We start from the raw sequence: 115,343 nt of genomic DNA on the forward strand, positions 1-115,343 counted from the left end.
GCCGATGGTAGTGTGGGGTCTCCCCATGTGAGAGTAGGGAACTGCCAGGCATCAAATTACGTAGTAAGCCGGTGCATAAATCCGGTGGTTACAGCAGTCTTCGGTGGAGCGGTAGTTCAGTCGGTTAGAATACCTGCCTGTCACGCAGGGGGTCGCGGGTTCGAGTCCCGTCCGTTCCGCCACTTATTAAAAGCCCTGAGTTAACGCTCAGGGCTTTTTTCATATCTGTCTTATCATTATTGCCAAATCAGCAAAAATCCTCTGCGTTAAACGCTCTTTTTCTGCATAACGGCAGCAGCGATAATCCTCCTCAGTTAACAATCATTATGAATAACGAGGATTACATGACTATCCCTGCACTGGGTCTGGGCACTTTCCGCCTGAAAGACGACGTTGTTATCGCATCCGTAAAAACTGCACTTGAACTTGGCTATCGCGCAATTGATACGGCGCAGATTTATGATAACGAAGCTGCCGTTGGTCAGGCTATCGAAGAGAGCGGCGTAGCGCGTAGCGAGCTTTTCATCACCACCAAAATCTGGATTGAAAACCTCAGCAAAGACAAATTGATCCCCAGCCTGAAAGAGAGCCTGGAAAAACTGCGTACCGACTATGTGGATCTGACGTTGATCCACTGGCCATCACCGAACGATGCCGTGTCAGTCGAGGAGTTCATGCAGGCATTGCTTGAAGCGAAAGAGCAGGGCTTAACGCGTGAAATAGGTATTTCTAATTTCACCATCCCGCTGATGGAAAAAGCCATTGCCGCCGTGGGGGCAGAAAACATTGCAACCAATCAGATTGAACTCTCTCCCTACCTGCAAAACCGCAAAGTCGTGGACTGGGCAAAACAGCACGGCATCCACATCACCTCATATATGACCCTGGCCTACGGTAAGGCACTGAAAGATGACGTGATTAATCGTATCGCAGAAAAACATAGCGCAACGGCTGCACAGGTGATTCTGGCATGGGCGATGGGTGAAGGTTACGCCGTGATCCCCTCTTCAACCCGACGTGAAAACCTGGCCAGCAACCTGTTAGCGAAGGATCTCCAGCTGGACGACGAAGACAAAAAAGCGATCGCTGTCCTGGAATGCAACGATCGTCTGGTCAGCCCTGAAGGTCTGGCACCTGACTGGGATTAATATTGACCCTTTCCTCTGTAGCCTGAAACCCTCACACAGCTCCCCCGGGAGCTGTTTTTATATGTTCGCTCAGGAAATCGATAAAGGCGCGTATGCGCGTACTTACCGCTCTGTCACTGTAATAAACTGCACTAAAAGGCATCTCCACAGGCAGACGTTTATCTGCCATCAGCTCTACAAGCTCACCGCGTGCAATTTCTTTATCAATCATATAGTCCGACAAACAGGCGATCCCATTCCCTTCGAGGCAAAGCTGCTTCAGCGTTTCTCCACTGTTGGACGATAACCCACTGGTGATTTCATGCAGTTGACCATCATGACAGGCCACAGGCCAGGTGTTCAGCGATACGGGCTCCGTGAAACCCAGGCACAGGTGCTGCTTCAGCTCTTCAACCGTCTCTGGTTTGCCATGCTCTGCGATGTATTGCGGTGACGCGACTATCTTGCGGTAGCTGGCGAAAAGAGGGCGGGCCCGCAAGCTCGAGTCGGTCAGGGTGCCGGCCCGGATCGCCACATCCACTTTCCGCTCGATGAGATTGATAAACGTCTCTGAGGAAACTAACGAGAGCGTCATCTCCGGATAGCGTTCGCGGAAAGGCTTGATCAGCGGCATCAGAAAATGAAGAACAACCGGTGTTGCCGCATCAATGCGCAGCAATCCGCGCGGCGTACTACGGGTTTCCATAATCTCTGTTTCTGCCGCCGCCATCTCCTGCAGGACGGACTGCACACGGCGGAAGTAACGCTCGCCTTCCTCCGTCAGGCTTAGCTGACGCGTCGTTCGGTTGAGAAGACTGACGCCGAGCTTCATCTCCAGTTTTTTCACCGAGCGGCTGATGGCTGAATTAGCCTGCCCCAGCTGCTCGGCCGCACGGCTAAAACTGCCGCTTTCGACGACGGCGACAAAAATTGTCAGCTCTTCCGACGTTGCTTTCATTGTTGCACCACCTGCAAAATTCTATTGATATTTTGACCATTTTTGTTATTTAAGCACTGGCGCATACTGCCTGTCATCTTAATCCTGATGATATGGAGTTATTTATGCCACTGGCGCTACTTGCCCTGACGATCAGTGCCTTTGCAATTGGCACGACCGAATTTGTTATCGTAGGACTGGTGCCTACGATAGCTAACCAGCTTTCAATCTCGCTGCCCTCTGCCGGCCTGTTGGTTTCTATCTATGCGCTCGGGGTTGCCATCGGCGCCCCCGTCCTGACCGCATTGACGGGACGTTTCCCGCGTAAGCAGCTGTTGGTTGCGCTGATGGTGTTATTCACCGCTGGCAATATTCTGGCCTGGCAGGCGCCGGACTACACCACGCTGGTGATTGCCCGGCTGCTGACCGGTCTCGCTCACGGTGTGTTCTTCTCCATTGGTTCAACTATTGCAACCAGCCTGGTACCAAAAGAGAAAGCAGCATCCGCCATCGCGATTATGTTCGGTGGTCTGACTGTAGCTCTTGTCACCGGTGTACCGTTAGGAACGTTTATCGGACAGCACTTTGGCTGGCGCGAAACCTTCCTTGCCGTCTCTTTACTGGGGGTGATTGCCCTGGTTGCCAGCCTGCTGCTGGTACCGTCGACTATTGCAGGACGTGCGAGTGCCAGCCTGAGCGATCAGCTGAAGGTACTCACGCATCCGCGTTTGCTGATCATCTACGCCGTCACAGCGCTCGGCTATGGGGGGGTATTCACGGCTTTCACCTTCCTGGCTCCGATGATGCAGGACCTGGCAGGCTTCTCACCCAGTGCAGTGAGCTGGATTTTGCTGGGGTATGGTATCTCCGTCGCCATCGGTAATATCTGGGGAGGGAAGCTTGCGGACAAACATGGTGCAGTGCCGGCCCTGAAGTTTATCTTCGCAGCACTGGTTGTTCTGCTGATGATTTTCCAGTTCACGGCATCGATGCAATACGCCGCGCTGATAACGGTACTGGTGATGGGGATCTTCGCCTTTGGTAACGTGCCAGGCCTGCAGGTTTACGTGGTACAAAAAGCCGAACTTTATACACCCAACGCGGTAGATGTCGCATCGGGCCTGAATATTGCCGCGTTCAATATTGGGATTGCGCTGGGTTCCATCATTGGTGGGCAAACCGTTGAACATTTCGGATTAACTCAAACGCCATGGATTGGTGCGGTGATTGTTCTGATCGCTTTCCTGCTGATTAGCCTGAGTGGGCGCCTTGATAAACCCGCTCGTGTAGTGCTGGGATAACATCAGTAAGTGCTTGCTTACAAAACTGGAAAGCGGTTTATCTGAAATTGCGTTGAAAGTGTAACCTAAAGTCCCTATAACATTAGAACCAGTCCGTTTTCCGGGCTGGTTCATGTTACAGAGGCCGTTTCCAAAAGTGCGAAAAAATACCTATGCCATGCGTTATGTTGCCGGAATGCCCGCGGAGAGGATCTTGCCTCCGGGGTCGTTTGCGAGCATAAGTCAGGCATTACCTGCCGGGACACCCTTAAGCAGCGATGAAAAAATCCGGGTGCTGGTGTGGAACATCTTTAAACAACAGCGCGCTGAGTGGTTATCGGTACTCAAGAATTTTGGGAAAGACGCCCATCTGGTGCTGTTGCAGGAGGCGCAAACCACCCCCGAGCTGGTAAGGTTTGCTACGACTCACTACCTTGCTGCTGACCAGGTTCCCGCGTTTGTCTTGCCGCAACATCCTTCTGGCGTGATGACCCTCTCTTCGGCTCATCCGGTCTATTGCTGCCCGCTGCGCGAACGCGAGCCGATTCTGCGTCTGGCGAAATCGGCGCTGGTAACGGTCTACCCGCTGCCGGACACGCGCATGCTGATGGTTGTGAATATCCACGCGGTCAACTTCAGCCTGGGCGTGGATGTGTATAGTAAGCAGTTACTTCCGATCGGTGACCAGATCGCCCATCACAGCGGGCCCATCATTATGGCCGGGGATTTTAATGCCTGGAGCCGTCCGCGCATGAATGCGCTGTATCGCTTTGCACGCGAAATGTCGCTGCGTGAAGTTCGTTTTAGCGATGACCAGCGTAAGAAAGCGTTTGGTCGTCCTCTCGATTTTGTCTTCTATCGTGGTCTGAACGTTCACGACGCCTCTGTTCTGGTGACGCGTGCCTCCGATCACAATCCTCTACTCGTTGAATTCAGTCCCGGCAAACCTGATAAATAATGGTATGTCAGGTCTGCCGTGGGGCAGGCCATTCGGGTGCTGCCCTTTATTTTAAACAACAAAAGGACAGTACGATGACAACAACACACTCCCATCATGACAACGTAGAAAAACAGTTTGGCTCCCAGGCAAATGCTTATCTGAGCAGTGCCGTGCACGCGTCTGGCCGTGATCTGGTCCGTCTCGGTGAACGCCTGACGGCAGTGCCGCACGCGCACGTCCTGGACTTAGGCTGTGGTGCCGGGCATGCCAGCTTCACGGCAGCACAGCAGGTGGCGCGGGTCACGGCCTATGATTTATCCAGTCAGATGCTGGAGGTGGTTGCAGAGGCCGCACAAGCCAAAGGGCTGAACAACATCGCAACGCGCCAGGGCTATGCCGAATCCTTACCCTTTGAAGATGCCTCGTTTGAAGTTGTTATCAGCCGTTATTCTGCCCATCACTGGCATGATGTCGGCCAGGCATTACGTGAAGTTAAACGCGTCCTGAAGCCGGGCGGGGTCTTTATCATTATGGATGTGATGTCGCCGGGACATCCGGTGCGTAATATCTGGCTGCAAACGGTTGAAGCGCTGCGCGACACCTCGCATGTGCAAAACTACTCCAGCGGGGAGTGGTTAGCGCTGATTACTGAAGCGGGGCTGATCACACGTGCATTGATAACGGACCGCTTGCCGCTGGAGTTCAGTTCGTGGATTGCCCGTATGCGCACGCCGGAAGCGTTAAGCCAGGCCATTCGGTTGTATCAGGATAGTGCGTCAGCGGAAGTGAAGGCGTACTTTGAATTGCAGGATGATGGATCATTTACCAGCGATACCATCATGGCTGAAGCGCAAAAAGCAGCGTAAAGAAAAAAGGCACCGAGGGGAATCGGTGCCTTTTTATCGTTAGGTCGTGTCATCAGGAGTCTGGCGTGGCGCTGTTTTTCACAAACAACGTCAGCTGGTCGCCTGGTTTCAGATTGTCAGTATCATTGTTCCAGCGCATCACATCCTTGATATTTACGCCGTGTCGTTTTGCGATACTGGACAGTGAATCACCTTTACGCACACGATAGGTAATGCTATCGCTGTTGCTGGCGAGACGCTGTGCACTGTTACCTGCACCCACCGTCAGAGTCTGACCCACTTTCAGGCCTGAGCTGCGCAGATTATTCCACTGCTGCAGATCGTTTGCCGTCACGCCAAGACGTGAGGCAATGCCCGAAAGCGTATCACCTGACCGAACCTTATAGCTGCGGCTGTTCACGGATGATGCATCCGCGATCAGCGTTGACTGAACAGCGGCAATTTCACCCGATGCTAAAGACTCACGTAACTGCTCAGCATGTTTCTGCGGAACCATTACATACTGCGGACCACTGGCCCCCAGCGTTGAGCCTTTAACGCCAGCATTAAAGGTTTTCAGTTTACTTACCGACATACCCGTCATATCAGCAACCTGTTGAATATCAACCGGATTGCTGAGGCGAACACGCGCCAGTGCACGACTTTCGTCTGGTGTTGGCAGTTGTACACCGTAACGCTTGCTGTTCTTGAGAATGTCGCTCAATGCCAGCATTTTCGGTACGTAAATCTTCGTTTCCTGTGGCAGTGAGAGCGACCAAAAATCGGTGGATTTACCCCGTGCTTTATTCGCTTTCATTGCCTTCAGTACACGACCTTCGCCACTGTTATACGCTGCGACCGTTAACAGCCAGTCGCCGTCGAACATCTTATTAAGACGTTCCATCATGTCGAGAGCGGCTGTCGTTGAAGCGACAACATCACGACGCGCATCATAATTGCGGGTCTGTTTCAAACCATAGTTTCGCCCGGTGCTCGGAATGATCTGCCAAATGCCTGCGGCATTGGCGCCAGACGTCGCGTGTGGGTCAAAAGCGCTCTCCACTATGGGTAGGAGTACCAGCTCCATCGGCATGTTACGTTTCTTAACTTGCCCGGCTATCCAGTACATATACGGCTCTGCCCGTAAAGTTACATCGTGGAGATAGCTCTTATTTCTTAAATACTTTTGCTTCTGTTCGCGAATCCGGTTGTTTTCCGGAATTCCCATCTTTAGCTCGTCGCCAATAGAGGTCCACAAGTCTTCATCCTGTGCGAAAGACGTCCCATCGTCCATCCATCGCGCTGAACTTGTAAACTTCCCTGCTTCCCCTTGACCAGCTGCAGAAAGGCTCTGTGCGTGCTGTTGTACGTTGCTGCCGTTCTGCGACTGGCAACCTACAAGCAGGACAGAGGCGAGAAATATCGCTTTTGCCTTCATGTGTGTGTCAATAGTTGCTTAAAAGACGAGCGATGATAACGGCGAAATTTTGAAAAGGCAACCCGCAATTATCTGAAGTTATCTTTCTTTGACCTTAACCATGCAAATCGTTGTTCTGGTTGTGACAAATTTGTTTCTTTGTTAATTTCATCAATTAAATCAATATCATCTGTTCGTAAAAATAAATTAGTTTTACGCTCATTTTTCAGAATTACGGGGAGTGTTTTTTGGTTTTTTGCACGTAACTCCTTCACTTTGTGATAATAATCTTGAATCGCCCGATCCTCTGGCAAGATGCTCGCCGCAAACTTCATATTTCCTAATGTATACTCATGTGCGCAACAAATAAGGGTATCGTCAGGTAATGCGCTAATCTTCTGTAATGACTGGTACATCTGGGATGGGGTGCCCTCAAAAAGCCTTCCGCAGCCTCCGGAGAACAGCGTATCGCCGCAAAAAAGATAAGGTTTACTGTAGAAACAAAGATGTCCCAAAGTGTGACCTGGTGTAGCAAATACAGAAAACTCCCACTCGCGTATGAGGATATTTTCACCTTCTTCGACTACCTGCGTTGTTCCCTTATCTTGTGTCTCTGCCGGTCCGTAAACCACCAGATGCGGGAATTGGGCACGAAGGTCAGCAACGCCGCCGGTGTGATCGTTATGATGATGGGTCAGAAGGATGGCCTCTGGTTGCCAGCCGTTCTCTTTTATCGCGTCTGATACGGGAGCCGATTCTCCAGGATCGACAATGACGCACCGATGCTCGTCATCGACTAAAACCCAGATGTAATTGTCCTGAAAGGCGGGAATACTGATAAGATTCATAAATTACCTCTTATAGCGTGGTGGGTGAGTTGATGAAACCGGCAAGGATACCTCAGATTGTCCCGGCACCTGAACGTTGGGCCGAATTGCCCTGGGGTGAATACTATCGCGAGAACCTGGAACAGCAGCTTAAACCCTGGCTCGCGAAAATGTATGGTTTTCACTTGCTTAAGATTGGCAATCTCAGCGCGGAAATCAATACCGAAAGCTGCGCTATCTCACATCAGGTTAATGTCTCTCTTGGCGCATCGCCGGTTCAGGTGAAAGCGGATCCTTTGCATCTGCCGTTTGCGGAAAAGTCCGTTGATGCCTGCCTGCTGGCACACACGTTGCCCTGGTGCAGCGATCCTCATCGCCTGCTGCGCGAGGCAGATCGCGTCCTGATTGATGATGGCTGGCTGATACTCAGCGGGTTCAATCCGCTGAGTCTGATGGGGCTGCGCAAGCTGGTTCCGGTGCTTCGCCGGACACCGCCGTATAACAGCAGGATGTTCACGATGATGCGCCAGCTTGACTGGCTTTCACTGCTGAATTTTGAGGTGCTCTGCTCGGGCGGTTTTCAGGTACTTCCCTGGGCGCGGCAGGGGGGCGTTGTTCTGAGCACCCATCTGCCGGCATTAGGCTGCATGCAATTTATTGTCGCGCGTAAGCGGACCATCCCCCTTACGCTTAATCCGATGAAGCAGAGTAAATCGAAATCGCCCATTCGCCAGACCGTGGGCGCCACGCGGCAGTACAGAAAACCCTGATCAGGATTCGGGCTGATAGCCTGTGTCTTCATGAGCGGGGTTGGATGCCGCCGCCCGTGCCAGTTCGTCACAACGTTCGTTTTCGGGGTGGCCTGCGTGACCTTTAACCCATTCCCATTTAATCTCGTGCTGGCCCAGCGCAGCATCAAGACGTTTCCAGAGATCGACGTTTTTGACCGGCTTTTTGTCTGCCGTCTTCCAGCCGCGTTTTTTCCAGTTGTGGATCCACTGGGTGATCCCCTGGCGTACGTACTGACTGTCAGTGCTCAACACCACATCGCAGTGTTCTTTTAGCGCTTCCAGTGCCACAATGGCGGCCATCAACTCCATGCGGTTGTTGGTGGTCAGAAAATAGCCTTCGCTAAAAGTTTTTTCATGCTCACGATAGCGCATAATCGCGCCATAACCGCCAGGCCCTGGGTTGCCAAGGCAAGATCCATCGGTGAAAATTTCTACCTGTTTACGCATCTCTGGTAGACTTCCTGTATTTGAAACGTTCAGTTAAACGATAAGTCTGACATAAATGACCGCTATGAGCACTGCAATTACTCGCCAGATTGTCCTCGATACCGAAACCACCGGTATGAACCAGATCGGCGCGCACTACGAAGGGCACAAGATCATTGAGATCGGTGCCGTTGAAGTGGTGAACCGTCGTCTTACGGGGAACAACTTCCATGTCTACCTCAAACCCGACCGGCTGGTGGACCCAGAAGCGTTCGGTGTGCATGGTATCGCCGATGAGTTCTTGCTGGATAAACCGACCTTTGCGGAAGTGGCAGACGAGTTTCTGGAATATATCAAAGGCGCCGAGCTTATCATTCACAACGCGTCGTTCGATATCGGCTTTATGGACTATGAGTTCAGTAAGCTCCATCGTGATATTCCGAAAACGAACACGTTCTGTAAGGTGACCGATAGCCTGGCGCTGGCGAGGAAAATGTTTCCTGGCAAGCGTAACAGCCTGGATGCGCTCTGTTCTCGCTATGAAATAGATAACACCAAGCGAACGTTGCACGGCGCATTGCTCGATGCCCAGATCCTGGCGGATGTCTACCTGGCGATGACCGGTGGTCAGACGTCCATGAAATTCAGCATGGAAAATGAATCCCAGCAGACGCAGGGGGAAGCGGGGATTCAACGTGTTGTTCGCCAGGCCAGTCGTTTGCGGGTGGTTTTAGCCAGTGATGAAGAGTTACTTAACCATGAATCCCGTCTTGATTTAGTGCAGAAGAAAGGCGGAAGCTGCATGTGGCGGGCCTGAAAAAGGGCCAGAATGCCTGTAAAATCATCGTTTGGGTGAATTTTGCAGCAAACGATTCAAAACGTGAGAAAAAGCGTTGACGAGTCCGGAGGCAAACCGTAATATGCGCCTCGTTCCCCCAGCGGGAACAGTGGAGCGGTAGTTCAGTCGGTTAGAATACCTGCCTGTCACGCAGGGGGTCGCGGGTTCGAGTCCCGTCCGTTCCGCCACTATTCAGAAGGCCTGAATCAGAAATGATTCAGGCCTTCGTCGTTTCTGCGTCTGCAAATCTTCTTTATCCGCCCCCCTGTCTTTATTAACAAAGAGTTAATATCTGTGGTGCAATTAATTAACATTTGATCAATGATAGTGCACAATTTGCACCGTATTTGTGCATTTTGCCACCGATTGTCTTTTTGGCAGCGGAGCAGATGTGTAATTTTGTAAAAAATAATTCACAGAAAATCATTCGCTTATCTCCATCCCTTCAGAAAGTTCATGAACCAATGCTTTATTGGTTCGTTTATTGCTTAATCATTAGCACGGTAAGTAGCAAGTCATATCAATAACTTATCGTTAATAAAAATAAAGTAATGATGATAGCGAGCGAACCAATATGGAAAAACCGTCACGGTTTCTGGCCAATTCCAGCACCGCGCTTGAGCAGCTGCGCGGACTGATCAACCAGCATGAGTCAACACCAGGCACTCCGCTGCCCACTGAACGTGAGCTGTCGGAGACTCTCGGCGTAGGACGACGTGAAGTACGTCGTGCGCTGGATGTGCTGGAAGAGGAGGGGCGGATCTGGCGTAAACAGGGTAAAGGGACCTTTATAGGCCCGTCTGCACCTGTTGAACCTCTGGCCCTTCAGGGATTGGTTCAGCAAACCAACCTTCTGGAAGTCATGGAAGCTCGTCTACAGCTCGAACCCGGCTTAGCCCGGCTTGCGGCACTGCGTGCCACCAGGGAAAACCTCGCGCTTATGCAGCGCATGCTGGAACGCATTGATAAGGTCAGCCCGGACGACCGCGATCTCAACGAACTCTGGGATAGCGCATTTCACCGCGCCATTGCCGAGGCTGCCGGTAATCGCCTGATGCTTGGCCTGTTTGATGCCATTGATGCCGTCAGACGTGAACCGGGCTGGCAGCATTTGCGCGAATTAGCCCGTACACCCGAGCGGGTTGATCACTACAACAACCATCATCAAAAAATCATGTCTGCGATTATCCATCGCCAGCCTAATGAAGCAGCGGCCGCCATGCGCGAACACCTGCTTAGCCTGCAGTCAGCCCTGATTCAGGCTCTTCACCTTGAGGACGACTTCACGCTATGACGACGATCCCGTTTAAGGACCCCACGCCTGTACTGCGGCTGCAAAATCTTAACGTAACGTTCGCCGGCTCTCCGGTGAGCGTGCTTGATGGTATTTCACTGACGGTCAGCGCGGGAGAAACGCTGGCGCTGGTGGGGGAATCCGGCTGCGGGAAAAGTATCACCTCATTAGCGCTGATGGGCTTACTGCCCGCCAGCGCACAGATCGTCAGCGGCGAGATGCAGTTCCGTCGTCACGACTTACGAAAGCTTTCACCGCGGGAATATGCCGATCTTCGCGGCAGCGAACTGGCAATGATTTTCCAGGAGCCAATGACCTCGCTCAACCCTGCCTTCACGCTGGGAGACCAGCTCAGTGAAGCGGTGATGCGCCATCAGAAACTTTCTCGTGCAGAGGCGATGAAGGTTGCGCTGCAGATTCTGGAGAAGGTGCAGATCCCGGCGGCAGAGATGCGCCTGAAAGCGTATCCGCACCAGCTTTCCGGGGGGATGCGTCAGCGCGTGATGATTGCGATGGCGCTGATTAACCATCCACGTTTGCTGATTGCCGACGAGCCGACAACCGCGCTGGATGTGACCATTCAGGCGCAGATCCTCGCGCTGCTTAATACCCTCAAAGAAGAGACCGGTACGGCGGTGTTAATGATCACCCACGATCTGGGCGTGGTGGCGGAAGTCGCGCAGCAGGTGGCGGTAATGTATGCCGGACAGGTGGTAGAGCAGGGGAGCGTGGAGGCCATTTTTGCCGACCCGCAACACCCGTACACCATAGGACTGATGGGCTCGATTCCGTCCCTCGGCGCACGTAAAGGCGCGCTTTCCACTATTCCCGGAGCCGTTCCGCTGCCGGAATCCATGCCCAAAGGGTGCCGGTTCGCTACCCGCTGCCCCTTCGCGCAAACGCGGTGTCATGACGAAAAGCCGTCGCTGACGGCGATGGGGACCGACCATCAGGTGGCCTGCTTCCGCGTGCCGCTGGAACAACATATTGCGCTGGGAGAAATTGCATGACGACGCCCATTCTTGAAGCCCGGGACCTGAGCAAGCTTTTTCCCGGCCCTAAAAAACTGTTTACCCCAGCACGTTTTGTCACCGCGGTCGATCGCGTCTCCCTCTCCGTCATGCCTGGTGAAACGCTGGCGATTGTGGGCGAGTCCGGATCCGGAAAATCGACGCTGGGCCGTCTTCTTCTGCGGCTGCTGGCGGCCAGCGAAGGACGCGTATTTTATCAGGGTGAAGAGATCACTCATGCCTCGGGTGCGCGTCTGAACCAGCTGCGGCGGGAGCTGCAGATCATCTTTCAGGATCCTTTCGCATCGTTAAACCCGCGCATGACGGTCGAGCAGATCGTCGGTGAGCCGCTGTGGCTACACCAGTCGATGAAGAAAACCGACAGGCAATATCGGGTGGCGGAGCTGCTTAAAACCGTAGGGCTGCCAGCGGCCTGGGCACAACGTTATCCGCACGAATTTTCCGGAGGGCAGCGTCAGCGAATTGGTATTGCGCGTGCGCTGGCCTCCGGTCCAAAGCTGTTGCTCGGGGACGAGCCGGTCTCCGCGCTGGATGTCTCGGTTCAGGCGCAGGTGGTCAACCTGCTGGAAAGCCTGAAGCACCAGCTGGGTCTGACAATGGTGATTGTCGCCCATGGCCTGGCGGTGATTCGCCATATGAGTGACCGCGTGGCGGTGATGTATCTCGGGCAAATTGTTGAGCTTGCGACCGTCGACGAAATCTTTGATGCCCCGCTACACCCCTATACGCAGGCGTTAATCGCCTCCGCCCCCCAGATGCAGCCAGGCGCGCCGCGGGTGGCACCTCTGCTGCAGGGGGATTTACCGAACCCGGCCAGCCCACCGTCAGGCTGCCGTTTCCATACCCGTTGTCCGTATGCCACGGATGAATGTCGCCAGGTCGAGCCGATCAATCAGGTGCTGGACGGGGGACGCCAGATTGCCTGCCATCGCTGGCAGGAGATTAACCGCGATCGCAGTGTTATCCAGATAGCACCGCCATCCGCAGCCTTTCTGCGCCGCCGCGCGCTGTTTGAACACGCGGCCACTCACTCCTCCCTTCCTTCAAGGAACTCATGATAATGACAATGCGTAATTCTCTTTTGACCGTACTGGGAAGTGTTATGTTGCTTGGCGCGGCGCTGCCCGCCCATTCTGAAAGCGTACTGCGAATTGGTCTGGGGGCGGATCCGGATATGCTCGATCCGCATCTGGCGCGCACCTATTACGGCCGTTTCGTCTTTGCGTCTCTGTGCGACCGGCTGGTGGACGTGGATGAGCATCTGAAAGTGGTTCCCGGCCTGGCGAAATCGTGGGCCTGGAGTGACGACGGCAAAACGCTGACCATGGATCTGCGTGAAGGTGTGACCTTCCATGACGGTGAAAAATTTGACGCCGCCGCGGCAAAATACAACCTCGACCGCGCGCTGACGTTAAAAGGTTCGCTGCGTAAAAGTGAAATCTCGTCCGTTGAGTCCGTTGAGGTGACAGGCCCGATGCAGATTGCCCTGCATCTGAAAACACCTGATGCCGCACTGCTGATGCAGCTTACCGATCGCGCCGGGGCGATGATGGCACCCGACGCCGCGAAAAAGCCTGACTTTGCCGCCCATCCGGTCTGCTCTGGCCCCTATAAGTTCGACAGCCGCGTCTCACAGGACCGTATCGTTCTGACGCGTTTTGACAACTACTGGAACAAAGGCGCTTACCATTTCGACAAAATTATCTATCTGCCGATCCCGGATGCTTCCGTGCGTCTGGCTAACCTGCGTGCAGGGGATCTTGATCTGACGGAAGGCATTGCCGCAAGCGACGTGAAAACCGTAGAAGCCGACAGCAAACTGGCGCTGGCGAAGGTGACCGGTCTGGGTTATCAGGGCATTACCTTCAATATCAATAACGGCAAGGTCCCGGCGAACGATCCGTTTAAGGATGCCCGCGTGCGTGAGGCATTTTCACAGGCAATCGATCGCGATGCGTTAAATCAGGTGGTCTTCGAGGGGCTGTACACCCCGGCAAACCAGGCGTTTTCTACCGTAAGTCCGTATCACGTTAACCTGCCGGTGCCACCACGCGATGTCGACAAAGCCAAAGCGCTGTTGAAAGCGGCAGGCGTCACTACCCCGCTGAACGTCAATCTGCTGGTGCCCAACAACCCAACTTCACAGCAGGTCGGTCAGGTACTGCAGGCGATGGTCGCAGAGGCTGGCTTTAACCTGAACCTGCAAATGACCGAGTTCGCCACGCTGCTCGATCGCCAGCAGAGCGGTGATTATCAGCTGAGCTTCTCTGGCTGGTCGGGTCGTCCGGATCCAGATGGCAGCATCTACGGCTTCATTAACAGCAAAGGCACCCTTAACGACGGTCATTACAGTAACGCGCAGGTGGATGAATGGCTGACGCAGGCGCGCCTGAGCAACGACAAAGCCGTCCGTCAGCCGCTGTACGACAAGGTGGTGAAACAGCTGCAGACGGATATGCCCATTGCCTACCTCTATTTTGAACCGCGTATTTTTGGTCTGAACAAGAGCGTGCAGGGCTTTAAACCGTATCCGGACGGCATTGTGCGTCTGGCTGGCCTGACGCTGGCGAAATAACTGGCCTGAGGAGAACCCATGCTGGAACTGATTTGCAAACGTCTGCTGCTGGCCATCCCGACCTTACTGCTGGTGAGCATGATGGTGTTCGGCCTGCAAAAACTGCTGCCCGGCGATCCGCTGATCGCCATGGCCGGGGAGGAGCGCGATCCGGCGGTGATCGCCCAGCTGCGTGCTGAGCTCAACCTCGATGCGCCCATCCCTGTGCAGTACTTCAACTGGCTGACGCGCGCGCTGCAGGGCGATCTTGGTGTCTCCTTACGCACTCACGAGCCGGTCACCCAGCTCATTGCCAGCAAACTGCCGGTGACGCTGGAGCTATCGCTGCTGGCGATGATCATCGCGCTGGTGTTTGGCATCAGCATGGGGATCCTCGCGGCGGTCAATAAAAACAGCTGGGTCGATCACGGTGCCAACTTTGTGGCGATCTCGGGGATCTCAATACCGCATTTCTGGCTCGGGATCCTGTTGATTCTGATCTTCTCGGTCAATCTGCAATGGCTGCCAGCGTCGGGGTTCGTGCCGTTTAGTGAAGATCCGATCCAGAACCTGCGTACGCTGTTGTTGCCTGCGTCGGTACTGGGAACGGGGCTGGCGGCCACGCTGATGCGCCATACGCGCGCCTCCATGATCGCGGTAATGAAGGCCGATTACATCCGCACCGCACGGGCTAAAGGGCTGTTGCCAAAGGCGGTGATTTTAAAGCATGCGTTTCGCAATGCGCTGGTTCCGGTGATCACCCTGACCACGCTGTTGTTCGGCGAACTGCTGGGTGGCGCGGTACTGACCGAACAGGTCTTCACCATTCCAGGGTTCGGCAAGATGATCGTCGATTCAGTCTTTAACCGTGACTATGCGGTGGTGCAGGGGGTGGTGCTTATCGTGGCGATCGGTTTCCTGCTGCTGAACCTGCTGGCCGACGTGCTTTACGTTCTTATCAACCCGAAAATGCGAGGTTAAGCATGGCGGAACTGACAACTCAAACCATTGCCGCGGTTCAGCCCCGTGCGCAGAACCGGGTGCTGAAGAAATTTCTCGCCAATAAAAGCGCGGTGATGGGTGCCGTAGTGGTGGGCTTTTTTGTGCTGGTGGCACTGCTGGCGCCGTGGATCGCGCCTTTTGATCCGGTGAAAGCCAATTTTCTGGCGGTGCGCAAAGCGCCTTCGGCGATGTACTGGTTTGGGACCGATGAACTGGGCCGCGATATTTTGTCCCGCATTATCTGGGGGGCGAGAACGTCGTTGATGGCTGGCTGTATGTCGGTGGTGATCGCCGTGGTCATTGGCGTTCCGCTGGGGCTGGTGGCGGGTTACTTCCAGAAGATGTGGGACGGCGTGATCTCGCGTTTTATTGAAGCGCTGCTGGCCTGTCCGTTCCTAATCATGGCGATCGCGCTCGGGGCGTTTCTGGGCCCAAGCCTGACCAACGCCATGATCGCCATTGGCCTCTCCGCAATGCCGATCTTCGCCCGCCTGACGCGCGGCCAGGTGATCGCCATTCGCAACGAAGAGTATATCGACGGCGCAAGGGCAATTGGCCTGCCGGATCGCTGGATCATCATTAAGTATGTGCTGCCCAATGTGATGTCTCCGATTCTGGTGCAGGCCACGCTGGCCATTGCCTCTGCAATCATTGCTGAAGCCAGTCTGTCGTTTCTGGGGTTAGGCCAGCAGCCGCCGAACCCGTCATGGGGCTCAATGCTTAATACCGCGAAAGGTTTCCTTGAGCAGGCTCCGTGGATGTCTGTATTCCCCGGTGTGGCGATTTTCCTTGCCGTGCAGGGCTTTAATTTACTCGGCGACGGGCTGCGCGATGCGCTCGATCCGCGCCATGACTAAGGAGTCATGATGACCAAAGCGCTTGATTTCACTTCCGGTTACGATTCACGACGCCCGCCGATGATAGGCCACAACGCCGTGGCGACATCTCAGCCGCTGGCGGCCCAGGCGGGAATGAAAATGCTGCAGCTCGGCGGGAACGCGGTTGATGCGGCGGTTGCAACCGCCATGGCGTTGACGGTGGTTGAACCCACCGGCAACGGTATTGGCAGCGATGCCTTTGCCATCGTCTGGGATGGCGAAAAACTCCACGGCCTGAACGCCTCAGGCCGCTCGCCTGCCAGCTGGCACGCGGATCTGTTTGCCGGTAAAACCGCGGTGCCAGAAATTGGCTGGGACGCCGTCACCGTGCCGGGTGCGGTATCGGGCTGGGTGGCGCTGGCAGAACGTTTTGGCACGCTGCCGCTTACTACGCTGGCGCAACCGGCCATCGAGTATGCGCGTAACGGTTTTCCGGTCTCCCCGTTGATTGGCCATCTCTGGCAGCGGGGTTATAACAAGCTCAAAGATCAGCCAGGCTTTAGCGCCTGCTTTGCTCCGGAAGGGCGTGCTCCCCGGGTTGGCGAGATCTTCCGTAACCCGGCGCAGGCTCATTCGCTGGAGCTGATTGCCAGAACCAACGGTGAAGCGTTTTACCGCGGCGAGCTGGCGCAGAAAATTGCCGCTTTCGCGAAAGAACATGGCGCGCACCTGACGGCAGAGGATTTGGCCAATCATCGTGTGGACTGGGTAGAACTGCTGTCGCGTGATTTTGCCGGTGGTTCGGTGCAGGAGCTGCCGCCAAACGGGCAGGGCATCGCCACGCTGATTGCGCTCGGTATTCTGGATCAGTGTGGAATTGAAAAACATCATCCGGATTCCGTGCAGTCGCTTCATCTGTCTATTGAAGCGATGAAACTGGCGCTGGCGGATCTCGATCGCTACGTCGCTGATGAAGAACACATGGAGTTTGCGGCCCAGGCGTTGCTGAGCGATCGTTATCTGGCGTCGCGCGCGGCGCTTATCGACCCCGATAACGCCTCCGATTTCGTCTACGGTTCGCCGACGCAGAGCGGCACGGTCTACCTGAGCGCTGCAGATTCCAGCGGTATGATGATCTCGTTTATTCAGTCCAACTATATGGGCTTTGGATCCGGGATTGTGGTGCCGGAGACCGGGATCAGTCTGCAAAACCGCGGCTGTGGCTTTGTGCTGGATCCAAACCATCCGAATGCGCTGGCGGGCAGTAAGCGTCCGTTCCACACCATCATTCCGGGCTTTGCGATGGACGGCAACGGTAAACCGCTGATGTCCTTTGGCGTCATGGGCGGCCCAATGCAGGCGCAGGGGCATATGCAGATGGCGCTGCGCATCATGCTGCACGGGCAAAACCCACAGGCGGCAATTGATGCGCCTCGCTGGCGCGTGGTGCAGGGCAGGGAAGTGATCGTCGAATCGACGTTCGATCGCAATACTATCGCCGCACTGCGTGAGCGCGGGCACCAGATCGTGGTGGAAGATCCGCTCCAGGATTACAACTTCGGTGGCGCGCAGGTGATTTATCGTATGCCGGAAGGGCACTATGTGGCGGCGACAGAGAGCCGCAAAGACGGGCAGGCGCTGGTGAGTTAATGATGTCTCCTCCCTCTTCCTGTGAGAGGGAGGGGAAACCGTTATCCAATGCTAAACGGATCCGCATCCTGCCAGGCCGGAAACTTCTCGCGATATTCCTTCAGGGCCGTCAGTGACAATTCAGCATCAATGCGCGTTGCCTGATGCGGCTCGGCGGTGGCAATAATTTCACCCTGCGGGTTCACCACCCGGCTATCCCCCCGATAATGATGCCCGTTGCCATCGGTCCCCACGCGGTTACAGCCGACCACATACGCCTGGTTTTCAATGGCGCGTGCGACCAGCAGCGACTGCCAGTGCAGGGAGCGCGGGGCAGGCCAGTTGGCGACATACAGCGCCAGGTCGTAATCGTTGCGGTTGCGTGACCACACCGGGAAGCGCAGGTCGTAGCAAACCAGCGGCAGAATACGCCAGCCGCGCCATTCGAACACCACGCGCGCATCACCCGCTTCATAGTGATGATGTTCATCTGCCATGCGGAACAAATGGCGTTTATCATAGAAATGCACTTTCCCTTCCGGCTCGACCAGCAGGAAGCGGTTGACCGGCCCGCGTTCGGTTTGCAGCGCAGCGCTGCCGGCAATCAGCGCATTGGTTTGCTGCGCTTTGGCGTGCATCCAGGCGACCACCTCTTGCTGTGGCATTGACTGTTGCGCCGCTTCCATGGCGAAGCCGGTAGTGAACATCTCCGGCAGGACAATCACATCACGCCCGGTAATGCCTTCCAGTTGACGATCAAAGTGGCGCAGGTTGGCAGGGCCGTCCATCCACACTAAAGGTTGCTGCAAAATCGAAATCTTCAGACCAGGCACAATTCAGACTCCTCAAACGACCACTTTTTGACACTGTAGCACGACATAAAGAGAAAATGTGGCAATAAAAAACCCCGCGCGTGGCGGGGTTTGTAGAAGCGAAACGCGTTATGCAGCTTCAGGTTTGCGGACCTTCTCCGGGAGCTTTACCGGCTGTGTCGCCAGCTCATCCGGGTCGAAATCATCCACGTTAATGCTGCGCAGACGGCTCTCTTCGGCTTTCACCAGCAGAGCGGCTTCATCATTGTTGATGATCCCGCCCGTCAGGGCCTGTTTCGCCAGTTCATCCAGGCGGGTGAACGGCAGGTTTTTGCCCAACTGTTTGCAGATCTTTTGGTGGATGGGATCGGCAGCCATCACGTCCAGCAGCGCTTCTTCCAGCAGACCAACCGGGTTATGCGGTGTTGGAGCCAGATACTGACCGCGGCCGATACGGGAACGGGTTGCGCTCGGTACCTGCAGGATCTTCGCCACTTTGTGATCCAGTTTGTCAGACGGCGCCAGATGATGACGACCGGTCGGGAAGATCACCACGCGAAGGGCGCCTGCAACAAAGCGGTTCGGGAAGTTCGCCAGCAGATCGTCAATGGCCTGTTCCGCCTGATACATCGCATCCTGAACGCCCCAGTGAACCAGCGGCAGATCGGCTTCCTGACGGCCTTCATCGTCGTAGCGTTTCAGGACCGCAGAGGCGAGGAAGATTTGGCTCAGCACATCACCCAGACGGGCAGAGATACGCTCGCGACGCTTCAGGCTACCGCCCAGCACCGCCATAGAAACATCTGACAGCAGAGCGAGGTTGGCGCTCAGGCGGTTAAGATGCTGGTAATAACGCTTGGTCGCATCACCGGTTGGCGTGGTGCTGGTAAGACCGCGCGTCAGACCCAGCCAGAAGCTGCGTACTTTATTACTGCCCACGTGACCGATATGTTTGAACAGCAGCTTGTCGAAGGCATCCACGTCGTTATTCTGCGCGGCGGCCATCTCTTCCAGCACATAAGGATGGCAACGGATTGCCCCCTGGCCGAAGATCATCATGCTGCGGGTCAGGATGTTTGCCCCTTCAACGGTGATGGCAATCGGTGCGCCCTGGTAGCCGCGCGCCAGGAAGTTGCCCTCGCCGAGCATAATGCCTTTACCGCCCGCGATATCCATTGCATCAATGATTGACTGCTGTGCGCGGTGGGTACAGTGATACTTCACGATAGCTGACAGCACGGCCGGTTTTTCGCCCAGCATAATGCCGTAGGTAATCAGGGAGGCGGCAGCATCCATCACGTAGGCATTGCCTGCGATACGTGCCAGCGGCTCTTCGATCCCTTCCATCTTGCCGATAGAGATTTTGAACTGACGGCGGATATGGGCGTATGCACCAATCCCCATCGCGACAGATTTCAAACCACCGGTCGAGTTCGACGGCAGGGTAATACCGCGGCCAACCGACAGACATTCCACCAGCATGCGCCAGCCCTGACCGGCCATTTTCGGACCACCGATGATGTAGTCAATCGGTACAAAGATATCCTTGCCGCGGGTTGGGCCGTTCTGGAACGGTACGTTCAGCGGGAAGTGGCGACGACCAATTTCAACGCCTGGGGTGGAGGTTGGGATCAGCGCACAGGTAATGCCCAGATCTTCTTCACCGCCCAGCAGTTTTTCCGGATCGGAGAGCTTAAAGGCCAGGCCCAGCACGGTCGCGATAGGGGCGAGCGTAATATAACGTTTGTTCCAGGTCAGGCGCATACCCAGCACCTGTTGACCCTGCCATTCACCCATGCAGACGACGCCGGTATCCGGGATCGCACCCGCATCGGAGCCCGCTTCCGGGCTGGTCAGCGCGAAGCATGGAATTTCCTGGCCACGTGCCAGACGCGGCAGGTAGTGATCTTTCTGCTCTTCGGTACCGTAGTGTTGCAGCAGTTCACCTGGGCCTAACGAGTTCGGCACGCCAACGGTGATCGCCAGGATCCCGGAAACGCCTGCCAGTTTTTGCAGGACGCGGGCCTGAGCGTAAGCGGAAAACTCCAGACCGCCGTACTCTTTCTTAATGATCATCGCGAAGAAGCGGTGTTCTTTCAGATACGCCCACAGTTCTGGCGGCAGGTCCGCCATTTCATGGGTAATCGCGAAGTCATTTGCCATGCGGCACGCTTCTTCCACCGGACCATCAATAAAGGCCTGTTCTTCAGCGGTCAGACGTGGTTGCGGATAGTTGTGCAGCTTTTTCCAGTCCGGGTTGCCCTGGAACAGGTCGCCTTCCCACCAGGTGGTACCGGCATCAATCGCTTCTTTCTCCGTACGCGACATGGGCGGCATCACTTTGCGGAAGCCTTTGAACACCGGCGCGGAGATCATCGATTTACGCATCGGCGTAAAGTTAAACGGCAGAAGAATGATGGCCAGCGGGACTAAAAGCCAGATATTCCACAGGCCAGCGACGCCAAGCGCAGCCGTCCAGGCCAGCAGAATCAGACTGCTCAGGAATAAACTCACCCGGTGATAGAACAGCACACCGAGCAGAACAACGGTTGCGAGAATGCTCAAAATCATCATAAAGAAAAGCTCCCTTGCTTGTAGGAGGTCTGACCACTTGTGATGATATGGTTGTAGTTGATGTTATTTCCTTTAGCAATGTGTTTACAAAATAATTACAACCTGGTTCACATTGTTCAGGTTTAAGCCGGCACGAAAACGCAAAACGCCAGACGATTCGCATGGCTTTAGCTTCTCGCTTTTCCCGCTATCCGGTACACTCCACTGTGTTATTTCATCAATACTGAAGGATTATCCTCATGTACCAGGATCTTATTCGTAACGAACTGAACGAAGCGGCGGAAACGCTGGCTAACTTTCTGAAAGATGATGCCAATATTCACGCTATTCAGCGCGCAGCGGTCCTGCTGGCCGACAGTTTCAAGGCCGGCGGTAAAGTGCTCTCCTGTGGTAACGGTGGTTCCCACTGTGATGCGATGCACTTTGCAGAAGAGCTGACCGGGCGTTATCGTGAAAACCGTCCGGGCTACCCGGCGATTGCGATTTCCGATGTGAGCCACATTTCCTGCGTCAGTAACGATTTTGGTTATGACTATATCTTCTCTCGCTACGTTGAAGCCGTGGGCCGTGAAGGTGACGTGCTGCTGGGGATTTCGACGTCCGGAAACTCGGCTAACGTGATCAAAGCGATTGCCGCAGCGCGTGAAAAAGGGATGAAAGTCATCACCCTGACCGGTAAAGATGGCGGTAAGATGGACGGTACGGCGGATATCGAAATCCGTGTTCCACACTTCGGTTATGCTGACCGTATTCAGGAAATTCACATCAAAGTGATCCACATCCTGATCCAGCTGATCGAAAAAGAGATGGTTAAGTAAGACTTCGCTGGGGGCATGATTGCCCCCGCTGTTGTGGAGGTGATGTATGTGCGAATTGCTCGGGATGAGCGCCAATGTGCCAACCGATATCTGCTTTAGCTTCACCGGGCTCGTTCAGCGCGGCGGGGGCACCGGGCCGCATAAAGACGGCTGGGGCATTACCTTCTACGAAGGCAAAGGATGTCGCACATTCAAAGATCCCCAGCCCAGCTTTAATTCCCCGATTGCCAGACTGGTGCAGGACTATCCCATTAAGTCCCGCTCGGTGATTGCCCACATCCGTCAGGCAAACCGTGGGGAAGTGGCGCTGGAAAATACCCACCCGTTCACCCGCGAGCTGTGGGGCCGTCACTGGACCTACGCGCACAATGGCCAGCTCTCCGGCTACAAGTCGCTAGAGACGGGCAATTTCCGTCCGGTCGGTGAGACCGACAGCGAAAAAGCGTTTTGCTGGCTGCTGCACAAGCTGACGCAGCGTTATCCGCGCACGCCCGGCAACATGACCGCCGTCTTCAAATACATTGCGTCGCTGGCATCAGAACTGCGTGAGAAGGGCGTGTTCAACATGCTGCTGTCTGACGGGCGTTATGTGATGGCGTTCTGTTCGACCAATCTGTTCTGGATCACGCGCCGCGCGCCGTTTGGCGTCGCCAAGCTGCTCGATCAGGATGTGGAAATTGATTTTCAACGAGAGACCACACCGAATGATGTGGTCACAGTGATCGCGACCCAGCCACTGACGGGCAACGAAACCTGGCAAAAGATTATGCCAGGCGAGTGGGTCTTATTTTGTCTCGGGGACCGAGTAGTTTGATGCCAGCTGTGGCTGGACGACTTCGTGGCTCAGCGGCTTGCTGACCACATAGCGGCCATCGACAACCGAGACAACCGGCGGCTTGTGCGTCTGCTCAAAGTAGTCGTAACCCGGTTTCAGCTGTTTCCAGAAATCCGCGTAGTAGGAGTACTTGTGACGCGCCATGTTGGCATCGGTCATGCGGAACGGGTAGATGCTGACCTGAACGTTCGGCTGACCAAAGACCAGTGCGCCGGTGACAAACTGGAAAATCTCATCAATGCCGGTATCGGTCATCGCATAACAGCCGATAGACACGCATGCACCGTGGATCATCAGGTATTTGCCTTCATAACCGTGGGCACGGTCATAGGCGTTCGGGAAGCCAATGTTAATGGCTTTATAGAAGCGGCTGTCAGGTTTTAGCTGGCTACGCTGAACGTTGTAAAACCCTTCCGGACTTTTGAAATCGCCCTGACGCTGTTTTGGCCCCAGACCACCGGAGTAGTTACAAATCTTGTAACTATCAAGCAGCTGATATGTCTCGCCCATTTTTACAAACAGATCGAGTGTGCGTTCTTCCTTGAAGATTTGAATATAAACCGGTGATCCCATTAACTGCTGTTTATATTCTTTGCTGACCGGCGTGGTTGAGCTATTGCTGCTGAGCAGCCCGGCAAACGATACGCACGGAATCAGGAGCATCGCAATGAACAATGCGATTTTACGCATACTACTAGTTCCTTGATAAAACTAAGACCAAATTGCCAGGACGGCAAAAGAGACCCGAAATCAGATTATTCTGTTAGGTGCGCTCACATTAGCACCGCCATAGATTTTCGCAAGAGCCGGACGGTGAGTTTACAAATTAGTTTTACTTTATAAACCATCAAAATCGCGTTGGCTCCAGGAACTTTGCGTAATACCTCGCACTTTAGCGCCTGCAACCGAGGTTTTGGTGCCCGAAAAACAGCGAAAATGGTACACTTCGCCCCCTCTGGATTGAAGTTCATGGAAGCTTGCTAACCACATGTTTAAAATCAGAAAAGGACTTGATCTGCCGATTGCAGGCGTGCCCGAGCCGCACGTTTCGCCTGGCGCAAGTGTCCGCCATGTCGCCATTTTGGGCGATGACTACCTGGGAATGCGTCCCTCAATGCTGGTGCAGGAAAGCGATCGCGTCATTAAAGGACAGGCGCTCTTCGAGGACAAAAAAAATCCTGGCGTTATGTTTACGGCCCCCGCGAGCGGTACCGTGGTGGCAATCAATCGCGGTGAACGTCGCGTCCTGCAGTCGGTGGTTATCCGTATTGAAGGCGACGAACAACGTGAGTTTTCCCGTTTCGACGCAGCAGACCTCGCCGCCCTGAGCCGGGAAGCCGTTCAGGCACAACTGCTGGCGTCCGGCTTGTGGACGGCGTTTCGCACGCGACCTTTCAGCAAATCGCCTGTTCCGGACACGCTTCCGGCCGCTATTTTCGTCACCGCCATTGATACCAACCCGCTCAGCGCGGACCCGGAGCCCATTATTCTGGCGCAGCGTAACGCGTTTGATGCCGGGCTAACCGTGTTAACCCGTCTGACTTCGGGGAAGGTCCACGTCTGTCAGGCGGGCGGCGGCAAACTCGGGGGCCATCCGCAGGGGCAAGTTACGTTTAATACGTTTGCAGGTCCGCACCCGGCGGGGTTAGTCGGAACGCATATCCACTTCCTGGAGCCGGTGAGCCTGACGAAACAGGTCTGGCATCTGAATTATCAGGACGTGATTGCCATTGGTAAGCTCTTTACCACCGGTGAACTGTGCGCTGAACGGGTGATCGCCCTCGGCGGGCCACAGGCAGCAAATCCACACCTGGTGAAAACGCTGCTGGGTGCGGACATTAATGAACTGCTTGCCGGTGAAACGAAAGAGGGTGAAAACCGCCTGATTTCTGGCTCGGTGCTCAGTGGCCGTCATGCGGCTGGCGCGCAGGCGTATCTTGGGCGCTTCCACCTGCAGGTCAGTGTGGTTCTGGAAGGTCGCGAGAAAGAGCTGTTCGGCTGGGTTCTGCCGGGTGCTGAGAAGTATTCCGTGACCCGCACTACCCTTGGGCACTTCCTGCGTCGCAAACTCTTTAATTTCTCGACCAGCACCCACGGCGGAGAGCGCGCCATGGTTCCGATTGGCAACTACGAGCGCGTTATGCCGCTGGATATTCTGCCAACTCTGCTGCTGCGCGATCTGCTGGCCGGCGACACCGACAGTGCCCAGGCGCTGGGGTGCCTCGAGCTTGACGAAGAAGATCTGGCGCTCTGTACCTATGTCTGTCCGGGAAAATACGAATATGGACCGGTATTGCGCGAGGTGTTAACCCGCATTGAGCAGGAAGGATAACTGATGGGCTTAAAACACCTCTTTGAAAAAATAGAGCCGCACTTTACGCACGGGAAGCTCAGGAAGTACTACCCGCTGTATGAAGCAACGGCGACCATTTTCTACACGCCGGGGCTGGTCACAAAAGGGGCAGCACACGTCCGCGATGCTATCGACCTCAAACGAATGATGATTCTGGTCTGGTTTGCGGTCTTCCCGGCCATGTTCTGGGGTATGTACAACGTTGGCCTGCAGACCATTCCGGCGCTGCATCATTTATATGATGCCCCACAGCTGGCTCAGGTTATCCAGTCGGACTGGCACTACCGCCTGGCCCAGACGTTGGGCGTCAGCTTTGCAGCCGATGCCGGCTGGATAAGCATGATGACGCTGGGAGCCGTATTCTTCCTGCCAATCTACATCACGGTGTTTATCGTGGGTGGCTTCTGGGAAGTGCTGTTCGCCATCATTCGCAAACATGAGATCAACGAAGGCTTCTTCGTGACGTCGATTCTGTTTGCCCTGATTGTTCCACCGACGCTGCCGCTCTGGCAGGCGGCACTGGGGATCAGTTTTGGCGTGGTGATTGCCAAGGAGATCTTCGGTGGCACCGGGCGCAACTTCCTCAACCCGGCGCTGGCCGGGCGAGCGTTCCTGTTCTTTGCGTATCCAGCGCAAATCTCGGGCGACCTGGTGTGGACGGCTGCGGATGGGTTCTCGGGTGCGACGCCGCTTTCACAGTGGGCCGCGCACGGGGGCGAAACGCTGGTTAACAACGCCACGGGTCAACCCGTGACCTGGCTGGATGCCTTTATTGGCAACATTCCCGGCTCTGTTGGGGAAGTTTCCACGCTGATGATTTTACTCGGTGGGGCCATCATTCTCTTCGGACGTGTTGCGTCGTGGCGCATTGTCGCAGGGGTAATGATTGGCATGGTGTTAACAGCCACGATGTTTAATTTCATCGGTTCCGCCACCAACCCGATGTTCTCCATGCCCTGGTACTGGCATCTGGTGCTGGGTGGGTTCGCTTTCGGCATGATGTTCATGGCCACCGATCCTGTCTCTGCGTCCTTTACCGACAAAGGTAAATGGAGCTATGGCGTGCTCATTGGTGCGATGTGTGTCCTGATTCGTGTGGTCAACCCGGCTTATCCGGAAGGGATGATGTTGGCCATTCTGTTTGCCAATCTGTTTGCGCCGCTCTTCGACTATCTGGTCGTGCGCGCCAACATTAAGCGGAGGAAAGCGCGTGGCTGAAAGCAAGAATAACGACAGCATCGGCAAAACGCTGCTGGTGGTGCTGGTCCTTTGCCTGGTCTGTTCCATTGTCGTGGCTGGCTCTGCCGTGGGATTAAAACCACGGCAACAGGAGCAGCGTGCGCTGGATAAACAACGCAACATCCTGGCTGTGGCCGGGTTAATGCAGGAAGGGATGAGTACAGACGACGTGGCTGAACTCTTCGCGGAGCGCATTTCGGCGCGTCTGGTGGATTTAAAAACCGGCCAGTTGCTGGATAAAGACCCGACGAAATTTAACCAGGCACTGGCACTGAAAGACCCTGAGATGAGCCTGACGCTGGAGGCATCGCAAGATCCCGCTGGCATCAAGCGTCGCAGTAACCTCGCCGAAATTTACCTTGTGCGCGATGAGCAGAAGCGGGTGCAGGAGGTCGTGTTGCCGATATACGGTAACGGGCTGTGGTCGATGATGTACGCCTTTGTGGCACTCGATACGGATGGTCGCACGGTGAAAGGGATTACCTATTATGACCAGGGCGAAACGCCGGGGCTCGGCGGTGAGGTTGAAAACCCTAACTGGCGCGCGCAGTTTGTCGGCAAGAAAGTGCTCGACGATAACGGACTGCCTGCCCTGAAGGTGATGAAAGGGGCTGCGCGTCCGGGTGACGAATATGCCGTAGACGGGCTTTCCGGGGCAACGCTCACGTCAAAAGGGGTGCAGCACAGTTTTGATTTCTGGATGGGCGAGCTGGGCTTTGGTCCTTTCCTGAAAAACGTACGTGAAGGAGCGCTGAACAATGGCTGATACGGGTGAACTGAAAGAAGTCAAAAAGGTGCTCATTGGCCCGCTGCTGGCGAATAACCCTATTACCTTACAGGTACTGGGCGTCTGTTCGGCGCTGGCGGTCACGACAAAACTGGAAACCGCGCTGGTTATGACCGTCGCGGTCACGCTGGTGACGGCATTTTCCAGCATGTTTATCTCCATGATCCGCCACCACATCCCGAATAGCGTGAGGATCATTGTGCAGATGGCGATCATCGCGTCGCTGGTGATCGTGGTCGATCAGCTACTGCGCGCTTTCGCGTATGAAACGTCAAAACAGCTCTCGGTGTTTGTCGGTCTGATTATTACCAACTGCATCGTGATGGGGCGTGCCGAAGCTTATGCGATGAAAATGCCTCCGCTGGCGAGCTTTATGGACGGGATCGGTAACGGTCTCGGTTACGGCGTTATCCTGCTGACCGTTGGGTTCCTGCGCGAGCTGATTGGCAGCGGTAAGCTGTTTGGCGTCACGGTGCTGGACACGGTACAAAACGGCGGCTGGTATCTGCCAAACGGACTCTTCCTGCTGGCCCCAAGCGCATTTTTCATTATCGGTTTGCTGATCTGGCTGATTCGTACCCTGAAGCCAGAACAGCAGGAAAAGGAGTAACCGACGATGGCTCATTATCTGAGTTTATTTGTGCGCGCGGTGTTTGTTGAAAACATGGCACTCGCGTTTTTCCTGGGCATGTGTACGTTTCTTGCCGTTTCCAAAAAGGTATCGACGGCATTTGGTCTGGGTGTTGCGGTCACGGTGGTGCTCGGCTTATCTGTACCGATTAACAACCTGGTGTACAACTTTGTGCTGCGCGACGGTGCGCTGGTAGACGGTGTCGATCTCAGCTTCCTGAACTTCATCACCTTTATCGGTGTGATTGCGGCGCTGGTACAAATCCTGGAGATGATCCTCGACAGGTATTTCCCGTCGCTATACAACGCGCTGGGGATTTTTCTGCCGTTGATCGCGGTGAACTGCGCCATCTTTGGTGGCGTCTCGTTTATGGTTCAGCGTGATTACAACTTCAGTGAATCCGTTGTGTATGGTTTCGGCTCCGGCATCGGCTGGATGCTGGCTATCGTTACCATGGCGGGGATCCGCGAAAAAATGAAATATGCCAATGTGCCTGCGGGTTTACGTGGCTTAGGGATCACCTTTATCACCACCGGGCTGATGGCGCTGGGCTTTATGTCCTTCTCCGGTGTGCAGCTATAAGGGCTAACAGATGGAAATTATTCTTGGCGTGGTGATGTTCACGCTGATTGTACTGGTGTTGTCAGGGCTGATTCTGGCGGCACGCGCGAAGCTGGTGAATTCCGGCGACGTGGTGATTGATATCAACGGTGAGCCGCAAAACCAGATCCGCACGCCGGCGGGGGATAAACTGCTCAATACGCTCTCCGGCAACGGGATCTTTGTCTCCTCGGCCTGCGGTGGCGGTGGCTCCTGCGGTCAGTGCCGCGTCACGGTGAAAGAGGGGGGCGGGGATATTCTGCCCACTGAGCTGGCGCATATCACGAAGCGTGAGGCGAAAGAGGGCTGCCGTCTGGCCTGCCAGGTCGCGGTGCGCCAGGACATGAAAATTGAGCTGCCGGAAGAGATCTTCGGGGTTAAAAAATGGGAGTGCGAAGTTATCTCTAACGATAACAAAGCGACTTTCATTAAAGAGCTGAAGCTGCGCGTGCCGGAAGGGGAAGATGTTCCGTTCCGGGCCGGGGGATACATCCAGATTGAGTGCCCGGATCACACCGTGGCGTATGCGGACTTTGACGTTCCGGATGAGTACCGTGCCGACTGGGACAAATTCAATCTTTTCCGTTTTGTGTCTGACGTTAAAGAACCGACGCTTCGCGCCTACTCAATGGCCAACTACCCGGACGAGAAGGGCATCATTATGCTCAACGTGCGTATCGCCACGCCGCCGCCGAATGTGCCTGATGCACCCCCGGGCGTCATGTCGTCGTATATCTGGTCCCTGAAACCGGGAGATAAGGTGACCATCTCCGGTCCGTTTGGCGAGTTCTTTGCTAAAGAGACCGAGGCTGAAATGGTCTTTATCGGTGGTGGCGCGGGCATGGCACCGATGCGTTCGCACATTTTTGACCAGCTCAAGCGCCTCGGGAGCAAGCGCAAAATCAGCTTCTGGTACGGGGCACGCTCGCTGCGAGAGATGTTCTATGATGATGAGTTTGAGCAACTGGCGCGTGAAAACCCAAACTTCACCTTCCATGTGGCCCTCTCCGATCCGCAACCGGAAGATAACTGGACCGGCCACACGGGGTTCATCCACAACGTGCTTTATGAAAACTACCTCAAGCAGCATCCTGCGCCAGAGGATTGCGAATTTTACATGTGTGGGCCGCCAGTGATGAACGCTGCAGTCATTAAGATGCTAAAAGATCTGGGTGTGGAAGATGAGAACATCCTGCTGGATGACTTCGGGGGGTGATGATGCTGACGTTTCTGGCAACATTCGCGGTTTTTTTGCTAGTTGTACTCGGCATGTCTCTGGGCTGGATCATAAAGCGTAAAAGCATTCAGGGCAGCTGTGGTGGTATCTCCGCGCTCGGGATGGAAAAAGTGTGCGACTGCCCCGAACCCTGCGACGCCCGTAAAAAACGCATGGCGCGCGAGGCCCGGCGGATCCTGTAGTGAGTCCGGTGTTTCCCCTCTTCCTGGAGGAGAGGGGAAACACACTTCTCAACTCTCATTTCTTTACTGTATACTTATCCAGTGATGAGTGAGGGCTTACTATGCGCAAAATAATCCATGTCGATATGGACTGCTTTTTTGCCGCAGTGGAGATGCGTGACAATCCGGCGCTGCGGGATATACCTATTGCGATTGGCGGTAGCCGTGTCCAGCGCGGTGTGATCAGCACCGCCAACTACCCTGCGCGCAAATTTGGCGTGCGCAGTGCTATGCCAACTGCCATGGCGCTAAAGCTGTGCCCTCATCTCACACTGTTGCCCGGCCGATTTGAAGCCTACAAAGAAGCCTCCCTGCATATCCGCGAGATCTTCTCTCGCTATACCTCGCTGATTGAACCTCTGTCACTGGACGAAGCCTACCTGGATGTCACTGACAGCCTGCACTGCCACGGCTCCGCAACGTTAATGGCGCAGGAGATCCGCCGGACTATCTTCAACGAGCTCAATCTGACCGCTTCCGCAGGCGTCGCACCGGTGAAATTCCTCGCCAAAATAGCGTCTGATTTGAATAAACCCGATGGTCAGTACGTCATCACTCCGGAAGACGTTCCGGCGTTTTTAAAAACACTGCCGCTCGGCAAAATCCCCGGCGTGGGGAAAGTGTCTGCTGCAAAGCTGGAAAGTATGGGATTACGGACCTGTGAAGATGTACAGCGAAGCGATCTGGCCATGCTGCTCAAGCGTTTCGGTAAGTTTGGTCGCGTGCTGTGGGAGCGCAGTCAGGGAATTGATGAGCGCAGCGTGAGCAATGAGCGGCTGCGTAAATCGGTCGGGGTTGAACGCACGCTGATGGAAGACATCCATGACTGGTCCGAGTGTGAAGTCATTATCACTGACCAACTTTATCCCGAACTGGAGCGGCGGTTAGCGAAAGTAAAACCCGATCTGCTGATTGCCCGTCAGGGCGTTAAGCTGAAGTTTAATGATTTCCAGCAGACGACGCAGGAGCATGTCTGGCCGCGACTGAATAAAGACGATCTTATCGCCACCGCGAGAAAAGCCTGGGAAGAGCGGCGGGCAGGGCGGGGAGTGAGGCTGGTGGGGTTACACGTGACGCTGCTGGACCCGCAACTGGAGCGGCAGCTGGTATTGGGGTTATAGCAGGCGGATTTGTCAGCCCGGCAGGCAACGTGCTACCGGGCATCATACGGCGAATTACTTAGCAGGGATCGCTTTCAGCAGTTCAGTCAGCAGAGTCCAGTAATGACCCACGCTTTCAATATGAACCTGCTCATCTGGCGAGTGCGGACCGGTAATGGTTGGCCCGATAGACACCATGTCCATGTTCGGATACGGTTTCTTGAACAGACCACACTCCAGACCGGCGTGGATCACCTGAATGTTCGGGGTACTGTTGAACAGACGCTGGTAAGTTTCACGCACCAGCGCCATCACCGGCGAACTGGCATCCGGCTGCCAGCCTGGGTAGCTACCTTTTGCGGAGGTGTGCGCACCCGCCAGTTTACCCAGAGACTCCAGCATGCTCACCACATACTCTTTACCGCTGTCGATAAGCGAACGGATCAGGCAGATGATCTCCGCGCTGTCATCGCTCATAGCGACCACGCCCACGTTCAGGGAGGTTTCAACCACGCCTTTCGCGACGTCTGAGTTACGAATCACGCCGTTTGGCGTCGCGTTCAGCAGCTGAACGAAGGCGTCACGAGACGGGGAGGTCAGCGCCGCTTTGTCGGTAGTCACGGACTCCAGCACCACGGTCAGGTTCTTCTCTTTCGCTGACAGTTCGTTTTTCAGGATATCCAGATACACGCTGGAAAGCTTTTTCAGCTCGTCAGCTTTTGCAGCGGGTACTGCCACGGTCGTGAAGGCTTCACGCGGAATGGCATTGCGCAGTGTGCCGCCGTTGAAATCCACCAGACGCAGATCCAGCTCAGCCGCGTGGCCAGCCAGGAAGCGTGCCAGCAGTTTGTTGGCGTTGCCCAGACCCAGGTGAATATCACCACCGGAGTGGCCGCCTTTCAGCCCTTTCAGCGTCAGCTTGAAGGTCTGGAAACCAGCAGGGATCGCTGCGCGGGACAGTGGCAGGGTAGTGATGAAATCAATTCCGCCGGCGCAGCCCATGTAGATCTCACCCTCTTCTTCAGAGTCGGTGTTGATCAGAATGTCCGCCTGCAGCCAGTTCGCCTGCAGACCGAACGCGCCGTCCATGCCTGCTTCTTCCGTCATGGTCAGCAGCACTTCCAGCGGACCGTGTTCAACGCTGTCGTCCGCCAGGACGGCCAGAGCAGACGCCATACCAATGCCGTTATCTGCACCAAGGGTCGTGCCGCGCGCTTTCACCCAGTCGCCATCGATGTAAGGCTGGATAGGGTCTTTGGTGAAGTCGTGAACGGTGTCGTTGTTTTTCTGTGGAACCATGTCCAGGTGCGCCTGCAGCACAACCGGTTTACGGTTTTCCATGCCTGCGGTCGCCGGTTTGCGGATCAGAATGTTGCCAACCTGGTCGCGTTCAGCATGCAGACCTTTTTCCTTCGCCCAGCCCATAATATGTTCGGCAAGCTGTTCTTCATGGTAGGAAGGGTGGGGAATGGAACAGATTTTGGCAAAAATATCCCACAGTGGCTGTGGAGATAATTGAGACAGTTCAGACACGATAAGTCTCCTTGTCGATGCCCTGCAAAGCGAGTTGCAGGTCACAGGGTTAGCAGGTTAATAGTTACCACAAGACAGGCTTGCGAGATGCAACTGAGAATACCACTTTCTCCGGTGGCTGGTAGCATAAAGCATGTAAAAACTCAGGCTCCGGGCGCTAAACACTGGTTTTTAGTGCGTCAGATCTCTATAATCTCGCGCAACCTATTTCCCCCTCGAACACTTTTTAAGCCGTATACAAACAGGCTGGGACACTTCACATGAGCGAAAAATACGTCGTCACCTGGGACATGTTGCAGATTCACGCACGCAAACTGGCTGCGCGTCTGATGCCTTCCGAACAGTGGAAAGGCATTATTGCCGTCAGCCGTGGCGGTCTGGTACCGGGGGCGCTGCTGGCACGTGAGCTGGGTATTCGTCATGTCGATACCGTATGCATCTCCAGCTATGACCATGACAACCAGCGTGAGCTGACCGTGCTGAAACGTGCGGAAGGCGACGGTGAAGGCTTCATCGTTATCGACGACCTGGTTGATACCGGCGGTACCGCGGTGGCTATCCGCGAAATGTATCCAAAAGCCCACTTCGTCACCATCTTCGCGAAGCCAGCAGGCCGTCCGCTGGTTGACGATTACGTGATTGATATCCCTCAGGATACCTGGATTGAACAGCCATGGGATATGGGCGTGGTATTCGTACCGCCAATCTCTGGTCGTTAATTCTTTTACGCACTTATTTAACGCCCGGTGATACCGGGCGTTGTTTTTTTTAGTCTGACGCGCGTTACAATGGTCTCTATATGACGTATTCATGGAGGCAACGTAATGACGCAGGCGAATCTCACCGAGACTCTCTTCAAACCCCGTTTCAAACATCCTGAAACGTCGACGCTGGTGCGCCGGTTTAATCCGGGGACCATGCCTGCCGTCCAGTCTGCATTAGACGGTAAAAACGTGCCTCACTGGTACCGCATGATTAACCGTCTGATGTGGATCTGGCGCGGTATTGATCCCCGTGAAATCCTTGATGTGCAGGCGCGTATCGTGATGAGCGAAGCTGAGCGCACCGACAGTGAACTCTACGATACGGTCGTGGGTTATCGCGGGGGAAACTGGATCTACGAATGGTCTAAACAGGCGATGCTCTGGCAGCAAAAAGCCAGCCAGGAAGAGGACGCCACGCTCAGCGGCAAACACTGGCTGCATGCAGCCAACCTCTATGCTATTGCCGCATACCCGCATTTGAAAGGTGATGAGCTGGCCGAGCAGGCTCAGGCGCTGGCGAATCGCGCCTACGAAGAGGCCGCTCAACGCTTGCCGGGCCGGATGCGCGAGCTGGAATTTACCATCCCGGGTGGCGCGCCCGTCACCGGGTTCCTGCATATGCCAGAAGGCGAAGGCCCGTTCCCGACCGTTCTGATGTGCGGCGGGCTGGATTCACTGCAAATCGACTATTACAGCCTGTATGAGCGTTACTTCGCACCAAAAGGGATCGCGATGCTGACGCTGGATATGCCCTCAATTGGCTTTTCATCCAAATGGAAACTGACTCAGGACTCGAGTCTTCTGCACCAGCATGCATTAAAAGCGCTGGAAAACATTCCATGGGTTGACCACACGCGTGTTGCTGCATTTGGCTTCCGCTTTGGCGCCAACGTCGCCGTGCGTCTGGCTTACCTTGAAGCTTCGCGCCTGAAGGCCGTCGCCTGTCTCGGTCCGGTGGTGCACGCTCTGCTCAGCGATCCGACCCGGCAGGGCCGCGTGCCGGAAATGTACCTTGATGTGCTGGCCAGCCGCCTTGGCATGCATGATGCATCAGACGAAGCGCTGCGCGTTGAACTCAATCGTTACTCGCTAAAAACGCAGGGGTTGCTGGGACGGCGTTGCCCTACGCCGATGATGTCAGGGTACTGGAAAAACGATCCCTTCAGTCCCGAAGAGGAGTCACGCTTAATCACTTCGTCATCTGCGGATGGCAAATTGCTTGAGGTACCGTTCAGCCCGGTGTACCAGAATTTTGACAAAGCATTGAGAGAGATCACACGCTGGATCGCGCAGAGATTGTGTTAATAGATTGCTAAATTTTGCTGGTTTGGTAAAACAGTGGCTTCACAAAAGGAGATCGCAATGACGTTACCGAGTGGACACCCGAAAAGTAGACTGATCAAGAAGTTTATGGCTCTCGGCCCGTATATTCGAGAAGAGCAGTGTGAAGAAAATCGCTTTTTTTTCGACTGCCTGGCTGTATGCGTCAACGTGAAGCCTGCACCCGAAAAACGTGAATTCTGGGGCTGGTGGATGGAAATGGAAGCGGAAGAAAAACGTTTTACGTATAGCTACCAGTTCGGCCTGTTTAATAAAGACGGCTACTGGCAAACAGCCCCAATCAAAGACCAGGAAGTGATCGACCGCCTGGAGCATACTTTGAAAGAGTACCTCGAAAAGGCAAGAGCGCTGCTGGCCACTCTGGATCTGAAGCTTGAACCCGCGGATAACTTTTCCAGCGAAGCGGTTAAGCTGACGGCGTAATCGTGATATTTCTCCCTCTCTCTTCGCGAGGGATGGGGGGAGGGCAGTAAACCCGACCCCCTCCAGGCAAAAAAAATCCCGGCATCTGCGCCGGGATTTTTTATTTCAACAATATCAGAACTGGTAGGTCATACCCAGAGCAACGATGTCATCGCTGCTCACGCCCAGTTTATTGTCGTCATCAATCTGGTTGATTTTATAATCAACAAACGCGGACATATTCTTGTTGAAATAATAGGTCGCGCCCACGTCGATGTATTTCACCAGATCTTCGTCACCCACACCTTCGATATCCTTGCCTTTAGACTGGACATAACCCAGGGACGGACGCAGACCGAAATCGAACTGGTATTGTGCAACAACTTCAAAGTTCTGAGCCTTATTCGCAAAACCACCCGAAATTGGGGTCATATTACGGGTTTCAGAGTACATCGCTGCCAGATAAATATCGTTAGCGTCATATTTCAGACCGGTTGCCCATGCTTCCGCTTTTTTACCTTCGCCGCGCGTCAGCAGGTTTTGTGCGTTAGTACGGTCAGAGTTGGTGTAGGCACCGCTGACGGCGAAGTCGCTGCCACCGAAGTCATAGGTCAGAGAGGTACCGAAACCGTCACCGTTCTGTTTTTTGACGTCGCGGTTTTCGTTTTTGCCCTGATACTGCAGGGTCATATCCAGGCCATCAACCGCACCGAAGAAGTCGGTGTTACGGTAGGTGGCAAGACCGCTCGCACGTTTAGTCATGAAGTTATCAGTCTGGGCTGAAGAGTCACCGCCGAACTCAGGGAACATATCGGTCCAGGCTTCAACGTCGTACAGTGCGCCCAGGTTACGACCGTAATCCAGAGAGCCAATGTCTTTCAGTTTCAGACCAGCAAACGCCAGACGCGTTTTCTGTGTAGAGTCGCTTTCTGCTTTGTTACCGGCAAATTCAGCTTCCCAACGGCCATAGCCCGTCAGCTGATCGTTAATCTGTGTTTCGCCTTTAAAACCGAAACGGACGTAAGTCTGGTCACCATCTTTAGTGTCATCATCGCTGATGTAGTGCATTGCTTTAACTTTGCCGTATACGTCCAGTTTATTACCGTTTTTATTATAAACTTCGGCTGCGTGTACAGATGCGGAAGCCACAACGCCCATTACCACTAATGCCAGTGTGCTCTTTTTCATTTTCGATCCTGTCTTATAAACGCGCTAAAAAAATTCGCTGGACGATAAGCTCATGCTTAAGTCCCGTGAAAAAACAGAAAGGGTTTTAACGTTACGCAATGAAACTTTTATGACAAATTAAGAATAATTTTAAAAAACTGTGATTTATTATTTCGGTAATAAAACTGTCAAATTTTGCCGCTACGCTTCCTGATCCCGCGCAACAAAGTGTTTCGCGATGTGCTAAGGCAGTTGGCAACGGGGCTGACACCTGTTAAAACGTTCGTTTGACATCATTTTCCCTTATCGTTGAACGGCAGAGAATCATGAGTGACAGCCAGACGCTGGTGGTAAAACTCGGTACCAGTGTTTTAACAGGCGGATCGCGCCGCCTTAATCGCGCCCACATTGTTGAGCTTGTACGTCAGTGCGCTCAGTTGCATGCCGCAGGGCATCGTATTGTAATTGTGACCTCCGGGGCGATTGCCGCCGGGCGTGAACACCTGGGTTACCCCGAACTCCCCGCGACGATCGCCTCTAAACAGCTGCTGGCCGCCGTGGGACAAAGCCGACTCATTCAACTCTGGGAACAGCTGTTTTCTATCTATGGTATCCACGTCGGGCAGATGCTGCTGACGCGTGCGGATATGGAAGACCGGGAGCGTTTCCTGAACGCGCGCGATACGCTGCGCGCGCTGCTGGATAACAACATCGTTCCCGTCATTAACGAAAACGATGCCGTTGCCACCGCTGAAATCAAAGTGGGTGATAACGATAACCTCTCGGCGCTGGCCGCGATTCTGGCAGGCGCTGATAAATTACTGCTCCTGACCGACCAGCAGGGGCTCTTCACCGCCGACCCGCGTTCAAATCCGGACGCTGAACTGATTACCGATGTACACGGTATCGACGATGCGCTACGCGCCATCGCAGGTGACAGCGTTTCAGGCCTCGGGACCGGCGGGATGGGGACCAAGCTGCAGGCTGCCGACGTGGCATGCCGTGCCGGTATCGACACCATCATTGCCGCGGGCAGCCGTCCTGGCGTGATTGGCGACGTGATGGAAGGCATCTCCGTGGGAACCCGCTTCCACGCGCAGGCCTCCCCGCTGGAGAACCGCAAACGCTGGATCTTTGGCGCACCGCCGGCAGGCGAACTCACCGTTGATGAAGGGGCGACCGCCGCAATTCTGGAAAGAGGGAGTTCATTACTTCCTAAAGGAATTAAAAGCGTGACAGGCAACTTCTCACGTGGTGAAGTGATCCGTATCCGTAATCTCGAAGGTCGTGACATCGCCCACGGCGTAAGCCGCTACAACAGCGATGCCCTGCGCCGTATTGCGGGTCACCATTCACAGCAGATCGACGCCATTCTGGGTTATGAATATGGCCCGGTTGCCGTGCATCGTGATGACATGATTATTCGTTAAGGAGCCAGAAAATGCTGGAACAAATGGGCGTAGCCGCGAAGGCCGCCTCTTACAAACTGGCGCTCCTTTCCAGCCGCGAGAAAAACCGCGTGCTGGAAAAAATCGCTGATTATCTGGAATCGCAGTCGCAGGAGATTCTGCTCGCCAACGAGCAGGATCTGCTGGAAGCGCGTCGCAATGGCCTGAGCGAAGCAATGCTTGACCGCCTGGCGCTGACCCCGGCACGTCTGAAAGGCATCGCTGACGATGTCCGCCAGGTCTGCAATCTTGCCGATCCGGTAGGTCAGGTCATTGACGGTGGGCTGCTCGACAGCGGGCTGCGCCTTGAGCGTCGTCGCGTGCCGCTGGGCGTTATTGGCGTGATCTATGAAGCCCGTCCCAACGTTACGGTTGATGTCGCTTCCCTGTGCCTGAAGACCGGCAACGCTGCCATTCTGCGTGGCGGGAAAGAGACCTGGCGTACCAACGCCGCGACCGTAAACGTTATCCAGCTGGCGCTGGAAGAGTGCGGCCTGCCGGCAGGTGCCGTACAGGCAATCGAGAGCCCGGACCGTGCGCTGGTGAACGAGATGCTGCGCATGGATAAATACATCGACATGCTGATCCCACGCGGTGGCGCGGGCCTGCACAAGCTGTGCCGTGAGCAGTCGACCATTCCTGTGATCACGGGCGGTATCGGCGTGTGCCATATCGTGGTTGATGACAGTGCCGAGATTGAACCGGCGCTCAAGATTATCGTCAATGCCAAAACCCAGCGTCCAAGCACCTGTAATACGGTTGAAACGCTGCTGGTGCATCAGGGCATCGCCAATACCTTCCTGCCTGCTCTGAGCAAACAGATGGCCGAAAGCGGCGTGACGCTGCACGCGGATGCCAACGCGCTGGCACTGCTGAAAGACGGCCCGGCGACGGTGGTACCGGTCAAAGCGGAACAGTACGACGACGAATTTCTGTCGCTGGATTTGAACGTGAAGGTGGTTGCGAGCCTTGACGATGCCATTGCTCACATCCGTGAACATGGTACCCAGCACTCGGATGCGATTCTGACGCGCACCCTGCGCAATGCCGATCGCTTTGTGAATGAGGTGGACTCCTCCGCCGTGTACGTGAATGCCTCAACCCGCTTCACCGACGGTGGCCAGTTCGGCCTGGGCGCAGAAGTTGCTGTCAGCACGCAAAAACTGCATGCAAGAGGCCCGATGGGCCTGGAAGCACTGACCACCTACAAGTGGATCGGCTTCGGTGATGATACGATTCGTGCGTAAATAATCACGGGTGATGCAAAAATAGCCGTTTGATTCAAAAGGGCATTGACGCATCACCCGGTTAGATCTAACCTTTTGCCCCGTGGTTACGCTCGTAACCGGCCTTTCAGGGCCGATATAGCTCAGTTGGTAGAGCAGCGCATTCGTAATGCGAAGGTCGTAGGTTCGACTCCTATTATCGGCACCATCCTAACGTCTCCCAAAGTCGACTAAATTTCACCAAAATCCCTTATATCCTGCGCTCTGAAACCTTTTAGTACCTCCACGTCTACAAAAATCTCCTGAAATCAATGGTCAGTAGGTGCAAGGGTATTTGTATTTCGGTCTTAAGTAGGTATCTCCAGGTGAAACTTAATGCCACTAAGAGAAGGCTTACAAGTTGTCCGATGGTGATGGTCTGTATTTCTTGATCAAACCTTATGGCGGCAAATACTGGCGCTTAAAATATCATGTAGCCGGTATAGAGAAGCTGGGTTAGTCGGCAGAAGGTTTACGGCTGGATAGCCCGCGGTGAAATTGTAATTTCAGGCGATAAAGTGGATGTCGAAGCATCGCAGGCTAAACAAAATTCTGCTGGTGCGCGAACACCAGACTGAAATGACATGGGCGCAGGCCGCCGCATGGGTATGGAAGCATGACGGCGGGAAAGAGTTGCCGGCTGATATTGATGCTGGCCAGCCTATAGAGGCAGCAGCCGCTGAGCTGGGTTTTGATGTTCAGCACGAGCCCGATGAACAATTGCTGATTCTCTTCCGGCCGGATGAAGAAACCCACAGCTTCTATGGCAAAGACCGTGCAGCAGGCGCTTTACGGTTTCTTCGTTCTGAGCTGGCCTACGTTACCACAATGCACCCCGATACGCCGGATGACTGGAACAAAACAGGTTTAATGGCGCTCTGCCTGCTGGACGGCGAAAAACTGTAAACCCCCAGCCTAACCCAGCCCCTCAAACAGCACCGCCAGCGGGGATTTTTGGCTACACGCGCTCTAAGTTACTGTTGCTTAAAACTGTACCAATATAACCTACAATATTTGATTTAAAGAGCGGGAGATCACAAGCAGAAATCAGTCCTGTAAGGCATAATGGATAAAAATCATCTGTTTAAAAGGACTATACGATGTCGCATGTAAGTATCAATGATTTTAAGTTTCTTAATATTAAATGCCAAAAATACTTTGATTTATTCAGTAAAACTAATCAATTTGTTCAAGAAGTGAATGAACTTAAGTTACAACAAAGGTTTGGTTTTTATCTCTTCATGCTTGAGTCATTATGTAATGAAAAAGATATAGATCGAATTAGTGATTACATTACAGATACTGAATACAACTCGTATTTATATGGTAACCGAAATGATGATCATGGTATTGATGCAATATTTATAGATAGTGAAGATAAGGAAATCAAGTTATTTAATTTTAAGTTCAGAGAACGATTCAAAGTTGACCAGAAGCAAAGTTTCAATGAGGCTTTTGTATCAACAAAACTTGTGAATTGTATTATGAATGAAAGTGTCGATGGATTAGAAGGCAAGTTGGCGTTGTATGTGACAAAAATCAATGAATTACTCAATGGGAATGAAGTATGGAAACTTTCTTTATATATGGTGAGCAATGAAGCTTTGCCTATAGAACATGATGAAAGTGCTATCCAACAATTGAAAAATGTATATGACATGGAAGTAATATCTATATGCCTTCCACATATAACAAGTATTATGTCAATACGTCCCGCTCCAATTAATGCGGAATTGATTATCGACAATGATTCTCTCATGTCTTATTCAGAGAGTTCAATTTCGACATCAAAATCGTATGTTATCAGACTAAATGCTGCCGATGTAATAAGAATTACTTGTCGCAATGCTGATTTGCGCGGAGATCACAATTGTGAGAACTTTGAATTACTGGCAAACGAAAAAATAGATTTTGGGGTTCTTTTCGATAACGTCAGGGGGTTTGTTCAACGCTCGCGCTATAATGCAGGTATAGCCAAAACCTTGCGTGAAGAACCAAATAAATTATTCATGTATAACAATGGGTTAACGATAGTATCTAATGATATTAAAGCTCACCCAGTAAATGGTCACAGGAAGGTTAGAATTAGTTTATCAGGAATCCAAGTCTTAAATGGTGGGCAAACGCTTAGAACACTTCATGATTTTAACGCGGTGGATAAATCAAATATTACAGAATATATTTCAAAAGGCGAACTTCTTGTTCGGATATTCAATGCGTCCAATAATGAAACTGCAAATAAAATAGCGGAATACACAAACAGTCAAAACTCTATTTCTAATGTAGACTTGAAATCATTAAGCACATTGCAAATACAACTAGAACAACTACTGGATGAGCATGGTATTATTTATTCTAGAAAAAATGGCGATACCGGGATTCATGATGAAAAAGAATACCGATACAAAATTAGTATGGAGCAATTCGGTCAGATACTTTTCGCTTATCAAGGTTTTCCTGAAAAATCTTCAAACCAAAAGCAACATATTTTTGGAAAATACTACGATAGTATTTTCAGCGAGGATAATTTTAATATTTCAAATGCACCACAGTTAGTGGAAAGTTATTACGAAATCAAAAAGGCTTATTCATCTTCAACCGATAGCATACAGAAAATAGAACAGAAGATTTTCTATATAATTTATATGCATAAAGTCAGAGAAGATTGGAGCTATGAAAAATGCATCAATATGCTTGAAGAAGCTTTATATTCTTATTATCCGCTCAGCGATGTTAGCCTCACTGATGCACGAAAAATGATTCAGGTACGATTCAGGGAATCAGTGTACGAAATGTTGTCCGATAATGAGCTTTAGTTTGTGCTTCTAAATATTAGAGGGTTCTATTTTGAACCCTCTTTTTTAATTTATAACTTATCTTCATTTCGTGCGGTAAATTTTACACCTTGGTTATCATTTGCTCAGTACTTAAAGAATAAATAAAAGTGATGATTGTTTGTCCATGTTCATAGTCGGCAGTGCGGGGGGATTTTTGGGGGTATCTTAGAAATTGAAATGAATAAAATTACTCATGAATTAATTAAATAATAGGTGTTGTTTTATTCATATTATCGCGACAAAAATCAATTAAAAACAACAAATTAAATAGTTTGTCAGTCCCAGGTTACGATCTTTTTCATATTCTATAACCAACAGTTACCGCTATGGTTAACAGTTGCTATCAGAGATGTAAGTACGTAGCGACCCGTAGTTGTATAGCTCGAACAGATACTAAGCGTGACACTCCACACGAATCGCCACGTACTATGTTATTCATCACCATGCCTGAATATAAGTAAAATAAAAGGCATACAAGAATCCAAATGTGCCTCAATATCGGTTTTCTCAACGGTATGAGTTAAACCAATCGCCGCCTGCCGAAGAGGTTCGGCGACACACATGGCGAGTATGACTTTGGCACAGGTATCTGCAGGTAACATCGGCAACCAGCCCTGTTTTTGCTGTCGTGTAATCCACTCAGTGAGTAATTGTTGGCCGCGCGCTATGCCATTTTCATTGTATTTCTTGAGGAGATCATCTTTGCCAGGAAATTCACTATTGAGAAGACGAAACATTTTCACGGCCGTTACTGATAGCGCCTGACCACAAATCGCAGCCAGTAATTTTCTTAACGCCGGTAAAACGTCATTCTTATCTGTCGGATCGCTCTGCAGGAGTGGGGCATAGTTATCCGTCCAGTTTCGAACCGAAAGGCCAAGCAATTCCTCCCTGTTTTTCGCAAAGCGATAGACGGTCTTTTTGGCAACGCCTGCATGCGATGCAACCGCCTCAATTGTTGTGGCGTCATAGCCTTTGTCAAAGAGCAAGGCCATCGCGCTACCAATGATTTGTTTCTTCACCTCTTCCTCAGGGACTGAGGGACGTCCGCGTGGTTTGGTTGGTGAGGTCATCCTGGAGATTCCTTTTCGCTTGTCATACGACCATTCTATCGGTAATGTTTAGGAAACGCACTTCGTTTCCTAAATGGTGCGAATTTCCCAATGCTAATGGAGAAAAAAATGCGACAACACGATATTGCCAGGCCCTGGCTGGATTATTCGGCATTGCTTGATCCTTCTCCCATGCCGCTGGAGACCGGTATTAAACGTCTGGATGACGGGAGTCTGCTGGTCGCCGTACGCACTGATTTACATGGCTGCAAAGGACGTATGATTAACTGGTGGTTTACCTTTTTTGAAACTACGCAGCATATAAAATGGTGGCATCCCGTTGATCATGTTGAGCATCGTGGATGGGATGCCAACTGGAAGCGTGGGGAAAGTTTTTACGGCGCAAGCATCCATGCAGTTGAATCATTAGCTGAAATCCCTCCCATTCCCGCGCGTCTTAAATTCCATCACCCTGCATCGGTATTTGGCAAAATGGCTGTCGACAAGGCAATGGGGGATGGGAGTGTCTCGGCAATCATTGCCGCAAGGATAGGCTTTGGTGAAAAAACTGAACTGGATAGCCAGGGCGACCCGCTGGACGGACAAATGCTACATGTTGTGCGGGATACGCCTTTTGGGTGTGTGCTGCGTAGCCGGTTTATTCTGGGTATGAGTAATGACGACCACGCTGAACCTGCCGATGACGTTGGATTAGCGCTTATGCGACACTGTTATACAGAGTTCACGTTCTTGTCTCGTTTCCTGCCTTCTCTGTATTACGGCGAGAAAGCGAATGATGAGAAAATTGCGCTTCCCTGGTAACACGCAGGTTTAACTGCTCAGGTAAACCTGTCGACGAGGGGAATCATGCCCACCGTGTATTACCGGGCCAGACCAATGTTATCGCCTGCGTGACGCACACTGGCTAAGCAGTGATGCCTGGTTTAACCAACGCGTAGCCAAACCGGCATCACTTCATATCTGAAATGAAGTCAGCGTAACAAAATCAATCGACGGATTTTACTGTGATTCCAGTTATGCTGAAATCGTTACCATCGCCGCTGGCTTTATGGCTGAAAATTTCCAGCACATTATCGCCCTGTGCCGCCGTAAACTCTCCTGACAGCGTGACCCACTCGCCTTTCACGGCAAGTGCTGTAACCGAGGTAATATCCTGGCCTGCCACCCGCAGTGACAGTTCGGGTATCACCTTGTAGTCATTGTCCCTGCGAGCCTGAAGGCTGAAGCGATAGCGTTTCCCCGGCAGGAGTTCCGAATAATGTTTATAAAGCAGCACGCCATTGTGTGTCCGGCCTTTAACATTGGTGGTCGGAAAACGAATCATGGTCGCGCCACCTTCTGAGTAAAACTCATGCTCAGGCGTTGCCGGTCCAAACTGCCAGTGATTCAGGTGATTATTCGTAAACTTACTCTCATCCAGGAATGGTGTTGGCTCGGGACTGACAAGGGGAGTGTCCGGCGCAGCAGGGGGTGAGGAGGGGGGCACCGGTTTGTTGTGATGTTCCTGACACGGGCAAGGGGGCGTATTCTCTTTGCAACGACAGTCGCTGGCGCAAGCGTCAATCAGGTTCTTAAGCACATCGGCAAGCGTATTCACTGCCCGGACAATTTCAGGGGCCTGTGCGCACAGATCGCTGCCATTACCAGGCGTCTTCGCTGGCGTTTTACCTTCCAGCGCATCTGCTTCTTCTTTTTTGTTCGCCACGCTGTCCTGTTGCGTGGCCTTACTGGCGCAAATGGTGCTTTTTAAAACCGAGGCAAAATCGGCAATGCCGGAGGTGTAGATATAATGCTCACCACCCGTACGAAGCGCCAGGCGCTTGTATTCCCGAACCATGGCTTTCTCATCATCCGGGGTGGGATAAGGTAATGAGGCATGAGGCGTGCCCAGATAGGAGTGGATTTTGACGCCGTACTCCAGGGCGGTGGCAATGGCATCATCGCAGGCTTTGATGCGGCCCGCATCCAGGGTCATCTCTCCGCCTTTCAGACTTTCGTCTCCCAGCACAAAAACATTCTTTTCAGTGCCGTCACGCCAGTTGTAATGACGGATAACGTCCTCCGCAGCAGGCGCCACATCTTCCTGAGCGGGGTTCCCCTCTTTGACATACTCTCTGCCTTTCAGGGCGGATGGGTTAGCACCGGCCTCGCTCGTCAGGAACTGACGGACCGTTTTATTAAATTTGGTGCCGGCAAAAACGCCTTCGATACCCAGAAAATCAGTTCGTAAATCCGAAGGGCAGGCTTTTCTGGCCTCCTCAATGGCGCTCTCAAGTTTTGCACAGAGCGCTTCCGCTTCATCCTTCATTGAAAGACTGCTGTCGATGATGAAAACCAAATCAACTTTTTTATTGTCCATAACGCTCATATCAGGGGCTCCATTAACGTTCATTTTTGTTTTCCAGTGAACCGGCAGGGAAGGCAGTGAATGGCACGTTGCCTCCCTGCAGGCATTTCAACCGAGCACAACAAACCTGACGTCATAGCCTCCCGTATTATTGGCGTATTCAGACGCAACATTTGTATCGTTAAAAATGAATGAAATTTCGCCATCAGCAGGGACTTCCCAGTCGCTACCGCCGCTTCCGATACCGTAAATATGCTCACCCGCTTTGATCAGTAATTTCCCCGCCAGTGCTTCTGGCAGGACAAAAGTGGGATCCGGTTTTTGTGCTGACGGATGCTGGCTGTCGCCGTCAGGTCCAAAGCTGCGACCGCGGCTGTCGTACTGAGCGGTACCGGCAGCAATCAGCATCACCTTGTCCCCTTTGCTCACGGATACGCCGGTGTGGGTCCAGTCACTGCGCGTTGCGGGAACATGACCTTTCCAGTCCGCCTTTTGAGCCGCCGCTTTCTTTTCGTCTTCAGCGATATACACAACCGCGCTGAAAGCGCCGCTGTTGTCGCGATGTGAAGAGTCACTGACCACGAGAATCAACTCGCCGTCTTCCGGTACCGACCACTGGTAAACACCACTGCCAATGTCATAGCTTTTTCCGGATGCACTGAATCGGGCTTTCAGCACCTTATCGTTCCGTAAGACAAAGCCCTCTTTTAGCCTGCCGTATGGCGATGCCAGGGCGTAGTCTTCCTTACCGTATTTAATCCATCCTTCCGCAATAATACTGATTTTTTGCCCGGTTTTTAGTTTAAGTCCGGTATTAATACCCGTGTCAGCAGTTGCATCAATATTGCCCGACCATGCAGGTGAAACAGTCATATAATTCTCCGTAATCGTGACAGCGTCCAGCTTGTCAGTGGTATGAGGTAATAAATAGTCTACAGATAATGATTTTTGTTACTCAGGGGTATGGCATTCACAATTAGAATATAAACAGATACGCCACTCAGCAAATAATATTCTGGAAATGATGCTGATGATTTCCGTTCGTCTCCCGTCTGCTGGAGTTCTGCGAATTAAACATTAGGATTAATCTCATGCTGTGTTTTGTTAATCCAGAGCGGTAATGCGTGTGAGTGAGAGGTATATGTTGAAACCAAAAAAGTAATAGGCATGGTAACTAAGTGGATACTTGTTAACCCATTCCTTTTCCGTCGTGGAGGCGAGAAATTAAGTGGAGAGGTAGAGGTTTTTTATTGGGCGGATATCACGGCAGGCGGTGCTGTAATGCGCCCTCTCACTGCTTTGTGTACCTATTATTACCGCCTGTCAGGTAAGATAATTAATTTACTAAAGGTATAATTACAGTCATGATTAAAAGTGCGATTACTCCTATAGTTAACATTAAAATCAATTAGAAATCAGTATCTTAGTTGTTGGTTGTGTTGGTGGATTTATATAAATCGCAGCGTAAAAAAAGAAATCGAATTATTCTTTCGACATAAGTCTGGAAAAGATAAATATATTCATATGCATCCATGATGAAACGTTATGAATACTTAGTGTGATGTCTGTCACATGCAGGGGAGTTTTGTCTTTGATTGATGCAAAGCACGCATCAAATGTAATGTTAATGAAGTTTGATAAAGGAGAATAGCATGACGGCTAAGCCAGAGTGGTCCGGAGAAGTTCCTGCAAATATTCCTTCCGGTATTAATACAGGCCTGCAACTGAATGCCGGTGATGAGATAACGATAATGGCCTCTGGCTGGATTAAATACGGTAAAGAAGAATTTGCGCTGGCGGTGCCGGATGGTAGGGTGAAAGAAGGGCTCATTACCTGCAATGATAAGGTGCTCAAGGCGAGATTTGATACTTCTGGCAAAGGTTATGATATAGGCGGTGGAGTATATAAATGGGCGACTCCCCAGAGCGGTACCCTGCATCTGTATATTGCCGATACAGAGGTTGGATACTCTGACAATACCGGCAGTTTCAGCGTCAATGTATACCGGTAAGAACGGGTCGTTTCGGATACAGCGATTTCAGCCCTATTGATATGGCGGCAGGGATTATGTCCGGCGTTCTCAAACCGATATCTTATTCATTCCAATATTATTCGCAGAAGTCAGCAGATGATAAGAAGACTAATCAACAATATTCTCTGGTACTCTACCGGGTGGGTGTTTTTTGGCCTGATAGTGCTCAGTGGAATCGCAGGGGGACTGGCGGCTTCAGTCCTGCATTTTACTACAACGGATGCATTCCTGGCCGCATTTTGCCTTTTTCTGTTGCTGTCATTGCCCGTTTGCTTCTGGCTGCACCGGTTATCTCGCATACACCGGCGTCAGTAATGTACACGCCCACAAGGAGAGTCCCTGTGAGCGTGTAGTGTTTCCAGTACGGAGCATGCGCAGTCGCGTTACTGGCGCTTATCCTGCAACGCCTTCAGGGGTAAACGCCATACGTCATAGCGCTCCTGGCCAGGTTTGACCGCGCCAGCAAAATGGTCGTTCAGGCTGCTGGAGGTAAAGATCAGATCCCCGTCCGGATTGATGGCCGGCGTGTCCGGCCAGTGTACGCCGTCGTTTGACGCCATCAGGGTCATTGAGCCGCTCTTCGGTTCATACCTGACAATACCGTTGTGTGTCACATCGGTGATATAGAGGTTGCCTTTGGCATCGGTCACGATACCGTCGGTATTGCCTCCCACCGAACCAAGATCCCGGATCTGCGCCGCAATCTGCGCATCGTCAGCACCTGGCTTTCGCAGAATGTCAGTCGGTACCGCAAACGCATGGGTCCCTGTCGTCACCGTCCAGTAGAGCGTGCCGGTATCCGGAGACAGCGCAATACCGTTGATGCCAATCAGTAATGGATGACCTGGCCAGACTTCAGCCCCGTGCGAGACGACTTTCACACCCGGCTCAATCTGCAGGTCTGGATGACGGTCGAGCACGCGTCGGGCAGTGCCGGTTGCGAAATCGGCGATGATAAGACCGACACGGTTCTCAGGCGCACTGCGCGAGCCGCTGTCGGAGATGTAGGCGACACGGCGCGTCTCATCAACAACCACATCATTGAGGAAGCTCGCCTTGCGGTCTGCCACGCCATCCAGTGGAATGCGTTTGATTGTGCGGCCGGTATTCAGATCCAGTACCATCAGTTTCTGAGAACCCACGGGGGATTCCGCTTCTCCCGCGACGAACCCCATATCCAGGGCCCACAGCCAGCCATTCTTACGGTCAATATAGAAGCCAAGCACGTTACGCAGGTTCTGATCGGGAGCGGTTTCCACCGCATTACCCTCGCGGGACGGAAATGCCGTGAGGCGCGCCGGTCCGGTCTGCACGGTCGTATCAAGAATACTTAACGTCGCGGGTGCACCGGCTGAAACCAGTCGAGGGGTACTGACAAAGGCTCTTCCCTTTGCATCAAAGTGGATGCCTGCGATGGGCGCGTTAACCGAGCCGGAAAACGGCGTCGGCGTTTCCCCCTTCTCAGGCGTATTCCAGGTTACGCCGGTATAGCTGCGCCAGCGCTCAAGAGGGGCCTGGTTCGCTGCGCTGGCTACGCTCGCAAAAGAGAACAACATTGCCATCGCGATGGCGGACATATTACGGGTACGTTTGAACATTTCTATGCTCCGGTAAATAAGGGAAGCAGGGGACATTGATTCCCCTCAGGTCATGACGGCTGCTGCATTAAAGAATGGAGCGGAAGGTGCCGCCTTCGACGCGCACCGCGGCACCGTTAGAGGCAGCGCCCAGCGGGCTTGCCAGCAGCGCGACCATCGCGGCTATCTCATCAGCATCGATCATTCGCGCGATAAGAGAGCTGGGGCGGTAGGTCTGGAAGAAATTCGCTTCGATCTCCTGGTCGGTCATACCCGGTGCAGGCGCGGTCTGGCGCAGGTATTCGATAATGCCGTCGGAGCGGGTCGCTGAAGGCAGTACGCTGTTGACCGTAACGCCCGTCCCCTTCGTGAGTTCGGCCATACCGCGCGAAACGGCGAGTTGCGCCGACTTACTGACGCCGTAATGCACCATGTCTGGCGGCGTGAACGCGCCGACTTCGCTCGACATAAATATCACCCGGCCCCAGTTGCGTTCCAGCATGCGCGGGAAGTAATGCCGTGACAGGCGAACGCCGGACATGACATTGATGTTGAACATGTTCAGCCACTCATCATCGGTGATGTCGGCGAAGTCTCGGGCTTCGTAAAAGCCCAGGTTGTTGATGAGAATATCGGTGTCAGGGCAGGCCGCGATCAGGGCTTTTGCCCCCTCAGCGCTTGCCAGGTCGGCAACGATGGCGGTGACATGCGCCTGAGGCTGAGCGGCGGTAATGTCTGCCACGGCGTTTTGCAATTTCGCGTGGTCACGACCAGTAATGGTGACGGCCACGCCTTCGCGCGCCAGCGTGCGGGCGATGGCCAGACCAATCCCCGCGGTTGCGCCAGTAACGAGTGCTGTCTTACCGGTGAGTTGAAGATCCATGATTTTACCCTCTGGTGATGAATGCGCACACTTTACTCATCGCCCAACTGGAGATAAATTAGCGGAATTGAAAAACATTTGTTCCTGAAAGAGCATAATGAGCAGAAAATTCGATTATCTTGGCGATGTTGAGGTCTTCATCGCTGTCGTTGAACACGGCTCATTTACTGCTGCTGCCGTCGCCCTGTCCACCACGCCCTCGGTGTTGAGTCGTGCGGTTTCTCGCCTTGAGACGCGCCTGGGACGACAGCTTTTACAGCGAACCACCCGTCGGGTAGGCCTGACCGAGGCAGGGAGAGTCTATCTGGAGCAGGCGCGCTCTGCTTTTTCCCTGCTGGATGAAGCCGAACGTGATGGGCAGGGCCAGGAAGGCGACCTGACCGGACGCGTGCGCATGAGTGTACCGACTACCTACGGTCACTATCGCCTGCCGCCCTTGCTGGCGCGATTCTCCCAACACTACCCGCGCGTTCAGGTGGATCTGAACATCACCAACCGCAACGTCGACCTGATTGCTGAAGGGTTCGATCTGGCGATTCGTTTGGGTCAGATGCCCGACAGTGTTTTAGTCGCGCGTAAACTGGAGGATGCCGCTTTGCTGCTGGTCGCATCACCCGCGTACCTTCACAGGATGGGGACTCCGCAAACGCTGGATGATTTGCACCGACACATGTGTCTGCCGTTTATTTTGCCGCGCACCGGTCGCATCGCTCCGTGGGTGTTTCGGGAAGACGAACGCGATGTGGACTGGCTACCCGCTTCAACTATCGAAACGTCGGATGATGTGCTGGGCGTCGTCTCCCTGGCTGAACACGGTATGGGGATTTGCCAGAGCTATGAGTTTATCGTTCGGGACAGGATACAGCGCGGTCAGCTGGTGGAGGTGCTTCCTCACCTTCGCGGACGCTCGCGGCCGTTCTCGGTGATCTTCGCGCCACACCGGCGCCAGTCCGCTGCCACCCGCGCGATGATTGATCTCCTGACCACGCAATAACGACATGTTGGGGCGCTGATAGGGGGTTTAATGCGGTGGAGGGATGAAATTAAAACGTAATTCAGGATAGCTGAATAGCTACCCTGAATAATGCTGTTAATGATTTTATTTCTTAATGAATGCCAGTATATCTGAGTTTATAACATCAGCATGGGTGGTGTGCATTCCATGAGGGAAACCAGGATAAATAATTAACTGACTATTTTTCAGGAGTTTGTCCTGCATAATCGCTGCATTCTTATAGGGGACGACCTGATCGTCATCGCCCTGCATGACCAGAACAGGTACAGAAATCTGTTTCAGATCTTCAGTTTGGTCTGTCTCTGAGAATGCCTTAATACCCTCATAATGAGCAATCGCACCGCCGTTCATACCCTGGCGCCACCAGTTTTGAATTGTGCCCTGAGAGATTGCTGCACCGGATCGGTTAAAACCGTAGAAAGGACCTGAGGCGACATCCAGATAGAACTGGGCGCGGTTAGCGGCAAGTGCCTTTCTGAAATCATTGAAGACCTCAATCGGCGTTCCGTCTGGGTTGGCGTCAGTTTTTACCATGAGGGGAGGGACGGAGCTGATGAGAATCGCTTTTGATACGCGTCCCTGAGGTTGTCCGAATCTTGAAACATAGCGAGCAACCTGTCCTCCACCGGTGGAGTGGCCTACATGGATAACATTCTTCAGATCCAGATGCTCAACGACGGCGTTAACATCAGATGCATAATGGTCCATATCATGCCCGTGGCTCACCTGGTCTGAGCGGCCATGACCGCGGCGGTCCGTAGCGATAACGCGATAACCGTGGGCGAGGAAAAATAGCATCTGATTATCCCAGTCATCTGCGCTCAGCGGCCACCCATGGTGAAACATGATGGGTTGCGCTGATTTATCGCCCCAGTCTTTAAAATAAATACTCACCCCGTCCTGTGTGGTTACATATGGCATAGTTGTTACTCCTGTATTGATATCCTGTGGCATATAGCCTTGAACTAGCGGTATTAAAACTACGCCTTGTTACCCGTAACGTATAATCGAGTTCACCGATGAATAAAATCAGTTACGCCTTACCTGAAGTTACCTCTGCATAACCCGTAAGCCGGATAAAACACGACGCAGATTCTGGGAAGAAGAGTATCTGTACCCCCCTCTTTTTGGTGTTGCAGCAATGTTAACTTTCCAATACGCTCTGTGTTTTCGGAGGCACCATGACTGTTACCGATGCCCTTCTTGCTTACACTCTCGCTGCCACGCTGTTGACCCTGACTCCCGGGCTGGATACCGCGTTAATTCTCCGCACTGCCGCTGCGGATGGCAGTAAAAAAGCAATTCACGTCGCGCTGGGTATTGATACGGGTTGCTTTATCTGGGGCGCGCTGGTCGCCTTCGGCCTGGGAGCACTACTGGCTGTCTCCGAATTCGCGTATTCCTTTTTAAAGTGGTGTGGGGCCTTCTATCTCTGCTGGCTGGGCCTCCAGTTATTGTTACGCCCGCGTCAGCAGTTCTCGCTTTCCTCTGACGGTAATGCCCGCAGCAGCAACGGTTTTTTACGTGGCATGTTGGGTAACGTGCTAAATCCTAAAATGGGTATCTTCTACGTTTCTTTCCTGCCGCAGTTTATTCCAGCAGGTCATTCACCGTTTGTGTGGACATTTTTGCTCGTGAGTATTCATGTGCTTATTGGCACGCTCTGGTCGTTAACGTTAATTATCGCAACCGGCTATGCGGCAGAAGTATTGAAAAAGCCCGCGGTCGTTAAATGGATGGACAGAACGACCGGCGTAGTGTTTCTGCTGTTTGCTGCCAGGCTGGCCATGAGTAAGCGCTAATTAAGCGCCACCCGTAATATCGGGTGGCTTCTGACAACACGCCATGGAAACGCTCAGTAGTGTAATAAGGTAATTTCTTTTTTATTCATTAAGACCCTCTGCTGCTCAACCAGCGCCGCCAGCGCACGCGCCAGTGTCGACTGGGAAATACCCAGTAATTGCGCCAGTTCTTTTTTAGTGAGCGGCAGTTCAATCGCGCGGTGCTCAAAGCCATACTCTTTTCGGATATCCGCGATAAGCTGGATAAAATCACTGACCTTCTGTAAACCGTCGCTCTTCACCAGCACGTTAATAAACAACTGTTTTTCTCTGGCTGAACGGGAGAGTATACGAATGATAAAGTGGGTGAACGTGCTGGTTAGCTGGCTTATCTCATAAAAATGCGTTTTTTTTAGCTCACAGATTTCCACGTCTGTAGCAGCCTGCACGCTATATTGATGCTGGCTGGTGAAGAGTTCTTCTGCACCAAAAATTTGCCCCGGCAGCAGGATCCCCTGAAGAATCTGCTGCGTATCGTAAATTTTAGCCACGCCGCTTCTCAGGGCATAGAGCGCAGTTACCGGGGTGCCGCTTTGATAAATAAAGGCATTTTTCGATATACGTTTACCACGCGCCAGATCGTGGATAAACAGGGGTTCCTGGCGGTCAAAAAGATAGGCCTGACACACGTCAGCAAAACCGCATTCTGAGCAACTGACACACCGGGATGTTTTCTTTTTTGTCGACACAATATCTTCCATGCGATCATCAAACTATCTTTATGACTGGATAACACAATTCATCACGGGCGACAGCGTATTACCGATAGTGATAAAACTGTCGCCATGTTTTTTCATATACATGGAATGCTCGCCGCTTAAAAAGAATACTTTAATAGCCAGAGAGGACAGATTTTCGGGCGTGTTATCATGTGCCAGCTTTTCCTGCTTGAGGATCTTCACCGTATACGCATTGCTGGAGGTATTAAGATACTTAAACTTTACGTAGCGGGAAAAAGTGTAATTTTTGCCCTGGTAATCTATGTCGCCGTATAAATTAGATTGACCTGTTTTATCCTCGGAAAATTCAAAGGCAACATTTCCTGAAAATGTAAACGGTTGGTCATTTGAACCATCTTTATAGGAGAAATTCGCAAAGCAGCGATCGTTTATATACGTTGATGGACGTACAATAATACCCCAGAGAAGCGTGCCTGTAAGTACAGTTATTATCGTCGCGAATACCAGTGCGTTTTTCATTTCATTTCCCAGTTAAATGCATAATGGTTTTCGCAATAGATCAACGTGTTGTTTTCTGAGTCCAGGGGACAAAAAGCATAAAAAATTCTCCCGCGGCTACCATAAAACACGTTCGGCTGTATATTCACCATCAGTTGAGCTGCATGCAACGCACATTTCTCTTTGAGACTGGGCTGAGCAGAAAGCAACACGTCAATCAAATGCTTTCGCATATCACCAGAAAGATGTTCAAAAGTGTTGACGCTACACTTCCCGAGATGGCCAATCATCGTGAGTTCGTCATATCGCTGATTTGGCTGTTCCTTGCGCCAGACCCAGATATTGGCTATTAGCAGCACAACAATACCGACTGTTGCCCATATATATCGCTGTGGGAATCTTTTCTTTCTGACCCGGCGAGGACTAATATTCTCGAGTTTAGTGACACCTTCAGTGGTGTCTATAATCTGCACATCAATATCAGAAGAAAACAAAAAGCCCACTTTGGGGACAACAATAATCGTTTCTTCAATATCTGTCAGGGAGGTCAGGGTCTTACGTAAAATACTCACATACTGATTAAGTGAGGAGCTGGAACTGGTATGTCCGGCGGACTCCCACACCTGTTCCAGCAGATACTGACGTTCAAGAACGGCTCCCGGCGTTGCAATCAGCAACGAGAGAATACGATTCGCCGTGTTTGTCAGTTTTTTGTCTTCAGGTGCCTCAGCGCCTGGAATAGTGAGTTCACCACTTTCCGTATCGTAGACAACTGTATGGGCAATCAAATATTTCATTATTTATTCTTAGGGCGTTAACACTTCGCAACGAGCGGTTTAACAGAATTAATATTATGGCCCAGCAATGTCACAATGTCCCAGTCCAGACGATAATTTGCGGCCTCTTCACGAAGAATACTCATGGCTTTATCGCTGTCCATTCCTCGTCGGTAGGGACGGTTCTCTGTCATTGCGGTAAAAACATCCGCTACGGCCAGAATTCGTGACGGAATATCCAGCGACGCGGCGCCTAGCCGGAAAGGATAACCGCTGCCATCCAGACGTTCATGATGATTGGCTGCCCAATCCACGATGCTGCCGAGTTCAGTAATAGGGTGTAGCATGACCAGCGTTTTGTAGCTGTGCTGCTTCATACGGGCGTATTCATGATCTTCAAGCTTGCCGTGTTTTTCGAGAATAGCGAGCGGCGTAAAGAGCTTGCCGATGTCATGTAAATAACCTGCAATGCAGATTTTTTCCTGCATATCGCGGTCATAGCCATAAAGTGCAGCCAGACGGGCCGCCACATGGGCCACGCTGGCGCTGTGAGTGCGGGTGAAGCTGCTGTATTTATCGACAATTTTTGAAATCAGCTGGCACACTTCAAGAAAGTCATGATGATCGAGCATGTCGTGTTGCAGAGGGCTAATGGCATTAAGCACCTGGTCTTGTGCCGGGTTACAGAGCCTGAACCAGAAGCCATCCTGGCGACTCGATTCATACAGGGCATTCGAAAGCACATCAGGCCACTGCTCAGGCCGTGCAAAGAAGCGGGCCAGGATATCCTCGCGCTGTGCGACAAAATCGCCTTTAACCTCGCGCAGGAACAGTTCGAACGTATCGGCCATATGCACCAGATGATGTACCAGAGGGAGCGTATTGTTGTCTGATATTGACCATTCGCTGTGATGATTTTCCAGAATGGCGGTCACCGGCTGCAGAAAACGAATACCCGCCGTCATTGACCCACCCAACTGTTCATGGCCATCCTGAAAGCCATCACCTCCCGGCATGATGTGTGCGCGATCTTTACTGAGTGCACCAATATCATGAAGCATGCCGGCCAGAAAGGCCGTCTTGATTCCGGAGTGATCAAGTCCTGCCTGATGGCTTAAATACCAGGTGATGATTGCCGTGCGTTGCAAATGATTTACCAGGTCAGCAGAGACCGGATAAATAATTCGATGTAATAAGTTAAGCACGGTTTGAACAGATATATTCATGGAAACCCTGAGCTAAATACTAAAATAATTAATCGTAACCAAACATAATTTGTGCGGTTGCTACCACCGTTCCGGTCGAGAGCGCTGATGCGTTGTAGACTTTGTAATAGGCATGCAAATAAATATATTGTATATCCTGGATGTTATCATCTTTTGCAATGTCTAATATTTGTGTTGCATGTTCCATATTATTGCTGCTGGAGATTTTTATCTCCTCATGTTCGCCAAGGAAATAACGACTGCGAAGCGCAATGCCCACGCCGCCAGCGGTGGTCTCATCATTAACCATGACCTGGTAAGTGCTGTCGGTAGTGACCAGGTCATTACTGGATATCCAGGCCTTGATATTACGGGTGGCAGTTTTGACTCCCGCCAGATTCCCGCACTTAAACGGTATGGTAAAATCGGCACCGTTAGCTTTACCATTTATTTTTAATGTTCTCAGCGAGGCGGGGGGGAGCTTAACCGTCATGTCATGGGTCATGTTGCAGGTGGTTTCTTTCGGTTCAAACTGAATAGTAACTTTCTCGTAAGCGAGAAAATAATCGGTATTCCAGCTTTTGCGCGAGGTGTCGGTCATCATGTTGTCCCACGCGCGGTAGGCATAGGTTTTACTGGATAACAAGGGTGAATCCGCTCCGCTCCCCGTACCGCTCATTACCGCCGGTATAACGCTGAGTGCACCATTAGTGGTCGTCTTGGTGTAGGCTGCGACCCCGGTGGGCGGCGTGTTTAAAAGCTCTGCGCGCAATGTATATTGTGTTGGATAGGCGAGGGAGTGGATGCCCACAATCCCGCTGACAGTCACTTTTGTTGTGCCGGTAATTTGTGCCGTCACTTTAATCCAGTAGCTGTTTTCGCCATCGGCGCTGTTAAAATTGAGGTACACGGGGTTATTATTAAACCCGGTGAAATAATAAAGATGATCCTGTAATACACCACCAATCCCGACATTGCCATAGGTACAGGTCATGCTGCCAGACCAGCTTGTCGTATAGGTTCTTTCAACGACATTGGATGTCAGAAACTCCGATGAGAGATTCAGCGATTTATCCGCTTCTGCCACGTTTTTAAATAAAATGCCGCTATTTCTGCACGTATCGCCAGTAAGGCCTCTGGACTGGGGTTGAGCCAGTGCGGAAAATCCTGGTATAAATATCAGGGCGAATACGGCTATGATGAGATAAAAAGACTTACTCATGATCGTATTAATACTCGTTTTAAATTACCGGCAGATATTGACGGCATGTTCATTGGGCTGTGCAATGACACAGGTTTTTTTTACCTTGCCTTTGCTGATATCGATATGCAGAGAATCAGGCATCGTATCGGATTTAATAAAAATCTGGCTTCCCTGTGCTACATATCCCAACTCGTTATGACCGCTATCTGAAACAAATGCGCCAAACGGTAACTGTTCACCTTTCGTATCCTGAACTTCCAGGGTGAATAATTTCCGCGTATCCGTTTTGTATTTCAGATACGTAATGCTGCCTTCATACGGGGCGATATTCAGCAAATTACCCTGTAAATCAACGTCGCTGCTTTTTGTCCCATCCTGCTCGAGATGAAAATTATTCTGCCGGTAAGGCGTTGCGCTGGTTACCAGTGCGATACCGTGCTGGTTTGTACGGGTCGATGAATCGCCGTTGACCACGGCATTTTCCACGCCGGGTGCCTCAAGGATCACAAAGTTCCGCCCATTATTCGGGGAGGCAATGACCCCTCCACGCCACGCAAGCAGATTGCCGCTCGCACCAAGGCTGGTCTGGCGATATTCACGGGCGACGGTCAGGCCGGTGTTAAGGCTGGTCACACTGTTTTTCCAGTTGCTATAGAGATCCGCCGAACGGGAGTCCCCCTCGTTATCATGGGCCAGCATCAGGCTGTAATCGACATCGTGGGAATTACCGCTCAGGCTGACGTCTGAAGACGCATATCGACCTTTCTGCACGCTGGCGTGGGTTGCGATGCTCCCACCGCTGCCGAAGAGGGACATCGGAACGGTGACGGAAAAATAGAGATTGTTCTCAGTGTTTCCACGCGTGCGCAACGAAGTGACGACATCACCCTCATAATTTGTTTCATAGTCGTAGTAGGACTGCGTCACTTCGGAACGGCGCAGCGATACGGCGTAATTTACGCTGTGCCAGGCATTGCTCCACGTCAGGTTATACTGGCGGCTGGTTTTTTGCCCGCGCCAGTAGTCACGCCAGTATGCTGAAAGCGAAAGACGGCCGAAATCATCTGACAGGGGTTGAATGATATTGGCGCTGAATGCCTGTTTGCTGTTAACCGTCGAGGAGCCTGTTCCGCCATAATCCTGAATATTGGATCGGGTCAGGACAAAATCGCTGAAGGAGGCATAGTTCTGCGTTCGGTAATAATACGATGCGAGCGTCAGGTTAGTTCGTGTTGGAAAATACTTACTCCATGAGAGGGCGTATTTTTCTCCGCGGCGCCGCTCCTCTCCCGGCAGGCGATACTGTGACTCTTCAAGAGATCCAGACAACGAGCCCGCGTAGGGTAAAGATATGGCACCCCCAAGCAATACAGATTGATAGTCAGCATTCCAGATGCTCCCGGCAGTCGCGGTAACGTAATTATTAATACCGCGTGAATAGCTAAACTGGGCAAAGCGGCTATGGTCGTTAATACCGCGCATGTCCACTTCACCGATATTGAACTGATAATCACTGGTGCCCGGTCGGAGCATGTCTGGTAAAGAGGAAAATGGAACGGCAAAGCGCTCGGTACTTCCGCCATTATTTTTTACTTCCACGGTCAGATCGCCACGTGAACCGGTCGGCATTAAATCCCGAATTGCAAAGGGGCCGGCGGGCACGGATAACTGATGAATAATATGGCCGTCCTGAAAAACGCTCACGACCGCGGAACTGGTGGCGATCCCGGTGATGACAGGCATATAAACACGTTCGCTGTCGGGCAACATCTGCCGGCTCTTCGTGAGCGTCAGGCCGCGGAATCTCACGGTATCAAAGTAATCCGAGGCGGTATACGCCCGCCCGACACGCATGAGCGATTCGATAGCCACAATCGGTTTTTCGACATAGCGTGTGGTATTGACCCAATAACTTTTTCCCGGATTGCTGTAACGCATCCAGGTGGAATTATCGAGTAAATGCCAGCCTGAAAAATTCAGCCCGCTGTTCAGTGAAAGATAAAAATTATCGCTATTTGTATACCCTTCACTCAGTCCATGGAAGTTGTAATAGTTAACGTTGTAATTGGTATAAAGACCGTTAATGCCCTGGTCCCATTTCTGCGGTGCCACCCAGTTTTGGCTGTCAGTTTTCACAAAGGCTTGCGGAACTTCCAGATCCAGACGCAACTCTCCCGGTACCAGCTTGCTTTTACCTCCGTGGAGTAACGTATTAATGTCAATCATGTCGGAGTGAGCGTTCGCGATAGCATCATCCAGCTCCTGAATAGACAGTTGCGTGGCATCTTCTTTATGAATATGTACGGTGCCCCGATCGTCATTGGCGACCGTTAAGGTGAACTTTCCACGCCAGACGTTGTTGACGTAAACGTCGAGATCGTAAGTCCCTGGCGTCATGACCAACTGATTATTACTCCAGTCCATATCCGCTGAATTACCGACCAGCAGGCTACTGTTGAATGTCTCACCGTATGCACTAAACGAGCACAAGGCGAGGCTGATGGAATGAACCAGCAGGCTTTTTCGAAACAGCGATCTGTTCTTCATCAAAATTGAACCTGGCATGAGTACTGTCTGCGATCAGTGGAGGATGCTGAATCTCTTGGCGCCGAAATCATCAAGCCAGGTGATTCGGTACTGATTACCCGCATGGATTTTGTCGGGAACCAGCGCACAACCAAACGGAGGAATAAAGGCGGTATCGTTCAGTAAATTATCTTTTCTGGCCTGTTTTAACTGCCCACCTTGCCAGGTCACGATTTGCGGAATGGTCAGGTAATAAGGGGAGTTGTTTTTAAGGCACACACGATCGCCAGAGGTGGAAAGGGTGACTTTTTCAATAACCGAGCTGTCCAGTTCTTCCAGAGACATTGGACGATAAAAAACTTTGATGCGGTTGCGAATAGCGACCTGGAGATAATTATCAGCTCCACCTTCCGGTACCGGAGGCACGTCCAGAACGTTCAGCCAGAATACGCTTTCCCGATCCGTTGGCAGTGACTGGGTGTTCATTGCGGCGACCTTCAGGGTTTGCCCACTGTGCGCCTCCATTTTTACGACAGGCGGCATAAGGGAGAAGGGCACTTTGACCTTTTCAGGCGCAGCGGAAGCATCGCCCTCATCCAGCCAGGATTGCACCAGATGCGTTTTATCACTGTCATTAACCAGCTGTACGGAAACGAATTTCGCCGCTGCCGGATAAATGACGCGAGTCTGATTAATCACGACACTGGCAAAAGCCATCTGCGAGGCGACAGCCCCGATGAGAAAGAATATTAATTTTTTCATGATGTTTAAAACCGGGGATTGCTCCCCGGTGGAGGTATTAATCGTAGCTAAAAGAGTAAGTTGCGTCGGTAACGACTTTACCGGTGGTGACAGAAGCACCGCCAAAGTTGTAGTAGTTCGCATGCATGGTCAGCGTAATACCGTCGGTGCTGGAAACATCATCCGACGTGAGGCCGGTATTGAAGGCGGTATCAAACGGTACGGCAGTCTTGCCATCGGATGTCAGGGTGATACCCACACCTTCTGCGCCGCCTTCGCTGTAGTTTTTCAGGTATTTACCGTCGTCAGACAGGTTGCTGCTGGTGAAGGTGATTTTGAGGGTTTTGGTGCCTTCGTCTGCCGCGGTGCAGTTTTTCAGGCTCATGGTGAAGTCTTTTTCGTTAGCCGTCACGATGCCCGCGGTTTTCCCCATATCGGTAAGGGTAATCGGAGACAGATTGACGGTGAAATCAGAACCATTGTTGGTCGTCACATCACAGGTTGTATCTGATACTGAACCGTTAAAGGTAATTGTGCCACCTGCAACACCCGTGCTTTCTGCCGCCATTGCTGCACCAGAAAACATGATAGCCGCTGCGATTAATGTCTTATTGAACATGTTTTATATCCCGTTTTTTCATTTTCGATGTACCTGGTACTTCCAGGGTGGGGAAACAGCGTTTCGGAACACTGTTTTACCCACTCTTTTGGTCGGGATATAAAACCATTTAATGCGCATTTTGGTAAACGCAAATATCGATTAAATTGATTTTTTAAATTTAAATGACTGCTTTTTAATTTTTATATAGATTTATGTTCTTTTGGTTGAGGGGCTGGAGGGGAGGTAGAGAAACGATTTCCTGTTTAAAGACGTGCTCAAAATCGTCATATGACGATCTTTGCAAGGATCCTGGACAGGCATAAAAACATTACTCTGCACAGTGAGTTACAATAATGAAACGAAATTAACATTACCAAAACAAGTACGGCAATGAAGCACGCTGTTTCAGGGAAGACAAAGAAGGGGAAAAGACACTGCCAGAAGGGATAACAGTCTCTTTTTTTAACTATTCAACTTCGAGCGTACTAAAACTGACGATACGAGAACGCCCTAATTCCTTCGCACGGTATAAGGCAACATCTGCCGCGCGTAACAGGTTGTCGCTTTCGGCATGCTGAGGGTAGCTGGCGATTCCGATAGAGACATCAACTGGACCGATTTCGGTCAGTCCACTGCGCACCGTTAACGCGTGAACGGCGTCAAAAATCTCGTTTGCGAAGGTAAAGGCAACCTCTTCATTTACCCCTGGCAGGAGTATCAAAAACTCCTCTCCGCCAAAGCGAAACGCCAGGCCATTCTCACGGACCGCCCGTTTCACAATGCTGGATACGCTTTTAATAACCTGATCACCCGCTTCATGGCCAAACCGGTCATTAATGCTCTTGAAGTGATCGATATCGATCATCATGCAACTCAGGGGTTCGCCGTTACGAATGGCCTGTGTCATTTGGGTATGAAGCGTATCTTCCAGATGATGGCGATTACGCAAGCCGGTCAGCGGGTCGAACAATGCTTTTTCAAGCAACGCATCACGTAGCCGCTGGTTTGCCAGCGCCAGACCGAGCGCTTCGGCCATCAGTTCGAGATAAGCACGGGCAGGGGCATTTTCCGCGGTGATATTCTGCAATGAGAGTAGACCAATGGCCTCGCCCTGGGCAATAAGCGGCACGCACAGCGAACGATACGCCAGTGATTCTGGCAGATGATAGCAAGCGATATCCGGCTTACCGCTGAACGGGGGATGGCTCTGACCACGCCTTACTGCCCAGCATTCGTCAGGATGAAACATCATCTCCTCTCCCGTGGGGGAGAGCCACTGGGCAACGCAGCGCATCTGCCAGGGATCGCGGTCAAGGACATAGAGCCGGCCAGGGACCCCCGGGGCGATATTGGGGGCAAACATCTCCGCCACGTTGATAACATCGGTAAAGTTCTCACACCCTTGCAGCCGCTGCGTCATGCGGGCCAGCAGTTCGCGGACAGCCCAGTCGGCGTCGCGCTCTTTTTCCAGCCGTTGCCGGGCAAGGCCGTTTTCACGAAAAATACGGATCGCCTGCGCCATATCGCCAATCTCATCAATCTGATTAAAATTCGGCGTTTCGACGGCGTAATCCTGCGACGCCAGACGGTGTACCACGTCGCTCAGGCGCACCACGGGGCGCAGCACGCGGCGTTTCAGGATAAAGCCCAGGACAAACAGAAACAGCAGGGCGGTCAGGCCAACCATCAGTTCAGAGGCCGTACGCAGCGCTTTCGATTTTTTGGTGGCATCCTGCACGGACGCAATCACCCGCTTGTCGAGGATCTGGCGAAAGTGATCAATCTGGTTTTGTGCGCGTTCCAGTGCCTGCTCATAGGGCGCACCATAAAGCAGGGCAATGGCCTGGGCATCTTCTCCCCGTTCTGTATTGGTGAGGGCCGTCTGCTGTTCATCCTGTAGCGCATCGATAATCTTGAGACCTTCCCGCAGCAGGGCCAGCTCCTCATCAGACGCGCCGTTATCGCGCAGTTTATCCAGCCTCAGCTCGACATTTTTCAGGTTGTTCTCTGACTGGCTGTATTGTCTGAGGGTTTGCGGATCTTTTTTTATCACGTACAGGCGGGCTAAATCGGACTGCGCCCAGGCGTCGGTTTCAATATCCTCCGTCAGCTCATCAAAGCGCTGCCGCTGTTCAACGGCGTGACGTTCCACGGTGTCGGCATTGGATGCCATCAGCATGATGATGCCTGAGACAAGGGTCAGGCAGACCGTGGCACCATAGGCCCAGTTAGTTATCGTTGCGATTCGCACCTGTGGATCCTTTTACGACATGAGAAGGATGGCGTTCTTTCAAATTATAGAAAACGTTTGATTTAAGGCGAAAAAAAAGGCGGCACAGTGCCGCCTGGTGTGGTCTTTATCGTCATATCATCACAAATCTGGAGGGTTTTTTCCTTCCTCGATGAAATCCGCATCCAGCTCTTCGGCGTTACCCGCGTGATCGCGACCGGAGAACAGGTTCCAGCAGGCGATGAACAGCGCGGCGATCAGCGGCCCAATCACAAAGCCATTAATGCCGTACAGCTCCATCCCGCCAAGGGTTGAGATGAGGATCAGGTAGTCCGGCATTTTGGTGTCTTTCCCCACCAGCAATGGACGCAGGATATTGTCCACCAGCCCGACAATGATGACGAAGAAGCCAACGATAAAGAGACCCTGCCAGAGCTGATGCGTGGCGAACAGGAAGATGGCGGCCGGCACCCAGACAATGGCCGAGCCGACGGCCGGAACCAGCGAAAGGAACGCCATCAGCGCGCCCCAGAGTACGCTACCGTCAATACCAGCGATGGCAAATGCAATCCCGCCGAGCGTGCCCTGAACCACCGCCACTACCGCCGTACCTTTTACCGTTGCCCGCGAGACGCCGACGAATTTGGCGAACAGATGCTGTTTGGCAAAATCAGACAGAGGAAGCGAATCAAGGATCTGGCGTACCAGATACGGGCCATCTTTTAGCAGGAAGAACAGCAGATAAAGCATGATGCCAAAGCTGATCGCAAAGCCAAACGTCCCTTTACCAATCAGAAACGCGCTGCCGGCCAGATACTGTCCGCCCTGCAGTGCTACATCGGAGAGTTTTTTCTGGATTTGCGCCGCGTTCGTCAGGTTGTGGTCCGCAAGGAAGCCGCTGGCCCAGCCTGGCAGGTGGTTAAAGATGCTCGCCACCACTTCCGGGAATTGGGTATTGTTCGCTTGCAGCTTGGTGTACACCACGTTCAGTTCAATGGCGAGCGATGAAAAGATCACCATCAACGGGATAAAGACGATGAGGCAGATAATGCCGATGGTTAACAGCGAAGCCAGTCCGTTGCGATCGCCCATCGCCGCGCGCAGCTTGTTTTTTACCGGGTTAAAGATAACGGTAAGAATGGCGGCCCATAAAATCGCAGAGAAGTAGGGGGAGAGCACGTCGAAGAAAGCCCAGGTGACAAGGGCGAGTATGAAGATAAAGAAACCTTTGGTCAGTCCGTTAAAGCGCATCAGTTGATCCTGTAACGATGAAACTGTGTCGACTATAGAACTGATTGAGGGATTTACCAAGAATTGCGCTGCTGTAAAACCCCGCGTATGAACCCGCTCGTTACGGATACCACTTTCGACTGACCGAAGAACGCCAGGGTCCGCGCCATGCTGTAAGTATCTGCTTGCGGAGGTGCTTATGGCCTGGCGTCCGTTCCTGTATGTGATCCTCACAACCCACCCCAGACTCAGCGCGCGGCGCGCCCGATTACGTCTGGTCGTCTAGCTTTTTCTTAACAATCGCGGTATAACACACCTTCTTTGGATGTTTAGATGTCCATACGTATAGAAGGTAATATGCAAACACAACAAGAAAATGGGCAGCTTAAGCGCACCATGAAAACACGCCACCTGATTATGCTCTCGCTGGGTGGGGTCATTGGGACAGGGCTATTCTTCAATACTGGTTATATCATTTCAACGACCGGGGCCGCGGGAACGCTGCTGGCATACCTGATTGGCGCGCTGGTGGTCTGGCTGGTGATGCAGTGTCTGGGCGAACTTTCCGTTGCGATGCCGGAAACCGGCGCGTTTCACGTCTATGCCGCCCGCTATCTTGGCCCGGCAACAGGCTATACCGTGGCGTGGCTTTACTGGCTTACCTGGACGGTGGCGCTCGGGTCGAGCTTTACCGCCGCCGGGTTCTGTATGCAGTACTGGTTCCCGCAGGTGCCCGTCTGGACGTGGTGCGTGGTGTTCTGCGTGGTGATCTTCGGCCTTAACGTCATCTCCACGCGCTTCTTTGCCGAAGGCGAGTTCTGGTTCTCGCTGGTGAAAGTCATCACCATTATTGCCTTTATTATTCTTGGCGGTGCTGCGGTGTTTGGCTTTATCCCGATGCAGGACGGTTCTCCCGCGCCGGGCTTAACCAACCTTACCGCCGAAGGCTGGTTCCCGCACGGCGGCCTGCCCATCCTGATGACCATGGTCGCGGTGAACTTCGCCTTCTCCGGGACAGAGCTTATCGGTATCGCGGCGGGTGAGACGGAAAACCCGCACAAGGTGATTCCGGTTGCCATTCGTACCACCATTGCCCGGCTGATCATCTTCTTTATTGGTACCGTGTTTGTGCTGGCCGCGCTGATCCCGATGCATCAGGCGGGCGTGGAAAAAAGTCCGTTTGTACTGGTGTTCGAAAAGGTCGGTATTCCGTACGCGGCTGATATTTTTAACTTCGTGATCCTGACGGCCATCCTGTCGGCGGCGAACTCGGGCCTGTACGCTTCTGGCCGCATGCTCTGGTCGCTCTCGAATGAAAAAACGCTGCCGCGTTGCTTTGCGCGCGTTAATAAAAACGGCGTACCCATGACGGCGATTTCTGTTTCAATGCTTGGCGGCGTACTGGCGCTGTTCTCAAGCGTGGTGGCACCGGACACGGTGTTTGTCGCACTGTCCGCCATCTCAGGCTTTGCTGTGGTGGCGGTCTGGATCAGCATCTGCGCGTCGCATTTTGTCTTCCGTCGTCGCCATCTTCAGTCTGGTCAGCCGCTTTCCGCTCTGCAGTATCGCGCGCCGTGGTATCCGCTGGTGCCGGTGCTTGGCTTTATCCTCTGCGTGGTGGCCTGTGTTGGTCTGGCATTTGACCCGAGTCAGCGTATTGCCCTTTATTGCGGGCTTCCGTTTGTTGCCCTGTGTTATGGTGCCTACTACCTGACCCGAAACATGACATCGCAGGAGCCTGAACATGTCGCAGAATAATCCGCTTACCGCCATCCTTGAAAAACAGCCATTTGTGGTGCTGGATGGCGCGATGGCGACGGAACTGGAAGCGCGCGGTTGTAATCTTGCAGACAGCCTGTGGTCTGCCAAAGTGCTGGTTGAAAACCCGGATCTTATCCGCGACGTTCATCTGGACTACTACCGGGCGGGAGCGCAGGTGGCGATCACCGCCAGCTATCAGGCCACGCCTGCGGGGTTTGCCGCACGAGGCCTGGATGAGGCGCAATCCCGCGCGCTGATTGGCAAAAGCGTGGAGCTGGCGCGTAAGGCGCGCGAAGCGTATCTCGCGGAAAACCCTCGTGCAGGCACGCTGCTGGTCGCGGGATCGGTTGGGCCGTATGGTGCATACCTGGCGGATGGTTCTGAGTATCGCGGTGACTACGTGCGAAGCGCAGAAGCGTTTACCGATTTCCATCGCCCGCGCGTGGAAGCGCTGCTGGATGCCGGGGCAGATCTGCTGGTCTGCGAAACGCTGCCATCCTTTGCTGAAATCAAGGCGCTGGCGGCGCTTCTGGCCGAGTATCCCCGGGCCCGGGGATGGTTCTCGTTTACCCTGCGTGACAGCGAGCACCTCAGCGACGGCACGCCGCTGCGCGAGGTGATTTCTGCGCTGGAACGCTATCCGCAAATTGTGGCGCTGGGGATCAACTGTATCGCGCTGGAAAATACCACCGCGGCACTGAAACATCTTCACAGCCTCACCGCACTGCCGCTGGTGGTCTACCCGAATTCGGGGGAGCATTATGACGCCGTGACCAAAACCTGGCATCACCATGGCGAAGCCTGCGAAACGCTGGCGGGCTATTTACCCCAGTGGCTGGCGGCCGGGGCGAAGTTGATTGGAGGATGTTGCCGGACCACGCCGAAAGACATTGCGGAGCTAAAGGCGCAGCGCTGATGCCGTGTGTCGTCTGATGCATTCACCTCATCCCTCTCCCGTCGGGAGAGGGAGCCAGAATAAACCTCACAAAATTCACTATCCTTTGCCACTTTTTTTCTAAAAACGAATCGGAATTAACGATTCTTTTTTATTCCTTTATCAAAATTCCTGCGCCGGAAATACTGCCCTCATAACAACAAGGGGAGCAGTCACAATGGCAATTTCATCGCGAATTACACTTCTCGGCGCGCTGGCGCTGTGGGCATTTCAGGCACAGGCGGTAGACGTTACCGTCGCGTATCAAACCTCTGCGGAACCGGCAAAAGTTGCGCAGGCGGATAACACCTTCGCCAAAGAAAGCGGCGCGAAGGTGGACTGGCGTAAATTCGACAGCGGGGCGGCCGTCGTGCGCGCATTAGCGTCCGGCGATGTGCAGATTGGCAATATCGGTTCCAGCCCGCTGGCAGTGGCTGCCAGCCAGCAGGTGCCTGTTGAGGTTTTCCTGCTGGCGTCACAGCTCGGGAATTCTGAAGCCCTGGTCGTGAAGAAAAACATCACCCGGCCGGAAGATCTGATTGGCAAGCGCATCGCCGTGCCGTTTATCTCCACCACCCATTACAGCCTGCTGGCGGCGCTCAAACACTGGGGCATCAAGCCGGGCCAGGTGCAGATCATCAACCTGCAGCCACCCGCAATTATTGCCGCCTGGCAGCGTGGGGATATCGACGGCGCTTACGTCTGGGCACCTGCCGTGAATGAGCTGGAAAAAGACGGCACCGTGCTGACCGATTCCGAACAGGTGGGGCAGTGGGGGGCGCCGACGCTCGACGTGTGGGTCGTGCGTAAAGACTTCGCGGAGAAACACCCTGACGTGGTGAAGGCGTTTGCTAAAAGCGCCATTGACGCCCAACAGCCTTATCTCAGCAACCCCGATGCGTGGCTGAAAGAGACGGGCAATCTGGAAAAACTGTCGCGCCTGAGCGGCGTTCCGGAAGCGGACGTGCCGGGGCTGGTGAAAGGCAATACCTATCTCACGCCTGCACAACAGGTCCAGCAGCTCAATGGGCCGGTCAATAAAGCGATTGTCGATACCGCTACGTTTCTGAAAGAGCAGGGCAAAGTGCCTGCGGTGGCGACAGATTACAGCCAGTACGTGACCGATCGCTTTGTGAAATAAGGGGGAAGCGATGCTGAATATTACAAATCTGTCTGCTGATTACGGCGGTAAACCCGTGCTGGAGGAGATCAACCTGACGCTGGACAGCGGTGAATTGCTGGTCGTGCTGGGTCCGTCCGGGTGCGGCAAAACCACGCTGCTGAATCTGATCGCCGGGTTTGTACCGTATCAGCAGGGCTCCATCCAGCTGGAAGGGAAACGGGTCGAGGGCCCGGGTGCAGAGCGCGGTGTGGTCTTCCAGAGTGAAGGGCTGCTTCCGTGGCGCAACGTGCAGGAAAACGTCGCCTTCGGCCTGCAGCTTGCGGGGGTTCACCGTGAACAACGGCTGGCGACCGCGCGTGAGATGCTAAAAAAGGTGGGGCTGGAGGGCGCTGAAAAACGTTTTATCTGGCAGCTTTCCGGTGGCCAGCGTCAACGGGTCGGGATTGCCCGCGCGCTGGCGGCAAACCCACAGCTGTTGCTGCTGGATGAGCCGTTTGGTGCGCTGGACGCCTTCACCCGTGAGCAGATGCAAACGCTGCTTTTGCGCCTGTGGCACGAAACGGGCAAGCAGGTACTGCTGATCACCCACGATATCGAAGAGGCGGTGTTTATGGCGACCGAACTGGTGTTGCTTTCGCCGGGGCCGGGTCGTGTGCTGGAGCGGTTGCCGCTCAGCTTTGCCCGTCGCTATGTGGCCGGTGAACCGGTCCGCAGTATCAAATCCGATCCGCTGTTTATTGAACAGCGCGAATATGTTTTAAGCCGCGTATTTGAACAACGGGAGGCATTCTCATGAGCATTGTCTTCAGTGAAAAAACGCGCCGTCCTCGTCTCGCGTTACGCTGGCCGTTCTCTCGCCAGATCACGCTGAGTGCGGGCACGTTGCTGGTATTGCTCGCGGTCTGGTGGGCGGTGGCAGCGCAACAGTGGGTTAGCCCGTTGTTCCTTCCGCCACCGGGACAGGTGCTGGCGAAACTCATCACCATCGCCGGGCCGCAGGGTTTTATGGATGCCACGCTCTGGCAGCATTTAGGTGCCAGTCTGGCGCGTATTCTGGTGGCGCTGCTGGCGGCGGTAGTGATTGGCATCCCGGTGGGTATCGCGATGGGGCTGAGCCCGACGGTGCGCGGCATTCTCGATCCGCTGATTGAGCTATACCGTCCGGTCCCACCGCTGGCCTATCTGCCGCTGATGGTTATCTGGTTTGGCATCGGGGAAACCTCGAAAATTTTGCTGATTTATCTGGCGATTTTTGCCCCGGTTGCTATGTCGGCACTGGCTGGGGTGAAGAGTGCGCAGCAGGTGCGGATCCGCGCGGCGCAGTCGCTGGGTGCCAGCCGTCTTCAGGTGCTGCTGTTTGTGATTTTACCGGGCGCACTGCCGGAGATTTTAACCGGATTGCGCATTGGCCTCGGGGTGGGCTGGTCAACGCTGGTGGCGGCTGAGCTGATCGCCGCCACGCGCGGATTAGGGTTTATGGTGCAGTCGGCGGGAGAGTTTCTGGCGACTGACGTCGTGCTGGCAGGGATCGCGGTGATCGCCGTGATCGCCTTTGGATTAGAACTGGGGCTGCGCGCGCTACAGCGACGTCTGACGCCCTGGCATGGAGAAATACAATGAGTGAACGTCTGACCATCACCCCGCTGGGGCCATACATTGGTGCGCAGGTCTCCGGCCTGGACGTGACCCGTCCACTGAGCGATAACCAGTTCGAGCAGTTGTACCACGCGGTGCTGCGCCATCAGGTGGTGTTCCTGCGCGAACAGGCGATCACCCCGCAGCAGCAGCGTGCGCTGGCCCTGCGCTTCGGCGATCTGCATATTCACCCGGTCTATCCCCATGCGGAAGGCGTGGAGGAGATCATCGTGCTGGATACCCATAACGATAATCCGCCGGACAACGACAACTGGCATACCGACGTGACGTTTATCGAAACGCCACCTGCTGGGGCGATACTGGCGGCGAAACTGTTGCCGGACACCGGTGGAGATACGCTGTGGGCCAGCGGTATCGCCGCCTTCGAGGCGCTGTCCGTACCGTTCCAGACGCTGCTGAGCGGGTTGCGGGCCGAACATGACTTCAAAAAATCCTTCCAGGAGTACAAGTACCGGAAAAGCGAAGAGGAACATCTGCGCTGGCAGGACGCGGTCGCGAAACATCCGCCGCTGCTGCATCCGGTGGTGCGTACGCACCCGGTGACCGGTAAGCAGGCGTTATTTGTGAACGAAGGCTTTACGACGCGGATCGTAGACGTGACGGAAAAAGAGAGCGATGCGCTGTTAAGCTTCCTGTTTGCCCATATCACCAGGCCGGAATTTCAGGTGCGCTGGCGCTGGCAGGAGAACGATCTGGCGATCTGGGACAATCGCGTGACGCAACACTATGCGAACGCGGATTATCTGCCGCAGCGTCGGATTATGCAGCGGGCGACGATTTTAGGGGATAAACCGTTTTACCGTGCGGGCTGATGCCTTCACCTGACCCTCTCCCGACGGGAGAGGGGAAAGCAGGGTTACAAATGCGCCTCAATATAGCGCTGATAGCGGTTCGCCTTCAGATAACACAAATCCACCAGCACCAGGCCGTCAACGCAGTTGTTGAATGCCGGGTCGCTTCCGAAATCAATAAACTGTACGCCACCCGGTTCGCACAGCTCGGAATACTGCTTGTAGAGCGGCGGAATGCCACAGCCCAGATTGCCGAGCAGGGATTTCAGCTTCGTCAGATCGTCGACATAATCCACGCCGCCAAACTGCGCCAGCACATCCGGAAGCGATGCCGGGTAGGGCTGGCGTGACGCCGCGAGCGGATGGCTTGCCGGGAACCAGAGGCGGTAAAACGCCACCAGCAGATCCCGCGCGGCAGGCGGTAAGCCGCCGGATATCGAGACCGGACCAAACAGATAGCGGTAGTGGGGATAACGCGCCAGATAGGCACCAATGCCTGACCACAGATAGTCCAGACCTCGGCGTCCCCAGTAGCGCGGCTGAATAAAGCTGCGCCCGAGCTCAATGCCGTGCTCCAGCACATCCTGCATTTTGTCGTCGTAGTGGAACAGGCTGTAGCTGTACAGTCCTTCCGGCCCCCGACGCTCCACTTGTCTGGCGGTGGGCATAAAGCGATACGCGCCGACAATCTCCAGATCCTCATCGTCCCATAAGATCAGATGCAGATAATCATCATCGTAGCTGTCAGTGTCCCGGCGTTTACCGCTCCCTTCTTCCACCGCGCGAAAAGCAATTTCACGCAGGCGGCCCAGTTCGCGTAGCAGTGGCGCCTCTTCCTGGCCGTTACGCTGCCAGAGATAGATGGATTTTCCATCGCCGGTTTTGCCCAGACATTCAGCCTGCGCCAGCTCGCGTTTTAGCGTAGCCCGGTCTTCCGGACGGGCAATGGCGCACTGGGTTTTAAAGACGCCAGGCACTCCCTTGCCAAGACGTATCACGTGCTGACGGCACTTTTCGGCCATCTCACGCGACGAAAGGGTGGCGCTATACCAGTCACTCCAGGCAATCTGCTGACCGATTGTAATCGGCAGCTGGCTATGGCGACGGCGGAACATCTGCTGCATCAGCAGCAGCATGGATAACGTCGGCGACACCAGCGTGCTGGCATAAAAGAGGAGGCTGTTGTGCGCCTGAATATGTACCGGCAGCAGCGGGGCGCGCAGTTTGGTGGCGAGTTTGATAAATCCCGAGTGCCATTTTTTATCGCGAATGCCTTTTCGCGTCGGCCGGGAAACTTCACCCGCCGGGAAGAAGATCAGCACGCCCGCGTTTTGCAGATGTTGTTCCATCTGTACCAGCGACGTTTTTGCCGTTCTGCCGCCCATATTATCGACCGGGATAAACAGCGAGCTTAGCGGCTCCAGGTGGGTCAGCATCCGGTTGGTCACGACTTTGACATCGCGTCGTACGCGTGAGACGGCGTACATCAGCGCCAGCCCGTCCAGAGTACCTGTCGGGTGGTTGGCAATGATAACCAGAGGGCCATGTTCGGGGATTTGTTCGAGATCGCGGGCGGAAACGGTGCAGAGAATATCAAGGTGCTCCAGAACTTGCTCCACCATATCCAGTCCTTTCAGGTGGCGGTGTGCTGCGGCAAATTGCTGGAATTCTTCTTCGTAAAACAGCCTTTTTAACAGACTTTTTTGCCAGGGTGCCGGCCTCGCCTGAGGCCAAAGGTCATCGAGAACGCTATCGAGACTAAACATGATCACTCCTCCTGCCGTCTTGCGATGACAGTAGAAGGGGGAGATGTCGGTTGTATTGCAGTTTGGTGAAGTTTCGTGAGGCAGGGAGAGCAGGCCGGGTCAGGCGAAACCGCCCCCCGGCACCGTTGCGCCTTAGCGCAGAATTTTCTTCTCAGCCAGATCCAGCGCAAAGTAGCTGAAGATCAGATCCGCACCCGCGCGTTTGATCGCACCCAGGCTTTCCAGGATCACTTTCTCTTCATCGATCGCGCCCGCCATGGCGGCGAATTTGATCATCGCGTACTCGCCGCTGACCTGGTACGCGCCCAGCGGCAGCGAGGTGCGTTCGCGAATATCACGCAGGATGTCGAGATAGGCTCCCGCCGGTTTCACCATCAGGGCGTCTGCGCCCTGGGCTTCATCGAGCAGGGATTCACGGATAGCTTCCCGACGGTTGAGCGGGTTCATCTGATACGTTTTACGATCGCCTTTCAGCGCCGTACCGGCTGCTTCACGGAACGGGCCGTAGAAAGAGGAGGCAAATTTGGTGGAGTAGGACATGATGGCCGTGTCGGTAAAACCGGCAGCATCCAGCGCCTGGCGGATAGCCTGCACCTGCCCGTCCATCGCAGCCGATGGCGCGATGAAATCAGCACCCGCAGCGGCAGCAACCACCGCCTGCTTACCAAGATTCAGCAGGGTAGCATCGTTATCCACACCGTGATCGCACAGCACGCCGCAGTGGCCGTGAGAGGTGTATTCGCAGAAACAGGTGTCGGACATCACGACCATTTCCGGCACGGTCTCTTTGCAAATGCGCGACATACGGGCGACCAGACCGTCCTCTTTCCAGGCATCGCTGCCGGTGGCGTCGGTATGATGGGAGATGCCGAAGGTCATCACCGAGCGGATCCCTGCATTGGCGATACGTTCAATTTCACGCGCCAGATGTTTTTCAGGAATGCGCATCACGCCAGGCATGGCTTCGATGGCCTTGTAGTCGTCAATCTCTTCTTCGACAAAAATCGGCAACACCAGATCGTTTAAGGTCAGTGTTGTCTCTTCAAACATAGCGCGTAGTGCGGGTGACTTGCGCAGGCGACGGGGACGAGCAATTAAATCGGTCATGGTATGCCTGAGGTTTGTGGAACAAAGAGGGTTAGTGTACCTCAAAGTGAAAGAGGGTGTTTTACCAAAGTGGGCATTTTGTCGAGGGGAAAATCCCGATGCCAACGCGTTATGCGATCAATAATATACACCCTTCCACTGGCGTTAATTGTTTACGAAATATTGGTTTTATTTCTATGATGAAATAAATATATCATTGAAAATGATCTATTTATTTTTATTATATTTTTTATCTTTATAAGAGGGTGTTTTAACTGCTTGTTTTATAATGATTATTGATGGCATTGTATCGCTACTGCATTATTTTCATGTTGTTTGTCTGAATGCGGACTTAATGGAATGATTCATTGAACCTTTTCAGATTGAAAATGCATAATTCCCTCCGCAATTAAGTATTGCAAAATCGTTAGATGGACAAACTTGCTTACGTCCCTGAGGAGGGATGACCCAATGCAAACATGGAAAAAGAAACTGGTTGTATCACAACTTGCATTAGCCTGCACCCTGGCTATCGCTTCTCAGGCCAATGCGAAGGATATTTCTGGTACGACATATAATACCTTCGGATATGATAATACGGCAGCAGCACCCTGGTATTATGGTTACGCTGACTGGGATTACTCTGATGCGACGCACGATGGTGATATTTATCCGGTGATTAATAAATCCACCGTGAATGGTGTTATATCAACCTATTATTTGGATGATGGTATCAATGGTCGGGCGAATGCGCTGAGCATTTCCAACAGCACCATTAATGGCATGATCACCTCAGAATGCATGACCGCGTCATGTGCTGATGGCGTGGATACGGACGGCACAACCCATTCTCAATACGACCGTTTTAGCCTGACCGTCGATAACTCCACGATCAATGATACTTACGAGCATTATGCGTATGACGTTGTGAACGGGGAAAATACGGAAACGCACTATCTGGACACCTATGCGCTGGGCAATGCAATTACCCTGGATGTTGAATCGGATATTGTTATTCAGAATAACTCTCACATCGCCGGCATTACCCTGACTCAGGGGTATCAGGAACGGGATAATACCCCGTATGACGGTGTGGAAGGTGTGGCGAACAGCAGCAATGTCTTTACCGACACGCTGCTGGTGAAAGACTCGGTGCTGACCTCTGGCGCATACAGTGACCTGGGCACCAGCGGGTTCTATGGTCAAACCGCGAAGCCGAGTGATTACGGTGAAACCAATGCCACTGCGGCTGACGACGCGGCGCTGATTGTTGCTGCCAGTGCGTCTGACAACGCGATGCAGACCACCGCCACGTTCGATCACTCCACGATCACCGGCGATATCCTGTTCTCCAGTACCTTCGATAACAACTTCTACCCGAACGGCGATCCGGCAACCGATACGACGGCTGACGGTATATACAACCCAACCACCAACGGCTGGGATGACACCGATAAGCTGGACGTCACGCTGACCAATGGCAGCAAATGGGTCGGCGCAGCGCAGTCAAGCGTTGAGGCCATCGGCACCGCGCAGATGTATGGCCTGGGCTACAGTGACGTTGACTGGCGCACCCTCTCTCCAGATAGCATCTGGCCGGATTCCACGTTCGACAATAATGGACATGTCGCGGGTGAAGCGGTCTATCAGAGCGGTCTGTTCAACGTCACGCTGGATAACGGCTCTGAGTGGGATACCCGTAAGCTCTCTAACATCGACACGCTGACGGTGAATAATCATTCGCAGGTCAATGTTGAAAACTCGGGCCTGCTGGCTGATTCCATCACCCTGTCCAATGCTTCATCTCTGAACATCGGTGACAAGGGTGCCGTGGCAACCGACAGCCTCTATCTGGACAGCGACAGCCGTGCGGCCCTGACAGAGGAAACCGCGGAGCTGTATGCCAATACCATTACCGTGGACAACGGTGCGGAGCTGTCTCTCGGCCTCGGCCAGGTGGATACGCACAATATGGTGTTAACGGATGGCGGCGTGCTGAACGTGGCCAGCCGTGATTACGTGTTGAACAGCGATCTGAACAACGCCCGCTATATCACCAACGATATGAGCAAAGCCGATTACGACTACGGCGTTGTGGCACTCAACGCTGACGGCCATCTGGCCGTGAATGGTGACGTGACAGGGAATTACGCCGTGCGTATCGACAACGCCACCGGCGCCGGCTCTGTTGCTGACTATAAAGGCCAGGAGATTATCCGTGTTTATGACAACAACACGGAGACCCGCGCCAGCTTCACTGCGGCAAATAAAGCCGATTTAGGGGCATATACTTATCAGGCGCAGCAGAAAGGCGACACTGTTGTTCTGCAACAGCAAGCGCTGACCGATTATGCCAACATGGCGCTGAGCATCCCGTCTGCCAACACCAACATCTGGAATCTGCAGCAGGATGCAGTTAGCGCGCGTCTGACCAACAGCCGTCATGGCCTGGCGGATAACGGCGGGGCATGGGTAAGCTACGTTGGCGGCAACTTCGACGGCGATAATGGCATTATCAGCTACGATCAGGACGTGAGCGGTATCATGGTTGGTCTGGATACCCTGATTGACGGTAATAATGCGAAGTGGATCGTCGGTGGTGCGGCAGGTTTCGCCAAAGGCGATATCAGCGATCGCACCGGTCAGGTGGATCAGGACAGCCAGACGGCAATGATTTACGCGTCCGCGAAATTTGCGAACGATCTGTTCATCGACAGTTCCCTGAGCTACACCCGATTCAACAACGATCTCTCCGCGACCATGAGCAATGGTCAGTATGTTGACGGTAACACCACCACCGACGCCGTTGGTTTTGGGTTGAAACTGGGCTATGACTGGAAACCAAACCTCTCTGGTTATGTGACGCCATACGCGGCCGTGTCGGGTCTGTTCCAGTCCGGTGATGACTATCGCCTCAGCAACGACATGCGCATGGATAGTCAATCCTATGACAGCCTGCGTTACGAAGCGGGCGTGGATGCCGGTTACACCTTTAACTACGGCGGTGACCAGGCACTTACGCCTTACTTCAAACTCGCTTATGTCTATGACGACGCTGGTAACGATGCCGATGTTAACGGTGACAGCATTGATAATGGCGTGAAAGGCTCCGCAGTGCGGGTTGGTCTGGGTACCCAGTTTAGCTTTACGAAGAACTTCAGTGCTTACACTGATGGCACTTATCTGGGCGGCGGTGACGTTGACCAGAACTGGGGCGCAAATCTGGGTGTGAAATATACCTGGTAATAAATAAAAGCGGGGGATAAGCCCCCGCTTTTTTATAGATGACAATAAAAAATAATAGTGAACCGACAAATACGGATGTCTTGAGGTCTGCATGAACGTTAATGCGAAACCACTTTCTGAATTAAGCCGGCTCGAAGCATGTTTGATAGCAGCCAGTACCCCGTTTAAATCTGCTCCACAGCAATTAATTACCTCGGGCAAGGGGAGTGAGCCTTGTACCTACGTATTCCAGACCGGCGTTATTGAAGTTTATCGTCATTCAGACGATCTGCTGGTTGGCATTGCGTCAGCCCCTTTTATTTTTGGCCTGTCTGCCGTAGTGATCAATCACAGTCAGGAATACAGAGTCACTGCCAAAACGGCCTGCACCGGTTTTTATTTGCCCGCGGCGACCACCCGTCAACTCATTCAACAGCATTCGCTCTGGAAAGACGCGTTTTGCTGGTTATCCTGGATAAATTACATTCTGGGCAAACGCGACAGGCAGCTGGTGGGAAATAACTCCTATCACCAGATCCGCGCAATGCTGCTGAATATGGCCGAGTGGGATGAAACGTTGCGTTCAAAAATTGGTGTGATGAATCATATACAGCAAAGCACGCGTATTTCACGCTCTGTCGTTGCCGAAGTGCTCGCCGCTTTGCGACAAGGCAACTACATCAATATGAGCCGGGGCAAACTGGTCAGTATCAACCGTTTGCCCACGGAATATTAAGGCTGGATGGAGGCGGTGAGCACCTGGGCTTTATTGGCGCTCAGCTCAGCCACCAGGTTATTGATGCCATCGCTCATATTGACGAAACGCGTATTTGGAGAGCGGGTGACGACCACAAACGCGCCCACGTTGGACTGCGGGATCATCGCCATATAGGTGATGAATCCACCGCCGCCACCGGTTTTCTGAATAATGCCCGGTCGGCCATTTTTGGGTGCCATATAGACCCAGCCCATGCCCAGCGCGTCGGCTTTACCCGGTACGTCCATGCCGATCACGCGGTGCAACTGGCTACGCTGGTAAATCAGGGTCTGCATGCGATCGGCCTGATGACTGCGCGCATAGAAATCTGATGAGAGGAACTGCTGCATCCAGCGCATCATGTCGCCTGGCGTTGAATAGACCCCGCCACTGCCGATGGCTGCCAGGGTGTTATTACACGGGCTTGCGCCTTTCTCTGCCACCATCAGGCGTCGGCACTGATCCGGAGAAGGGGTAAAGGTGGTGTCCTTCATGCCGAGCGGGCGCGTTATCTGCTCTTCAAAGAGCTGCGGGTAAGGTTTGCCTGCTGCCGTCGAGAGCGCATCTGCCAGCAGGTCAAACGCCAGGTTTGAGTAAGATGCCTGTGAACCCGGGGCCGATTTCAGCGTGGCGGTGCTCAGGTAGTTCCAGCGCTGTTCGCGCGTTGGCCAGACAAAAACGTCACGGTGCGCCGCGCCGCCGGGTTGTTCGCGAGGCAGCGCGCTGGTATGGGTGGCAAGGTTTACCAGCGTGATGGGCGTGCCCTGATAGGTTGGAACGCGTGCGCCTGGCGGCGCATATTTGCTGAGCGGATCGTCGAGCTTGACCACGCCCTGATCGAGTAATTTCACCAGCATTTCGCTGGTCATCAGCTTGGTTAAGGACGCAATGCGGATCACGGAATCCAGCTGCGGGTGAACGTTATTTCCCGGTCGCGTTTCGCCAAAGCTGCGAAATACGCGCTGGTTGCCGTCGATGACCACCATCGCCATCCCGGTCGCGCCACTGCCGTAATAGATAAGGTTCGCGTAGCGATCGGCAATATCTGAAGCCAAAACGGGGGCCGTCAGCGGCTGAGCTGCCTGGGCGGTGGAGAAGCTCACCGCACACAGCGCGGCAAAAGAGAGCAGACAACGTTTCAACGAAAAGCATCCATGAATTGAATGAGAAAAGTAATGGGTATTTATACTACTAAAGCGCACGGTGCAATGCCCCGAATTGCATAACGATAGCGAGAAAAACGTAACCATGGGTAAATAAGCATAATTTCCTGGCGACCAGTCTCCCATTTTGTGACATCGGCCGTATGATAGAGGCCAGTGTCACTCAATCTTGCGGAGAACGATATGTCAGTGAAGCGTGTGGTTATGGTTGTCGATATGCAGCAAGGGGTGTTTGCAACGCCGCGTTACCAGCGCGAGAAATGTGTTTCGCTTATCAATCAGCTCACGCAGGCCGCCGAACGGGTGATTTTTATTCAGCATACCGGTGAAGGCGGTCTGGAAGAGGGGAGCGAAGGGTTTGCGCAGCTGCCTGAACTCCATCAGCCCGCTGACGCGCTTTACGTCACCAAGACTGCCTGCGATGCATTTTATAACACCGCACTTGAAGCGGTGTTACGCGAGCAAGGTATTCGCGAGTTTGTCATCTGCGGCTGTGCCACCGATTACTGTGTCGACGCGACCATCAAGAACGGGGTCAGCCGTGGCTATCACATTACCGTGGCGGAAGATGCCCATACCACGGCTAATCGTCCGGCAGCCGACGCGCCCATTCTGATTAACCATTACAACGACGTCTGGCGTGACTTTATTGCGCCGGCCAATCCTCTCGCGGTGAAACGCACCGAAACAATTCTCGAAAACTGGAAAGCGAACTAATAATTAACCCTCGGGTCTGACCTTTTTGCCTGCGCCGTCTGGCTCAGGCGAGATTTTCGTGTGGTGATGTGTTGAGCACAGCAACAGCCATAACAACAAGAAGGATGCATTATGTTTAAGTCTTTTTTCCCAAAGCCGGGGCCTTTTTTCCTGTCGGCATTTATTTGGGCACTGATCGCTGTCATTTTCTGGCAGGCTGGCGGCGGGGCGTGGCTGGCCCGCATTACGGGCGCAACGGGTGACGTCCCGATCAGTGCCGCTCGCTTCTGGTCGCTTAGCTATTTGCTGTTTTACGCCTACTACATGGTATGCGTTGGCCTGTTCGCCCTGTTCTGGTTTGTCTATGCGCCGCACCGCTGGCAATACTGGTCGATTCTGGGAACCTCGCTGATTATCTTTGTGACCTGGTTCCTGGTGGAAGTGGGGGTGGCAGTAAACGCCTGGTATGCCCCGTTCTACGACCTTATCCAGACTGCGCTGAGTTCGCCGCATAAGGTAACCATTAACCAGTTTTACCATGAGGTGGGCATTTTCCTCGGTATCGCGTTGATTGCGGTGGTGATCGGGGTGATGAACAACTTCTTCGTCAGCCACTACGTTTTCCGCTGGCGTACTGCGATGAACGAACACTATATGGCGCACTGGCAACACCTGCGTCATATCGAAGGTGCAGCACAGCGTGTGCAGGAAGACACCATGCGTTTTGCCTCCACCCTTGAAGACATGGGCGTCAGCTTTATCAACGCCATTATGACGCTGATTGCCTTCCTGCCGGTGCTGGTGACGCTCTCGGCTCACGTGCCGGATCTGCCTCTTGTCGGTCATCTGCCGTATGGGCTGGTGATTGCGGCGATTGTCTGGTCTCTGATGGGGACGGGGCTGCTGGCGGTGGTCGGGATTAAGCTGCCGGGGCTGGAGTTTAAAAATCAACGCGTGGAAGCGGCTTATCGTAAAGAGCTGGTCTACGGTGAAGATGATGCTAATCGTGCCTCGCCACCAACCGTACGTGAGCTGTTTGGTGCCGTGCGTCGCAACTACTTCCGTCTCTACTTCCACTATATGTATTTCAATATTGCGCGCATTTTGTATCTGCAGGTCGATAACGTTTTCGGTTTGTTCCTGCTGTTCCCGTCCATCGTTGCGGGTACGATTACGCTCGGCCTGATGACCCAGATAACTAACGTTTTTGGTCAGGTGCGTGGCTCATTCCAGTATCTGATCAGCTCCTGGACCACGCTGGTGGAACTGATGTCCATCTATAAACGTTTACGCAGCTTTGAGCGTGAGCTGGACGGCCAGGAACTGCAGGAAGTCACCAATACATTTAGCTAATACAGGGAGTTGCTATGACCTTCGCCGTACCGCGTGCGTTACCGTTGTCCTTACTGGCCGCTCTGGTGCTGGTAGGATGTGCCGAAAAAGGGGCCGCTCCGCTTAAAGAAGGGGAGAAGCCTGTTGATGTGGCAAGCGTTGTGCGGCAAAAAATGCCCGCCAGCGTGAAAGATAGAAATGCATGGGCGGATGCGCTGGCAAAAACCTTTGAAAGCCAGAAGATTGCCCCTACCGAGGAGAATATCTGCTCGGTACTGGCGGTGGCGCAGCAGGAGTCAATGTACCAGTCAGACCCGGTCGTGCCGGGTCTGAACAAAATAGCCTGGAAAGAGATCGACCGCCGTGCGGAATCGATGCATATCCCGGTATTTCTCGTGCATACCGCGTTTAAAATCACCTCGCCAAATGGAAAAAGCTACAGCGAACGGCTGGACACGGTAAAAACCGAGAAACAGCTCAGCGCCATCTTTGATGATTTCATCAGCATGGTGCCGATGGGGCAGACACTGTTTGGTTCACTTAACCCGGTACACACCGGCGGGCCGATGCAGGTCAGCATTGCCTTTGCGGAAAAGCATACCGACGGCTACCCGTGGAAAATCGACGGTACGGTGCGTCAGGAGGTCTTCTCCCTGCGTGGCGGCCTGTGGTTCGGCACTTATCATCTGCTGAACTATCCGGCGAATTACAGTGAGCCGCTGTACCGCTTTGCGGACTTTAACGCGGGCTGGTATGCCAGTCGTAACGCGGCATTTCAGAATGCGGTCAGCCGCGCGAGCGGCGTGAAGCTGGCACTGGATGGCGATCTTATTGCCTATGGCAGCAGCGAGGCTGGCACCACGGAGCGGGCGGTGCGGAAATTATCGAACAGGCTTGGCATGAGTGACAGCGACATTCGCCATCAGCTTGAGAAAGGCGATAGTCTGGCGTTTGAGAAAACCGATCTGTACAAGAAAGTCTTTACGCTTGCAGAACAGAAAAGTGGGAAAACATTACCGAGGGCAATCCTGCCGGGTATTCAGCTGGAAAGCCCGAAGATCACGCGTAACCTGACAACCGCCTGGTTCGCAAAACGCGTGGATGACCGCCGGGCTCGCTGTATGGGGCTTTAAAAGCGACGGCGAAAACGCAGTACTAATGCCACAACGCCTAAAATCATACACCCTGCGAGGAAAGGAATGAGGCCAAACAGGGTGCTTACGCCAAAACCAATTTCCACTCGCGGGCGTCCGTTATCCTGCACCTGCATCAGGTGTTCATAGACTCCTGGTGCATGAACCAGCATATTGAGTAGCTGCGAACCCGCCCAGAAACAGAACAAGACAAACAGGGCATAAGCGATATTACCCGCCGTGGAGGTTTTTGGTTGTTTACCGCCAAAAATCGGTTTCGACAATGTAAAGTCAGCCATCACGACCTCCCGATAAATCACTCTGTTTTATATGCGTCTTACAAGGTGAGTTTGACAGGTCATAGCATTTGTCAATATCAGAATCGTGTTAATTTACCCTAAGGAATTCTCCTGGATTGTCGAATTCTGCAGCGCATCACAATTTCTTAACTTAATTGAAACAACAGCGTGTTTCAGAATTTCCGCATCTGCCACAGACCTCGTCATAAATCTGTGAGAGGATATCTTTTTTTCCTGCCGGAGTTTGTCATGAAGCTCACTTCCAAACTACGCCGTGACTGGCATTACTACGCCTTTGCTATCGGGCTGATCTTTATTCTTAACGGTGTCGTGGGGCTGTTGGGATTTGAAGCAAAAGGGTGGCAAACGTATGCCGTGGGTCTGGTGACCTGGGTTATCAGCTTCTGGCTGGCGGGGATGATTATCCGCCGTCGTCCTGAAGAGACGACAGCGGATGAGACGGAAACGGCGAAGAGTCCCGATTAACCGTTTACGGAGCTTTTCAGGGCGCTGTCCGCAGCATGACGCTCCAGCGCCAGTTCAATCAGGCGGGTGATAAGTGCTGAGTAGCTAAGCCCGCTGGCCTGCCACAGTTTTGGATACATGCTGATGTTGGTGAAGCCCGGCAGGGTGTTGATTTCATTAATCACCACCTCGTTTTCAGGCGTCAGGAACACATCCACGCGCGCCATGCCGCTGCAGCCGAGCGTCTGATAAGCGTTAATCGCGATCGCGCGGATCTTATCGTTGATTGCCGGATCGATATTTGCAGGCACGACAACCTGGGCGCCTTTATCATCAATGTATTTAGTGTCGTAAGAGTAGAAATCACTGTTTAACACCACTTCACCGCAGGTGCTTGCCTGTGGGAAATCGTTGCCCAGCACGGCGCACTCAATTTCGCGGCCTTTGATGCCCTGCTCAACCACCACTTTATGGTCAAACTCAAACGCCAGGCTGACCGCTTGCGTGAACTGCGCTTCGCTTGTCACCTTGCTGACCCCGACGGAAGAACCCTGGTTTGCAGGTTTCACAAACAGCGGCAGGCCCAGCTGACCGGAAATCTGAGCGAAGCTGTGTTGGTCACGGTTGGCGCGGGTGAGGGTGACAAACGGCGCAATATTCAGCCCCGCATCACGCAGCAGGCGCTTGGTGACGTCTTTATCCATGCAGGCAGCGGAACCCAGCACATCAGAACCGACAAACGGCAGGTTGGCCATGCGCAGCATCCCCTGCAGCGAACCATCTTCGCCAAGGGTGCCATGAACGATAGGGAAGACCACGTCAATCTGGGCGAGAGACTGCGCATTACCGGCGTCGATGAGTTGCCCTTGCACCACGCCGGGTACGGTCGCGACGCTGATTGCAGAAGGATTGAGGGCGATATGCGCCGGATCGTCAGCATTTAACAGATACTGGCTGGCATCGTTGACATGCCATTGCCCCTGTTTATCTATGCCCAGCAGCACCACGTCGAAACGGCTTTTATCGATTGCATCGACGATATTTTTGGCCGATTGCAATGAAACCTCGTGCTCCGCTGATTTTCCCCCAAAGACAATACCTACGCGCTGCTTTGCCATCTCACTCTCTTCCAGTCTGACGAAAAACCAATAACATACCACGATGCCCAGCGGGTTTCGCGGCCTTCTGCCATAATGTTTTGGGGAATGTTAAGGGGGGAGCGTGAAAGGAAAAACTCTGCTGACCATTTTCATTATTGCGGCTGTCGCAACGGTGGGGTATCACTGGTTGCCGTCTTACTACAACCCTTTCACGCCGCTACATCTCGACGACCCGCCAGGCCGCATTACCCAGTATAAGCTTCGGAACTTAACGCCCCAGGCGTGCGCGAGTCTGTTATCGCAGGCCAATCAACGCGCGCTTATCCGCACACAACCGGTCGCAGACAGCGGTGGGGAGTGTCCACTCCGTAACGTCGTCCGGGTACGTAACTTCGGTCCGGTCAGCCTGAACAGCAGTTTCCTTGCGAGCTGCCCGCTGGCGCTCAGTTCTGCCTTGTTTATCAGCCAGCAGGCCCGGCCACTCACCAGAAGCTATACGGGAAGTGAGCTGACGCGTATTGAGCATCTCGGCAGCTTTGCCTGCCGCAACATTTACCATCGCCCCGACGCGCGACGCAGTGAACATGCTACGGCAGAGGCGCTGGATATCACGGCGTTTGGGCTGGCAAACGGTGAGAGGGTCACGGTACAAAACGGCTGGAAGGCGACAAAAACGCAGCCATGGCTGAAAGGCATGCTGGCGGCGAGCTGCAGCTATTACGGTAACAGCCTGGGGCCAGAGTATAACGCTGCCCATGCCAGCCACTTTCACCTGGGGATGCGCGGTTTCGGTCTCTGCCGCTGAAGCATAATATTCCGTCAGAAAATGGATGATTTGTGACTTATTTCACAAATATGATGACTGGGAAGATAAAACACCAAAGTCGGCAAGTGCGCATCTCTGGTGCGACGTCATAACGCGTAACTTGCTAATCTGTCGGCGAATTCGCCTAAAAATGAAGACTATTTCTTTTATGGAATCCTGGAAAGTTAATCTCATCTCGGTCTGGTTCGGGTGCTTCTTTACCGGACTGGCCATCAGCCAGATATTGCCCTTCCTGCCACTGTACGTGTCGCAGCTGGGCGTTACCTCCCATGAAGCGCTCTCCATGTGGTCAGGTCTGACGTTCAGCGTCACGTTTCTGGTCTCTGCCATCGTCTCGCCGATGTGGGGGAGTCTGGCCGACCGCAAAGGGCGCAAGCTGATGCTGCTGCGCGCATCGCTGGGGATGGCGATAGCCATTCTGCTGCAGGCCTTTGCCACTAACGTATGGCAGCTCTTTTTCCTGCGAGCGGTGATGGGGCTGACGTCCGGGTATATTCCGAATGCCATGGCGCTGGTGGCCTCGCAGGTGCCCCGTGAACGCAGCGGCTGGGCGCTGAGTACGCTCTCTACTGCTCAGATAAGCGGGGTCATTGGCGGCCCGCTGCTAGGGGGCTTCCTCGCCGATCATGTGGGGCTGCGCGCGGTGTTTATCATTACGGCCATCCTGCTGGTGGTCAGTTTTCTGGTCACGCTCTTCCTCATTAAAGAGGGAGGACGCCCCGTCATCAGCAAAGCTGAACGCCTGAGCGGCAAGGCCGTTTTCGCCTCGCTGCCCTATCCGGGCCTGATGATCAGCCTGTTTGTGACCACCATGGTGATCCAGCTTTGCAACGGTTCGGTCGGCCCGATTCTGGCGCTGTTTATTAAGTCGATGGAGCCAGACAGCAATAATATTGCTTTCCTCAGCGGGATGATTGCCGCCGTCCCGGGCGTATCAGCCCTCATTTCGGCGCCACGCCTTGGAAAACTGGGCGACAGGATCGGCACGGCGCGTATCCTGATGGCCACGCTGATTTTTGCGGTGGTGCTCTTTTTCGCAATGTCGTTTGTCACTTCTCCGTTTCAGCTTGGCGTGCTGCGGTTTCTGCTGGGCTTTGCCGATGGTGCGATGTTACCCGCGGTGCAAACATTGCTGGTGAAATATTCCAGTGACCAGGTAACGGGCCGTATTTTTGGCTATAACCAGTCGTTTATGTATTTAGGTAACGTTGCCGGTCCGCTTATGGGAGCCGCTGTTTCGGCAATGGCCGGTTTCCGTTGGGTATTTGCTGCTACCGCTATTGTGGTGCTGATAAATATTATTCAACTGGCTATTGCACTGCGTCGTCGCAGACAAATGGCGGAGGCGAAGTCGGCGCGATAACCGTTTCGTAGATGTATTATATATTCTTATGGTCGCCGCATTTTTATATAACTAAATGCGGCGTTTTTTATAGAAAAACGTTTCGCTGAAAGCCGCGAGGAATCTATTTTTCCTGCCGCATCACTTTTGCATAACATAATAAATTTCTTCTCTTTGCATAATGGATTCAGAATGCTAAGTTCAGACAAAACGGATAAGGAAATAGCACCATGAAAAATCTCATTGCTGAGTTGTTGGTCAAGCTTGCACAAAAGGAAGAAGAGTCAAAAGAGTTGGTCGCCCAGGTTGAAGCGCTGGAAATTGTGGTCACCGCGCTGCTGCGACAAATGGCGAAAAACGAACAACAGACGTTGATTGAGAACGTTGAAGGCGCGCTGGAAAGCGTCAGACCCGATTCCCAGGTGCCGGTTGAGGATGCTGAAATGCTCCGCCAGTACGTAAAAAAGCTGTTAAGGCATCCTCGCAACTAAACCATCACGGAACCTGACGGCGTGTCATAGAATTGTCATGCAGGATGCCTATAGTCGCTCTGTTTTATTTTTTATGTATTTGTACATGGAGAAAATAAATTGAAACAGAGCGCACTTTTCATCGTATTACTTCCCCTGTTAATGTCACCCGCTATTTATGCCGACAATCACAATACCAGCGTGCTGGATAATCGTGCGGCCAAAGGGGATATCACCCAGCCTGGCGGCGCGCGCCGGTTGACTGAAGATCAAACCGCCGCCATTCGCGCTTCGCTGAATGAGAAACCTGCTAAAAACATTATTCTGCTGATTGGCGACGGGATGGGCGATTCCGAAATAACGGCAGCACGAAATTATGCCGAAGGCGCGGGCGGCTTTTTTAAAGGTATCGACGCACTGCCTCTCACCGGACAATATACCCATTACGCGCTGGATAAAAAAACCGGTAAACCCGATTACGTGACGGATTCTGCTGCCTCTGCCACGGCGTGGTCCACCGGTGTGAAAACCTATAATGGTGCGCTGGGTGTAGATATTCACGAAAAAGATCACCAGACCATTCTGGAGATGGCTAAAGCGGCGGGACTGGCTACCGGCAACGTCTCTACGGCTGAACTTCAGGATGCAACGCCAGCGGCGCTGGTGGCGCATGTCACCTCGCGTAAATGCTACGGCCCGTCGGTGACCAGCGAAAAATGCCCGACTAACGCGCTGGAAAAGGGCGGCAAAGGCTCGATTACGGAACAACTGTTGAACGCACGTCCTGACGTGACGCTGGGCGGCGGGGCGAAAACCTTCGCGGAAACCGCAACGGCGGGCGAATGGCAGGGCAAAACGCTGCGTGAGCAGGCGCAGGCTCGCGGCTATCAGCTGGTGAGCGATGCATCTTCTCTGGCGGCGATTACCGAAGCAAGCCAGGATAAACCGCTGCTGGGTCTTTTCTCCGATGGCAATATGCCGGTGCGCTGGGAAGGGCCAAAAGCGTCCTACCACGGCAACATTGATAAGCCTGCCGTAACCTGTACGCCAAACCCAAAACGTACCGACAGCATCCCGACGCTGGCGGCGATGACCGATAAAGCGATCTCACTGCTGAGCAAGAGTGAAAAGGGCTTCTTCCTGCAGGTGGAAGGCGCGTCGATCGATAAACAGGATCATGCGGCTAACCCGTGCGGTCAGATTGGCGAGACGGTCGATCTGGACGAAGCAGTGCAGAAGGCACTTGAGTTTGCGAAGAAAGACGGCAACACCCTGGTGGTCGTTACCGCAGACCATGCGCACGCCAGCCAGATCATCCCTGCGGATACCAAAGCACCGGGCCTGACGCAGGCGCTGAACACCAAAGATGGCGCGGTGATGGTGTTGAGCTATGGCAACTCTGAAGAAGAGTCCATGGAGCATACCGGAACCCAGCTGCGCATCGCAGCATACGGTCCGCATGCGGCAAACGTGGTAGGGCTGACCGATCAAACGGATCTGTTCTACACCATGAAAGCGGCTTTGGGGCTGAAATAATAAAAGCCCGGCGGAAATCACATCTGCCGGGTGGTTTTTTTCCTGTCACGAACCAGACTTACAGTGAATGTTCACAAAAGGATGGTGCAATGAAAACAACATTACTGGTTACTCTGCTCTCGGGTCTGTTTCTGATCTCATCGGCGAACGCGGAAGAGAAAACATTAACGCCGCAGCAGCAACGCATGACCACCTGTAATCAACAGGCGACCGCGCAGAGCCTGAAGGGTGATGCCCGTAAGACCTACATGAGCGGTTGCCTCAAAAACGGTGCCGCGAAAACGGGTGAGAAAAGCCTGACGCCGCAGCAGCAAAAAATGCGCGAGTGTAATGCGAAAGCGACCGAACAGTCCCTGAAAGGCGACGATCGCAGCAAGTTCATGAGTGCCTGTCTGAAGAAAAACGTGTAGTCCTATCGGGTGAGTGGCCCCGGCGGCTCACCCGAAATTTCATACTTTCCCCGTAAGCCCCCTCTCTATAATTTGGGAAATATTTCAGAATATTCCCAAAAATGATGAATGATGAATCTTATTACAATATAAAGCGCATTCGGGAAGAGTGGAATATGACCCTTTCTCAGGATGACCCCCACCGTACCGGGATCCCGTTTGCCCGGCGAGCCCGGCTGGCGCGTGTTGTCGGACTGGCAGCGATGTTCTTCCCCCTCTCTGGCGTGCTGGTCACCTTTTCTGTATCCGGCGTCTGGTGGTTGTTCCTGGTGGGGTGGGCATTTGTCTGGCCCCATTTCGCCTGGCAGTGGTCCTGCCGTGCTGCTTCTCCTCATCAGCAGGAACGCTTTAATCTGAAGATTGATGCCATTATTGCCGGGCTTTGGATCGGCATGATGGGGATCAATGCGCTACCTACGGCAGCGCTGCTGATGATGGTGGGAATGAACATGATGGGGGCCGGCGGCTGTCGGCTGTTTTTTACCGGCATCATGTTAACCCTTCTGTCTTCCCTGGTGACGCTCCCCGTCGTGGGCCGGGTGGCTGTCTTTAACCCGGAGCCTCTGGCATGGGGCTTAACGCTTCCCGTGCTGGTGTTATATCCGATGCTTTTTGCCTGGCTCAGCCATCGTACTGCCATCAGGCTTGCAGAGCATAAACGGCGGCTGGAGCTGATGAGTACCCGCGACGGCATGACCGGCGTCTTTAATCGCCGGCACTGGGAAGTGCTGCTGAGAAATGAATTTGAACACTGTCGCCGCAACCACTGCACAGCCACGATTTTGCTTATCGATATCGATCATTTTAAGAATATCAATGACACCTGGGGCCACGATGTGGGTGATGAAGCGATCATCGCCCTGACGCGGCAACTGCAGCTAACGGTGCGTTCCGGGGATGCGATAGGCCGTTTTGGCGGGGATGAGTTTGCGGTGATCATGTCCCGGACGGCGGCAGACAGTGCCATCGCCGTGATGTCACGCGTACATGAGCGGCTGGAAACGCTGTCGTTACCGTGCGCGCCCAAGGAATCTCTGCGTATTAGCGTCGGTGTCGCGCCCTGGGGACCGCAGTTTGGGCACTATCGGGAGTGGTTAAAAGCGGCCGATGTGGCGCTGTATAAGGCGAAAAATGCCGGACGCGGCCGCACCGAGGTGGCCGCCTGACGTCCGGCTCAGATAATCAGGATTTACTCAGTTTCTCTGATTTTTCCATGCATTTTGTCATCGCTTCAATAACGGCCGAACGGAAGCCGCGCTCTTCCAGCACCCGCACCGCCTCGATAGTGGTTCCGCCAGGCGAGCAGACCATATCTTTCAGTTCACCCGGATGCTTACCGGTCTCCAGCACCATTTTGGCAGAGCCCATCACGGCCTGTGCAGCGAATTTATACGCCTGCGCTCGTGGCATACCGCCAAGCACCGCAGCGTCGGCCATCGCTTCTAAAAACATAAAGACATACGCAGGCGCTGAACCGCTCACTCCCACTACCGGATGGATCATAGACTCGGCAATGACTTCCGCTTCACCGAAGCAGCGGAAGATGTTCAGGACATCCGCCACGTCTTCCGACGTCACCAGCGCGTTAGGCGTGACGGAGGTCATGCCGGCGTTGACCAGTGATGGGGTATTCGGCATAGCGCGTACGATTTTACGGTCATGACCCAGCGCGCGCGCCAGCTGATCGAGCGTGACGCCCGCGGCAATCGATACGACCAGCGTCTCTTTGTTCAGGCTGGTGGTGATGTCGCTCAGCACTTTGATCATGATGTTCGGCTTGACGGCGCCAAAGACAATATCGGCTACCTGGGCCACTTCCTGGGCGCTTTCGGCTGCGTTGATCCCGTATCGATCGCGTAACGCGGCGACGTTGTCCGGTGATGGGGTGTAGACCCAAATCTGACCCGGCAGCACCTGTCCGCTGGCGATCAGGCCACCCAGGATGGCTTTGCCCATGTTACCGCAGCCGATAAACCCGATTTTCTTATCCATCACGATTCTCCGTCATTATGCGTTGTTTTCTCTGATTGATAGCTTAACAACGAAATGCAGGCGACAATAGTCGGCAGAATCATTATGGGGAGACAATATGGCGATTTGGGTTGATGCGGACGCGTGTCCGAATGTGATTAAAGAGATTTTATTCCGCGCGGCCGAGCGCGTGCAGATGCCGCTTACGCTGGTGGCGAACCAGAATATTCGCGTACCACCTTCCCGATTTATTCGCGCGTTGCGGGTTCCGGCCGGCTTTGACGTGGCGGATAACGAGATTGTGCGTCTGTGTAGCCCTGAGGATCTGGTGATCACGGCGGATATCCCGCTGGCCGCGGAAGTGATTAAAAAGGGAGCGGCGGCGCTGAACCCGAGAGGGGAGCGTTATTCGCCGGCGACCATTCGTGAAAGACTCACCATGCGTGATTTTATGGATACGCTTCGCGCCAGCGGCGTGCAGACCGGCGGGCCAGACAGCCTGTCCCAGCGCGATCGCCAGCAGTTCGCCGCAGAGCTTGATAAGTGGCTGCTCGAAGTCAAGCGTCGCACTACGTAATGATAACCATTGTCACTTTGTGGTACAGTATGGCCTCCGCAGGGTTGTCATCCCGTACCGCTTTGCAGTAAAGTAAACGCAACATCTTCTGCAATTATTTCTTTACGCTCTTCGGCCATCCGGCATCAAGGGGAACACCTGGTTATGACCCAACCCATCTTTTTAGTTGGCCCCCGCGGCTGTGGGAAAACCACCGTTGGCCTGGAACTGGCACGCGCGTGCGATCGTCAGTTTGTTGATACCGACCACTGGCTGCAAACCGAAGCCGGGAAAAGCATCGCGGAAATCGTTGAGCAAGAGGGGTGGGAGAGCTTTCGCGCTCGTGAAACGGCCGCGCTGAAGGCGGTCACCACGCCGTCTGCTGTTATCGCAACCGGTGGCGGAATTGTTCTCGCCGAGTGTAACCGTCGCTTTATGCGCGAAAAAGGGATTGTCATCTACCTCAGCGCACCCGTTTCGGCCCTGGTAGGGCGGCTGGAAGCATTTCCGGAAGAGGGACAACGTCCTGCGCTGACCTCCCGGCCGCTCAGCGAAGAGGTGAGCGAAGTGCTGGCCGAACGCGATGCGTTATACCGCGAAGCGGCACACCACGTTGTGGATGCTTCCGCTTCACCCGAGGACGTGGTAATTCAGATTATTACCGCCCTGCGTTTGGCTTGTGCCAGCTAAGCGGCGTCTATACTTATAGCTCAGACATAAAAAAAGGATGAGCTATGCCAACCAGACCTCCCTATCCACGTGAAGCACGCATCGTTACCGTTGAAAAAGGCAATGGCGATCAAACCGTCACCTGGTATCAGCTGCGTGCCGATCACCCCAAACCAGACTCTCTGATCAGTGAACATGAAACTGAACAGGAAGCGCTCGATGCCAAACGGCGCTACGAAGATCCTGATAAGTCGTGAATGAATTCCTAAAGGGCTAAATACCGTGCCTGAATCACACTTTTTACTCATCGCAAATGTTAAGCAGGAGTTAATATTTAGTTATTACAGGTAACTCCGTAATGGGCAGGCGATCTTTACATTTCGCGATGGGGATCACCTGCTACGCTTGGTGCTGTTTTGTTGAAAAAACGAACTGTGCAGCGTAGTGAGCCTGTACCTGTGTGAAAGATTTAGCGGTAATGGAAGGCGATGAAGATGAAGGCGACGTTGGCGATCCTCACTATTGGTGTGGTCCCTGTAAGCGAAGTGTTACCGCTCTTAACCGAGCATGTATCTGAACAACAGATAACGCATCTAAGCCTGCTGGGGAAGATGAGTCGGGAAGAGGTCATGGAAGACTACGCTGTAGAGGCGGGGGAGGATCCCCTGGCGACGTTATTAAGTGACGGTAAACTGGCGCATGTTTCGCGTCAGAAAATCGAGCGCTCGCTGCAGAGCGTAATAGAAGTGCTCGATAATCAAGGCTATGACGTTATTTTACTGATGAGTACTGCACCTGTTAAGGGACTCATCGCCCGTAATGCGATTTTGCTGGAGCCGATGCGGATCATTCCGCCGCTGGTGGCCTCCATTGTTGACGGGCATCAGGTGGGGGTCATTGTTCCCATTGAAGAGCTCATGGACAACCAGACGGCAAAATGGCACGTACTCGAAAAAATGCCTTTGTATGCGCTGGCCAATCCCTTCTGGGACAGCGAGGCCGCGCTGATTGAGGCAGGACGGGAACTGCTGGAGAGAGGGGCCGATGTGTTGATTCTGGACTGCCTTGGATTCCACCAGCACCACCGTGATTTACTGCAAAAGGCGCTGGATGTCCCGGTGCTGTTGTCCAATGTTCTGATGGCCCGGCTGGCCGCAGAGCTGTTGATCTAATGATTTTGCGTGACAGGTGATGATCATGGCCCCTATAGTGAATTTTTATCTAAAAATATAAGGGCCAGTTCATGCTTCAAAGTAACGAATACTTTTCCGGTAAAGTGAAATCCATTGGTTTTACCAGCAGCAGCACTGGCCGCGCCAGTGTCGGCGTTATGGCTGAAGGGGAATACACCTTTGGTACAGCCGAAGCTGAAGAGATGACGGTGATCAGCGGTGCGCTCAACGTCTTACTGCCGGGGGAAACAGAATGGAAAGTTTACTCTGCCGGACAAGCGTTCAACGTCCCTGGCCACAGCGAATTCCATCTGCAGGTTGCTGAACCGACCTCTTATCTGTGCCGCTACCTGAAATAAAACGTTTTATACCCTCTCCCTGCCGGGAGAGGGTCACTGCAGGCATTACCGCTGCGCTTCGCCGCCGAGGCCTTCTACCAGATTCTGAATTAACGCTGCCAGCTCTCCGGTCATCAGGATAAAGTCCGCGTCAAAGCGCTGGGCGTAATCTTCACGATCGATATCTTCGTTCTGATCGCGCAGCTCATCGCAGAATTTCAGACGCTTCACCGAGCCGTCATCGCACATCACAAACTGAATACGCTGCTGCCAGTCGAGTGCCAGTTTGGTCACCACTTTGCCCGCTTCAATGTGTACGGCGATCTCGTCGCTCACCAGATCCTGCTTTTTCGCGCGGATCACGCCGCCATCTTCGAGCAGGGCTTTGAGCTCAGCTTCATCAAGGATCTGGAAGCCCTGGGCCGCTGTACCGCTGCGCACCCATTCGGTCAGGGTCAGTTCAATCGGCGTTTCCAGCGCCAGCGGAACGACCGGTAACGATCCGATGCTTTTGCGCAGCAGGGCCAGCGTATCTTCCGCTTTTTTGGCGCTGGCGCAGTCCACCATGATCAGCCCGTTAACGGTATCGATCCACATCATTGTCTGGCTGAAACGGCTAAAGGCGCGCGGCAGCAGAGAGTGCAGAACTTCGTCTTTCAGCGAATCTTTTTCGGTTTTTTTCAGCTTGCGACCCTGTTCGGCTTCAAGCTTGAAAATTTTCGCTTCGAGCGCCTGCTTGACCACCGGCGTGGGCAGAATTTTTTCTTCTTTGCGGGCGCAGACGATGATTTGACCCGTGCTGCTGGCGTGGGTCAATGCATCGCTTTGTGAACCCATTGGAGGAACCCAACCGGTTTTTGCCATATCCTGGCTACCGCAAGGGGAAAAGCTATAAGCGGCTAACTGTTTTTCCATCTCTTCTGCACGCAGCGAAACGTCGCGGCTGAGACGGTAAACCATCAAATTTTTGAACCACAGCATGATAATTTCCACGGCCTTGTCGTTAAATCAGCGGGCATGATAACGAATTGTCGCATCGCTTGCATTGCTAATCGGGAAGCGGGCTTCTACTCTGTTGATAATCAAAATAATGAGGAGTGTCTTGTGCGTATTGGGATTGATTTGGGCGGCACCAAAACAGAAGTCATCGCACTGAGCGAGCAGGGGGAGCAACTGTTCCGCCACCGTCTGCCTACCCCGCGCGATGATTATCACCAGACTATCGAGACGATTGCCCGGCTGGTTGACATGGCTGAGCAGGCGACAGGGCAGACCGGCACCGTTGGGATGGGGATCCCGGGCTCAATCTCGCCCTATACCGGGGTGGTTAAAAACGCCAACTCCACCTGGCTCAACGGTCAGCCTTTTGATAAAGATTTAAGTCAGCGCCTGAACCGGGAAGTGCGTCTGGCAAATGACGCCAACTGTCTGGCCGTCTCCGAAGCCATTGACGGTGCCGCCGCAGGGGCCCAGACCGTTTTTGCGGTCATTATCGGGACCGGCTGTGGCGCAGGCGTGGCCCTGGGCGGGCGTGCCCATATTGGCGGCAACGGTACGGCGGGCGAGTGGGGACATAACCCCTTGCCGTGGATGGATGAAGATGAACTTAAATACCGCGCCGAGGTGCCGTGCTATTGCGGCAGGCAGGGCTGTATTGAGACGTTTATCTCCGGCACCGGTTTTGCCACCGATTACCACCGCTTGAGTGGCCAGCCACTCAAGGGGAACGAAATTATGCGCCGGGTCGGGGAACACGATCCGGTGGCTGAGCTGGCTCTCAGCCGCTATGAAATGCGGCTGGCGAAATCCCTGGCGCACGTGGTGAATATCCTTGACCCTGACGTGATTGTGCTCGGCGGCGGGATGAGCAACGTCGACCGTTTATATGCCACGGTACCGAATCTGGTGAAGCAGTGGGTCTTCGGCGGCGAGTGTGAAACCCCGATCCGCAAAGCGGTGCACGGGGACTCCAGCGGCGTGCGCGGCGCCGCGTGGCTCTGGCCGCTATAGCCATTCTCCCTCTCCCTACGTGAGAGGGGCAGGATGAGGGTGCCCTCATGCAGGGCACCCTCACTCCACCGCAAACACCTTATCCAGCTTGCTATACCCCAGCCCGTTAATCTTCTTCACTTTGATCTGCACCGGGATCCGCTCTTTCATCGCCTCGACGTGGCTAATCACGCCAATGGTTTTCCCGGTGGCGTTCAGCGCGTCGAGCGCATCCAGGGCGGTATCCAGCGTTTCGCTGTCGAGCGTGCCGAAGCCTTCATCCAGGAACAGCGAATCGATGCGTGTTTTGTGGCTCACCAGATCGGAAAGCGCCAGCGCCAGTGCCAGGCTAACAAGGAAGCTTTCGCCGCCGGAGAGGGTACGGGTATCGCGCACCGCGTCCGCCTGCCAGGTATCCACCACTTCGAGTTCCAGCGCATCGCTGACCTTGCGCTGCAGCAAATAGCGCCCGTGCAGGCGATTTAGCTGCTGGTTGGCAAGCCAGACCAGATTATCCAGCGTGAGCCCCTGGGCAAACTTACGGAACTTGTCGCCGGTGCTGGAACCTATCAGCGAATTCAGATAGCTCCAGTCATCGGCCAGCCGCGCGGCCTCTTCAATATGCTGCATGAGCGCCAGCTGGTGCTGACGGTTATCGCTGTCCTGTTTAAGCTGCTGGCGGATCTCACCCTGATGAGTGGTGTTCTCCCGAAGCTGTTGCCCGAGTTGCTGTAGCTGCAACTGCAGGGTTGGCGCGTCGAGTTCCAGCCCTTCCGGTCGCTGCGTCTGATGAGCCTGCAGCTGCTGGTTTGCCTGTGCGAACAGCGCGGTTGCCTGCTGAAGCTGGTTTTCCAGGGTCTGCTTACGGTGTTCAAGACGGCGGATGGTCTCTTCATCAAGCAGTGCAGCCAGAAAGGCCTCCCGATCGGCGAAGCAGCTTGCGGTCAATGCGGCGGTAAAATGCGTCGTGGCGTGCTGCAGCCGCTCGCTTTCAAGGCTTTCCTGCTGTTGCAGTGTGGCAAGCTGGCTCTGAAGAGAAACGCATTCGTCGTGCGTTTCGCGCCAGTTATCAGGAATGGCCGGTTCGGTTTCTGTGTCGTTTGTGGCGGGCAGGGTGTCGAGCAGCGGCATCAGAGCCGTCATGCGCTCCTGCATGACGCCATGCTGAGTCTGTTTTTCCTGCCACTGTGCGAACTCGGTTTCTCGTTCGTTCAGCCAGGCAGCCTCTGTGCCTTCCTCCGGGACGTTGAGTGACAGCGTGAGCAGGGTCGTTTCCAGCGCCTGGCGCGTGGCCGTCAGTTGCTGTTGATACTGACGCGCCTGCGCGTCCTGTTCATTCAGCTGTTGCTGCAGCGTCAGACGCTGGCTCAGCTGGTAAAGCTGACGCTCATACTGCTCTTGTTCGTTCATCCACGGGGCAATATCTTCCTGAATATTCAGAGTGATATCCAGGGACGCGCAAACCGATTGCCACTCTTTAGTGAGCGCTTGCTCCTCCTGAGAGAGCGTCTGAGCGTCGTCTGTCTCACGCTGGATCTGCCGGGTCAGGGCATTCACCTGACCGAGAACTAACAATCCTTCCTCTTTAAGCGCAGCGACCTCTTTGGCTAACTGGTCGCGACGCTGCTGGTTGGCACTCAGCTCCAGCGCCTGATAGGCAGTGACCGCCGGGTGCGAGGTTGAGCCGCACAGCGGGCAGGGCTGTCCTGCCTGCAGCTGCGCACGCTCTGCCTCCAGACTTTTAATCTTCTCTTCCTGTCTGCAGAGCGTTTCAAGATCCAGATAATGTTGGTTTTTCTCTTTGTACTGCTGGCGACGCAGCGTCAGCGTTTCATTGAGTTTTACCTGCTCTGCCTGGGCTTTCTGCAGGCTTTCACCGTTCTGGCGCAGACGCTGTTGCAGCGGCAGATAACGGGCCTGAAGCGACATCAGCCGCTGGCGGAAAGTCCGTGACTGAGCCTGTTGCTCCATCGCCACGCTGACCTCGTCAGCCGTGAGCGTCAGGGCGTTTTCCGGCATCTCTGTCAGCTTCTGGCGTAATTCAGCAATGCGCGTGGAAAGCGTGGCGATCTGATGTTTATCGCGATTCAGCTGTGCAAAATGGGCGCGCCAGCCTGCTATCTCCTGGCCCCACTGACAATACCGCTCGTGCTCTGCCAGCCACTGTGCCAGCGCCGTAAGGTCGGTCTGCAGTTGTGCATGGCTACGCTGGGCCGTATTACGGATACGCGAGCGCAGCGCGGTTTTTGCTTGTAAGCGAGCATTTACTTCAACAATGCGTTGCTTCGTTTGCCCCAGTCGGGTGGTTTGCTCTTGCTGGCTGTCCCACAGTGGTCGCAGCTGGGCGGCGGGGTGAGCAAGCTGGAGCGTTGCCAGCTCGGGCGCAGCCTCGGTCAGTGCCTGTTGCGCCTGTTGCTGCAAGGTGGCAACGCGTTGCTGCTCACGTATAAGCTCGTCATTGCGCGTAAGCCACTGAAAATCTTTCTGTTGATTCTGCTGTTGCGCCAGCAGCGTTTTTTCTTCGTCAGTAAGTGCCTGCAAACTTTGCTGTAACTGCTGCTGTTGCTCTTCACTCAACAATACGACGCCTGCAGCCTGTGCTTCATACACCTCAAGGGCGTTACGCGCGGCTTTGTGTTTCTCAAACACCATGGCGGAAATCTGCCCGTAGATCTCGGTTCCGGTCAGTTCTTCCAGCAGTTCGGCGCGGTCGGAAGGTCTGGCATTGAGGAAGGCGGCAAATTGCCCCTGAGAGAGCAGCATTGAGCGGGTAAAACGGCCATAATCCAGCCCGGTGAGGGCGGCCGTTTGTTCCAGTTTATCCGACACTTTGTCGGCCAGAATTTTACCGTCCTCACAGCGTGCCAGCTCGACGCGTGGGGCCTGAAGATTACCGTCGGGCTGATTTCGCGCGCGGTTCTGACTCCAGAAAGCGCGATAGGCAATACCTTTGACTTCAAACTCAACTTCGGCAAGGCATTCGGCCGTGTCGCGCGTCATCAAATCGTTTTGTGCCTGGGAGACTTTCTGCAGACGCGGCGTTTCGTGATACAGCGCCAGACAAATGGCGTCGAGCAGAGTCGTTTTCCCTGCGCCGGTAGCCCCGGTAATCGCAAACAGTCCGTTGCTGGCAAACGGCTCCGCGGTAAAATCGATTTTCCACTCACCCTTCAGTGAGTTGAGATTTTTCAGACGCAGGCTGAGGATTTTCATGCGTTTTCTTCCTCATCGTTCAGGGCATGCAGGGTGTGCGTAAACAGCTCGTTCAGCCGTGCGCGTTTCGCGTCGTCAATCTCCTCGTGGGAGAGCCGGCGTTCAAAAACCTCTTCCACCCTGAGTTCGCTGAGCGTTTCGCGCTGAGCGCCGAGCAGAATTTTCTCGCGCTGCTCGCGGCTGCGGCGCACCAGCAGCACCTCTACCGGCAGGTCTTCCGTGAGTACCTGAATTTTACGCTGCACATCATGCAGGTAGTCGCCGCTGGCGATCTCAATATCCAGCCAGACCGGCGGGTTTTGTTCCACGCCGCGCCACTGTTCAAGCTGGGCGGTGATGGCGTCCAGATCGCCTTTCAGCACCGCCAGCGGCTGGGTGACGGGCACTTCCAGCGTGTCAACGGCGCTGAGCTTGCCGTCGCTAAAGCTCACCAGATGGACACTTTTGGCTTTGCCGGTCTCATCAAAACTCAGCGAGATGGGCGAGCCGCAGTAGCGAATGTGCTCGCAGCCGCCGATAACCTGCGCCCGGTGGATATGCCCGAGGGCAATATAATCCGCGGGCGGGAAGTTTTGTGCCGGGAAAGCATCCAGCGTGCCAATATAAATGTCACGCACCGCGTCGCTTTTGCTGGCCCCAACGGTGGTGAGGTGCCCGGTGGCAATCACCGGAATCGCCTGGTCGCCGCGAAGGGCACAGGCCTGGGCATGCTGCTGGTGGTAATAGTCGGTGATGGCCTGCAGCAAATGCTGCTGTTTTTCTGCGCCGGAAAGCCCCGCCTGGCTTTGGACAATATCGCGCGGGCGTAAAAATGGGATCGGACACAGTACCGCACCCGGCGTCCCGTCGCGCTTTTTCAGGATCTGCGGCGCATGTCCTGCGCTGGCCACCACGGTAGTATTGAGAAACGCCAGAATATCGCGGGATTCATTTAACGTTGCGACGGAATCATGGTTGCCGGCAACAATCACCAGATGACAGCCCGTTTGCTGCAGATTGACGACAAAACGGTTATATAACTCGCGCGCATAGCTGGGGGGCGAGCCGGTATCGAAGATGTCACCCGCCACAATAATGGCGTCCACCTCATGAGAGCGGGCCGTATCCAGCAGCCAGTTCAGGAACGCTTCGTGTTCAGCCGCCCGGCTTTTGCTGTAAAAATTTTGACCCAGATGCCAGTCAGAGGTGTGTAGTATGCGCATTGCTGATCCGTGGCGAAAAAGAGAAAGCAGGATTATAAACTGTCAGGGAACAGAAAATAACCGCTGTAATAAAACAACAGTTTGCCCTTTATAGTGGTACTGTTTTTCATAAATCTGTCATAAATCTGACGCATAATGACGCCGCATTACAAACTTGTAACTTAAATAAGATAAAACAGGGCAAAGTATGGCGAGACGTATTCTGGTCGTAGAAGATGAAGCTCCGATTCGTGAAATGGTGTGCTTCGTGCTCGAGCAAAATGGCTTCCAGCCGGTTGAGGCGGAAGATTATGACAGCGCGGTGAACCAGCTGAATGAACCCTGGCCCGATCTGATTCTGCTCGACTGGATGTTGCCTGGCGGCTCCGGGCTGCAGTTTATCAAACACCTGAAACGTGAAGCGCTAACCCGCGACATACCGGTTGTGATGCTCACGGCGCGCGGTGAAGAAGAGGATCGCGTACGCGGTCTGGAAACGGGGGCGGACGATTACATTACCAAACCGTTCTCACCGAAAGAGCTGGTTGCCCGCATTAAAGCCGTGATGCGCCGCATTTCACCGATGGCGGTGGAAGAGGTGATTGAGATGCAGGGACTGAGCCTTGACCCTACCTCACACCGCGTCATGACCGGTGAAAATCCCCTCGATATGGGGCCTACCGAATTTAAACTTCTGCATTTCTTTATGACTCACCCGGAGCGCGTATACAGCCGCGAACAGTTGCTGAATAACGTCTGGGGAACTAACGTGTATGTCGAAGACCGGACGGTTGACGTACATATCCGCCGCCTGCGAAAAGCGCTGGAACTGAGCGGCCACGATCGCATGGTGCAGACGGTCCGCGGCACGGGTTATCGTTTTTCAACCCGTTTCTGAACAATGACAGGAGTGTGACGCGTGCTGGAACGTCTGTCATGGAAAAGGCTCGTCTTTGAACTGATCTTATGCTGTATTCCGGCCTTCATTCTGGGGGCCTTTCTTGGATATTTGCCGTGGTTTCTGCTGGCGTCGGTTACCGGGCTTCTGATTTGGCATTTCTGGAACCTGCTGCGCCTCTCGTGGTGGCTATGGGTTGACCGAAGTATGACGCCTCCGCCGGGAAGCGGAAGCTGGGAGCCGCTGCTGTACGGTCTGCACCAGATGCAGATGCGTAACAAAAAGCGGCGTCGGGAGCTGGGAAGCCTGATCAAACGCTTCCGTAGCGGCGCTGAGTCGCTGCCGGATGCTGTCATTCTGACGACCGAAGAAGGGACGATCTTCTGGTGTAACGGCCTCGCGCAACAGCTGCTGGGCCTGCGCTGGCCGGACGATAATGGCCAGAACATCCTCAACCTTCTGCGTTATCCCGAGTTCACGCTGTACCTGAAAAAGCGTGATTTTACCCGCCCCCACAACCTGAAGCTCAATAATGGGCGCCATCTGGAAATCCGAGTGATGCCTTACAGCGATCAGCAGTGGCTGATGGTTGCCCGTGATGTCACCCAGATGCACCAGCTGGAAGGGGCGCGACGCAACTTCTTTGCCAACGTCAGCCACGAATTACGCACTCCGCTGACGGTGCTTCAGGGGTACCTGGAGATGATGCAGGAGCAAACGCTGGAAGGCGCGCCGCGCGAGAAAGCGTTGCATACGATGCGTGAACAAACGCACCGTATGGAAGGGCTGGTGAAACAGCTGCTGACGCTCTCGAAAATTGAGGCCGCCCCCTCGCTGGCATTGAATGACACCATTGATGTTCCGATGATGCTGCGGGTGGTGGAGCGCGAAGCGCAGACGTTAAGCCATAAAATGCATCAGCTGACCTTCGAGGTCGACAACACGCTCAAGGTGCTTGGCAGCGAAGATGAGCTGCGCAGCGCCATTTCTAATCTGGTGTATAACGCGGTGAATCATACGCCAGCGGGGACGGATATCGTGGTGCGCTGGCAGCACACGCCAACGGGCGCTGAGTTCAGCGTAGAGGATAACGGGCCGGGGATCGCACCTGAACACATCCCGCGTCTGACCGAGCGCTTCTACAGGGTGGATAAAGCGCGCTCACGGCAGACCGGCGGCAGCGGTCTGGGGCTGGCTATTGTGAAACACGCGGTGAATCACCATGAAAGCCGTCTCGATATTCAAAGCACGCTGGGTAAGGGAACCCGCTTCAGTTTCGTTATCCCGGAACGATTAATTGCCAAAAAGATCGCCTGACGACAGGCGTGTCAGTTTACCTTTCCACGGGCCAGCGTTTGCTGGCCCGTTTGCTTTGCAGTCAAGCGAAACGCGGCTGAATATTATACGGCTGGCTGTTTTTTGTTCGCATGATTAGCCATGGGTTTTTCTTATAATTAGCGTATTGTGCTGGTCTGTTTTTTGATGCTGGCATATTGTTCTGGTTTCACGATCCCATCTTGCCTTTAAACGTTATAAGCGTTTAAATTGCGCCCCAGATACTGTCATACCGACTGTATTTGCGTGGTAAATCGAAAAACTATTCTTCTCCACGCCAGGACGGGAGCATATCCCGCTGAAATTGAGCAAATTTTCCGCTGTATCGTCCCGTCAGGGATAGCGAAAATCTCAATGTTTTCAACACCACATCCACAGGCAGTAAGGTTTTATGACCCATCACTTAAAATCGCGTGACATCATCGCGCTGGGCTTTATGACATTTGCGCTGTTCGTTGGCGCAGGCAACATCATTTTCCCTCCAATGGTTGGCTTACAGGCGGGTGAACACGTCTGGACCGCTGCGTTTGGTTTCCTGATTACTGCTGTGGGTCTCCCGGTACTGACCGTCGTCGCGCTGGCGAAAGTCGGTGGTGGCGTTGATAGCCTCAGCACCCCGATTGGCAAAGTGGCCGGCATTCTGCTGGCGACCGTCTGCTATCTGGCCGTTGGCCCGCTGTTTGCGACCCCGCGTACCGCGACCGTATCCTTCGAAGTGGGGATTGCCCCGCTCACTGGTGATGGCGCGATGCCGCTGTTTATCTACAGCCTGATCTACTTCGCGATTGTGATTCTTGTTTCCCTTTATCCGGGCAAGTTGCTGGATACCGTGGGTAACTTCCTGGCTCCGCTGAAAATCGTGGCGCTGATTGTGCTGGCGGTTGCAGCCATCGTCTGGCCCGCAGGCCCGATTAGCGATGCGATGGACGCCTATAAAAACGCCGCGTTCTCCAACGGCTTTGTGAACGGCTACCTGACGATGGATACGCTGGGCGCAATGGTGTTTGGTATTGTTATCGTGAATGCCGCACGTTCCCGCGGCGTAACGGAAGCGCGTCTGCTGACTCGCTACACCATCTGGGCTGGCCTGATGGCCGGTGTGGGGCTGACGCTGCTGTACCTGGCGCTGTTCCGCCTGGGCTCAGATAGCGCCATACTGGTCGATCAAAATGCCAACGGCGCGGCGATCCTCCATGCTTACGTACAGCACACCTTTGGTGGTGCGGGTAGCCTGCTGCTGGCGGTACTGATTTTCCTGGCGTGCCTTGTCACCGCCGTGGGGCTGACCTGCGCCTGCGCTGAGTTCTTTGCTCAGTATCTGCCGCTCTCTTACCGCACGCTGGTCTTTATCCTGGGCATCTTCTCCATGGCGGTGTCAAACCTCGGTCTGAGCCACCTGATTCAGGTCTCTATCCCGGTGCTGACGGCCATCTATCCGCCGTGTATCGTGCTGGTGGTGCTGAGCTTCACCCGCCCGTGGTGGAACAACTCGTCGCGAATTATTGCGCCAGCCATGTTTATCAGCCTGATTTTTGGTATCCTTGACGGGATTAAAGCATCCGCCTTTGCGCAAATACTGCCAGCCTGGACACAGCGTCTGCCGCTGTCCGAGCAAGGCCTGGCCTGGTTGATGCCTACCGTTGTTGCACTGGTTCTGGCCATTATCTGGGATCGTGCTGCAGGGCGTCAGGTCGCATCGAACGCCCATTAATCAACGGCAACAAACTGTTTAACCACGGGGCTTAAGGCCCCGTGGTTTTTTGTTTTTTTCGAGTTGAATGGCAAGATTTAAATGGAAAGCACTAACAAACTCAAACGTGGACTCAGCACCCGCCACATTCGCTTTATGGCGCTGGGATCCGCTATCGGTACCGGTCTTTTTTATGGCTCGGCAGATGCCATTAAAATGGCCGGTCCCAGCGTTCTGCTGGCCTACATCATCGGTGGCGTGGCCGCGTATATCATCATGCGCGCCCTCGGGGAGATGTCGGTTCACAATCCGTCTGCCAGTTCGTTCTCGCGCTATGCGCAGGAAAACTTAGGCCCGCTGGCGGGCTTTATCACCGGATGGACCTACTGCTTCGAAATTCTGATTGTGGCTATTGCCGACGTTACCGCCTTTGGCATCTACATGGGCGTCTGGTTCCCCGCGGTTCCGCACTGGATCTGGGTGCTGAGCGTGGTGCTGATCATCTGTGCCGTCAACCTGATGAGCGTGAAGGTGTTTGGTGAACTGGAGTTCTGGTTCTCCTTCTTCAAAGTTGCCACCATTATCATCATGATTATCGCGGGCTTCGGGATCATCATCTGGGGTATCGGCAACGGCGGTCAGCCAACGGGGATCCATAACCTCTGGAGCAACGGCGGCTTCTTCAGCAACGGTTGGCTCGGTATGGTGATGTCGCTGCAGATGGTCATGTTTGCCTACGGCGGGATCGAGATTATCGGCATTACCGCCGGGGAAGCGAAAGATCCGGAGAAATCCATTCCGCGCGCCATCAACTCAGTGCCAATGCGTATTCTGGTGTTCTATGTGGGGACGCTGTTCGTCATTATGTCCATCTACCCGTGGAACCAGGTGGGCACTAACGGCAGCCCGTTTGTGCTGACCTTCCAGCATATGGGCATCGCGTTTGCCGCCAGCATCCTGAACTTTGTGGTGCTGACCGCCTCGCTTTCGGCAATTAACAGTGACGTCTTTGGCGTGGGCCGCATGCTGCACGGAATGGCGGAGCAGGGCAGTGCGCCTAAAGTGTTTGCCAAAACCTCTCGTCGCGGCACGCCGTGGGTGACGGTAATGGTAATGACCGTAGCCCTGCTGCTGTCGGTCTACCTGAACTACATCATGCCGGAGAATGTGTTCCTGGTGATTGCGTCGCTGGCGACCTTCGCGACCGTGTGGGTGTGGATCATGATCCTGTTGTCACAGATTGCGTTCCGTCGCCGTCTGTCACCGGAAGAGGCGAAAGCGCTGAAGTTCAAAGTGCCGGGTGGGGTGGTGACAACCGCTGTCGGTCTGGTCTTCCTGGTCTTTATCATCGCCCTGATTGGCTATCATCCGGATACCCGTATCTCCCTTTATGTGGGCTGCGCGTGGATCGTCCTGCTGCTGCTGGGCTGGATGTTTAAATGCCGCCGCGACCGTCAGCTGGCGCAGGCACAGTAATCTTCCCTCTCCCCGCAGAGGGACTGGAAGGAGGCATCCGCTCACGCTGATGCCTCCTCCCCCGTCCTCCTCCCTCAATAAACCTCGTCATGATGAGCTAACCTTAACCACCCTGTGGCAAGGTGACGTCAATTTCATCAAAGGGGATTCGTGATGTTAAACGCCTGGCACCTTCCGGTTGCCCCATTTGTTAAGCAAAACAAAGACAACCTTGTGATTACGCTCTGGCTGGCGGGGGAAAATCAGCCTGAACGCGTGACGCTACGCGCCGAAATTGATAACGAAGAGACCGCGCTGAAAATGCATAAGCAGCGCAGCCAGCCGCAGCCCGGGATCACGGCGTGGCGGGCAAACATCGATTTAACCCGTGGACAACCGCGTCGTCGCTACAGTTTTAAACTGCTGTGGAATAACCGCCAGCTGTGGTTTACCCCGCAGGGGTTTAGCCGTTTTCCGCCGGCCCGGCTGGAGCAGTTTGCTGTCGATTACCCGGACAATGGCCCGCAATGGGTTAACGATCAGGTGTTTTACCAGATTTTCCCGGACCGCTTTGCCCGCAGCGAAAAGCGCACTGCAGACCAGGACAAGGTGTATTACCACCACGCAGCAGGTCACGACATTATCCTCAAAGCATGGGATGAACCGCTGACCGCGCAGGCGGGTGGCTCGACGTTTTACGGCGGCGATCTCGACGGGATCAGCGAAAAACTCCCGTACCTGAAAAAACTGGGCGTGACGGCGCTGTACCTTAACCCGGTGTTTAAAGCCCCGAGCGTGCATAAATACGACACCGAAGATTATCGTCATGTTGATGAGCAGTTTGGCGGCGATGCGGCGCTGCTGCGCCTGCGACAGAACACTAAAAACGAAGGGATGCGCCTGATTCTGGACGGCGTGTTCAACCACAGCGGGGATTCGCACGCGTGGTTTGACCGTCATAACCAGTCGATGAGCGGGGCATGCCATAACCCGGATTCGCCGCAGCGTGACTGGTACAGCTTTAATGAAGAGGGCTACGCGCTGGACTGGCTGGGCTACCCAAGCCTGCCGAAGCTGGATTTCCAGTCGCCTTCTCTGGTCAACGAAATCTACGGCGGTGAAGACAGCGTTGTCCGCCACTGGCTTAAGGCGCCATGGAACATGGACGGCTGGCGTCTTGACGTGGTGCATATGCTGGGTGAAGCGGGCGGAGCGCGTAATAACCTTCAGCACGTTTCAGGTATCACCCGCTCAGCGAAAGCCGCGCAGCCGGAGGCCTTTGTCTTTGGCGAGCATTTTGGCGATGCACGCCAGTGGCTGCAAGCCGATGCAGAAGATTCGGCCATGAACTACCGCGGTTTTACCTTCCCGCTATGGGGATTTCTGGCGAACACCGATATCTCTTACGATCCGCAGCATATCGACGCCGAAACCTGTATGGCATGGATGGATAACTACCGCGCCAGCCTGTCGCATCAGCAGCAGTTGCGGATGTTTAACCAGCTGGACAGCCACGATACCGCACGTTTCAAATCCCTGCTTGGCAAGGATGTGGCACGTCTGCCGCTGGCCGTTACCTGGCTCTTCACCTGGCCAGGCGTGCCGTGCATTTACTACGGTGATGAGGTGGGGCTGGAGGGGAACAACGATCCCTTCTGCCGCAAAACCTTCCCCTGGGATCCGGCGAAGCAGGACAAGGCGCTGCTCAGCCTGTACCAGCGTCTGGCTAAGCTTCGTAAACAGAACCAGGCGCTGCGTTACGGTGGCTGTCAGGTGGTGTATGCCCACGATAACGTGGTGGTGTTTGCCCGCGTCTACAACCAGCAACGCGTGCTGGTCGCCATCAACCGCGGAGAAGCCTGTGAAGTGGTGCTGGATGACTCTCCGTTGCTGCACGTGAAGGCGTGGCAACGCAAAGAGGGTAAAGGCACGATTCAGGAAGGCATTCTCTCCTTACCGGCCATTTCCGCCTCCGTCTGGTTCGGAAATTAATCGTGATCAGCAACCGGTTTATTTCCCGGTTGCTGAAAATTCCCCTAAGTTGTTCGGTTAATTTCAACAGAGGGGACAAATATCTTTACTATCCGCTCAATCAATTCTCGCTATACTCAAATTGCTTTATCAGTCAGGGCCCTTTCTCATATAGCACACCAAAACGTTGGCTTTTAACACATTGATTAAAAGGTACTTTTATGTCTATTCGTGAACTGATTGACCCGTCCAATTCCGTACTGATTTTTATCGATCACCAACCGCAAATGTCTTTTGGCGTGGCAAATATTGACCGTCAGTTATTAAAGAATAATACGGTGGCTCTGGCAAAAGCAGGCAAAATTTTTGATGTTCCGGTTATCTACACCTCTGTCGAAACAAAAAGCTTTAGCGGATACATCTGGCCAGAATTGCTGGCGGTTCACCCGGAGGTTAAACCGATTGAACGTACCTCTATGAACTCCTGGGAAGACGATGCGTTTGTTGCGGCAGTGAAAGCAACGGGCCGCAAGAAACTTATCATCTCAGCCCTGTGGACCGAAGTTTGCCTGACCTTCCCGGCGCTGATGGCTCTGGATGAAGGGTTTGAAGTTTATGTAGTGACCGATACTTCCGGCGGTACCTCCGTAGATGCCCATGAACGTGCGATTGACCGTATGGTTCAAGCGGGCGCGGTTCCTGTGACCTGGCAGCAGGTGCTGCTTGAGTATCAGCGCGACTGGTCTCGCAAAGGCACTTACGACGCGGTCATGGACCTGGTCCGTGAGCACAGCGGTGCTTATGGCATGGGCGTTGACTATGCCTACACCCTCGTTCACGGCGCGCCAGAACGCAAAGCGTAAACCTTTCAGGGCGGGGTTCTCCCGCCCATTAATGACCAGGAAACTATTATGGCGCACACATCGCATGTCACGCTGGTGATCACCCACACCTTGCTGCCGGGTCAGGCTGAGCGATACGAACAGTGGCTGGGTAAGATCATGCCCATCGCGGCGGAATTTCCGGGGCATCTTGGCGCGAACGTCATCCGCCCGACCGACGGACAACATCTGTGGACGGTGATAATCCGTTTCGACACCCTCGAACACCTTTCTGCGTGGACCCAGTCCGATACCCGTAATGCGCTGGTAAAAGAGATTGAACCGCTGCTGGCGGAAGGCGATAAAACCGAAGTGCGTACCGAGGCGGCGTTCTGGTTTACCCCACCGGAGCCTCATGTGCGTAAGCCTAAACAGTGGAAACAGTTTCTCATTACCCTGCTGGTTATCTTTCCCAGTACCAACCTGGTACCGCTGGTCACCGGTGCGTTGCTTCCTGGCCTGAAAGGTACGTTGTTGCTGCATCTGATTAACGATGCCTGTGTGGTCGCGCTGGTGGTCTGGCTGTGGATGCCCATCGTGACCCGTCTGTTTGCCGGATGGCTCAAAAAAGCCTGATTCGGCTGAAAGGAGTACGTTATGTCTCAAACTGCCACACTGATCTTAACCAAAGGTAAGATCCATACCCTCGATCGCGAAAACCCGCTCACGGAAGCGGTGGCTATTGCTAACGGCAAGATTCTGGCGACGGGCAACCACGATCGCATTATGAGCTATGCGACGCAGGGAACGCAGATTGTCGATCTGAAGGGAAGTACGGTGATCCCCGGGCTTAACGATTCGCACCTGCACCTGATCCGCGGCGGGCTGAACTACAACCTCGAGCTGCGCTGGGAAGGCGTACCGTCGCTGGCGGATGCGCTAAGGATGTTGAAAGATCAGGCCGATCGTACACCTTCACCTCAGTGGGTTCGGGTGGTGGGCGGCTGGAGCGAGTTTCAGTTCGCCGAACGCCGGATGCCGACCATCGAAGAGCTTAACGAGGCGGCACCGGATACGCCGGTGTTTGTCCTGCACCTCTACGATCGCGCTCTGCTTAACCGCGCCGCGTTGAAAGCTGTCGGCTACACCAAAGAGACGCCAAACCCGCCGGGCGGGGAGATTGTGCGTGATAACCACGGCAACCCGACCGGGCTGCTGATCGCTAAACCTAACGCGATGATCCTCTACGCCACGCTGGCAAAAGGACCGAAACTCCCCATTGAGCAGCAGGTTAACTCCACGCGCCAGTTTATGCGTGAGCTTAACCGTCTGGGGCTGACCAGCGCCATTGATGCCGGCGGCGGCTTCCAGAACTACCCGGAAGATTACGAGGTGATTGCCGAACTGCACGCCAAAGAGCAGATGACGGTGCGTATTGCCTACAACCTCTTCACCCAGCGCCCTAAACAGGAGCTGGAGGATTTTGAGCGCTGGACCGATATGCTCAAACCGGGGCAGGGCACAGACTTTTATCGTGCGAACGGGGCAGGAGAGATGCTGGTCTTCTCGGCGGCGGATTTTGAAGATTTCCTCCAGCCGCGCCCGGATCTGCCGCAAGGGATGGAAGACGAGCTGGAACGCGTGGTGCGCCACCTGGTGGAAAACCGCTGGCCGTTCCGGCTGCATGCCACGTATGACGAATCCATCAGCCGGATGCTGGATGTCTTTGAGAAGGTGAACCGTGAGATTCCGTTTAACGGCCTGCACTGGTTCTTTGACCATGCGGAGACCATTACCGAGCGTAATATCGAGCGCGTCAAAGCGTTGGGGGGCGGTATTGCGGTGCAGCACCGTATGGCGTTCCAGGGCGAATATTTCGTCGACCGCTACGGCAAAGAGGCGGTGAAACACACGCCGCCGGTGGCGAAAATGCTGGAACTGGACGTGCCGGTTGGGTTAGGAACCGACGCAACCCGTGTGGCGAGCTATAACCCGTGGACGGCGCTCTACTGGCTGGTCTCCGGGCGAACCGTCGGCGGCCTGGCGATGTATGACGACAATAACCGCCTGCCGCGTGAGGTAGCGCTGGAGCTGTGGACCGCAGGCAGCGCGTGGTTTTCCAGCGAGCAGGGTAAAAAAGGCCGTCTGGTTGAAGGGCAGCTTGCGGATCTGGTGGTGCTGTCGAAAGATTACTTCAACGTGACGGAAGAGGAGATCAAGGGCATTGAATCGGTGCTGACCGTTGTGGATGGCAAGGTCGTGTATGCCGCCGGTCATTTCAGTCCGCTGTCACCGCCGCCGATCCCGGTTGTGCCGTCGTGGTCACCGGTCGTGAAAGTCCCGGGGCATTACCGCTCTGCGCCGCCTGCAGCCAGTAAAGTGGGGGCGGTGGTACAGATGCACCAGTGCATTGGTAGCTGCGGAGTGCATGGCCATGCGCACGGCATTGCGCGGCAATCGGATATCCCGGTATCTGATGACCAGGCATTCTGGGGCGTGCTGGGGTGTTCGTGCTTCGCGTTTTAACATGTGAAGAGTGAGATCGTACAAAACAAAAAGGCCCGCTGATGCGGGCCTTTTCCGTAAACCGTGCCGATTACAGGCTGGATACGTTCTCAGACAGGTATTTAGCAACGCCGTCCGGAGACGCGTTCATACCTTCTTTACCTTTTTCCCACTGAGCCGGGCACACTTCACCGTGCTCTTCGTGGAACTGCAGCGCGTCAACCATGCGCAGCATTTCGTCGATGTTACGACCCAGTGGCAGATCGTTAACAACCTGGTGACGAACGATGCCGTTTGCGTCGATCAGGAAAGAACCGCGCAGTGCAACACCAGCGTCCGGATGTTCGATACCGTAAGCCTGCTGGATTTCGCGTTTGATGTCCGCAACCATTGCGTATTTCACCGCACCGATGCCGCCTTTGTCGACAGGGGTGTTACGCCATGCGTTGTGTACAAATTCAGAGTCGAAGGAGACGCCTACAACTTCTACGCCACGCTTCTGGAATTCTTCGTAACGTTTGTCGAATGCGATCAGCTCAGACGGGCAAACGAAAGTGAAGTCCATTGGCCAGAAGAACAGAACGGTCGCTTTACCGTTGGTGTGCTGTTTGAAGTTGAAGTTTTCAACGATTTCACCGTTGCCCAGAACTGCTGCAGCTGTAAAATCCGGAGCCGGACGAGTTACCAGAACCATGTGATTCTCCTGTAGATACTAAGGTTATTTGGAACGCAACGCCGCCCAGTATAGAGAGTGTTCATTGATAAGACAAAGAGGCGCTAACAATCGTTCAGCAAGCTTTCACCTATCAATGGCATTTCTGTTATAGCTGTTTGTTTTTCGCCTGGGTCATCATACGCGGATAGAACTGCCAGAATCGTGTCTCCAGCGCCTCGTAGTGGGCGTCCAGGTCATGCCAGGAGTCGCGCAGCGCGTCGAGTCGCGGTCGACGACTCGCCATCCCGTTTAACACATTCTGTATAAAGTCCATCTCGCGATAGCGCTCAAGCCAGCGTTCTGACCAGAGATAGTTATTCAGATTCACAAAGCGCGGCGGCGAATCCGGCAAAATAATGGACACCTGCTGGTGGGCATAGCGCACGAACGCGTTTAGGGGCATCTCGGGAGAGAGTGTTTCCCAGTGCCGCGAGAGGAAATGGTCCCACATTACATCGAGCGTGATCGGTGCGACGCGCCGCGTTTCAGGGCGGAACCACGCTTTGGCTTCCTGGACTTCCGGCAGGTTATCGGTCAGTACGTCGATACGGCGATGCATAAAAATCCCGTCGACAACCTCTGCGGAGTACGCGTCGGCGGGATTACCGCGCACGAAATCGGCCAGCAGATTGCCGGAAAGAGAACTGTCAGCGAGATGAGCAAGATGCAGGTGAGCGAGAAAATTCATGCGTTTTATTTGTCCAGGGGCGGCTAGTTGTTGCAGCAAAAGGGTGTGAGCACTAGACTATGCCGCCTGTTTTTAAGTCACGAGTATACGTCATGCGCGTCGCCGATTTCTCCTTTGAACTACCTGAATCCCTGATTGCTCACTACCCAATGCCTGAGCGCAGTAGCTGTCGTTTGCTGTCACTGGATGGGCCGACGGGCGAGCTGACGCACGGTACTTTCACCGATTTGCTCGACAAGCTCAACCCTGGCGATCTGCTGGTCTTTAACAATACCCGCGTGATCCCGGCGCGTCTGTTTGGCCGTAAAGCCAGCGGCGGCAAGATTGAAGTGCTGGTCGAACGTATGCTTGATGATAAACGTATTCTGGCACATATTCGCGCCTCTAAAGCGCCGAAGCCGGGTGCAGAGCTGCTGCTTGGCGATGATGAGAGCATCCGTGCAACCATGACCGCGCGTCACGATGCGCTGTTTGAGGTGGCGTTCAATGACGAGCGCACGGTGCTCGACATCCTGAATGCGATCGGCCATATGCCGCTGCCCCCTTACATCGAGCGCCCGGACGAAGAGGCTGACCGCGAGCTGTACCAGACCGTCTATAGCCAGAAGCCTGGCGCGGTCGCCGCGCCGACGGCGGGCCTGCATTTTGATGAACCGCTGCTGGAAAAATTGCGCGCGAAAGGCATCGAGATGGCCTTCGTGACCCTGCATGTCGGTGCGGGTACGTTCCAGCCGGTGCGCGTGGACAGCATCGAAGACCACATCATGCATTCCGAATATGCCGAAGTGCCGCAAGAGGTGGTGGATGCCGTTCTGGCCGCCAAAGCACGCGGTAACCGCGTTGTGGCAGTGGGCACCACGTCGGTACGCTCCCTTGAGAGCGCCGCGCAGGCCGCCAAAAATGACCTGATTGAGCCTTTCTTTGGCGATACGCAGATCTTTATCTACCCAGGCTATCAGTACAACGTGATTGATGCCCTGGTAACCAACTTCCATCTGCCTGAATCAACGCTGATTATGCTGGTGTCCGCTTTTGCGGGTTATCAGCACACCATGGCGGCGTACAAGTCTGCGGTAGAACAAAAATATCGCTTTTTTAGCTACGGGGACGCGATGTTTATCACGTACAATCCGCAGGCTTTGAATGAGCGTGTCGGGGAATAAGTCCGCGGCACCGTTTTACAACGTTGGACTGTTTTTCTGACGTCGGAGAAAAAATGAAATTTGAACTCGATACCACCGATGGTCGCGCACGTCGCGGCCGCCTGGTGTTTGATCGCGGCGTGGTGGAAACCCCCGCGTTTATGCCTGTGGGCACCTACGGCACCGTAAAAGGGATGACGCCGGAAGAAGTGGAAGCCACTGGCGCACAGATTATCCTCGGCAATACCTTCCACCTGTGGCTGCGTCCTGGTCAGGAGATCATGAAGCTGCACGGCGATTTGCATGACTTCATGCAATGGAAAGGCCCGATCCTGACCGACTCCGGTGGTTTCCAGGTCTTCAGCCTGGGCGACATCCGTAAGATCACCGAGCAGGGCGTACACTTCCGTAACCCGATCAACGGCGATCCGATTTTCCTCGATCCTGAAAAGTCTATGGAGATTCAGTACGATCTCGGCTCTGATATCGTGATGATCTTCGACGAATGTACGCCATACCCGGCCGACTGGGATTACGCGAAACGCTCCATGGAGATGTCGTTGCGCTGGGCGAAGCGTAGCCGTGACCGCTTTGACTCCCTGCAGAACAAAAATGCGCTGTTCGGTATTATCCAGGGCAGCGTTTACGAAGATTTACGCGATATCTCTGTTAAAGGTCTGGTAGAGATAGGTTTTGATGGCTACGCTGTCGGCGGTTTGGCTGTGGGTGAACCGAAGGAAGACATGCATCGCATTCTGGAGCATGTCTGCCCGCAAATCCCGGCAGATAAACCCCGTTACCTGATGGGTGTGGGTAAACCTGAGGACCTGGTTGAAGGTGTGCGCCGCGGCATTGATATGTTCGACTGCGTTATGCCAACCCGCAACGCGCGTAACGGTCATCTGTTTGTGACCGATGGCGTGGTGAAAATCCGTAACGCGAAGCATAAGAGTGACACCAGCCCGCTCGATTCCGAGTGCGATTGCTACACCTGTCGCAATTATTCTCGCGCGTACCTGCATCATCTTGATCGTTGCAATGAGATTTTGGGCGCGCGTCTCAATACCATTCATAATCTTCGTTATTATCAGCGCTTAATGGCTGGTTTACGCAAGGCTATTGAAGAGGGTAAATTAGAGAGCTTCGTGACCGATTTTTACCAACGTCAGGGTCGAACCGTTCCACCTTTGAACGTTGATTAATTTTAATAATGAGGGAATTTGAATGAGCTTTTTTATTTCTGATGCGGTAGCGGCAACAGGTGCTCCGGCGCAGGGCAGCCCGATGTCTCTGATTCTGATGCTGGTTGTGTTCGGTCTGATCTTCTACTTCATGATCCTGCGCCCACAGCAGAAGCGTACCAAAGAGCACAAAAAGCTGATGGACTCCATTGCCAAAGGTGATGAAGTGCTGACCAACGGTGGTCTGGTCGGTCGCGTAACCAAAGTGGCTGAAAGTGGCTACATTGCTATTGCCCTGAACGACACCACTGAAGTGGTTATCAAACGTGACTTCGTAGCTGCCGTTCTGCCGAAAGGCACCATGAAGGCGCTGTAATCCCAACTTTTCCCAAAGGGAACTGCCGTGTTAAACCGTTATCCTTTGTGGAAGTACATCATGCTGGTCGCCGTGATTCTCGTCGGCCTGCTGTACGCGCTTCCCAACCTGTATGGTGAGGATCCGGCTGTTCAAATCACTGGCGCGCGCGGTGTCGCCGCCAGTGAGCAAACGCTGATCCAGGTCCAGAAATCGTTACAAGAAGAAAAAATTACCGCTAAGTCTGTGGCTCTGGAAGAGGGCGCAATTCTTGCTCGCTTCGACACCACCGACACGCAGCTCCGCGCTCGCGAAGTGCTGATGGGCGTGCTGGGTGATAAATACGTCGTGGCGCTTAACCTTGCTCCTGCAACCCCGCGTTGGCTGGCTGCGTTGAATGCAGAGCCAATGAAACTCGGTCTTGACCTGCGTGGCGGTGTTCACTTCCTGATGGAAGTGGATATGGATACCGCGCTCGGCAAACTGCAGGAACAAAACATCGACAGCCTGCGCAGCGATCTGCGCGAAAAAGGCATCGCTTACACTACCGTTCGTAAAGAAGATAACTACGGTATGAGCATCACGTTCCGCGACAGCGCGGCGCGCGATCAGGCTGTAGATTACCTGACTCAACGTCACCGTGACCTCGTGATCACCTCTCAGGGCAGCAACCAGCTGCGCGCGGTGATGACCGATGCTCGCCTGAAAGAAGCCCGTGAATACGCCGTTCAGCAGAACATCAATATTCTGCGTAACCGTGTAAACCAGCTGGGTGTTGCTGAGCCACTGGTACAGCGTCAGGGTGCTGACCGTATCGTGGTGGAACTCCCGGGTATTCAGGACACAGCACGTGCGAAAGAGATTCTGGGGGCAACTGCTACGCTGGAATTCCGTCTGGTTAACTCCAACGTCGATCAGTCCGCTGCTGCCGCAGGCCGTATTCCGGGCGATTCGGAAGTGAAACAGACCCGCGAAGGTCAGCCAGTTGTGCTGTACAAACGCGTGATCCTGACCGGTGACCACATCACCGACTCCACATCCAGCCAGGACGAATACAACCAGCCGCAGGTTAACATCTCGCTGGATAGCGCGGGTGGTAACATCATGTCTAACTTCACCAAGGACAACATCGGTAAACCGATGGCGACCCTGTTCGTGGAGTACAAAGACAGCGGTAAGAAAGACGCAAACGGCCGCGCGGTGCTGGTGAAAGAGGAAGAGGTGATTAACATCGCCAACATCCAGTCTCGTCTGGGTAACAGCTTCCGTATCACCGGTATCAACAACCCGAACGAAGCGCGTCAGCTTTCGCTGCTGCTGCGTGCCGGTGCGCTGATTGCACCGATTCAGATTGTTGAAGAACGTACCATTGGTCCAACGCTGGGGATGCAAAACATCAAGCAGGGTC

The 115,343-nt window shown here is 53.8% G+C and carries 106 protein-coding genes, 3 tRNA genes and 1 pseudogene (1 of these 110 running past the window's edge); 74 read left to right on the forward strand and 36 right to left on the reverse strand.

All coding sequences use genetic code 11. The features are described from left to right. Positions 1 to 105 precede the first annotated feature (105 nt). Positions 106 to 182: transfer RNA gene (locus QRN24_RS00005), tRNA-Asp, on the forward strand. A 162-nt stretch (positions 183 to 344) separates the two neighbouring features. After that, positions 345 to 1,148, forward strand: a complete 804-nt coding sequence (dkgB, locus tag QRN24_RS00010; RefSeq protein ID WP_284942186.1) for a 2,5-didehydrogluconate reductase DkgB — start codon at positions 345 to 347, stop codon at positions 1,146 to 1,148. Positions 1,149 to 1,179: 31 nt separating this feature from the next. On the opposite strand, the gene yafC is transcribed toward dkgB, so the two are convergent. Beyond that, entirely contained in the window at positions 1,180 to 2,085 is a 906-nt protein-coding gene (gene yafC / locus QRN24_RS00015) for a DNA-binding transcriptional regulator YafC (RefSeq protein ID WP_014168734.1), read from the reverse strand. A 104-nt stretch (positions 2,086 to 2,189) separates the two neighbouring features. Between yafC and QRN24_RS00020 the strand changes: the two genes are divergently transcribed. The 3 genes from QRN24_RS00020 (at position 2,190) to QRN24_RS00030 (ending at position 5,150) form a co-directional block, all read left to right on the forward strand. Continuing rightward, complete coding sequence (locus QRN24_RS00020) at positions 2,190 to 3,365, forward strand: MFS transporter (protein WP_284942187.1); 1,176 nt, start codon at positions 2,190 to 2,192, stop codon at positions 3,363 to 3,365. A 136-nt stretch (positions 3,366 to 3,501) separates the two neighbouring features. Then, positions 3,502 to 4,302: an endonuclease/exonuclease/phosphatase family protein gene (locus QRN24_RS00025; RefSeq protein WP_025205128.1), complete on the forward strand. Its 801-nt coding sequence runs from the start codon at positions 3,502 to 3,504 to the stop codon at positions 4,300 to 4,302. A 74-nt stretch (positions 4,303 to 4,376) separates the two neighbouring features. Next, positions 4,377 to 5,150: a class I SAM-dependent methyltransferase gene (locus QRN24_RS00030; RefSeq protein ID WP_151887267.1), complete on the forward strand. Its 774-nt coding sequence runs from the start codon at positions 4,377 to 4,379 to the stop codon at positions 5,148 to 5,150. Between the two features lie 52 nt (positions 5,151 to 5,202). Here the strand turns inward: QRN24_RS00030 and mltD are convergent, their stop codons facing one another. Continuing rightward, complete coding sequence (mltD, locus tag QRN24_RS00035) at positions 5,203 to 6,567, reverse strand: murein transglycosylase D (RefSeq protein ID WP_047744235.1); 1,365 nt, start codon at positions 6,565 to 6,567, stop codon at positions 5,203 to 5,205. Between the two features lie 68 nt (positions 6,568 to 6,635). Next, entirely contained in the window at positions 6,636 to 7,394 is a 759-nt protein-coding gene (gene gloB, locus QRN24_RS00040) for a hydroxyacylglutathione hydrolase (protein ID WP_284942188.1), read from the reverse strand. A gap of 32 nt (positions 7,395 to 7,426) precedes the next feature. On the opposite strand from gloB, the gene QRN24_RS00045 reads away from it, so the two are divergent. After that, positions 7,427 to 8,143 carry a class I SAM-dependent methyltransferase gene (locus tag QRN24_RS00045; protein ID WP_020882800.1) on the forward strand — a complete coding sequence of 239 codons (717 nt, stop codon included), beginning with the start codon at positions 7,427 to 7,429 and terminating at the stop codon, positions 8,141 to 8,143. On the opposite strand, the gene rnhA is transcribed toward QRN24_RS00045, so the two are convergent. Continuing rightward, positions 8,144 to 8,611, reverse strand: coding sequence for a ribonuclease HI (rnhA, locus tag QRN24_RS00050; RefSeq protein WP_014168741.1), 468 nt, complete (start codon positions 8,609 to 8,611; stop codon positions 8,144 to 8,146). A 64-nt stretch (positions 8,612 to 8,675) separates the two neighbouring features. On the opposite strand from rnhA, the gene dnaQ reads away from it, so the two are divergent. The 9 genes from dnaQ (at position 8,676) to QRN24_RS00095 (ending at position 17,777) form a co-directional block, all read left to right on the forward strand. Further along, positions 8,676 to 9,407, forward strand: coding sequence for a DNA polymerase III subunit epsilon (gene dnaQ / locus QRN24_RS00055; protein ID WP_032677465.1), 732 nt, complete (start codon positions 8,676 to 8,678; stop codon positions 9,405 to 9,407). A 132-nt stretch (positions 9,408 to 9,539) separates the two neighbouring features. Next, positions 9,540 to 9,616 (forward strand) — tRNA-Asp (locus QRN24_RS00060). Positions 9,617 to 10,002: 386 nt separating this feature from the next. Next, positions 10,003 to 10,722: a FadR/GntR family transcriptional regulator gene (locus QRN24_RS00065; RefSeq protein ID WP_284942189.1), complete on the forward strand. Its 720-nt coding sequence runs from the start codon at positions 10,003 to 10,005 to the stop codon at positions 10,720 to 10,722. Beyond that, a complete protein-coding gene (locus tag QRN24_RS00070) occupies positions 10,719 to 11,732 on the forward strand; it encodes an ABC transporter ATP-binding protein (RefSeq protein WP_078775019.1) in 1,014 nt (337 codons plus the stop codon). The genes QRN24_RS00065 and QRN24_RS00070 overlap by 4 nt, the downstream gene beginning before the upstream one ends. Continuing rightward, positions 11,729 to 12,811, forward strand: coding sequence for an ABC transporter ATP-binding protein (locus tag QRN24_RS00075; protein WP_049022688.1), 1,083 nt, complete (start codon positions 11,729 to 11,731; stop codon positions 12,809 to 12,811). The genes QRN24_RS00070 and QRN24_RS00075 overlap by 4 nt, the downstream gene beginning before the upstream one ends. A gap of 2 nt (positions 12,812 to 12,813) precedes the next feature. Beyond that, positions 12,814 to 14,328: an ABC transporter substrate-binding protein gene (locus QRN24_RS00080; protein WP_072126555.1), complete on the forward strand. Its 1,515-nt coding sequence runs from the start codon at positions 12,814 to 12,816 to the stop codon at positions 14,326 to 14,328. An 18-nt stretch (positions 14,329 to 14,346) separates the two neighbouring features. Beyond that, positions 14,347 to 15,288, forward strand: coding sequence for an ABC transporter permease (locus tag QRN24_RS00085; protein WP_163304748.1), 942 nt, complete (start codon positions 14,347 to 14,349; stop codon positions 15,286 to 15,288). A 2-nt stretch (positions 15,289 to 15,290) separates the two neighbouring features. Next, a complete protein-coding gene (locus QRN24_RS00090) occupies positions 15,291 to 16,166 on the forward strand; it encodes an ABC transporter permease (protein WP_014168751.1) in 876 nt (291 codons plus the stop codon). A 9-nt stretch (positions 16,167 to 16,175) separates the two neighbouring features. Next, on the forward strand, positions 16,176 to 17,777 hold the full coding sequence (locus QRN24_RS00095) for a gamma-glutamyltransferase family protein (RefSeq protein WP_284942190.1): 1,602 nt from the start codon (positions 16,176 to 16,178) through the stop codon (positions 17,775 to 17,777). Between the two features lie 41 nt (positions 17,778 to 17,818). Here the strand turns inward: QRN24_RS00095 and QRN24_RS00100 are convergent, their stop codons facing one another. Further along, positions 17,819 to 18,589, reverse strand: coding sequence for an amidohydrolase (locus QRN24_RS00100; RefSeq protein ID WP_014168753.1), 771 nt, complete (start codon positions 18,587 to 18,589; stop codon positions 17,819 to 17,821). Between the two features lie 108 nt (positions 18,590 to 18,697). Further along, positions 18,698 to 21,142, reverse strand: a complete 2,445-nt coding sequence (gene fadE / locus QRN24_RS00105; protein ID WP_025205109.1) for an acyl-CoA dehydrogenase FadE — start codon at positions 21,140 to 21,142, stop codon at positions 18,698 to 18,700. Positions 21,143 to 21,381: 239 nt separating this feature from the next. Between fadE and lpcA the strand changes: the two genes are divergently transcribed. Together lpcA and QRN24_RS00115 are read left to right on the forward strand one after the other, a co-directional pair. Next, positions 21,382 to 21,960 (forward strand): D-sedoheptulose 7-phosphate isomerase, encoded by a 579-nt coding sequence (gene lpcA, locus QRN24_RS00110; RefSeq protein WP_014168755.1) that lies wholly within the window; start codon positions 21,382 to 21,384, stop codon positions 21,958 to 21,960. Between the two features lie 46 nt (positions 21,961 to 22,006). After that, positions 22,007 to 22,774 carry a class II glutamine amidotransferase gene (locus tag QRN24_RS00115; RefSeq protein WP_014168756.1) on the forward strand — a complete coding sequence of 256 codons (768 nt, stop codon included), beginning with the start codon at positions 22,007 to 22,009 and terminating at the stop codon, positions 22,772 to 22,774. Here the strand turns inward: QRN24_RS00115 and dpaA are convergent. Beyond that, entirely contained in the window at positions 22,745 to 23,485 is a 741-nt protein-coding gene (gene dpaA, locus QRN24_RS00120; protein ID WP_014168757.1) for a peptidoglycan meso-diaminopimelic acid protein amidase, read from the reverse strand. The genes QRN24_RS00115 and dpaA overlap by 30 nt on opposite strands. Positions 23,486 to 23,783: 298 nt before the next feature. Between dpaA and QRN24_RS00125 the strand changes: the two genes are divergently transcribed. From QRN24_RS00125 to dinB, 8 genes are all read left to right on the forward strand, one after another. After that, a complete protein-coding gene (locus QRN24_RS00125; protein WP_284942191.1) occupies positions 23,784 to 25,127 on the forward strand; it encodes a Na(+)-translocating NADH-quinone reductase subunit A in 1,344 nt (447 codons plus the stop codon). Between the two features lie 3 nt (positions 25,128 to 25,130). Next, positions 25,131 to 26,366 carry an NADH:ubiquinone reductase (Na(+)-transporting) subunit B gene (locus QRN24_RS00130; protein ID WP_020882790.1) on the forward strand — a complete coding sequence of 412 codons (1,236 nt, stop codon included), beginning with the start codon at positions 25,131 to 25,133 and terminating at the stop codon, positions 26,364 to 26,366. Continuing rightward, positions 26,359 to 27,153 (forward strand): Na(+)-translocating NADH-quinone reductase subunit C, encoded by a 795-nt coding sequence (locus tag QRN24_RS00135; RefSeq protein WP_020882789.1) that lies wholly within the window; start codon positions 26,359 to 26,361, stop codon positions 27,151 to 27,153. Before QRN24_RS00130 ends, QRN24_RS00135 begins: the two co-directional genes overlap by 8 nt. Next, a complete protein-coding gene (locus QRN24_RS00140) occupies positions 27,146 to 27,784 on the forward strand; it encodes an NADH:ubiquinone reductase (Na(+)-transporting) subunit D (protein WP_025205100.1) in 639 nt (212 codons plus the stop codon). Before QRN24_RS00135 ends, QRN24_RS00140 begins: the two co-directional genes overlap by 8 nt. Positions 27,785 to 27,790: 6 nt before the next feature. After that, positions 27,791 to 28,387 (forward strand): NADH:ubiquinone reductase (Na(+)-transporting) subunit E, encoded by a 597-nt coding sequence (gene nqrE / locus QRN24_RS00145; RefSeq protein WP_014168762.1) that lies wholly within the window; start codon positions 27,791 to 27,793, stop codon positions 28,385 to 28,387. Between the two features lie 10 nt (positions 28,388 to 28,397). Beyond that, positions 28,398 to 29,621, forward strand: coding sequence for an NADH:ubiquinone reductase (Na(+)-transporting) subunit F (nqrF, locus tag QRN24_RS00150; protein ID WP_020882788.1), 1,224 nt, complete (start codon positions 28,398 to 28,400; stop codon positions 29,619 to 29,621). Then, positions 29,621 to 29,824 carry a (Na+)-NQR maturation NqrM gene (nqrM, locus tag QRN24_RS00155; RefSeq protein ID WP_020882787.1) on the forward strand — a complete coding sequence of 68 codons (204 nt, stop codon included), beginning with the start codon at positions 29,621 to 29,623 and terminating at the stop codon, positions 29,822 to 29,824. Before nqrF ends, nqrM begins: the two co-directional genes overlap by 1 nt. 101 nt (positions 29,825 to 29,925) lie before the next feature. Next, entirely contained in the window at positions 29,926 to 30,984 is a 1,059-nt protein-coding gene (dinB, locus tag QRN24_RS00160; protein WP_284942192.1) for a DNA polymerase IV, read from the forward strand. 54 nt (positions 30,985 to 31,038) lie between these two features. On the opposite strand, the gene pepD is transcribed toward dinB, so the two are convergent. Further along, entirely contained in the window at positions 31,039 to 32,496 is a 1,458-nt protein-coding gene (pepD, locus tag QRN24_RS00165; protein WP_284942193.1) for a cytosol nonspecific dipeptidase, read from the reverse strand. A gap of 260 nt (positions 32,497 to 32,756) precedes the next feature. On the opposite strand from pepD, the gene gpt reads away from it, so the two are divergent. The 3 genes from gpt (at position 32,757) to crl (ending at position 35,024) form a co-directional block, all read left to right on the forward strand. Further along, positions 32,757 to 33,215 carry a xanthine phosphoribosyltransferase gene (gene gpt / locus QRN24_RS00170; RefSeq protein WP_010427903.1) on the forward strand — a complete coding sequence of 153 codons (459 nt, stop codon included), beginning with the start codon at positions 32,757 to 32,759 and terminating at the stop codon, positions 33,213 to 33,215. Between the two features lie 105 nt (positions 33,216 to 33,320). Further along, the gene (frsA, locus tag QRN24_RS00175; RefSeq protein ID WP_014168767.1) at positions 33,321 to 34,565 is read left to right on the forward strand and encodes an esterase FrsA; all 1,245 of its coding nucleotides are present in this window, start codon (positions 33,321 to 33,323) and stop codon (positions 34,563 to 34,565) included. 57 nt (positions 34,566 to 34,622) lie between these two features. Continuing rightward, positions 34,623 to 35,024 carry a sigma factor-binding protein Crl gene (crl, locus tag QRN24_RS00180; protein ID WP_020882784.1) on the forward strand — a complete coding sequence of 134 codons (402 nt, stop codon included), beginning with the start codon at positions 34,623 to 34,625 and terminating at the stop codon, positions 35,022 to 35,024. A gap of 114 nt (positions 35,025 to 35,138) precedes the next feature. On the opposite strand, the gene phoE is transcribed toward crl, so the two are convergent. After that, entirely contained in the window at positions 35,139 to 36,191 is a 1,053-nt protein-coding gene (gene phoE, locus QRN24_RS00185; RefSeq protein ID WP_014168769.1) for a phosphoporin PhoE, read from the reverse strand. Between the two features lie 305 nt (positions 36,192 to 36,496). Between phoE and proB the strand changes: the two genes are divergently transcribed. The 6 genes and pseudogenes from proB to QRN24_RS00215 all read left to right on the forward strand — a co-directional run bounded on the left by proB (position 36,497) and on the right by QRN24_RS00215 (position 41,699). Then, on the forward strand, positions 36,497 to 37,600 hold the full coding sequence (proB, locus tag QRN24_RS00190; protein WP_020882782.1) for a glutamate 5-kinase: 1,104 nt from the start codon (positions 36,497 to 36,499) through the stop codon (positions 37,598 to 37,600). 11 nt (positions 37,601 to 37,611) lie between these two features. Beyond that, complete coding sequence (gene proA / locus QRN24_RS00195) at positions 37,612 to 38,865, forward strand: glutamate-5-semialdehyde dehydrogenase (RefSeq protein WP_040016762.1); 1,254 nt, start codon at positions 37,612 to 37,614, stop codon at positions 38,863 to 38,865. 111 nt (positions 38,866 to 38,976) lie between these two features. Continuing rightward, positions 38,977 to 39,052: transfer RNA gene (locus tag QRN24_RS00200), tRNA-Thr, on the forward strand. 192 nt (positions 39,053 to 39,244) lie between these two features. After that, positions 39,245 to 39,337: pseudogene (locus tag QRN24_RS00205) on the forward strand (Arm DNA-binding domain-containing protein); the annotation flags it as partial. 68 nt (positions 39,338 to 39,405) lie between these two features. Beyond that, positions 39,406 to 39,789, forward strand: a complete 384-nt coding sequence (locus QRN24_RS00210) for a hypothetical protein (protein ID WP_284942194.1) — start codon at positions 39,406 to 39,408, stop codon at positions 39,787 to 39,789. A gap of 194 nt (positions 39,790 to 39,983) precedes the next feature. Continuing rightward, on the forward strand, positions 39,984 to 41,699 hold the full coding sequence (locus tag QRN24_RS00215) for an AIPR family protein (RefSeq protein WP_284942195.1): 1,716 nt from the start codon (positions 39,984 to 39,986) through the stop codon (positions 41,697 to 41,699). Between the two features lie 452 nt (positions 41,700 to 42,151). On the opposite strand, the gene QRN24_RS00220 is transcribed toward QRN24_RS00215, so the two are convergent. Further along, positions 42,152 to 42,793: a TetR/AcrR family transcriptional regulator gene (locus QRN24_RS00220; protein ID WP_284942196.1), complete on the reverse strand. Its 642-nt coding sequence runs from the start codon at positions 42,791 to 42,793 to the stop codon at positions 42,152 to 42,154. A 108-nt stretch (positions 42,794 to 42,901) separates the two neighbouring features. Between QRN24_RS00220 and QRN24_RS00225 the strand changes: the two genes are divergently transcribed. Beyond that, entirely contained in the window at positions 42,902 to 43,594 is a 693-nt protein-coding gene (locus QRN24_RS00225; RefSeq protein ID WP_149377075.1) for a DAPG hydrolase family protein, read from the forward strand. Positions 43,595 to 43,778: 184 nt separating this feature from the next. On the opposite strand, the gene QRN24_RS00230 is transcribed toward QRN24_RS00225, so the two are convergent. Together QRN24_RS00230 and QRN24_RS00235 are read right to left on the reverse strand one after the other, a co-directional pair. Continuing rightward, positions 43,779 to 45,161, reverse strand: coding sequence for a carbohydrate binding domain-containing protein (locus tag QRN24_RS00230; protein WP_284942197.1), 1,383 nt, complete (start codon positions 45,159 to 45,161; stop codon positions 43,779 to 43,781). An 87-nt stretch (positions 45,162 to 45,248) separates the two neighbouring features. Continuing rightward, complete coding sequence (locus QRN24_RS00235; RefSeq protein WP_063156359.1) at positions 45,249 to 46,013, reverse strand: LecA/PA-IL family lectin; 765 nt, start codon at positions 46,011 to 46,013, stop codon at positions 45,249 to 45,251. Between the two features lie 779 nt (positions 46,014 to 46,792). Here QRN24_RS00235 and QRN24_RS00240 point away from each other — a divergent pair. Then, positions 46,793 to 47,152: a LecA/PA-IL family lectin gene (locus QRN24_RS00240; RefSeq protein WP_284942198.1), complete on the forward strand. Its 360-nt coding sequence runs from the start codon at positions 46,793 to 46,795 to the stop codon at positions 47,150 to 47,152. Positions 47,153 to 47,556: 404 nt separating this feature from the next. Here QRN24_RS00240 and QRN24_RS00245 read toward each other — a convergent pair whose 3' ends face one another. Continuing rightward, complete coding sequence (locus QRN24_RS00245) at positions 47,557 to 48,771, reverse strand: L-dopachrome tautomerase-related protein (RefSeq protein ID WP_284942199.1); 1,215 nt, start codon at positions 48,769 to 48,771, stop codon at positions 47,557 to 47,559. A gap of 67 nt (positions 48,772 to 48,838) precedes the next feature. After that, positions 48,839 to 49,633, reverse strand: coding sequence for an SDR family NAD(P)-dependent oxidoreductase (locus QRN24_RS00250; RefSeq protein WP_138613351.1), 795 nt, complete (start codon positions 49,631 to 49,633; stop codon positions 48,839 to 48,841). A 97-nt stretch (positions 49,634 to 49,730) separates the two neighbouring features. On the opposite strand from QRN24_RS00250, the gene QRN24_RS00255 reads away from it, so the two are divergent. Beyond that, on the forward strand, positions 49,731 to 50,627 hold the full coding sequence (locus tag QRN24_RS00255) for a LysR family transcriptional regulator (RefSeq protein WP_138613353.1): 897 nt from the start codon (positions 49,731 to 49,733) through the stop codon (positions 50,625 to 50,627). 105 nt (positions 50,628 to 50,732) lie between these two features. Here the strand turns inward: QRN24_RS00255 and QRN24_RS00260 are convergent, their stop codons facing one another. Continuing rightward, on the reverse strand, positions 50,733 to 51,569 hold the full coding sequence (locus QRN24_RS00260) for an alpha/beta fold hydrolase (protein ID WP_223398396.1): 837 nt from the start codon (positions 51,567 to 51,569) through the stop codon (positions 50,733 to 50,735). A gap of 260 nt (positions 51,570 to 51,829) precedes the next feature. On the opposite strand from QRN24_RS00260, the gene QRN24_RS00265 reads away from it, so the two are divergent. After that, entirely contained in the window at positions 51,830 to 52,450 is a 621-nt protein-coding gene (locus QRN24_RS00265) for a LysE family translocator (RefSeq protein WP_032681595.1), read from the forward strand. Between the two features lie 53 nt (positions 52,451 to 52,503). Here QRN24_RS00265 and QRN24_RS00270 read toward each other — a convergent pair whose 3' ends face one another. The 10 genes from QRN24_RS00270 to QRN24_RS00315 form a co-directional block, all read right to left on the reverse strand. Continuing rightward, positions 52,504 to 53,178 carry a Crp/Fnr family transcriptional regulator gene (locus QRN24_RS00270; RefSeq protein WP_255344425.1) on the reverse strand — a complete coding sequence of 225 codons (675 nt, stop codon included), beginning with the start codon at positions 53,176 to 53,178 and terminating at the stop codon, positions 52,504 to 52,506. A 30-nt stretch (positions 53,179 to 53,208) separates the two neighbouring features. Continuing rightward, positions 53,209 to 53,688, reverse strand: coding sequence for a FidL-like protein (locus QRN24_RS00275; protein ID WP_014168789.1), 480 nt, complete (start codon positions 53,686 to 53,688; stop codon positions 53,209 to 53,211). Beyond that, on the reverse strand, positions 53,685 to 54,464 hold the full coding sequence (locus QRN24_RS00280) for a winged helix-turn-helix domain-containing protein (RefSeq protein ID WP_284942200.1): 780 nt from the start codon (positions 54,462 to 54,464) through the stop codon (positions 53,685 to 53,687). Before QRN24_RS00280 ends, QRN24_RS00275 begins: the two co-directional genes overlap by 4 nt. A 17-nt stretch (positions 54,465 to 54,481) precedes the next feature. Further along, positions 54,482 to 55,669 carry an HD domain-containing phosphohydrolase gene (locus QRN24_RS00285; RefSeq protein ID WP_025205028.1) on the reverse strand — a complete coding sequence of 396 codons (1,188 nt, stop codon included), beginning with the start codon at positions 55,667 to 55,669 and terminating at the stop codon, positions 54,482 to 54,484. Between the two features lie 28 nt (positions 55,670 to 55,697). After that, the gene (locus QRN24_RS00290; protein ID WP_025205027.1) at positions 55,698 to 56,870 is read right to left on the reverse strand and encodes a fimbrial protein; all 1,173 of its coding nucleotides are present in this window, start codon (positions 56,868 to 56,870) and stop codon (positions 55,698 to 55,700) included. A gap of 24 nt (positions 56,871 to 56,894) precedes the next feature. Beyond that, entirely contained in the window at positions 56,895 to 59,399 is a 2,505-nt protein-coding gene (locus tag QRN24_RS00295; RefSeq protein WP_284942201.1) for a fimbria/pilus outer membrane usher protein, read from the reverse strand. 33 nt (positions 59,400 to 59,432) lie between these two features. Beyond that, entirely contained in the window at positions 59,433 to 60,140 is a 708-nt protein-coding gene (locus QRN24_RS00300) for a fimbrial biogenesis chaperone (RefSeq protein WP_025205025.1), read from the reverse strand. A 37-nt stretch (positions 60,141 to 60,177) separates the two neighbouring features. After that, positions 60,178 to 60,738, reverse strand: coding sequence for a fimbrial protein (locus tag QRN24_RS00305; RefSeq protein ID WP_014168795.1), 561 nt, complete (start codon positions 60,736 to 60,738; stop codon positions 60,178 to 60,180). Positions 60,739 to 61,186: 448 nt separating this feature from the next. Then, positions 61,187 to 62,971 (reverse strand): diguanylate cyclase, encoded by a 1,785-nt coding sequence (locus QRN24_RS00310; protein ID WP_284942202.1) that lies wholly within the window; start codon positions 62,969 to 62,971, stop codon positions 61,187 to 61,189. A gap of 120 nt (positions 62,972 to 63,091) precedes the next feature. Next, a complete protein-coding gene (locus QRN24_RS00315) occupies positions 63,092 to 64,201 on the reverse strand; it encodes an AI-2E family transporter (RefSeq protein WP_020885256.1) in 1,110 nt (369 codons plus the stop codon). A gap of 336 nt (positions 64,202 to 64,537) precedes the next feature. On the opposite strand from QRN24_RS00315, the gene mmuP reads away from it, so the two are divergent. From mmuP to tauD, 6 genes are all read left to right on the forward strand, one after another. Beyond that, positions 64,538 to 65,938, forward strand: coding sequence for an S-methylmethionine permease (gene mmuP, locus QRN24_RS00320; RefSeq protein WP_025205021.1), 1,401 nt, complete (start codon positions 64,538 to 64,540; stop codon positions 65,936 to 65,938). Further along, positions 65,925 to 66,857 (forward strand): homocysteine S-methyltransferase, encoded by a 933-nt coding sequence (mmuM, locus tag QRN24_RS00325; RefSeq protein ID WP_284942203.1) that lies wholly within the window; start codon positions 65,925 to 65,927, stop codon positions 66,855 to 66,857. Before mmuP ends, mmuM begins: the two co-directional genes overlap by 14 nt. A 196-nt stretch (positions 66,858 to 67,053) precedes the next feature. Beyond that, positions 67,054 to 68,016, forward strand: coding sequence for a taurine ABC transporter substrate-binding protein (tauA, locus tag QRN24_RS00330; protein ID WP_014168800.1), 963 nt, complete (start codon positions 67,054 to 67,056; stop codon positions 68,014 to 68,016). Positions 68,017 to 68,026: 10 nt separating this feature from the next. After that, positions 68,027 to 68,794 (forward strand): taurine ABC transporter ATP-binding subunit, encoded by a 768-nt coding sequence (gene tauB / locus QRN24_RS00335; RefSeq protein ID WP_160890650.1) that lies wholly within the window; start codon positions 68,027 to 68,029, stop codon positions 68,792 to 68,794. Then, a complete protein-coding gene (gene tauC, locus QRN24_RS00340; RefSeq protein ID WP_014168802.1) occupies positions 68,791 to 69,618 on the forward strand; it encodes a taurine ABC transporter permease TauC in 828 nt (275 codons plus the stop codon). Before tauB ends, tauC begins: the two co-directional genes overlap by 4 nt. Next, positions 69,615 to 70,466 (forward strand): taurine dioxygenase, encoded by an 852-nt coding sequence (gene tauD / locus QRN24_RS00345; protein WP_040016774.1) that lies wholly within the window; start codon positions 69,615 to 69,617, stop codon positions 70,464 to 70,466. The genes tauC and tauD overlap by 4 nt, the downstream gene beginning before the upstream one ends. A gap of 44 nt (positions 70,467 to 70,510) precedes the next feature. Here the strand turns inward: tauD and olsF are convergent, their stop codons facing one another. Together olsF and hemB are read right to left on the reverse strand one after the other, a co-directional pair. Continuing rightward, on the reverse strand, positions 70,511 to 72,211 hold the full coding sequence (olsF, locus tag QRN24_RS00350) for a bifunctional ornithine lipid synthase OlsF (RefSeq protein WP_020885252.1): 1,701 nt from the start codon (positions 72,209 to 72,211) through the stop codon (positions 70,511 to 70,513). Between the two features lie 132 nt (positions 72,212 to 72,343). Continuing rightward, positions 72,344 to 73,318, reverse strand: a complete 975-nt coding sequence (gene hemB / locus QRN24_RS00355) for a porphobilinogen synthase (RefSeq protein WP_020885251.1) — start codon at positions 73,316 to 73,318, stop codon at positions 72,344 to 72,346. Between the two features lie 450 nt (positions 73,319 to 73,768). On the opposite strand from hemB, the gene QRN24_RS00360 reads away from it, so the two are divergent. After that, the gene (locus QRN24_RS00360; protein WP_284942204.1) at positions 73,769 to 76,543 is read left to right on the forward strand and encodes an autotransporter YaiT-related protein; all 2,775 of its coding nucleotides are present in this window, start codon (positions 73,769 to 73,771) and stop codon (positions 76,541 to 76,543) included. Between the two features lie 91 nt (positions 76,544 to 76,634). Continuing rightward, entirely contained in the window at positions 76,635 to 77,258 is a 624-nt protein-coding gene (locus QRN24_RS00365) for a helix-turn-helix domain-containing protein (RefSeq protein WP_014168808.1), read from the forward strand. Here QRN24_RS00365 and ampH read toward each other — a convergent pair. After that, positions 77,255 to 78,421 (reverse strand): D-alanyl-D-alanine-carboxypeptidase/endopeptidase AmpH, encoded by a 1,167-nt coding sequence (gene ampH / locus QRN24_RS00370; protein WP_020885249.1) that lies wholly within the window; start codon positions 78,419 to 78,421, stop codon positions 77,255 to 77,257. The two genes, QRN24_RS00365 and ampH, sit on opposite strands and share 4 nt — an antisense overlap. A gap of 204 nt (positions 78,422 to 78,625) precedes the next feature. Here ampH and QRN24_RS00375 point away from each other — a divergent pair, with 204 nt between their 5' ends. The 3 genes from QRN24_RS00375 to QRN24_RS00385 all read left to right on the forward strand — a co-directional run bounded on the left by QRN24_RS00375 (position 78,626) and on the right by QRN24_RS00385 (position 81,603). Further along, positions 78,626 to 79,159 (forward strand): isochorismatase family protein, encoded by a 534-nt coding sequence (locus QRN24_RS00375; protein ID WP_284942205.1) that lies wholly within the window; start codon positions 78,626 to 78,628, stop codon positions 79,157 to 79,159. Positions 79,160 to 79,270: 111 nt separating this feature from the next. Then, entirely contained in the window at positions 79,271 to 80,491 is a 1,221-nt protein-coding gene (gene sbmA / locus QRN24_RS00380) for a peptide antibiotic transporter SbmA (RefSeq protein WP_014168811.1), read from the forward strand. Between the two features lie 14 nt (positions 80,492 to 80,505). Then, positions 80,506 to 81,603 carry a DUF1615 domain-containing protein gene (locus tag QRN24_RS00385; RefSeq protein ID WP_025205001.1) on the forward strand — a complete coding sequence of 366 codons (1,098 nt, stop codon included), beginning with the start codon at positions 80,506 to 80,508 and terminating at the stop codon, positions 81,601 to 81,603. Here QRN24_RS00385 and QRN24_RS00390 read toward each other — a convergent pair. Further along, positions 81,600 to 81,902: a DUF2755 family protein gene (locus QRN24_RS00390; protein ID WP_020885246.1), complete on the reverse strand. Its 303-nt coding sequence runs from the start codon at positions 81,900 to 81,902 to the stop codon at positions 81,600 to 81,602. The genes QRN24_RS00385 and QRN24_RS00390 overlap by 4 nt on opposite strands. Before the next feature lie 249 nt (positions 81,903 to 82,151). Here QRN24_RS00390 and QRN24_RS00395 point away from each other — a divergent pair, with 249 nt between their 5' ends. Then, positions 82,152 to 82,388, forward strand: coding sequence for a DUF2754 family protein (locus QRN24_RS00395; RefSeq protein ID WP_020885245.1), 237 nt, complete (start codon positions 82,152 to 82,154; stop codon positions 82,386 to 82,388). On the opposite strand, the gene ddlA is transcribed toward QRN24_RS00395, so the two are convergent. Then, a complete protein-coding gene (gene ddlA, locus QRN24_RS00400) occupies positions 82,385 to 83,485 on the reverse strand; it encodes a D-alanine--D-alanine ligase (RefSeq protein ID WP_020885244.1) in 1,101 nt (366 codons plus the stop codon). The genes QRN24_RS00395 and ddlA overlap by 4 nt on opposite strands. 103 nt (positions 83,486 to 83,588) lie before the next feature. Between ddlA and QRN24_RS00405 the strand changes: the two genes are divergently transcribed. The 6 genes from QRN24_RS00405 to adrA all read left to right on the forward strand — a co-directional run bounded on the left by QRN24_RS00405 (position 83,589) and on the right by adrA (position 89,256). Beyond that, positions 83,589 to 84,272: an extensin-like domain-containing protein gene (locus tag QRN24_RS00405; RefSeq protein ID WP_284942206.1), complete on the forward strand. Its 684-nt coding sequence runs from the start codon at positions 83,589 to 83,591 to the stop codon at positions 84,270 to 84,272. A gap of 169 nt (positions 84,273 to 84,441) precedes the next feature. Continuing rightward, positions 84,442 to 85,656, forward strand: coding sequence for a multidrug efflux MFS transporter (locus tag QRN24_RS00410; protein ID WP_020885242.1), 1,215 nt, complete (start codon positions 84,442 to 84,444; stop codon positions 85,654 to 85,656). 209 nt (positions 85,657 to 85,865) lie between these two features. Continuing rightward, the gene (gene iraP, locus QRN24_RS00415; RefSeq protein ID WP_014168818.1) at positions 85,866 to 86,126 is read left to right on the forward strand and encodes an anti-adapter protein IraP; all 261 of its coding nucleotides are present in this window, start codon (positions 85,866 to 85,868) and stop codon (positions 86,124 to 86,126) included. Between the two features lie 99 nt (positions 86,127 to 86,225). Continuing rightward, a complete protein-coding gene (gene phoA / locus QRN24_RS00420; RefSeq protein WP_284942207.1) occupies positions 86,226 to 87,641 on the forward strand; it encodes an alkaline phosphatase in 1,416 nt (471 codons plus the stop codon). A gap of 89 nt (positions 87,642 to 87,730) precedes the next feature. Continuing rightward, positions 87,731 to 88,051, forward strand: a complete 321-nt coding sequence (gene psiF / locus QRN24_RS00425; RefSeq protein ID WP_284942208.1) for a phosphate starvation-inducible protein PsiF — start codon at positions 87,731 to 87,733, stop codon at positions 88,049 to 88,051. A gap of 101 nt (positions 88,052 to 88,152) precedes the next feature. Then, entirely contained in the window at positions 88,153 to 89,256 is a 1,104-nt protein-coding gene (gene adrA, locus QRN24_RS00430) for a diguanylate cyclase AdrA (protein ID WP_063215184.1), read from the forward strand. Positions 89,257 to 89,272: 16 nt separating this feature from the next. Here adrA and proC read toward each other — a convergent pair whose 3' ends face one another. Further along, entirely contained in the window at positions 89,273 to 90,082 is an 810-nt protein-coding gene (proC, locus tag QRN24_RS00435; protein WP_020885239.1) for a pyrroline-5-carboxylate reductase, read from the reverse strand. Positions 90,083 to 90,179: 97 nt separating this feature from the next. Here proC and QRN24_RS00440 point away from each other — a divergent pair, with 97 nt between their 5' ends. The 5 genes from QRN24_RS00440 to ppnP all read left to right on the forward strand — a co-directional run bounded on the left by QRN24_RS00440 (position 90,180) and on the right by ppnP (position 92,817). Next, positions 90,180 to 90,638, forward strand: coding sequence for a YaiI/YqxD family protein (locus tag QRN24_RS00440; protein ID WP_284942209.1), 459 nt, complete (start codon positions 90,180 to 90,182; stop codon positions 90,636 to 90,638). 144 nt (positions 90,639 to 90,782) lie between these two features. After that, positions 90,783 to 91,307 carry a shikimate kinase AroL gene (gene aroL, locus QRN24_RS00445; protein WP_020885238.1) on the forward strand — a complete coding sequence of 175 codons (525 nt, stop codon included), beginning with the start codon at positions 90,783 to 90,785 and terminating at the stop codon, positions 91,305 to 91,307. A gap of 44 nt (positions 91,308 to 91,351) precedes the next feature. Further along, the gene (yaiA, locus tag QRN24_RS00450) at positions 91,352 to 91,543 is read left to right on the forward strand and encodes a protein YaiA (RefSeq protein ID WP_013095817.1); all 192 of its coding nucleotides are present in this window, start codon (positions 91,352 to 91,354) and stop codon (positions 91,541 to 91,543) included. 237 nt (positions 91,544 to 91,780) lie between these two features. After that, positions 91,781 to 92,458, forward strand: a complete 678-nt coding sequence (locus QRN24_RS00455; protein ID WP_025204994.1) for an AroM family protein — start codon at positions 91,781 to 91,783, stop codon at positions 92,456 to 92,458. Between the two features lie 71 nt (positions 92,459 to 92,529). Then, positions 92,530 to 92,817, forward strand: a complete 288-nt coding sequence (ppnP, locus tag QRN24_RS00460) for a pyrimidine/purine nucleoside phosphorylase (RefSeq protein WP_014168827.1) — start codon at positions 92,530 to 92,532, stop codon at positions 92,815 to 92,817. A gap of 45 nt (positions 92,818 to 92,862) precedes the next feature. Here the strand turns inward: ppnP and rdgC are convergent, their stop codons facing one another. Continuing rightward, positions 92,863 to 93,777: a recombination-associated protein RdgC gene (gene rdgC / locus QRN24_RS00465; protein ID WP_014882739.1), complete on the reverse strand. Its 915-nt coding sequence runs from the start codon at positions 93,775 to 93,777 to the stop codon at positions 92,863 to 92,865. A gap of 123 nt (positions 93,778 to 93,900) precedes the next feature. Here rdgC and mak point away from each other — a divergent pair, with 123 nt between their 5' ends. Beyond that, complete coding sequence (gene mak / locus QRN24_RS00470; RefSeq protein WP_047955103.1) at positions 93,901 to 94,806, forward strand: fructokinase; 906 nt, start codon at positions 93,901 to 93,903, stop codon at positions 94,804 to 94,806. A 60-nt stretch (positions 94,807 to 94,866) separates the two neighbouring features. On the opposite strand, the gene sbcC is transcribed toward mak, so the two are convergent. Together sbcC and sbcD are read right to left on the reverse strand one after the other, a co-directional pair. Further along, positions 94,867 to 97,998 carry an exonuclease subunit SbcC gene (gene sbcC / locus QRN24_RS00475; RefSeq protein WP_284942210.1) on the reverse strand — a complete coding sequence of 1,044 codons (3,132 nt, stop codon included), beginning with the start codon at positions 97,996 to 97,998 and terminating at the stop codon, positions 94,867 to 94,869. After that, positions 97,995 to 99,200 (reverse strand): exonuclease subunit SbcD, encoded by a 1,206-nt coding sequence (gene sbcD / locus QRN24_RS00480; RefSeq protein WP_032681573.1) that lies wholly within the window; start codon positions 99,198 to 99,200, stop codon positions 97,995 to 97,997. Before sbcD ends, sbcC begins: the two co-directional genes overlap by 4 nt. A gap of 187 nt (positions 99,201 to 99,387) precedes the next feature. Between sbcD and phoB the strand changes: the two genes are divergently transcribed. The 8 genes from phoB (at position 99,388) to QRN24_RS00520 (ending at position 109,875) form a co-directional block, all read left to right on the forward strand. Next, positions 99,388 to 100,077 (forward strand): phosphate response regulator transcription factor PhoB, encoded by a 690-nt coding sequence (gene phoB / locus QRN24_RS00485; protein WP_008503265.1) that lies wholly within the window; start codon positions 99,388 to 99,390, stop codon positions 100,075 to 100,077. A 21-nt stretch (positions 100,078 to 100,098) separates the two neighbouring features. Next, entirely contained in the window at positions 100,099 to 101,394 is a 1,296-nt protein-coding gene (gene phoR, locus QRN24_RS00490; RefSeq protein ID WP_014168833.1) for a phosphate regulon sensor histidine kinase PhoR, read from the forward strand. A gap of 409 nt (positions 101,395 to 101,803) precedes the next feature. After that, the gene (gene brnQ, locus QRN24_RS00495) at positions 101,804 to 103,123 is read left to right on the forward strand and encodes a branched-chain amino acid transporter carrier protein BrnQ (RefSeq protein ID WP_014168834.1); all 1,320 of its coding nucleotides are present in this window, start codon (positions 101,804 to 101,806) and stop codon (positions 103,121 to 103,123) included. An 81-nt stretch (positions 103,124 to 103,204) separates the two neighbouring features. Then, entirely contained in the window at positions 103,205 to 104,578 is a 1,374-nt protein-coding gene (proY, locus tag QRN24_RS00500; RefSeq protein WP_014168835.1) for a proline-specific permease ProY, read from the forward strand. A gap of 153 nt (positions 104,579 to 104,731) precedes the next feature. Further along, on the forward strand, positions 104,732 to 106,549 hold the full coding sequence (gene malZ / locus QRN24_RS00505) for a maltodextrin glucosidase (protein ID WP_284942211.1): 1,818 nt from the start codon (positions 104,732 to 104,734) through the stop codon (positions 106,547 to 106,549). A 200-nt stretch (positions 106,550 to 106,749) separates the two neighbouring features. After that, positions 106,750 to 107,391: a hydrolase gene (locus QRN24_RS00510; protein WP_020885231.1), complete on the forward strand. Its 642-nt coding sequence runs from the start codon at positions 106,750 to 106,752 to the stop codon at positions 107,389 to 107,391. A 48-nt stretch (positions 107,392 to 107,439) separates the two neighbouring features. Beyond that, complete coding sequence (locus QRN24_RS00515) at positions 107,440 to 107,985, forward strand: antibiotic biosynthesis monooxygenase (RefSeq protein ID WP_014168838.1); 546 nt, start codon at positions 107,440 to 107,442, stop codon at positions 107,983 to 107,985. A 21-nt stretch (positions 107,986 to 108,006) separates the two neighbouring features. Next, positions 108,007 to 109,875 carry an amidohydrolase gene (locus QRN24_RS00520; RefSeq protein ID WP_223398376.1) on the forward strand — a complete coding sequence of 623 codons (1,869 nt, stop codon included), beginning with the start codon at positions 108,007 to 108,009 and terminating at the stop codon, positions 109,873 to 109,875. A 70-nt stretch (positions 109,876 to 109,945) separates the two neighbouring features. On the opposite strand, the gene QRN24_RS00525 is transcribed toward QRN24_RS00520, so the two are convergent. Then, entirely contained in the window at positions 109,946 to 110,548 is a 603-nt protein-coding gene (locus tag QRN24_RS00525) for a peroxiredoxin (protein WP_014168840.1), read from the reverse strand. Positions 110,549 to 110,675: 127 nt separating this feature from the next. Continuing rightward, complete coding sequence (gene acpH / locus QRN24_RS00530) at positions 110,676 to 111,257, reverse strand: ACP phosphodiesterase (protein WP_025204983.1); 582 nt, start codon at positions 111,255 to 111,257, stop codon at positions 110,676 to 110,678. A 92-nt stretch (positions 111,258 to 111,349) separates the two neighbouring features. On the opposite strand from acpH, the gene queA reads away from it, so the two are divergent. The 4 genes in view from queA to secD are tightly spaced (at most 53 nt apart) and all read left to right on the forward strand, a layout consistent with a single transcriptional unit that may run on beyond the window. Continuing rightward, positions 111,350 to 112,420, forward strand: coding sequence for a tRNA preQ1(34) S-adenosylmethionine ribosyltransferase-isomerase QueA (gene queA, locus QRN24_RS00535; protein WP_032677507.1), 1,071 nt, complete (start codon positions 111,350 to 111,352; stop codon positions 112,418 to 112,420). Positions 112,421 to 112,473: 53 nt separating this feature from the next. Then, positions 112,474 to 113,601 (forward strand): tRNA guanosine(34) transglycosylase Tgt, encoded by a 1,128-nt coding sequence (gene tgt / locus QRN24_RS00540; RefSeq protein WP_020885227.1) that lies wholly within the window; start codon positions 112,474 to 112,476, stop codon positions 113,599 to 113,601. A 22-nt stretch (positions 113,602 to 113,623) separates the two neighbouring features. Further along, the gene (yajC, locus tag QRN24_RS00545) at positions 113,624 to 113,956 is read left to right on the forward strand and encodes a preprotein translocase subunit YajC (protein WP_000007630.1); all 333 of its coding nucleotides are present in this window, start codon (positions 113,624 to 113,626) and stop codon (positions 113,954 to 113,956) included. Between the two features lie 27 nt (positions 113,957 to 113,983). Continuing rightward, positions 113,984 to 115,343 carry the 5' portion of a protein translocase subunit SecD gene (gene secD, locus QRN24_RS00550; protein ID WP_014168844.1) on the forward strand. It continues 488 nt past the right edge of the window, so 1,360 of the gene's 1,848 nt are visible here — the first part of the coding sequence; it begins with the start codon at positions 113,984 to 113,986; the stop codon falls past the right edge of the window.

The organism is Enterobacter sp. MEB024, assembly GCF_030209635.1.
In the GTDB taxonomy this organism is placed as follows: domain Bacteria; phylum Pseudomonadota; class Gammaproteobacteria; order Enterobacterales; family Enterobacteriaceae; genus Enterobacter; species Enterobacter ludwigii.

Coding starts and splice junctions, on each gene's coding strand:
- brnQ (WP_014168834.1), top strand. CDS start 101,804: ATGACCCATCACTTAAAATCGCGTGACATCATCGCGCTGGGCTTTATG.
- QRN24_RS00095 (WP_284942190.1), top strand. CDS start 16,176: ATGACCAAAGCGCTTGATTTCACTTCCGGTTACGATTCACGACGCCCG.
- QRN24_RS00240 (WP_284942198.1), top strand. CDS start 46,793: ATGACGGCTAAGCCAGAGTGGTCCGGAGAAGTTCCTGCAAATATTCCT.
- QRN24_RS00295 (WP_284942201.1), bottom strand. CDS start 59,399: ATGAAGAACAGATCGCTGTTTCGAAAAAGCCTGCTGGTTCATTCCATC.
- proB (WP_020882782.1), top strand. CDS start 36,497: ATGAGTGACAGCCAGACGCTGGTGGTAAAACTCGGTACCAGTGTTTTA.
- QRN24_RS00130 (WP_020882790.1), top strand. CDS start 25,131: ATGGGCTTAAAACACCTCTTTGAAAAAATAGAGCCGCACTTTACGCAC.
- QRN24_RS00225 (WP_149377075.1), top strand. CDS start 42,902: ATGCGACAACACGATATTGCCAGGCCCTGGCTGGATTATTCGGCATTG.
- QRN24_RS00075 (WP_049022688.1), top strand. CDS start 11,729: ATGACGACGCCCATTCTTGAAGCCCGGGACCTGAGCAAGCTTTTTCCC.
- QRN24_RS00220 (WP_284942196.1), bottom strand. CDS start 42,793: ATGACCTCACCAACCAAACCACGCGGACGTCCCTCAGTCCCTGAGGAA.
- mmuM (WP_284942203.1), top strand. CDS start 65,925: ATGTCGCAGAATAATCCGCTTACCGCCATCCTTGAAAAACAGCCATTT.
- frsA (WP_014168767.1), top strand. CDS start 33,321: ATGACGCAGGCGAATCTCACCGAGACTCTCTTCAAACCCCGTTTCAAA.
- dinB (WP_284942192.1), top strand. CDS start 29,926: ATGCGCAAAATAATCCATGTCGATATGGACTGCTTTTTTGCCGCAGTG.
- yafC (WP_014168734.1), bottom strand. CDS start 2,085: ATGAAAGCAACGTCGGAAGAGCTGACAATTTTTGTCGCCGTCGTCGAA.
- proC (WP_020885239.1), bottom strand. CDS start 90,082: ATGGATAAGAAAATCGGGTTTATCGGCTGCGGTAACATGGGCAAAGCC.
- QRN24_RS00125 (WP_284942191.1), top strand. CDS start 23,784: ATGTTTAAAATCAGAAAAGGACTTGATCTGCCGATTGCAGGCGTGCCC.
- QRN24_RS00360 (WP_284942204.1), top strand. CDS start 73,769: ATGCAAACATGGAAAAAGAAACTGGTTGTATCACAACTTGCATTAGCC.
- phoE (WP_014168769.1), bottom strand. CDS start 36,191: ATGAAAAAGAGCACACTGGCATTAGTGGTAATGGGCGTTGTGGCTTCC.
- QRN24_RS00375 (WP_284942205.1), top strand. CDS start 78,626: ATGTCAGTGAAGCGTGTGGTTATGGTTGTCGATATGCAGCAAGGGGTG.
- QRN24_RS00255 (WP_138613353.1), top strand. CDS start 49,731: ATGAGCAGAAAATTCGATTATCTTGGCGATGTTGAGGTCTTCATCGCT.
- QRN24_RS00045 (WP_020882800.1), top strand. CDS start 7,427: ATGAAACCGGCAAGGATACCTCAGATTGTCCCGGCACCTGAACGTTGG.
- nqrE (WP_014168762.1), top strand. CDS start 27,791: ATGGCTCATTATCTGAGTTTATTTGTGCGCGCGGTGTTTGTTGAAAAC.
- phoB (WP_008503265.1), top strand. CDS start 99,388: ATGGCGAGACGTATTCTGGTCGTAGAAGATGAAGCTCCGATTCGTGAA.
- dnaQ (WP_032677465.1), top strand. CDS start 8,676: ATGAGCACTGCAATTACTCGCCAGATTGTCCTCGATACCGAAACCACC.
- fadE (WP_025205109.1), bottom strand. CDS start 21,142: ATGATGATTTTGAGCATTCTCGCAACCGTTGTTCTGCTCGGTGTGCTG.
- QRN24_RS00020 (WP_284942187.1), top strand. CDS start 2,190: ATGCCACTGGCGCTACTTGCCCTGACGATCAGTGCCTTTGCAATTGGC.
- acpH (WP_025204983.1), bottom strand. CDS start 111,257: ATGAATTTTCTCGCTCACCTGCATCTTGCTCATCTCGCTGACAGTTCT.
- yaiA (WP_013095817.1), top strand. CDS start 91,352: ATGCCAACCAGACCTCCCTATCCACGTGAAGCACGCATCGTTACCGTT.
- QRN24_RS00515 (WP_014168838.1), top strand. CDS start 107,440: ATGGCGCACACATCGCATGTCACGCTGGTGATCACCCACACCTTGCTG.
- QRN24_RS00115 (WP_014168756.1), top strand. CDS start 22,007: ATGTGCGAATTGCTCGGGATGAGCGCCAATGTGCCAACCGATATCTGC.
- psiF (WP_284942208.1), top strand. CDS start 87,731: ATGAAAACAACATTACTGGTTACTCTGCTCTCGGGTCTGTTTCTGATC.
- QRN24_RS00090 (WP_014168751.1), top strand. CDS start 15,291: ATGGCGGAACTGACAACTCAAACCATTGCCGCGGTTCAGCCCCGTGCG.
- malZ (WP_284942211.1), top strand. CDS start 104,732: ATGTTAAACGCCTGGCACCTTCCGGTTGCCCCATTTGTTAAGCAAAAC.
- QRN24_RS00410 (WP_020885242.1), top strand. CDS start 84,442: ATGGAATCCTGGAAAGTTAATCTCATCTCGGTCTGGTTCGGGTGCTTC.
- QRN24_RS00395 (WP_020885245.1), top strand. CDS start 82,152: ATGAAGCTCACTTCCAAACTACGCCGTGACTGGCATTACTACGCCTTT.
- tauA (WP_014168800.1), top strand. CDS start 67,054: ATGGCAATTTCATCGCGAATTACACTTCTCGGCGCGCTGGCGCTGTGG.
- tgt (WP_020885227.1), top strand. CDS start 112,474: ATGAAATTTGAACTCGATACCACCGATGGTCGCGCACGTCGCGGCCGC.
- iraP (WP_014168818.1), top strand. CDS start 85,866: ATGAAAAATCTCATTGCTGAGTTGTTGGTCAAGCTTGCACAAAAGGAA.
- sbcD (WP_032681573.1), bottom strand. CDS start 99,200: ATGCGCATACTACACACCTCTGACTGGCATCTGGGTCAAAATTTTTAC.
- olsF (WP_020885252.1), bottom strand. CDS start 72,211: ATGTTTAGTCTCGATAGCGTTCTCGATGACCTTTGGCCTCAGGCGAGG.
- QRN24_RS00280 (WP_284942200.1), bottom strand. CDS start 54,464: ATGAAATATTTGATTGCCCATACAGTTGTCTACGATACGGAAAGTGGT.
- nqrM (WP_020882787.1), top strand. CDS start 29,621: ATGATGCTGACGTTTCTGGCAACATTCGCGGTTTTTTTGCTAGTTGTA.
- mltD (WP_047744235.1), bottom strand. CDS start 6,567: ATGAAGGCAAAAGCGATATTTCTCGCCTCTGTCCTGCTTGTAGGTTGC.
- QRN24_RS00245 (WP_284942199.1), bottom strand. CDS start 48,771: ATGTTCAAACGTACCCGTAATATGTCCGCCATCGCGATGGCAATGTTG.
- ppnP (WP_014168827.1), top strand. CDS start 92,530: ATGCTTCAAAGTAACGAATACTTTTCCGGTAAAGTGAAATCCATTGGT.
- QRN24_RS00440 (WP_284942209.1), top strand. CDS start 90,180: ATGGCGATTTGGGTTGATGCGGACGCGTGTCCGAATGTGATTAAAGAG.
- QRN24_RS00230 (WP_284942197.1), bottom strand. CDS start 45,161: ATGAGCGTTATGGACAATAAAAAAGTTGATTTGGTTTTCATCATCGAC.
- sbmA (WP_014168811.1), top strand. CDS start 79,271: ATGTTTAAGTCTTTTTTCCCAAAGCCGGGGCCTTTTTTCCTGTCGGCA.
- proA (WP_040016762.1), top strand. CDS start 37,612: ATGCTGGAACAAATGGGCGTAGCCGCGAAGGCCGCCTCTTACAAACTG.
- gpt (WP_010427903.1), top strand. CDS start 32,757: ATGAGCGAAAAATACGTCGTCACCTGGGACATGTTGCAGATTCACGCA.
- tauC (WP_014168802.1), top strand. CDS start 68,791: ATGAGCATTGTCTTCAGTGAAAAAACGCGCCGTCCTCGTCTCGCGTTA.
- QRN24_RS00080 (WP_072126555.1), top strand. CDS start 12,814: ATGACAATGCGTAATTCTCTTTTGACCGTACTGGGAAGTGTTATGTTG.
- queA (WP_032677507.1), top strand. CDS start 111,350: ATGCGCGTCGCCGATTTCTCCTTTGAACTACCTGAATCCCTGATTGCT.
- sbcC (WP_284942210.1), bottom strand. CDS start 97,998: ATGAAAATCCTCAGCCTGCGTCTGAAAAATCTCAACTCACTGAAGGGT.
- QRN24_RS00385 (WP_025205001.1), top strand. CDS start 80,506: ATGACCTTCGCCGTACCGCGTGCGTTACCGTTGTCCTTACTGGCCGCT.
- QRN24_RS00305 (WP_014168795.1), bottom strand. CDS start 60,738: ATGTTCAATAAGACATTAATCGCAGCGGCTATCATGTTTTCTGGTGCA.
- QRN24_RS00455 (WP_025204994.1), top strand. CDS start 91,781: ATGAAGGCGACGTTGGCGATCCTCACTATTGGTGTGGTCCCTGTAAGC.
- QRN24_RS00285 (WP_025205028.1), bottom strand. CDS start 55,669: ATGAATATATCTGTTCAAACCGTGCTTAACTTATTACATCGAATTATT.
- QRN24_RS00390 (WP_020885246.1), bottom strand. CDS start 81,902: ATGGCTGACTTTACATTGTCGAAACCGATTTTTGGCGGTAAACAACCA.
- QRN24_RS00290 (WP_025205027.1), bottom strand. CDS start 56,870: ATGAGTAAGTCTTTTTATCTCATCATAGCCGTATTCGCCCTGATATTT.
- QRN24_RS00260 (WP_223398396.1), bottom strand. CDS start 51,569: ATGCCATATGTAACCACACAGGACGGGGTGAGTATTTATTTTAAAGAC.
- QRN24_RS00065 (WP_284942189.1), top strand. CDS start 10,003: ATGGAAAAACCGTCACGGTTTCTGGCCAATTCCAGCACCGCGCTTGAG.
- QRN24_RS00235 (WP_063156359.1), bottom strand. CDS start 46,013: ATGACTGTTTCACCTGCATGGTCGGGCAATATTGATGCAACTGCTGAC.
- QRN24_RS00210 (WP_284942194.1), top strand. CDS start 39,406: ATGTCGAAGCATCGCAGGCTAAACAAAATTCTGCTGGTGCGCGAACAC.
- nqrF (WP_020882788.1), top strand. CDS start 28,398: ATGGAAATTATTCTTGGCGTGGTGATGTTCACGCTGATTGTACTGGTG.
- QRN24_RS00510 (WP_020885231.1), top strand. CDS start 106,750: ATGTCTATTCGTGAACTGATTGACCCGTCCAATTCCGTACTGATTTTT.
- tauD (WP_040016774.1), top strand. CDS start 69,615: ATGAGTGAACGTCTGACCATCACCCCGCTGGGGCCATACATTGGTGCG.
- dkgB (WP_284942186.1), top strand. CDS start 345: ATGACTATCCCTGCACTGGGTCTGGGCACTTTCCGCCTGAAAGACGAC.
- yajC (WP_000007630.1), top strand. CDS start 113,624: ATGAGCTTTTTTATTTCTGATGCGGTAGCGGCAACAGGTGCTCCGGCG.
- proY (WP_014168835.1), top strand. CDS start 103,205: ATGGAAAGCACTAACAAACTCAAACGTGGACTCAGCACCCGCCACATT.
- QRN24_RS00300 (WP_025205025.1), bottom strand. CDS start 60,140: ATGAAAAAATTAATATTCTTTCTCATCGGGGCTGTCGCCTCGCAGATG.
- mmuP (WP_025205021.1), top strand. CDS start 64,538: ATGCAAACACAACAAGAAAATGGGCAGCTTAAGCGCACCATGAAAACA.
- aroL (WP_020885238.1), top strand. CDS start 90,783: ATGACCCAACCCATCTTTTTAGTTGGCCCCCGCGGCTGTGGGAAAACC.
- QRN24_RS00215 (WP_284942195.1), top strand. CDS start 39,984: ATGTCGCATGTAAGTATCAATGATTTTAAGTTTCTTAATATTAAATGC.
- hemB (WP_020885251.1), bottom strand. CDS start 73,318: ATGACCGATTTAATTGCTCGTCCCCGTCGCCTGCGCAAGTCACCCGCA.
- QRN24_RS00520 (WP_223398376.1), top strand. CDS start 108,007: ATGTCTCAAACTGCCACACTGATCTTAACCAAAGGTAAGATCCATACC.
- adrA (WP_063215184.1), top strand. CDS start 88,153: ATGATGAATGATGAATCTTATTACAATATAAAGCGCATTCGGGAAGAG.
- QRN24_RS00140 (WP_025205100.1), top strand. CDS start 27,146: ATGGCTGATACGGGTGAACTGAAAGAAGTCAAAAAGGTGCTCATTGGC.
- QRN24_RS00070 (WP_078775019.1), top strand. CDS start 10,719: ATGACGACGATCCCGTTTAAGGACCCCACGCCTGTACTGCGGCTGCAA.
- QRN24_RS00525 (WP_014168840.1), bottom strand. CDS start 110,548: ATGGTTCTGGTAACTCGTCCGGCTCCGGATTTTACAGCTGCAGCAGTT.
- QRN24_RS00315 (WP_020885256.1), bottom strand. CDS start 64,201: ATGCGCTTTAACGGACTGACCAAAGGTTTCTTTATCTTCATACTCGCC.
- rdgC (WP_014882739.1), bottom strand. CDS start 93,777: ATGCTGTGGTTCAAAAATTTGATGGTTTACCGTCTCAGCCGCGACGTT.
- QRN24_RS00085 (WP_163304748.1), top strand. CDS start 14,347: ATGCTGGAACTGATTTGCAAACGTCTGCTGCTGGCCATCCCGACCTTA.
- QRN24_RS00030 (WP_151887267.1), top strand. CDS start 4,377: ATGACAACAACACACTCCCATCATGACAACGTAGAAAAACAGTTTGGC.
- gloB (WP_284942188.1), bottom strand. CDS start 7,394: ATGAATCTTATCAGTATTCCCGCCTTTCAGGACAATTACATCTGGGTT.
- dpaA (WP_014168757.1), bottom strand. CDS start 23,485: ATGCGTAAAATCGCATTGTTCATTGCGATGCTCCTGATTCCGTGCGTA.
- tauB (WP_160890650.1), top strand. CDS start 68,027: ATGCTGAATATTACAAATCTGTCTGCTGATTACGGCGGTAAACCCGTG.
- QRN24_RS00275 (WP_014168789.1), bottom strand. CDS start 53,688: ATGAAAAACGCACTGGTATTCGCGACGATAATAACTGTACTTACAGGC.
- rnhA (WP_014168741.1), bottom strand. CDS start 8,611: ATGCGTAAACAGGTAGAAATTTTCACCGATGGATCTTGCCTTGGCAAC.
- QRN24_RS00250 (WP_138613351.1), bottom strand. CDS start 49,633: ATGGATCTTCAACTCACCGGTAAGACAGCACTCGTTACTGGCGCAACC.
- crl (WP_020882784.1), top strand. CDS start 34,623: ATGACGTTACCGAGTGGACACCCGAAAAGTAGACTGATCAAGAAGTTT.
- ddlA (WP_020885244.1), bottom strand. CDS start 83,485: ATGGCAAAGCAGCGCGTAGGTATTGTCTTTGGGGGAAAATCAGCGGAG.
- QRN24_RS00265 (WP_032681595.1), top strand. CDS start 51,830: ATGACTGTTACCGATGCCCTTCTTGCTTACACTCTCGCTGCCACGCTG.
- lpcA (WP_014168755.1), top strand. CDS start 21,382: ATGTACCAGGATCTTATTCGTAACGAACTGAACGAAGCGGCGGAAACG.
- QRN24_RS00365 (WP_014168808.1), top strand. CDS start 76,635: ATGAACGTTAATGCGAAACCACTTTCTGAATTAAGCCGGCTCGAAGCA.